Source organism: Actinoplanes sp. CA-030573, assembly GCF_050951115.1.
In the GTDB taxonomy this organism is placed as follows: Bacteria; Actinomycetota; Actinomycetes; order Mycobacteriales; family Micromonosporaceae; genus Actinoplanes.
The window spans coordinates 2,635,021-2,749,426 of the sequence record NZ_CP192038.1 but is presented as its reverse complement, the minus strand read 5'-3'; the positions used below and the strand labels follow the sequence as shown (position 1 = coordinate 2,749,426).

Genomic DNA, 114,406 nt, shown 5'->3' with positions numbered 1-114,406 from the left:
GGCACGGTCCAGCACAAGCTCCTGCGGCTGCACCAGATCCGTTACCACGTCGCGGTCGCGCCCTACGACTGGACCTGGAACATCGTCGCCGCCGTGCTGATCGTCGCCGGCGCGGTGCTGCTGGTCCGAGCTTCCCGCCGTGACCGATGACCGTCACGCCGGGTGGGATCGCCCCGGCCGCCCTGCTCGCGGCCGGTGTCCTCTATCCGCTCGGCGTCCTCGCGGCCCGGCGGCGCGGCCGCTGGTGGCCGGCCGGGCGGACCGCCTGCTGGATCGCCGGCCTCGCCACGGCGGCGATCACGGTGACCGGTCCGCTTCCCCGGGCCGCGCATCACTACTTCGTCGCGCACGCGGCCGGGCATCTCCTGCTCGGCATGGCGGCGCCGCTGCTCCTCGTGCTCGCCGCGCCGGTGACGCTGACCCTGCGCGCCCTGCCCGCGCCCCACGCCCGCGTGCTTTCGCACGTGCTGGCGAGCGGGCCGGCGCGGCTGGCGACGCATCCGGTGACGGCCGCCGGCCTGAATGCCGGCGGCCTGTGGGCGCTCTACGCCACCGGCCTCTACCGGGCGACGGCCGAGTACCCGTGGGTGCACCTGGCGGCCCAGGTCCACGTCATCGTCGCGGGATACCTGTTCACCGCCGCCGTGACCGGAGTGGACCCGGCCCCGCACCGGCCGGGCCCGCGAACGCGGGCCGCCGTCCTGATCGCCTTCCTGGCCGCCCACGCGATCCTCGCCAAGTACCTCTACGCCCACCCGCCGGCCGGCGTCCTCGGCGGTCCCGCCGGCGCCCAGCTCATGTATTACGGCGGGGACCTCGCCGATGCCGTGCTCATCGTCGTCTTCGCCCGGCAGTGGTACCGCGCCGCCGATCCCCACCGGCGGCCCGGAACAGCGGCTCCCCGGATCCCCAGCGTCCCGCCGCCGCGCGTGCCCTGGCGCCTGCCGGACGCGGACCGCCTCCCCGCCCGCCCGAACTGAGGCCGCGGGCGGCCGGCTCAGCGCCGAGTCCGCCGGCCGGGCAGCAGGGCGATCAACACCACGCCCACCACCAGGTGCATGCCGAGCAGCGCCATCCGGCTCCCCGCGCCCTCCCCGCTCCCCAGCGGCCCGGCCAGCGAGAAGATCAACACCACCGAGGCGATGATCCGGTACGTCCGGACGGCGCGCCCGGTCGTGCGCTCCAGCAGTGCGAGCAGGGCCCACGCGGCCAGCCCGGCGATCAGCGCGGTGACCACGACCGCGACTGGGCCGATGCGCTGGACGGCGCCGCCCTGCCGGACGGCGACGTCGACCCCGGCCAGGGCATCGGCGACCGTCCAGACCAGCAGCGCGCCGGCCGCTCCGGCGGCGACGGTGACGGCCCGGCGCGTACGCCGTGCGGTGGTCTTGGTGGTCGGGGCTTGCCGCGTCTCGTTCGTCATGCCGATGAGCATCGATGAGCCGGACGCCCGCGCACATCGGTCCGCGGACGCGACGACCACCAACTTTCGATGGTGTCGGCCGCGGACGACCGCCGGTTAGCCTCACGTCGTGACCAGCGTGCCGTCCACGCCCGAGGACTGCGAACAGCGCCCCCGGGCCGCCTCCCTCGCCCTGCTGCTCGGCGCCTCCGGCGTGCTGACCGCGATGACGATCGTCGGCCGGTGGAGCGACCGGCCGCCCGGCCCGCTGCTGGCGCTCGACATCGCGGCCGGCGTGCTGGGCTGGCTCACGATGCTGCTGATGCGGCGGCGGCCGGTCGCCGCCTCGGCCGTGGCGACCGTGCTCGCCGCGCTGTCACCGGCCGCCACCGCGCCGGCCACGATCGGCGCGCTGCAGGTGGCCCGCCGGGGCCGCTTCCCGGTCGCGGCGGCGATCGCGGCGGCCGGGGTGGCCGCGCACGCCGTGCAGGGCGCGTGGCGGTCGCCCGGCGGCCTGTCGTACGGCTGGTGGCTGGCGCTGGTGACGGCCGGTTACGGCGCCCTGCTCGGCTGGGGCGCCTGGGCGCAGGCTCGCGAGGCGCTGATCCGGTCGCTGCACGAGCGGGCCCGCCGGGCCGAGGCCGAGCAGGCGCGCCGGGTGGCCGAGGCGCGCATGCTGGAGCGTCGCCAGATCGCCCACGAGATGCACGACGTGCTCGCGCACCGGCTGTCGCTGGTGGCCACGTTCGCCGGCGCGATGGAGTACCGGCCGGACTCCTCGCCCGAGCAGCTGTCGCGGGCGGCCGGGATCGTCCGTGACGGCGTGCACCAGGCGCTCGACGAGCTGCGGGAGGTGATCTCGCTGCTGCGCGACGAGCCGGCGGGCGGCGAGAGCGTCCGGCCGCAGCCGGTGCTCGCCGACGTGCCGCGCCTGGTCGAGGAGTCCCGCGACGCCGGCGCCGAGGTGCTGCTGCGGCAGGCGGTGGACGACCCGGCCGAGGCGCCGCCGACGGTGGCCCGCACGGCGTACCGGGTGATCCAGGAAAGCCTGACCAACGCCCGCAAGCACGCCGCCGGCCGGCCGGTTCGGGTCGACGTGCGCGGCGGGCCCGGCACCGGGCTGGAGATCGACGTCCGCAACGAGCTGGCGCCGGAACGCGCGGCGCCGTCCGCCTGGTCCGGCGGCGCCGGGCTGGCCGGGCTGACCGAGCGGGTGCACCTGGCCGGCGGGCGCCTCGACCACCAGGCCGTCGAAGGCGAGTTCCGGCTGCACGCGTCGCTACCATGGCCGGCATGACCCCGCCCGTACGCGTGCTGGTGGTCGACGACGACGCCCTGGTCCGGGCCGCGCTGACCATGATGCTCGACGGCGCGCCGGGCATCGCGGTCGTCGGCGAGGCGTCCGACGGCGCCGAGGTGCCGGCCGCCACCGACGCGCACTCCCCCGACGTCGTGCTGATGGACCTGCGGATGCCCCGGGTCGACGGGGTCACTGCGACCCGCCGCCTGCGGGCGCGCCCGCGCCCGCCCGAGGTCATCATGCTCACCACGTTCGACAGCGACGAGAACATCCTGCACGCGCTGCGCGCCGGGGCCAGCGGCTTCCTGCTCAAGGACACCCCGCCGGCCCGGATCGCCGAGGCCGTCCGGCAGGTGGCGGCGGGCGAGCCGATCCTCTCGCCCCGGGTCACCCGCCGCCTGATCGACCGGGTGGCGGTCCAGGCCGACGCCTACGCGCGGGCCCGGGCCAAGCTCGCCGCGCTCAGCCCGCGCGAGCACGACGTCGTCGTGGCGATCGCCCAGGGGTACGGCAACACCGACATCGCCGAGGCGCTGCAGATGACGCTGGCCACGGTCAAGACCCACGTCTCGCACATCCTGACCAAGCTCGGGCTCGACAACCGCACCCAGATCGCGCTGCTCGCGCACGACGCCGGTCTCGCCTGAACTAAACCTCCGGCGGCGCGGCCAGCGCGATCGTCAGGGCGGAGATCCACTCGGGGTCGCGCAGCCGGTCGCCGTACAGCTGACGCAGCCGGGTCATCCGGTAGCGCACGGTCTGCGGATGGATGAACAGCTCCGCGGCCACCTCCTCGCGCCGGCCCTGGTGCCGCAACCAGCTGCGCAGGGTCTCGGCCAGCTTGGCCGCCGACAGGTCGCGGGCGGCCGACAACGGCTCCAGCACCCGCGCGCGCAGATCGGCCAGGGCCTGCGGGTCGGCGGTCAGCACCAGCGTGGCCAGGTGGTCCTCGGTGTCGACGACGTCCTTGGCGGGCAGCCCGGGCAGCCGCAGCGTGCGTACCGCCCGGTCGAACGACTCCCGGACCCGCAGCCACGGCCGCGTCGGACCGGCCACCGCGCGCTGGCCGCGCAGCAGGCCCAGCACCGCGGCCCGGGAGCCGCCGTCGGCGTCCGGCACCAGCAGCGCCGAGAACTCCGGCAGTTCCGGACCGGCCTCGTTCAGCCGCAGCGTGCGCCGGTCGAGCAGGTCCACCACCGCGCGGGCGGCGTGCTCGGGGACCAGAACGGCGGTCAGCGTGCGCGGCGGCGGCCAGTCGGCGCGGCGGGCGGCGGCCGTCACCTTGTGCTCGGCCTCGCCGGCGAGCAGGGCCTGGGCGAGCTGCTCCAGGCGGCGCAGGCGGTCACGGCCGGAGGAGGCCAGCTCGTCGGCGTGCCCGGCGACGCTGGCCGCCGAGAGCTCGTCGATGTAGGCGAAGACCAGCTCGGCGAAGTGCGCGATGGTGGCGGCCGGCTGCCCGGCGGCGACGCTGGCCGCGGCGAGCTCGTGCCAGGCGACGCGGGCGCCGACCCGGTAGGCGCCGAGCAGCGCGTCGAGAGTCCGGCCGCTGCGGGCCTCGCCGCGGCCCAGCGCGTACGCCGCCTCCAGCGCCGGGGCCAGCGGGGACTGCTGCTCGGGACCGTCGTCGCGGGACACCAGCCCGAGGAAGGTGCCGAGCGCGGCGCGTACCGCCCGCTCGATCTTGGCGCCCAGGTCGCCGGCGAACGCCTCCGCGTACGCGGGCACCTCGGTCATGATCGCGTCGATGGTCTGGGTGGCGACGTGCGGCAGCCGGTCCTGCAGCGGCGCCACGACCTGCGGTGACAGGCGGAAGCTCAGAATGTCGGGAAGCGGCTCGGTCACGACGATTACTCTCGGTTTAAACGCCGTAGCTTGTTCGCGGCGAACAAAGACTACGGTTTGATTCACTTCGGCGGGTAGGGATTATATTCCCGAGACGCAGCAAACTTGTGATGTGGCCGTCCTCAACTCCGTCCGGACGGGCGCCTGGCGCGTGGTCGAACTGATCACCACGCCGGTGGTGCCCGCCGATTACCTCGACGTGATCGCTCCGCTCCGCAATCCGCGGGTGCTCCGCGCCAAGATCGACGCGGTGCGGCCAGAGACGGCGACCAGCGCCAGCCTGCTGCTGCGGCCGGGCCGCGGCTGGGTGCCGCACGAGCCCGGGCAATACGTGCGGGTCGGCGTGGACGTCGACGGCGTACGGCTGTGGCGCTCCTACTCGATCACCAGCCCGCCGGCGCGCCCCGACGGCCGGATCACCATCACCGTGAACGCGGTGCCCGGCGGCGTGGTCAGCACCCACCTCGTCCACCGTGCCCGGCGCGGCATGCTCGTGCATCTCGACCCGCCGGCCGGGGAGTTCCGACTCGGCACGCCCCGGCCGGCGAAGGCCCTCTTCGTCACCGCCGGCAGCGGCATCACCCCGGTCATGGGCATGCTGCGCAGTGCCCTGCACGAGCTCGCCGACGTCGTCGTCGTGCACTCGGCGGCGACCCGCGAGGCCGTCGTCTTCGGCGCCGAGCTGCGGGCGCTGGCCGCGAGCGGCCGGATCCGCCTGATCGAGCGGCACACCCGGGCCGACGGCCGGATCAAGCCCGCCGACCTCACCGAGCTGGTGCCCGATCTCTTCGAGCGCCACGCCTGGGCGTGCGGCCCCAACGAGATGCTCGACGACCTGGAGACCCACTGGGCCGACGCCGAGGCCACCGACCGGCTGCGGACCGAGCGATTCCGCCCGGTGCTGATCAGCGGCGACGGCGGCGGCACGGTCACCTTCGCCGCGTCGGGCGCCGTGGTCGAGACGGACGGCTCGGAGCCGCTGCTCGACTCCGGCGAGGCGGCCGGCGTGCTGATGCCGTCCGGCTGCCGGATGGGCATCTGCTTCAGCTGCGTGCTGCCGCTGCGCCAGGGCGCCGTCCGCGACCTGCGCGACGGGCGGCTCACCGTCGCCGAGCCGGGCGACAACATCCCCGTACAGACCTGCATCTCGGCCGCCGCCGGCCCCTGCACCATCGATTGCTGAGGACCCCGCTTTGACCACGATCCAGCGCAAGGAATCCAACCCGATCGCCCACCTCACGCCCGAGGACATCGAGCAGATCGGGATCGAGCTCGACGCCATCCGGGACGAGGTGATGGCGAGCCGCGGGGAGCGGGACGCCGCGTACATCCGGCGGGTGATCGGCTGGCAGCGGGGGCTCGAGCTCGGCAGCCGCGGGGTGCTGCTGTTCTCCCTCTTCCCGCCGGCCTGGCTGCTCGGCACCGCCGGGCTGTCGATCGCCAAGATCCTCGAGAACATGGAGATCGGCCACAACATCCTGCACGGCCAGTGGGACTGGATGCGGGACCCGAAGATCCACTCGACCAGGTGGGAGTGGGACCACGCCACCCCCGCCGAGCAGTGGAAACGCTCGCACAACGAGCTGCACCACAAGTACACCAACGTGCTCGGCCGCGACAACGACCTCGGTTACGGCATCATGCGCGTCGACGAGGGCCAGCCGTGGCATCCCATGCACCTCGGCCAGCCGCTGTGGAACTTCATCAACGCATGCTTCTTCGAGTACGGCATCGCCGCGTACGACCTCGAGCTGGGTGAGAATCTGGCCAGCAAGGAGCGCCGCCGGGACCCGAAGTTCCGCGCCGCCCTGAAGCAGGTCCGCCGCAAGATCACCAAGCAGGTGCTGAAGGACTACGTCGTGCACCCGGCGCTGTCCGGCCCGTCGTTCCTGCACACCGTCGCGGCCAACGCCACGGCCAACCTGATCCGCAACCTGTGGAGCCACTCGGTCATCATGTGCGGCCACTTCCCGAACGGCGTCGAGACCTTCGAGAAGACCTCCATCGAGGGCGAGACCCGCGGCGAGTGGTACCTGCGGCAGATGCTCGGCTCGGCCAACATCAGCGGCAGCCCGGCCGTGCACCTGATGACCGGCAACCTCTCCCACCAGATCGAGCACCACCTGTTCCCCGACATGCCCAGCAACCGCTACCGCGAGATCGCCCCCAAGATCCAAGATCTCTTCCGCCGGTACGGGTTGAGCTACACCAGTGGTCCGCTGCCCAAGCAGGTGGCGTCCGCCTGGTTCAAGGTCTTCCGCCTGTCGCTGCCCAACCGCCGCGAGGAGCCCGCACACCAGCCTGCACCGGCGGCCTCGTCCCCTGTCTCCACCTCGCCCCTCGTCTCCACCTCGGCCCCCGTCGCCACCTCGGCCGCCGTCTCCGCCCCGGCCGCCGTCTCCGCCTCGGCCGCCGTCTCCGCGCCGGCCCGCGCCTCCGCCCGGGCCCGCGCCGGCCGCTGGCGCCGCGCGAAGGCACCCGCGGTCGCCGCGGCAGCCGCGGCCGTGGCCGTGGCGGCCACCGCCGCCGTCGTGGCCGCCGTCGAGAGCTGATCGCTCAGGGCACGAGCACGACCTTGCCGACGTTGCGGCGCTCGCTCAGCCGGCGGTGCGCCGCCGCCGCCTCGCCGAAGGGAAAGACGCCGTCGATGCGCGGCCGGATCGCGCCCGAGCTCCACAGTCCCAGCAGGGCGATCAGCTCCTCGCGCAACAGGTCGGAGCGGCTCCACAGGTGACCGAGGTTGACGCCGCTGACCGTCTGGTTGCGGCCCATCATCGAGAACGGCGTCAGCACCGGCATTCCGGTGAACTGCGCGGCCACCCGGCGAAGGCTGCGCCGCTCGCCCCCGCTGAGGTTGGCGAAGCCGTAGGCGACGAGCTGGCCCACCGGCCGCAGCAGCCGGAGGCCGCGTTTCCAGTCGCGCCCGCCGAGCGGATCGAGGACGAGATCGACGCCCTCCCCCGCGGTCAGCTCGCGCACCCGCGCCGCGTAGTCCTCGGTGCGGTAGTCGATCGGGTGGGTGCACCCTTCTTCGCGCAGCACCGCATGCTTGGCCGCCGACGCCGTACCGAACGTGACGACCCCCGGCACCGTGCGGCACAGCTGCAGCACCGCGAGCCCGACCCCACCGGCGGCCATGTGCACCAGGACCCGCGCGCCCGGCCGCAGGTTCGCCACCCGAAACAGCATGTGGTACGCCGTGAGGTAGTTGACCGGCAGCGCGGCCCCGGTAACGAAGTCGAGGTCGTCGGGCATCGGGAGCACCCGCTCGACCGGAGCGCAGACCGCCTCGGCGTGCCCACCGAACCGCACCAGGGCAACCACCCGCTGCCCGACCGTCAGCCCTTCGGCCCCGGCCCCGACAGCGTCGACGACGCCGGCCACCTCGTAGCCCACGACGCAGGGCGGCTTCGGCGCGTCCGGGTACAGCCCCTGGCGAGCCATGACCTCCGCGAAGTTCAGCCCCGCGGCGCGAACGGCGATCCGCACCTCGCCCGGCCCCGGCTCCGGTGCGGCGCTCTCGCGTACCGCAAGAACCTCGGGCCCCCCAGGCTTGGTGATCCAGACCGCGCGCATGGGGATCAGTATCGCGCCCTTCACGCTGTGGGCAACCGCGGAAAATTGTCGTAGCAGGGCCGTAATCTCTCCCCCACCCAGTTACGGGGTGGGGGAGAGATTACGGCCGGTCACACTGGATCAGAAGCCGAATCAGGGCAGGTCGATCGGGCGCAGCACCCGGTCGATGCCGTGGGCGATCTGCCGGTTGCCCTTGTTGATGTCGAAGCGGTTGACCCGCGGGTCGCGGTCGCTGGTGTCGGCGTCGATCAGGCGCACGCGCTTCCAGCAGTAGCCGTAGACGTCGACCTTGATGGACGAGCCCGCCGCCGTCTTCAGCGACGCGCCGTCGGCCTTGAGGGCCGCGGCCTTGGTGATCGTGGCGCCCGGCACGACGTGGTAGAGCAGCACCGACTCGACGGTGTCGATGCCGAGGCCGGCCACCGCCGTGAACGCCGCCTTCTCGCTCGGCAGCTTCTTGCTGTGCTGGATGTCGGCGACCAGCCGCTCGAAGGCGCGGTCGTTCGGGATGAACGCGGTCAGCGCGGTCTTGCCGTCGGTGAGCACGCCGACCGGGCTGGACGGCTTGGCCTTCAGCACGGCCAGGACGGCCGCGGTCAGGATGTCGTAGTCGCCGCCGTTGCGGTCGAAGCCGCTCTTGTCGGCGGTCAGCACCGCGGCGAGCGACTTGGTTCCGAGCGGCTTCGTCTTTCCGTGCGCCTGGGCCGGCGCCGCGGCGAGGGCGGAGGCGACGAGCGCGGCGGTCGCGACGGCGGCGGCGCGCCGGCCGAGTCGGATGAACCTCATCTTCGTGCGTCCTTTCCGGTACGGGACGGTGACGTCGTCGCCACCACCCCGTCCTTCGCCCGGATCGCCGCCGTTGGATGCAGCTATTTCGTCAAAGTTCCGCGGAGCAGGCTGTGCCCCGAGTGGGCGGCGTCGCCGTCGTGCGGTTCGTCGCTGACGTCGACCAGGCGGTACCGGTTCATGTCGACGCCCGGCGGCACCGGCAGCAGCGCCTCCGGCCGGTCGGTCAGGTTGCCGAGCGACACCATCTTCGTCAGGTCGTCCGGGTCGATCAGCCACACCTCGTGGAAGCCGGTCGTCAGCGGCAGGTTCCGCACGTCGATGCGCATCTCGCCGTCGGACAGCACCCGGACCGTCCCGGCCGCCGACGGGGGCACCTCCGGCAGCGGCGCGAGGACCGCCCGCGCCGTCACGCGCTCGGGCGGCGGCCGCCGGAGGAACCGGTCGACCGCGAGCGTGCCCGTCACCGCCAGCACCGCGGCCACCGCCGCGGCGAGCACGGGAACGAGCCAGCCGCGGCGAGAGCGACGACGCGACCGGCCCGGCGCCCCGGCGGCCGCGACCGAGGCGGGCGCGACCGAGGCGGGCACGGAGGAGGCGGGCAAGGAGGAGGCGGCCGCGGAGGGGACCGCAGGCGGGGCCGCCGGCTCGGTGGGCCGGGACACGCCGTACTGGATGCGGCGCCAGATTCGCTCGGGCGGCGGCGGCAGGTCGCGCAGATCCTGCGTCTCCGCGCCGACGACGGCGACCGTGCGCAGCGCGTCGATCTCCTGGCGGCACGGTGCGCAGCCGGCCAGGTGGCCGGCCTCGGCGAGATCCTCGGCCTGCTCAAAAAGCGCGAGAAGAACCAGCCGGTCGGGATCCAGATGTGGCACCGTCCACCTCCCATCGACGTCGCAGGTTCGCCAGTCCGCGCCGGATGTGGCTCTTGACCGTACCGAGCGGCAGCCCGGTGACCGCCGCGATCTGGGCATGGGTCAGGTCGTCGAAGAACGCCAACTCCAGCGTGCGGCGCTGCTCCGAGGGCAGCCGGCCGAGCTCGTCGGCGATCACCAGCCGGTCGACGATCCGGTCCGGGCGCTCCCACTCCCCGGGCGGGGCGGCCTGCGCGCGTACCGTCTCGGCCACCCGGTCGTCGCGCGCCGCCGAGCGCAACCGGTCGACGGCCTTGCGCCGGGCGATGCCGAGCAGCCAGCTCAGCATCGTGCCGCGCCCCGGGTCGAAGGTGTCCCGCCCGGACCAGGCCGCCACGAAGGTCACCTGGGTGACGTCCTCCGCGTCGGCGCGGTTGCCCAGCATGCGCTGCGCCAGGTAGAGGACCGCGGAGCCGTGCTGGTCGTACGCGATCCGGAGCGCCTTCTCGTCGCCGCCGCGCAGGCGCTCGGCGAGCTCGTCGTCGAAGCTCATCAACCCCCCTCCCGCGCACCTCTTTTCGTTCCTTCGCCCGGCGGCCCGCCGACGGATGCGGTGCGGACGAAAAGAGGGGGCCACCGGACGGTGGCCCCCGCGATGAAGGAGGGAGTTACCCGGCCGGCAGCGCCGGCAGCGTGCGCTCGATGAAGCCGGGGGCCGCCGCCGACCTGCGCAGGCTCGTGCCGGTGCCGGAGACCTGCGTCCGCTCGTAGACCCGGGTGGCGTCGTTGGCGTTGCGGAAGGCGATCAGCCAGGTCTGCCCGCTCGAGTTGGTGAACGGGATGGCCGCCGGGTCGGTGGCCGCCGGGTCGGAGGTGTCCGGGTTGAGGCGCTGCCAGGCGCCCCACGTGCCGGAGCCCTGAGCGGTCTCGAAGACGAGGTGGATCTCGCCGTCGGCGCCGCGGGCGACCACGGCGATCCGGCCCAGCACCGGGTCGAGGACGGCCGCCGGCGGACCGGCCGCCACGAAGTCGCCGACCGCGTCCCAGACGCCGGGGAACGCGCCGGCGGCGTTCTGCCGCTGGGTCACGATCTGCCCGTCGGCGGTGCGGGCGAAGATCCGCAGGCTCGGGCCCGGGACCGTGACGATCGACGGCGTGCCGGTGAAGCCGCTGCCGCCGAGGCTGGTCCAGGCCGAGAGCGCGCCGGCCCGGTACGTCGCGGTCCGCAGCGTGCCGGCCGCGTCCGCGACCACGAGCAGCGCCGACTGGTCGGAGGTGGCCAGCACGTACGGGTCGCCGGTGTTCCCGGTGCCGCCGCCGGTGAGCGGGCGCCACGGGAGCAGGTCACCGGCGGTGCCGTCCTGCGACCGGTACCACAGCTGGCCGTTGGCGTCCACGGCGAAGGCCGCCAGCGTACCGTCGGAAAGCTTGACCAGAGCCGGAGCGGACCGCATCGCGCCACCCAGCGAGATGCCCGCCTGCCAGGTCGTGCTCGGCGACGCCGCGCGGGTGAACGACCAGATGTCGCCGTTCGCGTTGTGGACCAGGGCCTGCAGGTTGCCCTGCCCGTTCGCCACCACCGCGGGCTTGCCGGTGAAGGCCTGATCGGTGTTCAGCGTGGTCCACTGGGCCGAGCTGAAGACATCCGGATTCGACTGGTACGCGTGACGCAGCCGCCCGATGTTGTCGGCGTGCAGGTATTCGACCGGCCCGACGGCGGCCGTCCCGGCCGGACCCTGCACCACGGCGCTCGGGCTGTACTGGGCGACCGGCGTGGCGGTCGACGCCGGCACGTGCCGGTCGGTGAGGCGGCACGTGTCGGTGAAGGCGCCCGCGTTGGCGAAGGTCTGCCAGCCGTTGTCGATGTCGCGGGCCAGCACCGGCCACGAGTTCGTGTCCTCCCGGTACCGGTAGGTGATCAGGTCGCCGTCGGCCTGGATGCCGGTCAGGGTGTCCCCGCCGGTCGAGAAGATGCCCTTGGTGAAGCCGTTCCAGCCGGTCCCGACGCGCGCGCCGACCGTCAGCCAGCGCTGGCTCACCGGCTCGAACCGGTAGCGGTAGAGCTCGCCGGCCGGCGTGCGGGCGAAGAGCACCCCGGGCCCGGCGGCGACGATCAGGTCGTACCGGTCCCAGCCGGTGTCGATCACCCGGGCGTTGACGGTGAACTGCCGGGTCGTCTCGTCGTACCGGTACCAGCGGAGCTTGCCGTTGCCGTCGACCAGGTAGAAGTCGCCGATCTCGTCGACGGTGATCTTGTTGCGGTAGGAGGCCGTCGCGTACTGGGTAAAGCTCGTGCTGATCTGCAGCTTCTGGCTGCCGTTCACGGTGTCCCAGCCGGAGCCGTTGTACCGGTAGCGCCAGAGCCCGGTCGAGTTGATGCCGTAGACCCGGCCGTCCGGCCCGCCGAGCACCCGGCCGTACGTGTTCCAGCCGGACCCGATGGACACCCGGGTGCCCAGCTTGCTGCTGGTCGTCCCGGGCGACGTGAACGGGTATTTCCACAGCTTCCCGCCGGTCTCGGCGGCGAGCAGGGTCGCGCCGCCGGTGCACTGGAACGTGTCGGCCGCCTGGGCCGGCCCGCCGACGGCGAGCAGCAAGGGGGTCGCCGTCAGGGCGGCCGCCAGCCCGACGGCGGCGCGCCGCCACCGGGCCACGTACGAGTTCATCGAAGGGTGTCCTTTCGCATGGGCGACGGATGACCCGGGCAGGAGGTATCCGGCGAGCCCAGGCCCCGAATCGAGCGCATGCGAGATCCCCGTGTCATGCCAGTCCTCCCCCGTGTCGCTGGCAAGCACCACGAGGCTAGACGGTCGGCCGCATTATCGATAGGTCCAAATGACGCGACCTCCGCCATGCCGGTCAGCGAACCCGGACCGGGCAGCGGACGCGGACCGGCGTCGATCTGACCTACCATGAGGCCGCACTCGAAAATCGGCACCACGGTGTATCAGGCGGGCCCGGCCGGCGCTCTATCCGGTGTGACAGGGCCCAGGCCGGCCGACCGGCACCGCCATTCGAGGAGTCGTGATGATCAAAATCCTGGTCCCGGCGTCCCGCGGCGAGCCGGACGGATACGCGGACCACCCGGAGCCCGGCGCGCTGAGCCGCTTCACACTGCCGCTCATCCCGGAGGCGCTCCTCGAGCGCCACGGGGCGCGGGTGCTCCGGCCGTCGGAGGCGGCCGTACTGCCGGAGCAGCCGCGGCTGAGCCCGACCGTGTACCGCTACGGGGTCCTGCTCATCCCCGGCAACCTGATCAGCCCGGACTCGGCCGGCACGCTCAACCGGCTCCTCGAGGACCTCGGGGTACGCCTCGAGCCACCGCCGCCGCTGGGCGACGAGTCGGGCCGGCTGGAGTCGTTCGCCGAGCTGCCCCGGGCGGTCGAGATCGTCCCCGCCGGCCCGTTCCTCGCCCGGGCCGTCGACGCGTGGACCGTCCTGCAGCGTCTGCGGGCCGGCGTCGTCGAGACCGCGCGGGCGGCCGAGGAGGCCGACGACAACGACCGCGACGAGCTGCGGGAACGGGCCGAGCTGGTGCGCAAGGTGGTCGGCGCGACGACGCTGGACCACCTGCTCGTGGGGTCGGCCGTGGACGGTGGCGGCAGCGCCGGCCTGGTCGGCGCGAACACGGCCAGCAACGGCAGCCCGGACCTGAGCGACCTGCTCGGCCGGCCGGCCGCCGGCACGAGCGGCCGGATCCCGGTCACGGTGGCGCTGAACGACCTCGACCACCCGCCGAAGGGCGATGAGGCCACCCGGCGGCCCGTCGTGGCGGTGCTCGACAGTGGAATCGCGTTCGACCCCGAGCATCCGTGGCTCCAGCCGCTCGACCAGCGGGCGGGCGCGATCGACCCGAACGCGGCAGTCATCGTCGACCCCTCGCTTCAGCAGCGCCTCACCGACGAGGCCCGGCGCGGAGGCGGCGTCGACGGCGTGCCCCGGTTGCCGATCGGCGACTTCCGGGATCTTCCACCGATCGCCGAACCGCTGCTCGGCGACCTGTCGACCCATGCCGGCCACGGCACGTTCATCGCCGGCCTGATCCGTCAGCTGGCCCCGGGCGCGCAGATCTACGCCGTACGCGTGATGCACCCGGACGGGTTCGCGCACGAGGCCGATCTCACCTTCGCCCTGACCAGCATCGTCGCCGAGGTCGAGCAGGGCACCCTGCCGGTGGACGTCGTGTCGCTGTCGCTCGGGTACTTCCACGAGACCGACGCCGAACGCCAGGTCACGGCCAACCTGGAGCCGTTGCTGCGACGGCTGACGGCGGCCGGGGTCATCGTGGTCATGGCCGCCGGCAACTTCTCCACCAGCCGCGAGTTCTACCCGGCCGCGCTGACCACGGTCCTCGACGACCCGTCGGCCGCGCCCGCGATCAGCGTGGGGGCGCTGAACCCGAACACGTCGACGGCCCGATTCAGCGACGAGGCGCCCTGGGTCACCTGCTACGCCTCCGGGGCCGCCGTCATCAGCAGCTACCCGGCGTTCCAGGGCGCGCTGGAACCGCCCACCGGCGCCGGCTCCCGGCAGTCCTTCGACCCCGACGACTTCACCAGCATGTTCGCGGTCTGGAGCGGCACCTCGTTCGCGGCCCCGGTGATCGCCGGCTGTCTCGCCGCGAACCTCCATCCCGACGCCGGTCAGCGGGACGGCGACCCCGCGGCACGAGCGGAGCGCGCGCGTCAGGCGTGGACGGCGGTCCGGACGGACCCGCGTTACACGGTCGGCCGGGAGGACGACGACCGATGATGACCACCGCCGGTTCACCGCAGAAGGCCGAGCGCAACTCCCGGCTCTTCCGGGACGTGCTGGCCGGCGACCGGGACGCCCTCGACGAGCTGATCGTGCAGTGCACGCCGATGCTGTGGCGCGTCGCCCGCTCGACCGGTCTCGACGCGGCCAGCTGCGCCGACGTCGTCCAGCAGACCTGGCTCACGCTGCTGGGCCACCTCGATCGGGTACGGGCGCCGGAGGCCCTGATCGCCTGGCTGGTCACGGTCACCCGGCGGGAAGCCGTCCACCTCGCCACCGCCCAGAGCCGCACCCGGCCCGCCGCCACCGAGACGTTCGAGCCCCTCACCGACGACAGCCCGCCGGTCGAGCACGCCCTTCTCGCCGACGAGCGGCAACGGGTCCTCTGGCGGGCGGTCAACCAGCTGCCGCCCCGCTGTGTGCAGCTCATCCAGGTCATCGCGTTCCACGATCGCGCCGACTACGCGGCGATCGCCGCCGCTCTCGGCATGCCCAAGGGCAGCATCGGCCCCACCCGCGGGCGCTGCCTGGCCAAGCTGCGGGCGCTGCTGTCGGGCCAACCAGACTGGAGTCAGCCATGAACGGGTCATCGCCCTCCGCCGTGCCGGACGCCGGCGGCGCCATCGACGAGACCGATGTCGCGGTCCTGGACGAGGTCGCCGAGCTGTATTCGCTGCTCGATCCCGTGCCCGACGATCTGGTCGAGCGGATCCGGTTCGCGGTCGCGCTCGAGGAGATCGACTTCGAGACGATGCGGCTGGTCGAGGAGACGGCACTGCAGGCGGGCGTACGGGGTGAGGACCGCAGCCGCATCTTCACCTTCGCCGCGCCGCTGATCACCCTCATGATCAGGGTCGTCGGCGTGGCCGACGACACCGTCCGGATGGACGGCTGGCTGGCGCCGCCCGCGGCCCATCGGATCATGGTCCGGGTCGGGACGAGCCGGCTGAACCGCACCGCCGACGAGGAGGGACGGTTCGTCGTCGAGCGGATGCCGGCCGGGCTGGCGCAGCTGTTCGTGGGCATCGCCGACCATGCGCCGGGACCGGGAAACCTGTTCGCCACCCCGGCGGTGGAGTTGTAGGAATACAGGGGTGGGCGTCCCCGGCCTCGACGCGGATCCGTCCGCACGCGAGACGACCGCCCGGGGCCTGCACGCGCGCGGCGTGGCGGCGACCTCGGACGGCCGCCCGTCCGACGGCGCCCGCCATCTGCGGGCCGGGCTCGCGCTGCTCGGCCGGCCCGCTCCCCCGGCCGGCACACCCCCGGCCGGCGCCCTCCCGGCCGGCGCCTCCCCGGCCGGCGTTCCCCCGGCCGACTCCGTCTCCCATCCGGCGCTGGTCGCCCGCCTGCTGATCAGCCTGGCCTACGCCGAGGCCGAGCTCGGGCACACGCGGTACGGCTTCGAGCTGCTCGACCACGCGGCCGGGCTGGTCGACCCGGCCGACGAGGGTGTCCTGCTCCAGCAGCGGGCGCTGATGCTCTACCGCACCGGCCGCTACACCGAGAGCATGCCCTACTTCGACCGGGCCATCCCGCTGCTGGGCGCCGAGCGGCACGTCGCGGTGCTGTGCTCGACGCTGCTCAACCGGGCCTCGGTGCACCTGCACTCGGGCCGCGTGCGGGCCGCCCGCGACGACCTCAACCGGTGCCGGCACCTGGCCCGCCAGCACGACCTCGGCATGCTCGCGGCCAAGGCCACCCACAACCGGGCCTACTGTGACCTGCTCGCCGGGCACCTGCCGAGCGCGCTGGCCGCCTTCGGCGAGGCCGAGACGCTGTATCTGCGGCACGCGCCCGGTTTCCTGCCCGTGCTGCGTGCCGCCCAGGCCCGCGCGCTGCTCGCCGCCGGGCTCTTCTACGAGGCCGGCCGCGCCCTCGACGAGGTGATCACCGCCGCCCGCCGCCAGCGCCTCACCCAGGAGCAGGCCGAGGCCGAGCTGCTGCGCGCGCAGGCCGCGCTGCACGCCGGCGACCACGTCGCCGCCAGCGGCTGGGCGAGCCGGGCCAAGCGGCGGTTCCGGCGACGCTCCAACCTGGCCTGGGCCGAGCTGGCGGCGCTGACCCAGCTACGGGCCGACCTGCCGCACGCCCTCCGGCCGGCCATGCTCGCCGCCCGCGCGCTCCGGGTCGCGGGCGGCCTGCGCGCCGTCGAGCTGCTGCCCGACGCCGAGATGGCCGACCTGGTCGGCGTGCGGGCGCTGATCGCGGGCGGCCACGCCGACCGGGCCCACGAGCTCGAGGCGAGCATCCGCCGGCTGCCGCCGCCGGTGCCGATCGAGCTGTCGCTGATGCGCCGCCTGGCCCGCGCCGAGCTGGCCCGGGCCCGGGGCCGGCGGCGGCTGGTGCTGGCCGAGGTCCGCGCCGGGCTGTCCGGTCTGCAGCAGCACCGCAGCCGGCTCGGCAGCGTCGACCTGCAGGCCGGCGTGACCGCGCTCGGCCGGGAGCTGGCAACGGCCGGGCTCGAGGCCGCCTTCGGGGACGGCTCGCCCCGCACGATCTTCGCCTGGTCGGAACGGTCCCGGGCCCAGGCCTTCCAGATCCCGCCGGTGCACCCGCCGGCCGACCCCGAGACCGCCGACGCCCTGGCCGAGCTGCGGCAGCTGCGCTACACGATGCGCGACCCGGCGATCGATCGCCCGGCGGCGGCCGCCGCCCGGGCCCGCTGCGCGGAGCTGGAACGTCTGATCCGGGAACGGACGTGGCGGGTCGGCGGTCCCGGCCAGAGCGCCCCGGTGGCGGCCCTGCCCGCCGTGCTGGCCCGGCTGGCGGCCACCGACCGGGCCATGGCCAGCTTCCTGGTGCACCGCGGCCGGGTCACCGCGTTGCTGGTCGACCGCCGCGACGTCCGCCTGGTCCCGCTCGGCGACTACGCGGTCGTCCGGGAGGCCGCCGCCCGGCTGGTGGCCGACCTCGACGTGCTCGCCGCCGGCGGTCTGCCGAAGGCGATCGAGGAGGTCATCCGGGCATCGCTGCGCCGCAACGTCGCCATCGTGAGCGAGCAGGTCGTGCTCCCGCTGGTCCGCGTCCTCGGCGACCGCGAGCTGGTGGTGGTGCCCACGATGGAGCTGTCGTCCATCCCGTGGGGCCTGCTGCCCCCGCTGCGCGGCCGGCCGGTGACGGTCGCGGCGTCCGCCTCGGCCTGGCTCGGCACCTCCCGCCCGGCCGCGGCGAAGGCCGATGCGGCACCGGGCGATCCGGCACCGGGCGATCCGGCACCGGGCAATCCGGCACCGGGCAATCCGGCTCCGGGCAATCCGCCGCTCCTGGTCGCCGGGCCCGGGCTGCAGCACGCCGAGATCGAGATCGAGGAGACCGCGCGCGCCCATCACGGCAGCCGCACGCTGTCGGGCGCCGACGCCACGGTCGCGGCCACCCTCCGCGCGCTGGACGGCGCGCCGATCGCCCACCTGGCCGCGCACGGCCACCACGAGCGGGAGAACGTGCTGTTCTCCTGTCTCGACCTGGTCGACGGCCCGCTGATGGCCTACGACATCGAGCAGCTGACCGCGGCGCCGCGCCAGGTCACGCTCTCCGCCTGCGACGTCGGCCGGGCGGTGGTGCGGCCGGGCGACGAGATCCTCGGCTTCACCGCGGCGCTGCTCTACGCCGGCGCGGAGAGTGTCGTCTCCAGCGTCGCCCAGGTGAGTCACCCGGGCGCGGTGGCGGTCATGACCCACTACCACCAGGCGGTCGCGGCCGGCGTCGCGCCGGCCCGGGCGCTGGCCGAGGCGTCGAACGCCGACCCGCTCGCGCCGTTCGTGTGCTTCGGCGCGGGATAGCCGCGGCCGGCCCTACGACCGGGAGCTGACCCGGATGAACTCGTCGATCAGCCGCTCCTGCTGGTCGGCGGAGGCGTCGGACAGGGTCAGCGTCGCCTCGCCGATGGTGAGCTCGACCGCGCGCGGCCGGTTGCCCCGCCCGAGCCAGGCACGGGCGCTCTCGACCAGTTGCAGCAGCGCCTGCGCCGAACCCTGGATCGACACCAGCAGCACACCGAGCGAGCCCGGATCGAAGCCCCGGGCCCCGACCGCGGTGTCGTCCCGCCGGACCAGCCGCGCGTCGTCGACGCCCCGCACCACGAGATCGGCCTGCAGCTCCTCGGCCAGCTCGCGCAGCCGTCGCGAGTCGGCGCCGCGCTCATCGACTCTCATGATGACCTCGGTCGTCATGCTGATCTCCGCCGTCGCCGGAAGCTCCGCACCAGGCTAACAGCGCGCGGACGGCGACCGGCGTTGCTGCGTAACCGATTTGACAGTCCATGCCGATCAGCCGGCCTCGGCCGCGGGCGGGCAGCAGGGCGTCGGGGCGCCGCCGGCGAGACCGAACCGGGGATCGCCGGGCCGCAGCTCGCCCCGGCCGTCGATGTAGAGCCGGCCGGCCGGATCCCGCTCGATCAGGTCGCTGCGCCGCCAGTTCTCGATGCGGCCCAGCCACTCGCTGTGGTCGAGCGTGGCGATCAGGACGGTCAGGCGGCATTTGATGGTCGCCCGGTGCTGCCCGGCCAGGATGACGTGCACGGCGCCGGCCAGCCGGTCCAGCTCGCGGTCGCCCACCTGGCCGCCGCAGTCCGAGCGCCGGGTCAGCTCGACCAGGTCGCTGGCAGTCCGGATGCTCAGCTCCCGCAACGCCGAGCGCAGCCCCGGACCGCCGGTCTCGTCGGTGTTGAGGTACATCGCCAGGATCGCCTGGTCGACCCAGTCCACCAGGCGCGCGGCCGGGATCCGGGTCTTGAAGAACAGGTCGAGCAGATCGTGGTGGGCCAGCGCCTCGACCGAGGTGATGCCCTCCTCCCAGAGCCGGGTGCGCTCGTAGAGGTCGATGCCCTCGAGCTCGGTGAGCTGCTGCTGGCGGTCCTGGTTGAGGACCCGGCCGAGCTTGGGCACGGCCTTCTCCCAGAGCAGGTGCAGCACCCGGTCGGGCACGAAGCCGGCCGCGAACGCGAGCAGGTACAGCGGCTTGGAGTTCGTGCTGGCGCCGGTCGTGCCGTCGATGAGCCAGGCGAGGACGACGACGACCAGCACCCGTACGGCAATCGTGGTGTAGGTCTTGGGCCGCAGGTCCGCCCGCACGTAACCCTGCCAGACCAGCTGCAGCGCGAAGAAGTAGGCGCCCAGGAAGGCGAAGGTGATCATGGACTGGTCCGGGTCGAGCAGCGCCACGAAGGACAGCGCCGGCCCGACGTCGATGTGGTCGCCGGCCTTGAGCAGGATCAGCACCCAGCCGAAGGCCAGGACCAGGGTGGCCAGGATGATCGGCGACCGGCGCCCGCGGGTGAGCCGTCCCCGGCCGTCGCCGAGACCGCCGTACGCCTCCTCCAATTGCTTGCCGTACTTGGCGTAGACGTCGTAGGTGGTGGCCACCGCCGGGTCGAGCCGGAAGACGTTCTGGATCCACCGGTCGCGCAGGGTGCCGAGCCGCTCGGCGTCGAACTGGAAGTACATCAGGGCCGGCAGCAGCGTGGCGACGGCGATGAAGGTGAGCTGCATGAAGCGGCCGATGAGCACCAGCGGCTGCGTCATGTCGATGTGGAAGCCGTCCGGCCAGACCGAGATCACGTTGTTCAGGTCGGTGGCGAAGTAGAGCACGATGGTCGGCATCAGGATGCCGACCACGACGACCATCGCCATCGTGGCGTTGTACCAGGTCCGCCGGCGCGCCTGACGGCCCGCGCGGCGGCGGGACGGGCGCAGCACCAGCAGCAGGAAGCACAACCCCACGCCGATGCCGAGGACGGCGCCGATGCGCAGCCACCACCAGGTCGGGAGCGGCCAGAACGAGGCGGCCCAGAGGAAGGCGAGAACGAGCGTGACGCGGACCGAGGTGGACAGCAGCCCGTCGCCGGCCGGGCCGGCCCGGTGCTGACCGACCTCGACCTGGCGGCGGTCCTCGAGCCGGCGCAGATCGGGGAACGCCTCCCGCGGATCGCCGGTCCGCCAGGTCCGCTCCTCGAGCGGGGCGAGCGTGAAGACCCGCCCCTGATGCTCGAGCCAGATCGGCCGCGGCGTCCGGTTGCACACCCACCACGAGGGCGGCTTGCGGGCAACGGCCGGCTTCGCGGCGGCGGCGGCCGGCTTGACCGCCGCCGGCTCGTGGTAGCCGTTCGTCGGCTTGCTCTCCCAGATGATCGACATGACGTCCCCGTCCCCGTCCCGTTGTTCGGCCTACGAGGGGAAGAGGACGGGAGCCGCGCGCTGATACCGGGCGCCGCCATCTGTCGCATACTTAGCAGCTGGACTTGTAGGCGGCCTTTCCGCCCTCGCCGCTCAGGTTCTCCTTCGTGATGGCGGTGAAGCCGGTCTGGATCTTCTGCTGGACCTGGCCGCCGTCGAGGGCGGCCACGGCCTCGTCGACGCCGTACTGGCCGATGTCGCCGGGCTGCTGGGCGATCAGGGCCTGCACCGTGCCCTCCTGGAGGGCCTTGATCTGGTTCGGGCCGGCGTCGAAGCCCACGATCTTGACGGTGCTGGTCTTGCCCGCCTGCCGTACGCCGGTCGCCGTGCCCTCGGCCGCGAAGAGGTTGGCGGCGAAGACGCCCTTGAGATCGGGGTCGCGCTGCAGCGCCGAGCTGATCAGGTTGGCGGCCGTCGCCGGGTCGTTGTGCGAGTACTGCACCGGCAGGTACTGGAACTTCGGGTCGGCCTTGGCCGCGTCCTCGAAGCCCTTGATGCGCAGGTCCACCGTGGAGACGCCGGGGTCGGTCGACATCACCATGACCTTGCCGCCGTCGGGGTTGAGCCGCTTGATGGCCTCGAAGGCGGCCTTCCCGCCGCCGACGTTGTCCGACGCGATGGCGCTGGCCGCGTAGGACGGATCCTTGGTGGTGGTGTCGACGAGGATCACCTTGATGCCGGCCGCGGCCGCCGCCTGCAACGGCGTCTGCATGGCGGTGACGTCGGTCGGCGCGATCAGGATCGCGTCCGGCTTGGCCGCCACCACCGAGTCCAGGATCGGCTTCTGCAGGGTCGGGTCGAACTTCTGCGGGCCCTGAGTCTTGACCGTGACGCCGAGCCTGGCCGCCTCGGCCTCGATGCCGCACTGCATGGTGATGTAGAACTCGTCGCCGGTGACGCCCTGGATGAACTGCAGGTTGTAGTTCTTCTTCGCCTTCTCCGGCACCACGGCGGCGGACGCGGCGGCGGCGCTCGGGTTGCCCGCGGCGGTGTTGGCGGCGCTGCCCGTCGGCTTGGAGCTCGTGCAGGCGGCCAGCGCGACCACGAGCGCGGCGCCGGCGGCGTACGGGATGAGTCGGTTGTGCCTCATGCTTCACCTCGTCGTCTTGAGCAGGGACAGGAACGAGGAACGGGAACTGCCGCGCAGGGCGGCCGCGCGGCGTGACTGGTCGACGTAGACGGCGGCCACCAGGACCGAGCCGACGGCGACGCCCTGCCAGAAGGCCTCGACCCCGATGATCACGAAGCCGGCCTGCAGGACGGCGGGGATGAACAGGCCGACCACGGTGCCGAAGATGGAGCCCTCCCCGCCGAAGATCGAGGTGCCGCCGATGACGACGGCGGCGATGACGTTGAGGTTGGTCAGCGACTGACCGGCGATCGTGGTGGTGCCGAACTGGGCCAGGGCGAGGACCGCTCCGAGGCCCGCGCAGGCGCCCGACAACGCGTACACCCGGATGAGGTGCCGGTCGACGCCGATGCCGACCCGCCGCGCGGCGAGCTCGTTCGAGCCGACGGCGTAGGTGTAGCGCCCGAACCGCGTCTTGTGCAGCACGATGCCGCCCACGGTCACCACCACCAGGGCGACGAACGGAAGAGCGGGAATTCCCAGGATCTTGATGTACGTGTTGAAGTCCGTCAGCGCCTCGGGGACCGACCGGATGTCGATGCCGCCGGTGATCACCTGGGCCAGCCCGAGCGCGACCGACAGCGCGCCGAGCGTCACGATCAGCGGCGGGATCCGGGCCTTGGCGATGAGGAAGCCGTTGAGCGTGCCCCAGGCGATGCCCGAGGCCAGGGCGCCGGCGATCCCGACCGCCGCGGTCGACCAGCCGTCGCCGCCGATCGCCTCCATGATCTTCGCGGCCACCACCGAGGAGAAGACCAGGACCGAGCCGATCGACAGGTCGATGCCGGCCGTGACGATGACGAACGTCATGCCGACCCCGAGCACCGCCCAGACCGCGATGTTCTGCGAGATGAGCGAGAAGTTGCTGGTGGACAGGAACTTGGTGCCGGCCGCCGCGGAGAACGCGGCGACGATGACGACCAGGACGCCGAGGATCCACACCGACTGCAGGCGGCCGAGGCGGCGCAGGGCGGACTCCCCGGCCGGGTTGTCGAGGACGGCCTGGTCGCTCATGACCCGTTGCCCGGGCGGTCGAGGGCGCCGGTCATGGCGCCGACCAGTTGCTCGACGGTCGTGCCGGCGGCGGGCATGGTGGCGACCCGGGTGCCCAGGCGCATCACCTGGATGCGGTCGGCGACCTCGAGGACCTGCGGCATCGAGTGCGAGATGAGCACCACGGCGATGCCCTTGTCCCGTACCCGCTTGATGGTGTCCAGCACGTTGCGGGTCTGCACGACGCCGAGGGCCGCGGTCGGCTCGTCCAGAAACACGATCTTGTCGGCCCAGCTGATCGCCCGCACGATCGCGATCTGCTGCCGCTGGCCGCCGGACATCGACCCGACCGGCGAGCTCAGCGCGGTGACGGTGCCGCCGAGCTCGGCGAAGCCGGCCTCGGCCCGGGCCCGCATCCGCTTCTCGTCCATGAAGCCGAGCCGGCCGAGCAGCCCCCGGCGCGGGAGCTCACGGCCGAGGAACATGTTCTGCACCGGGTTGAGGTGCGGCGCCAGGGCGAGGTCCTGGTAGACGACCTCCATGCCCATCGCCGACGCCTGGTGCGGGTTGGTGATGGTGACCCGCTCGCCGGCGAACCACAGCTCCCCGGCGTCGAGGGCGAGGTTGCCGGTGAGCGCCTTGACCATTGTCGACTTCCCGGCGCCGTTGTCACCGATCAGCGCGACGACCTCCCCGGCGCCGACGTCGAACGAGGCGTCGTTCAGGGCGCGGACGTGTCCGAAGCTTCGCGAGAGGCCGCGCGCCTCGAGCAGGGGAGTCATCCGGAGTCACCTCCGAGTCGAACATAAGCCATCTCATCGAAAAAGATCCATAGGTACAGGCTGCTGTACCAGCGGTGGGCAGCAGGCGGGATGGTTCGCGGGCCGCTCCTGACCAAGGCTGAACATCGATCGGCAGTTCGCTGAGCAAAGGAGAGAACCATGCGTTTCCGGATCCCCGTGGCCGTCGCGCTGGCGGCCGCCGCCCTCGTTGCCGTGCCCGCCGGCAGCCAGGCCGCGACCCGCCCCGGCACCGTGCAGCGCGCGCTCGACCAACTGGTGCGCGACGACCACTTTCCCGGCGCGCTCGCCTCCGTGCGCGACGCCCGGGGACACGTCCGGCAGTACACGGCCGGCGTCGGCGACCTGGCCACCGGGCGGCCGGTGCCCCGGGACGGCCAGGTCCGCATCGGCAGCAACACCAAGACGTTCACCGCCGTCGTCGTGCTGCAGCTCGCCGGCGAGGGCAAGATCGACCTCGACGGGACGGTCGAGCACTACCTGCCCGGCCTGGTCCCCGGAAAGATCACCGTGCGGCAGCTGCTCCAGCAGGTCAGCGGGCTGCCCGACTACGACGACGTGCTGTTCACCGCGCCCGCCGACCTGGTCGGCAAGAGCCACTCCTACTTCGAGCCGCGCCGGCTCGTCGACGCCGCGCTGACCCGGCCCGTGAGCTTCCCGCCCGGCACCAAGTGGGAGTACAGCAACACCAACTACGTGCTGCTCGGGCTCCTCGCCGAGCGGGTGACCGAGCGGCCGATCGGCGAGGAGATCACCCGGCGCATCATCGAGCCGCTGGGACTGCGCGACACGTACTGGCCGGGCGTGGGCGAGCAGCGCCTGCGCGGCACCCACCCGCACGGGTACGTCGCGGTGGGCGACGGCGAGCCGTGGGTCGACGTCACCGAGATGGACCCGTCGCTGGGCTGGTCGGCCGGCCAGCTGGTGTCGACCCCGGACGACCTGCGCACGTTCCTCGAGGCGCTGATCCAGGGCCGGCTGCTCGGGCCCGCCCAGCAGAAGGCGATGATGACCACGGTGCCGGCGCCCGACTTCGAACCGACCGCCGGCTGGGAGTACGGACTGGGCCTCGCCCGGCACGCGCTGCCCTGCGGCGGCTACGCCTGGGGACACGGCGGCGACATCCAGGGCTTCGAGACCCGCAACCTGGTCACCGAGGACGGCCGCAGCGCGGTCGTCGCGGTCACCGGCCTGCCGACCTCGCTCGACCAGGTGACCGACGTCTCGAACAGCGTCGACGCGGCGCTGTGCGCCGGCGCCTCCTGAGCGGGCCTTGATAGGAACCGCACAGGAAGTCCATAGGAAGCCCGCCTTCGTTCCACAGCAACGCCACCGATCGTGGGTGCATGACTGTCACCGCCCCTGTTCGCAGACCCACCGCCGCCGGCGCCGCGCCCCGCGTGACGCCGCGTTGGTGGGCCGATCTCGGTGGCGTCGCCGCCGGCGTGTCGATGCTGATCGTGACCGCGCTGTGGGTGCACCACGGCGGCGTCCAGCAGGTCGCCGCCGGCGGCTCCGGCGCCGCCACCGCGATCGGGCGGCTCACCGGCCTGTGGGCCTCGGACCTGCTGTTGCTGCAGGTGCTGCTGATGGCCCGGATCCCGCTGGCCGAGCGGGCCTTCGGCCAGGACCGGCTGTCCCGCTGGCACCGGTGGACGGGGTTCACCTCGTTCTGGCTGATGATGGCCCACGTCGTGCTGATCACCGTCGGCTACACCGGGACGGACTCGCCGCACGTCCTCGGCGAGCTGTGGGACCTGATCCGGACCTACCCCGGCATGCTGCTGGCGACCGCCGGCACGCTGGCGCTGGTCATGGTGGTGGTCACCTCGGTCCGGGCGGCCCGGCGCAAGCTGCGGTACGAGTCCTGGCACCTGCTGCACCTGTACGCGTACGCCGGCGTCGGTCTCGCCCTGCCCCACCAGCTGTGGACCGGTGCCGACTTCATCGGCTCGGCCGCCTCGACGGCCTATTGGTGGACGCTCTACGCCGTGGCGGCCGGCGCCGTCGTCGCGTACCGGATCGGCCTGCCCGTCTGGCGCAACGCGCGCCACCGCCTGGTGGTCTCCCGGGTCGTCGCCGAGGGCCCCGGTCTCACCTCGGTCTATCTGACCGGGCGGCGTCTCGACCGCCTGCCGGTCCGCGCCGGGCAGTTCTTCCAGTGGCGCTTCCTCGACGGGCCCGGCTGGACCCGCGGCCACCCGTACTCGCTGTCGGCCACCCCGCACGGCCACGAGCTGCGGATCACCGTGAAGGACCTGGGTGACGGCAGCTCCCGGGCCGGCACGCTGCGGCCCGGCACCCGGGCGCTGATCGAGGGGCCCTACGGCAAGCTCACCGGCGAGACCTACCGGGGCGGGCCGGTGACCATGCTGGCCTGCGGGATCGGCGTCACCCCACTGCTGGCCCTGCTGGGCGAGCTCCGGTACGCGCCGGGCCAGGCCACGCTGATCTACCGCGCCCGCAGCGAGGCCGAGGTCGCGTTCCGGGACGAGCTCGAGTGGTTCGCCGAGCACCGCGGGGTCCGCGTGATCTTCCTCTTCGGGCCGCGCGCGGACAAGCCGTCGTGGCTGCCCGCCCCGTACGCCGGCCATCCCGATGCGCTGCGCCGGATGGTGCCCGGCATCGCCGCCTCGCACGTCTATCTGTGCGGGCCCGAGGCGTGGACGGGAGCCGCCCGGGCGGCGGCCCTGGACGCCGGCGTCCGCCCCGCCCACCTGCACACCGAACTGTTCGCCTGGTGAAGGACTCTCCGATGCGCCGGATCTCCCTCTGGTTCCTGTCCACGATCGCCGTCCTCGTGCTGCTGTTCAGCTACCGCACCAGCACCAACAGCGGCGCCGGCCCGGCGGTCGCGGCCACCGCGCCGGTCTCGCCGGTCTCGCCGGTCTCGCCGTCGCCCTCCTCCTCGCCGTCCGCTTCCTCTTCGCCGTCGGCTTCCTCGTCCGCTACCGGCAGCAAGACCTACACCGGCTCGACCGCCTCCACCCGCTGGGGCGACGTCCAGGTCACGATCACGGTCACCGACGGCAAGATCACCGACGTCCAGGTGCCGGTCTACCCCAACGGCAACGGCCGGGACCAGGAGATCAACGCGTACGCCCTGCCGGTGCTCACCCAGGAGACGCTGCAGGCGCAGAGCGCGAACATCGACGCCGTCTCGGGCGCGACCGTCACCACCAACGGCTACCTGGAGTCGCTGCAGTCCGCCCTCGACGCCGCGCACCTGGGGTAGTTCCCCCGGCACGTACGATCACGGGGTGAGCGATCCGGCGCCCGGCCTGAACTCGGAGCAGCTCGGCGCGTACTTCGCGCTGATGGAGGTCAGCAGCCTCCTGCAGTACGCGGTGGACGAGCACCTGCGCGCCGACGGTGACCTCAGCTACGTGCAGTTCCAGATCCTCGCCCGCCTGGTGGACGCGCCCGAGGGCCGGCTCCGGATGACCGACCTGGCCGACGGCGTCGTCTACAGCCGCAGCGGGCTCACCTATCAGGCCGGGCTGCTGGAGAAACGAGGCATGATCACCCGCGCGCCGTCGCCGGACGACGAGCGCAGCGTCATGGTGACGGTCACCGACGCCGGCCGGGAGCTGGTCGCCCACGTGCTTCCCGGGCACGTCGAACGCGTACGGCAGCTGCTGTTCGAACCGATGAACCGCAAGGATGTCGCCGCACTCGGCACCGTCCTCGGCCGGGTCCGCGAGCACATGCGGGCCACACCGCCCCGGTCGGCCCGGCCGCGCGCCGGCCGCAACCGATAGCCGGCGGTTGTAGGCCGGCTCACAGTCCGAGCCAGTTGTTTCGAATTCGAAGCGTGCTATGGTCGGCAAGTGCTTCGAAGACGAAGCACTTGCGAGCCGGAAGAGACGAGGACCCCGCGATGAAGGCAGTGCGTTTCCACGAGTACGGCGATCCCGGCGTGCTGCGTTACGAGGACGTCGAGCAGCCCGTCCCCGGCGCCGGGCAGGTGCTGATCCGGGTCGCCGCGACGTCGTTCAACGGCGTCGACGGCAACATCCGCGCCGGGTTCATGCAAGGCCCGATCCCGGTGACGCTGCCGCACACGCCGGGCATCGACGTGTCCGGCACGGTCGCGGCGCCGGGCGAGGGTGTGCGCGGCTTCGCGGCCGGCGACCCGGTCATCGGGTTCCTGCCGATGACCGGCGACGGCGCCGCCGCCGAGTACGTCGTGGCCCCGGCCGAGATCCTGGCGGCGGCCCCGGCCGGCGTGCCGCTGGCCGACGCCGCGGCGCTGCCGACGGTGGGCCTGACCGCGTGGCAGGCGCTGTTCGAGCACGCGAAGCTGACGGCCGGGCAGCGCGTGCTGATCAACGGCGCCGGCGGTGCGGTCGGCGGCTACGCCGTCCAGCTGGCCAAGCAGGCCGGCGCCCACGTGCTCGCCATCGCGAGCCCGCGCAGCGGCGGGCGCGTCACGGCGGCCGGCGCCGACGAGGTCATCGACCACACCACCACCGACGTCATCGCCGCGGTGAGCGAGCCGGTCGACGTCGTGCTCAACCTGGCGCCGATCGAGCCGGACCGCCTGGCCGCGCTGCTGGGCCTGATCCGCGACGGCGGCGTGCTGGTCAACACGACGGTGTGGATGCCCGCGCCCAGCGACGACGAGCGCGGCGTACGCGGCATCGACCTCTTCGTCCGCAGCGACGCGGCCCAGCTGGCGCACCTGGTCTCGCTGGTCGACCGCGGCGAGCTGCGGATCGAGGTCGCCGAGCGGGTGCCGCTGGCCGAGCTGCCGGCCGTCCACGCCGACGCCGCCGCCGGCACGCTCCCGAGCGGCAAGGTCGTCATCGTCGCCCCCGCCGCGTAGCTCTTCGGTGCGCGAGAGGCTCCTGAGAGGATTGCTCGCATGAGCCTCGATCTGGAGCGCCTGATGGCGGTGTGGGACGAGCCGGGCAACGCGGAGGCGTTCGTGCGGCTGTACGCGGATCCGGTCATTCTCAACGGTGTGGCCACTCCGCCGGCCGCTCTGGCCGCCATGGCCCGCGGCCTGCATGCGGCGATCAGCGAGCAGTCGCGGGAGATCCTCGACGTCTTCACCGCCGGCGACCGCGTCGCGGTGGCCTTCGTGCTGCGCGGGCGGCACACCGGGACGCTCGGGTCGCGGCTCGGCCCGATGCCCGCGTCCGGCGCCGTGCTCGAGGCCTCGGTGATCGATCTCTTCACCGTCGCGGACGGGAAGATCACCGAGGTCCGGGCCGTGTCCGACGAACTGGGCCTGCTCCTCGGGGCCGGCCTGACCGCCGCCATCAACCGGCGCGACTAGTAGTGCTTTGTCATGGTTTTCGGCGTTGCCTAGCGGGGGTGGGGAATCCGGTTCCGCAGGTGGGGCAGGTGCCGATGAGGCCGGCGAGCAGGTGTTGCAGGCGTCGGAGTACCGCGTAGAGAGTCATTCCGGCGCACGGGTTTTTGGGTCGAGGCGGTGCAGGGTCAGGAAGGCGTGGGCGGCGCAGACGAGGGTGACGTGGTGGTGGAATCCTTGCCAGGTGCGGCCTTCGTAGTGGTCCAGGCCGAGGCCGGTCTTGATTTCGCGGTAGTCGTGCTCGATGCGCCAGCGTAGTTTCGCCAGCCGGATCAGGGTGCGTTTCGGGGTGCGTTCGGGCAGGTTCGACAGCCAGTATTTGATCGGTTCGTCGGCTCCGGCCGGCCATTCGGCGATCAGCCAGGCCGCGGGCAGGTCCTGGCCTACATGGGCCGAGCGGATGGCCGGACCGGCCGGGCGGATCCGCTGGAACACGAACCTCGAGCTCATCGGGACTGGCCGGCCGTTGCGACGACGGGAGCCGTCGCGCCAGGTCACTCGGCGTGCCGTGTGCGGTCCGGCGGTGAGAATGAGGTCGCAGATCGACGGGGCGCGCGAGCCTGTCAAGATCTTTGTGTAAATGATCTTAAATGTGGATCAGTTGATGTAAGGCCCGATGCGGTCCGGGTAGTGCAGGGCGAGGGCGCCGAGAGCTTGTCGCCAGCCTTGGACGACAGCGCCTTCGACCAGGCGGGCCGGGGCGCGACGTTCGTTGGGAGGCAGGCCTTTCTCCTTCGCCCGGGCGCGGGCGCGTTTGTCCTCGATGTCGCGGATGGCCAGCCAGAGCAGTTTGATCGCGGCGTCATCCGACGGGAAGTGCCCGCGGTTCTTGATGACCTTGCGCAGCTGGTAGTTCAACGACTCGATCGCGTTGGTGGTGTAGATGATTTTGCGGAGCTCGGGCGGGAACGCGAGGAACGGGATGAACCGTTCCCACGCGTTGCTCCAGGTCGCGACCGCGGCCGGATACTTGCGGCCCAACGCTGATTCGGTGAACGCGAGCAGTTCGGTCTCGGCGACCTCGACCGTGGGCGCGGTGTAGATCGGTTTCAACGCGGCGGCGACCTTCTTGCGGTCCTGGTACGACACGAACCGCATCGCGGCCCGGATCAGGTGCACGGTGCAGGTCTGCACCGTTGATTGCGGCCAGGTCGCCTCGATGGCCTCGGGGAAGCCGGTCAGCCCGTCACAGCAGACGATCAGCGTGTCGCGGATTCCGCGGTTGCGTAGCTCGGCGCAGACCCCGGCCCAGAACTTCGCGCCTTCGGTGGCCTGGACCCAGATCCCCAGCACGTGCTTCACGCCGTCGAGATCGACACCGACGGCGATGTGCGCGGCCCGGTTCTTCACCGTGTGCCCGTCGCGGACCTTCACCACCAGCGCGTCCAGGTAGATGATCGGGTAGATCTCTTCCAGCGGCCGTGACTGCCAGGCCTTGACCTCATCCAGCACCGCATCGGTGATCTTCGAGATGGTGTCGTGCGACAACTCCGTGCCGAGCGTGCGCTGCAGGTGATGGCCGATGTCGCGGACGGTCATCCCACCCGCATACAACGAGATGATCATCTCGTCCAGGCCGCCGGTGCGGCGAGCGCCCTTCGCAACCAGCCGCGGCTCGAACGAGCCGGCCCGGTCCCGTGGCACCGCCAGAGCCACGTCGCCGACCTCGGTCGCGACGGTTTTCGCGCTGTGCCCGTTGCGCGAGTTCGGACTGCCTCGCCCGGCCGGATCGCCTTTCTCATAGCCCAGATGCCCGGTCAGCTCGGCTGCCAGACCCCGCTCCAGGACGGCTTTGACCAGCTCGGCAAGCACGCCGCCGTCGCCGGTCAACGCGAGGCCCTCGGCGTCGACCCGGCCCATCAACTCCTCCAGCAACCCGGCCGAGATCATGTCATTGACCGTCTGCCGCGCTGGCGATACCTCACCGCCGGACGGCCCGGACGATCGTGGATCATCAGTCATGGTCACGTGTGTACTCCTCAACTCAGAAGTTGATCACGTACACAAACCATCTGACACGCCCGGGCGCTCTGCCGGTAGATCTTCTTCGGATACGGGCCGTCACCGCAGTACGGCACCGTCGTGCGTTCAACATCGAGGGGGTAGGCGGTCACGGTGTGCGCGACCTGGACCGCGTAGTCGATGCCACGTTCGGCCAGGGCATGCCGGAACTCGCCGACATCGCCGTAGCCGGCGTCGGCAACCAGCACGCTCGGGCGCAGTCCCCACTCGAGCAACTCGTCGATCATCTCCAACACGAGCCGCCACTTGGGCGTGTAGCCGACCGTGTCCGGGATCTGAGCCCGGCGGCGGCGATCAGCGACATCCACGGCCGCGTTCGACGAGGCAGGGTCCCAGCCGGCCGGAAGGAACAACCGCCAGTCCACCGGGCACGACGCGGTCTCGGTGACCAGACTGACCGACACCGCGACCTGGCAGTTGGTGACCTTGCCCGCGGTGCCGGTGTATTGACGGGCCACGCCGGGCGAGGCTTTGCCGTACTTGAGCAGGCCGGTGTCATCGATCGCCCAGGCCGGGCCGTCCAACGCCGCGGTGATGCGCTGGGCGATCCGCCGGCGCACCGGCGCCACCTGCCACGGACTGTTCGTAACGAAGTGATTCAAAGCCTGCTCATGCGGGCCATGCAACCGGGCCGCCATCGGCTGGATCGACTTACGCCGCCCATCCAGCATCAACCCACGCAGATAATCCCCAGCCCGATCCCGCCAGAGCGCGAACCGCAAAGACCCGAACACATCCCCGACGAACTCGCCCAGCTCATCACCCAGACGCTGCACCGCAACGGTGTCCATAACCCACGACACCAACATCAAGATCTGTCACCATCACCCACCCGAACGGTGACAAAGCACTACTAGGTCCGTCCCGTGGATCACGCGGGGCTGCGCCGAGGCCCAGGCGGCGCCTGACGGCGTCCGCGAAACGCCCGAATCCGCAACGATTTCCCCGTTGCCGCGCCGGTCAGCGGTCTGGACGTGCGGTTGGGCCGGCGCTGCTTCCCGGCCACTGCCGTCGGTCACCGCCAACTGGTGGCCTGGGCCGGCGCTCTTGGGCTGGTGCGCCACGCCGGTGTCGAGGGCAGTCATCCCTCCGGCGCAGCTCTGACCCGGCATCTGCGTACCGCCGGGTTGCAAGTCATCGAGGTCGGACCGGCCCGCCGGGCACAACAGCGCGACCGCGGCCGTCGCGCGATGGCCGGTCAGCCCAGCTTGAACGGGTCGCGCAGCTCGCCGGTGAGCTCGACGTAGACCGACTTGGTCTCCAGGTACTCCTCGACCGCCGCGATCCCGTTCTCGCGGCCTATGCCCGACCGGCCGTACCCGCCGAACGGCATGCTCGGCGACACCACCCGGTACGCGTTCACCCACACCGTGCCGGCCCTGATCTTGGCGGCCACCCGGTGCGCGCGGTGCACGTCCCTGGTCCAGACCGCGCCGGCCAGGCCGTAGTCGGTGTCGTTGGCGAGCCGGACGCCCTCGTCCTCCGCGCCCTTGAACGGGTAGACGCTCAGGACCGGCCCGAAGATCTCCTGGCGCACCACCGTCGACTCGGGCGTGACGCCGGTGATGACGGTCGGGCGGACGAAGTAGCCGCCGAGGCCGGTGTCCGCCGTCCCGCCCGCGGCGAGAAAAACGCACTCAGGGTTACGCACCTTCCTCGAGAACATCGATTCGCCGCGGTAATCGCACCTCGTAGACCGTATAAAGGCTGTCCCTTTTGTGGCGGCGACACGACTGCCCTGACCCGAGGCCGCGCGGCGAGCCTCGCGTCGTGTTGAATGGCAGGGTGGATACCCTTCGCGTCGAGTTCTTGGAGGAAGCCGATCGCCCGGCGATGTGTCGGATGCTCGAGGACTCCGGCGATGTAGCGCTCGACGTGCTGTTACGCTACAGGCGTCCGAGCAGCCTCTACACGACGTTCGTGGCAGTGCGTGGTGACGCGATCGAGGGGATGCTGACCGGCTCGTTTGATTCCAACGTCGCCGAGAGCGGGGCGTTTGAGTCGTACGAGTTGCCAGTCGCACCGCACGCCTTCCTTGATCGGATTCATGTGCACTCGGCGGTGCGGCACGCGGGTGTCGGCGGCGCCTTGATCGCGGCGTACGCGGCAGAAGCGGCCGAGCGTGGCTGCACCTTCGTCGCGGGCACGATCGATGTCTCATCGGATCCGGCGGCGAGGATAATGTTCTTCAAGCGGCGCGGCTTCCGCGTCGTAGGTCAGGAGAACTTCGGTGCTCGGCCGGCTGATCTTCTCGGTGCGACGCCTGGACGCAGGCGTCCTGTCTAGGCCCGTCTAGTCCTGAGCGGCCGGTGACGGTGACCGCGGGGCAGGGAGTCGTTTAGAGCCTGCGGGCTTGCTTGACGGCGACATGCGAGATCCCGGCTCAGTGGGCATGCGCAGTGCTGCAGCTCGCCGACGACGCAATGTGCTGCTGCCGGTAGACGACGATGGCGACCTCACGCGTTGGGTAACGGTGTTGGCTCAGCGTTACCGCTCCTTGCTAAATCACAATGACCGATGGACGAAGTCGACGATCTCGGTCTCCGTCCGCACGCCCTTCGCCTTAAACGCCGCCTGGGCCCGGGAGACGTCGTGCAATTGATCAGCACCGCTGCGCCTGCCGGGTCCTTGGTAAGTTCGTACGTTCATCATCTGGCTCGACCCTGCTGAGGATCAAGAGGTTGGGATTTCACTGCGCAGAGCGGGATCGCCTCCTGCGGCCAGGGCGCCGCTAATGGGCGTCTCGCCCGGGCAGGCTAGCCAAATCGAAAACGGTGAGCTCGAGGCGCACTCCTATGTAAAACTCGCGATCAGCTTGCACTCCTCACAGGTCAAGTTTTTGCGTCGACGGCCGATAAGTATCAGTCCGTCGGCTTGCGCAGTTAGGCCCGTTAGTCCAAGTCCCTGACGTGCTCGCGCCTTCTGGGCATAGTCACTATTCTCGGAGAGCCAGTCTCGCCATTCAATTATCTGCCTCATTCCCTCGTCAAATTGTTCAGTTGTGCGTTTACGCCTGTCCTGCGTAAAAAGTCCCGCATCTGGCCGCTGGATTTCGACAAGTGTCCAACGGATCAACGGGTTGCTATCAATTCGAACCGTGAGGAAATCGGGCATGAATTGGTTGCCGAGGTAGGGATGTGCTTTTACCCAGCGACATTGAGACCCTCGCTCGCCTAGAAAATTGCGAGGACGACTAGTCAAAAAACGTTGCAAATCTAGTTCGGACGGCCCTCCCTCCAACAGGCTCAGGTAAGCGGCTAGATCGGCTTCGGCATCCTCAAGCGTGAAGCCGCAGATTCTGGTAAATCCTGCCTTGTCGAGATCTATGGTGATCTGACGCAATGCCTCTTCGCGATCGTCCACAATTGAGAGTGTCTCACCGGCCCGCCGAAATAGACGAAATCGCTAGCCACGAGGCCCGCGCCAAGGCCACCGAACCACTAAAGCCCAAAGTCGGCCCCTCCCTGGGACTCCTCGCAACCGCTGCGGAGGCCTGCCGGTTGCGGCCATCTACCACGTGAAATGGTCCAACGTCCCGGTATCGGATTGCCGGAGATCGTGGTCGGGCGGTTCGCATGGTGCAACGTTCGGCCCACGGTACTGGCCGGGGGGCGACCCCCAGACCCCACGGCACGGTCCGGTGGTCGCCCTATGCGGTCCGATCGTGGCTGGGCACGGCGTTGTTCTCGCTGCCCTCACCGGGCGATGCGCTCCCACTGTTCGCGACGATGCCACCGTGTTCGCGGTACGACATCGGCATCTCATCACGCCACCCGGTAATGCAGGTGTGTGACGCCGGGTGCGTCGAGCACGCGCGTCAGCTCGAGTTCGATGCGGTCTGCGTCGAACAGCCGCCGCCCGGTGCCCAGCACGACCGGGATCAGGTGGATCTCCAGCTCGTCGAGTAAGCGCTCGCGGAGCAGCGACTGTGCCAGCCCGGCGCCGTGCACCAGCACGTCCTGCTCACCGGCGGCCGCCTTGGCTTCGCGCATCGCGGTCGCGGCGTCGGGCACGTAGTGGACCCAGGCGCTTTGCGGCTGCGGCGGGGTGCCGCGCGTGGGCACGAAGATCGGCACGCCGTGGTGGTCGCCGCTCCAGTGACCGGCGTAGTCGAACGTCTTGCGGCCGACGACGACCGCACCTGTCGCCATCGCCTCGGCGAAGACCTGACCGCTCAGCCCCGGCGGGTCGAAGTGCGGCCGCTCAGAGGCGGGCGCGCCGAGCCACTCGTGCAGCCGGAGGCCGCCGGTCCCGAGCCCGTTGCCCGGGCCGTCGTGCGGGCCGGTGATGAACCCGTCGAGCGACATGGACATGTACAGGACGGACTTGCTCACTGCGATCTCCTTAGTTGCCGGCGGGGATTCAATGCTCGCCGGCGACACTCAGACTGACTTCTCGCCAGGCCTCGTCGCTGGCGGCGAGTTCCTGTGCCGCCTGCCGTGCCAGCGGCACGGCATCGGTGCCGAGCAGCAGACGCAGAGGTGCGTCCTCGCGACCGACGAGGTCCCGAACCACTTGAGCGACCCGGCGGGTGTTGCCCGGCTCGTGACCGGAGAAGGCGCGCAGCGCCTCGGCGAACGCTCCGATCGTCGGCTGGTACGGCCCGCTGGGGGGCGGGATCGTCATCGACGAGCCACCCCAGTCGGTACGCATGGCACCCGGCTCAAGAACAGTGACCTTCACCCCGAATGGAGCGATCTCCTGGGCGAGACCGAAGGAGAACCCGGCGACGGCACACTTCGCCGCCTGATAGGCGGTCAGGCCCGCGCCGGACAAGCGGACAATGAGCGAGGAGACCTGGAAGATGTGGCCGTTGCCCTGCTCGCGCAGGACCGGCACGACGGCCTTCGAAACGTTCACGACACCGTAGAAGTCGGTATCGATCTGCGTCCGGAACGAATCGATCGTGGTGTCCTCGAACGAGGCTAGATCGGCATACCCGGCGTTGTTGACGACGACGTCGATGCGCCCGAACCTCTCTCGAGCCTGATCGACCACACGCGCGGCCGCGTCGAAGTCGGTCACGTCGAGCCGCAGGACGAGCACCGCGTCGCCGTACCTGTCGAAGAGGTTCTGCAACCGCTCGGGGTTACGCGCCGTCGCTACCACGCGATCACCCCCTTCGAGCGCGCCCTCGACGAGCGCGCGACCCAGACCTCGGGAACTTCCCGTCACGAACCACACCTTGGACATCGCCACGACCTCCTTCCCTAGGGGGACAGCGCCCGTTCCAGCCGGTCGAACGCGTGCGGCACACCGCGGCCGTGCTCGTCGCGCAGCTCGTCGGACGGGAATCCCCACTGGACGATCGTCATCAGGGTCGCCCCGCCTCGGGGCGCGAACATGAACTCGGTGCTGAAGGAGAACCTCGACCCGTCGGGGCGGATCTCGGTCGTGGCCAGCAGCAGGCGGCGGGGGCGCTCGATCGCTTCGAACACGTGCAGATGCCGGTAGAGCTCGCCCCGTGACGGACCGAAGGTGATCTCCCAGGCGCCCCCGACGCGCACCTCGCAGCGCGAGTCGACGACCCAGCCCGGCGCGTCGCTGCCGTAGAACTCGCGCTGGCCTGCTGGGCTCGTGAACAGATCGAACACGCGAGCCGGCGACGCCTGGACCAGGCGCTCGAAGCGGAGCTCGCGGTTCACGGCGCGCGCTCCACGAAGCGTCCGAACCGATCCAACCGGCCCTCCCACGCGCGGCGATGGGCCTCGATCCACTCGCCCGCTTCACCGAGCGTCGTGGCCGAGCCCAGCCGGCACTCGCGCACCCGGCCCACCTTCTCGGTCTCGACCAGGCCGGCGAGCTCCAGGATCCCCACGTGCTTCTTGATCCCGTTGAGGGTCAGGCCTGACGGTCCGGCCAGCTCGCTCAGTGTCGCGGGACCGCGGCCCAGGCGATCGAGAATGCCCCGCCGCTTGGGGTCCGAGAGCGCGAAGAACGTCGCGTCCAGCGTTGGCGATAGTGCACCCATCGGTGCAGTATACGACTGTTCGCCCGCTGATCGACGGTCACCTGTGTGAAGCGGTGACGGTCACACTTCTGGGGCCACCGCACCATGGTCGGAGCGCCACGATCACCGGCGCAAACGTCGATCGGGAGGCGGCCGCCCGGACTCAGCCTGTCTCGTCACTCCATCAGGCGCGCGATCGAGCCGTAGCAACGCATGTCGGCGATGCGGTCGCCGGCCAGGTCGTAGACGAGACAGTAGACGAAGCGGGGCTCGGTCGCGCCGGGGCGGTCGGTGCAGTCGCCCTCGAGGTAGGCGTGGCCGTCGGCGAGGACGAGCTCGCGCTGCCGGTGGTCGTACATCCGGCCGTGCAGCGCGAGGACGAAGTTGCGGACCGCCGCCGGCCCGTGCGCCTCCCGGCCGGTCTCGATCATGACCCAGCGGACGTCGCCGGTGTAGAACGCGGCGAAGTCGGCGCCGTCACCCATCGCGTGGAAGTAGTCACTCATGGTCTGTCTTGCCTGATCGACGGACATGGACCCGACGATCCTCCGGTCGGCCGCCCGGGAATGTCGGGTGGCCGACCGGTGATCGGCCTCACTGCGCCGTCAAGATCTTGGGGCCACTATCAGATGCGCCGTTCCTCGCGGGGACGAACGGCGGCTGTCTGGAGGGCGACTTGCAGACGATCTCTTCGGTGCGCCTTCGCCTACTCGGGTGGGTCGCCCGCCGATTCGCCGGCAAGGCCGGGTCGGTGTCGTTCGACAATGCCCTCTCGATGCTGCCGGACAGCTCGCTGTTCCCGCTGTTCCGGGACGGCCTCGACCCGGTCGGCCGGGTCGGCGAGCTGCGCGAGCGGTCGCCGGTCAGCCGGCTGCCGGTGCCGCTCGGCATCCGGGCCTGGCTGGTCACCGGCTACGAGCCGGTGCGGGCGGTGCTCGGCAGCACGGACGGGTTCAGCAACGACTTCGGTCCGTTCGCCGAGCGGGTCGGGCTGACCGCCGCCCGCGAGCCCGGCGGGCTGGGCATGACCGATCCGCCCATGCACACGCGGCTGCGCCGGCTGATCATGCCGGAGTTCACCATGCACCGGCTGGCCCGGCTGCAGCCGCGGATCGAGGCCATCGTCGCCGACCGGCTCGACGCGATGGCCGCGCTCGACGGCCCGGCCGACCTGTTGCAGGAGTTCGCCCTGCCGGTGCCGGCGCTGACCATCTGCGAGCTGCTCGGCGTCCCGTACGCCGACCGCGCGCTGGTCCAGCGGTTCAGCGCCGCCCGGTTCGACCTCGGCGACGGCGCCTACGCCCCGCTCGACGCGATCAACGAGTCGCGGGCCTATCTGCGGGACCTGGTCGCCGACCAGCGCCGCAACCCGGGCGACGGGCTGCTCGGCTCGCTGATCCGCGACCACGGCGACGAGCTCGACGACCAGGAGCTGGCCGGGCTGGCCGACGGCGTGCTCACCGGCGGGCTGGAGACCAGCGCCAGCATGCTCGCGCTCGGCGCCCTGGTGCTGATGACCCGGCCCGAGCTGGCCGGCCCGCTGCGGGCCGGCGAGCCGGCCGACGCGCTGGTCGAGGAGCTGCTGCGCTATCTCACGGTGGTGCAGGTGGCATTTCCCCGGTTCGCCGTCCGGGACATGGAGGTGGCGGGCGTGCCGATCAAGGCCGGCGACATCCTCATGTGCTCGCTGAGCGCGGCCGACCGCGACGAGGTGCTCGGCCCGGGCATGGACCGGATCGACGCCGCCCGGTCGGCCGGCCGGTCGCACCTGGCCTTCGGGCACGGCCTGCACCGCTGTGTCGGCGCCGAGCTGGCCCGGATGGAGCTGCGCACCGCCTATCCGGCCCTGGTGCGGCGCTTCCCGCGGATGCGCCCGGCGGTCGACCCGGCGAGCCTGCCGACCCGCCGGGCCTCGATCGTCTTCGGCCTGGACGCGCTGCCGGTCACCCTGGAATAGAGGCAAGGGAGGCGCGCACGAGCACCAGCCTTTCCGGGAACTGCACCGGCGCCTGCACACCGGTGACGGCGAGCATCCGGCCGGTCAGCTCGACGCCGTCCGCCCACCAGCGCAGAGCATGGCGGGTCGGCCCCTGCGGTTGGTCGCCCGGGGCGAGCGGAGCCAGCCGGTAGACCGCGTCCGGTTCGAGGCCGGGCAGCCGGACCCGCCCCGGCGGCGACACCACCCCGGTCGTCATCGCGACCAGCGCGTAGACGGCCTCCGACCGGTCGGCGGCGACGACACCGTGCACCCACAACGCCGGATCCGGGTGGTCGGCCCGGACCACCGTCCCGCTGTGCAGCAGGCCGCGCAGCTCGCGGTAGAGCCGTACCCAGGCGGCGAGCCGCTCCACCTCGGCGTCCCCGGCCGCGGTGATGTCCCACTCGATCCCGAAGTGGCCGAACAACGCGGTCCCGGCCCGGAAGTCGAGCGTGTGCACGCGTCCGGTGGTGTGCGAGACCGTCGGTCCGACGTGGGCGCCGATCAGCTCCGGCGGCAGCAGCGTGCCGGTCCAGCGCTGGATGTGCTGCCGCTCGAGGGCGTCGTTGCAGTCGCTCGCCCACACCCGGTCGGTGCGTTCGAGCACACCGAGGTCGACCCGGGAACCGCCGGAGGAGCACGACTCGATCTCCACCCCGGGATGGCGCGCGCGCAGCTCGTCCAAAAGGCGATAAAGGCGCCGCGTCTGTACGTGGACCCCGGCCCCGCCCCCGGGCTGGTGACCGGCGTCGACCAGATCCCGGTTGTGGTCCCACTTGAGGTACCCGATGTCGTACTCGGTCAGCAGCGCGTCGAGCCGCTCCAGGATGTACGCGTAGGCGCCGTCCTGCCCGAGGTCGAGCACCTGCTGGTGGCGGGCCTCCGGTGGCATCCGCCCGCCGGTCGACATGATCCAGCCGGGGTGGGCGCGGGCGAGGTCGGAGTCGGGGTTGACCATCTCGGGCTCGACCCACAGCCCGAACTGCAGGCCGAGCCCGCGCACGTGGTCGACGAGCGGGTGCAGGCCCTTGGGCCAGATCGTCTCGTCGACGTACCAGTCGCCGAGCCCGGCGTGGTCGTCGCGGCGGTGCCGGAACCAGCCGTCGTCGAGGACGAACCGCTCGGCGCCGATCCGGGCGGCGGTGTCGGCCAGCGCCTTCAGCTTCTCCAGGTCGTGGTCGAAGTAGACCGCCTCCCAGGTGTTGACGATCACCGGCCGGGGCGACCGGGGGTGGTGCGGCCGGGCTCGCAGGTGGCGGTGGAAGCGGGCGGACAACGCGTCGAGCCCATGACCGTACGAGCCGTAGAGCCACGGGCCGTCGTACGTCTCGCCGGGCGCCAGCCGCATCTCCCCGGCCAGCAGCAACTCTCCCCCGCCGAGCAGCGCCACGCCGGACGGGGTGCGTTCGGCGAGCGTACGGTGATTGCCGCTCCATCCGATGTGGATGCCCCATACCTCGCCGCTCCCGAAGCCGAAGCCGGGTGTGCCGGCGGCCAGCACGATCGAGGCGTCGGCGCCGGTCCGCCCCCGCCGGTTCTCCCGGAGCCGGGTGCCGAGCGTGAACGGCTGCCGTTGCGGGATGCGCTCGCGCAGGTGCCGCCCGGTGAAGTCGAGCACCTGGGCCGCCTCGGCCGGCACCGGCAGCGCGAGCAGGAGACCGTCCACGGTGAACGCCGATGCGGTGTCGTCGTTGGTCAGCCCGGCCCGCGTCCGCACCAGGCCGGAGCCGGTCATCTCGAGCTCGAGCCGCAGCGAGAGGCCGGCCGCCGCATCGCGGGCGGTGACCCTCAGCCGGCCGTCACCCTCGTCGAGCCCGGTCACGGTGAAGGCGGTGGAGAACGCCGTGCCGTCGCGGTGGCCGGTCAGGCCGGGCGTGCCGGACCACCCGGCCGAGTGCTCCGGCAGCAGGCTGACCGGCACCACCTCGTCGAGGTCGTTGGTGACCGGCTGCGGCGTCGCGGCCGTCACCAGGGCCGCCAGCTCGCCGGGCGAGGCGTCGCCGAGGTCGGCGCCCCAGTGCAGCACCCGGGGCAGCCGCGGCCCCGAACAGTCGAGCACGAGGCTGACCCCGGCGGCCCGCCAATGCACGAGAGCAGCCGACTCACTGGGCGACATCGAACAACCTGTTCAGCTGGTCGTTGAGGGCGGTCAGCGCGGAGACCGGCTCGCTGCCGATGTAGACGGCGTCCATCCGCGGGTTCATCAGCGCGGTGATGTCGGCCGCGTTGGTGGTGACCGGGAACAGGAACGTCGTCTTGTTCTTGACCTGGTCGGTGAAGGGCGTGACGTCGAGCTTGCGCTCGTCGCGGTTGTAGGCGATGGCCAGGTCGGTGCCCTCGGGACGGGCCGGGAAGACCACGCCCGATTTGCCGATGATGCTCTGGCACTCGCTGCCGGAGAGGAACTTGACCCACTTGGCGGCGTTCTCCGGCTGCTTGGAGAGGGTGGTGACCGAGTCGGCCAGGCCGTTGAACATCGAGGCCCGCTTGCCGGTCGGCCCGATCGGGGTCGGCGCGACGCCGATGTCCAGCTTCTTGCCGGCGGCGTCGGTCAGCTTGCTGAAGGTGGAGATCATCCACGAGCCGCTGAGGCCCATGGCGGCGATCCCGGACTGGATCTGCTTGTCGGTGCCGATCGCGTTGGCGCCGCCGATCTCCTCGTACGTCGGCATGTAGCCCTTGCGGGCGAGGCCGAAGTACCAGTCCAGGGTCTGCTGGAAGGCGGGCTGGTCGAGGTTGAAGTGGGTGCCCCACGGGTTCCTGTCGGTGGCCTGCCAGCCGGCGCTGCCGGTGAACGCCGACCACTGGGTCTGTCCCCAGCCCGCGCCCCCGGAGCCCTCCGAGCTCAACCCGTGGATCTTGACGTGGTTCTTGTCGAAGCCGGCCTCGTCGCCGCGCTTGCCGTTGACGTCGACGGTGAGGTGGGCGACGAGCTTCTCGAAGGTGCCGCCGTCGGCCGGGTTCCAGGTCAGGTCGTTCAGCGCGGCGGGGTCGACGCCGGCCGCCTGGAGGGTGGCCCGGTCGTAGAAGAGCGCGATGGTGTCCCAGTCCTTCGGCGTGCCGTAGCGCTTGCCGTCCTGGCCCTTCCACAGCTGGGCCAGGCCGGGCTGGTAGTCGGTGTCCTTGATGTCGCTGGTCGGGCCGAGGTCGTCGAGCGGGCGCAGCACCTTCAGGTCGACGAACTGGGCGTACTTGGCGAGGTGGTCGGTGAAGACGTCGGGCGCGGTGTCGGCGATGAACCCGGCGGTCAGCTTCTGCCAGTAGACATCCCAGCCGTACTGGGAGATGTGGATTTTGAGCCCCGGGTTCTGCGCGGCGAAGGCGTCGGCGCATTTCTGGTAGCCCGGCTGCTGACCCGAGTCCCACAGCCAGTACTCGATGGTTCCGTTCCCGCCCGCGCCGGTGGCCGCGTCGGCGCCGGACCAGCCACACCCGGCGAGCAGCACGGTGGCGGAGAAGGCCGCGAGGAAGCGTCTCATTTGATACCACTGAATCCGATCGAGTTGACGATCCGCTTGGCGAAGAAGCAGAAGAGGACGAGCATCGGCAGGGCGGCCACCAGCGTCGCCGCCATCAGGCCCGACCAGTCCGGCCCGGTCTGCGGCGTCTGCGACTTGAAGACGCCGAGCGCCACGGTGAGCACCCGCGACCGGTCGGTGTAACTGACCATCAGCGGCCAGAAGTAGTCGTTCCACGAGGTGATGTAGGTCAGGATCGCCAGGGTGGCCAGCGGCGCCGACGACATCGGCAGGATGAGCCGGAAGAAGACACGCACCTTGCTCGCGCCCTCGACCAGCGCCGCCTCCTCGACCTCGCGGGAGATGCCGAGGAAGAACTGCCGCAGGAAGAAGACGGCGAACGGGGTCATCAGCATCGTCGGCAGCGCCACGCCGAGCAGCGTGTCGACCAGGCCCAGCTGCTTGATGAGCACGAAGTTGGGCAGCAGCGTGAAGATCGCCGGGATCATGAGGCCGGCCAGGAAGAACGCGAACACCTTCTCGCGGTGCTTCCACTGGAGACGGGCGAAGGCGTAGGCGGCCATCGCCGAGAAGAACACCTGGCCGCCGGTCACCAGCGACGAGACGATCACGGAGTTGAGCAGGTAGTGCCAGAAGTTGATCGGCTGGCCGGCGCCACCGGCGTCGATCGCCTCCTGGCCGGTCTGCAGGCCGAAGACGCGGGCGAAGCCGCCCCACGAGAACTGCACCGGCAGCAGGCTGTCGGAGCCGGCGTAGAGCGCGTTGTTGCTGGACAGCGCGGTGCGCAGCATCCAGTAGAACGGGAACAGGCTGGCCAGGATCACCAGGATCATGAAGACCCAGGCGAGCATGCGGCCGATGTTGAACCCGGCCTTGGCCGGTGGCTCATCGGCGGTGCGGACGGCCGGCACGGCGACCGGCGTTGCGGTGGTGGCCACGGTGTCCTCCTCAGGCCAGGTCCGACGACTCGGCGCGGGTGAGCCGGTACTGCACGAAGGTGATGACGACCAGGATGAACAGCAGCGCGACCGACATCGCCGAGGCGTAGCCGAACTGGAAGCGGCCGAACGCGACGTCGTAGATGTAGTACTGCAGCACCCGCGACGAGTCGACCGGGCCGCCCCGGGTGGTGATCGCGACGGTGTCGAAGACCTGGAACGAGCCGACCACCGTGATGATGAGGACCAGCGCCATGATCGGGCGCAGCAGCGGGACGGTGATCCGGCGGAACATGGTGATCTCGCCGGCGCCGTCGACGCGTCCCGCCTCGTACACGGTCTCGGGAATGGTCTGCAGTCCCGCGAAGATCAGCAGAGCCGTGTAGCCCACGTGCCGCCAGACGTTGATCAGCGCGATGGTCGGGATGACCCAGGCGCTGTCGGACAGGAACGCGATCCGGTTCAGGCCGATCAGCTCGAGGAGCTTGTTCCCGATGCCGAGCTGGTAGTCGAGGATCCAGAGGAACACCATCGCGGCGACCACATTGGACACCAGGTACGGCGTCAGGACGATGCCGCGCAGCCAGGTGCGCCGGGTGAGCCGCTGCATCATCACCGCGATGATCACGGCGAACACCGTCTGGATGACGATGTTCACGAACACGTAGTAGATGGTGACCTTGAGCGCGTTCCAGAAGACCGGGTCCTGGACCATGCGTACGTAGTTGTCGAGGCCGTTGAACTGCGGCGGCGTGAGCAGGTTGAACTTGGTGAAGCTCAGGTAGATGCCGCGCAGGGTCGGCCAGACCATGAAGACCAGGAAGCCGATCAGGGCCGGCGCGATGAAGACCATCGCCAGCCGGGTGTCGTCGCGGCCCCGCTTCCGGGGCGCGGGCGGGGCGGGAGCCCGTCGCGTGGGGGTGGTGGTACTGATCGCCATCATTGTCTCCTTCGCCGGGGCGGGCGTCGGTTTGGCGCACTTATTTACAACCAGATTGAAAATAAAGGCGGCGCATGGCAGTGACAAGGGTCACTCGTAAACTGAGCACATGGTGATGACGGAGGGGACGGCGCGGCGCCGGGGTCTGTCCGCCGCCGAGCTGGCCGTCACGCGGCACCTGCTCGTTCACGGCCCGGCCACCCGCCAGGATCTCGGCCATCGGCTCCAGCTGTCGTACGCGTCGACGTCGCGCCTGGCCCGCGCGCTGGTCGACGGCGGCGTGGCCTCCGAGGCGCTCGAGCCCGAGCCCGCGGTCGGCCGTCCGCGCCAGGTGCTGACCGCGGTGCCCGGCGCCCGGCACGTGGTCGGGTGCAAGCTCACCGCCGACACCGCGTACGGCGTGGTCTGCGACATGTTCGGCGAGGTCAAGGCCTCGGCCCGGTCGGCGCTGCCGAAGCCCGGTCACGACGGCGCGGTGCCGGTCGCGGCCACCGTCAAGGTCATCGCCCAGCTGACCGGCAAGCTCGCCCGCCGGGTGCCGACGCTGGACGGCATCGGGGTGGCCATCGGCGGGGTCGTCGCCGACCGGTCGGTCGTGCAGGAGGGCACCTTCCTCGGCTGGCGCGACGTCGACCTCGCGACGCCGGTCGAGCAGCGCACCGGCCTGCCGGTCATCGTCACCAACGACGTCACCGCCCTCGCCCGCGAGCAGCTGTGGTTCGGCGCCGGCCGCACGCACGCCACGTTCGGCGTCGTCACCGTCGGGGCCGGGCTGGGCTTCGCCGTCGTCCGGGAGGGCGTGGCCACCGAGCGGCTGGTCGACAACGGGCACCTGCTGGCCCACTCGCCGATCGACTCGAGCGGGCCGCGATGCCGGCTGGGCCACGCCGGCTGCGCCGCGGCGTACCTCAACCGCGAGGACGCGCAGGACCGCGCGGCCGGCACCGTCGCCCGCCCGGTGACGTTCGCCGGCCTGGCCGAGGCCGCCCGGGCCGGCGACGAGGTGTCCGGCCGGCAGCTGGACGAGGCCGCCGGCGCCCTCGGACACCTGGTCGCCACCTTCGCCGGCGCGCTGCAGACCACCTGCATCGTGCTGGCCGGCGAGGACGTCGCCGCGCTCACCACCTCCCCGGCCATGACCGAGACGATCGCCGAGCGGCTGCGCCCGGGCCCGCGCGAGGTCCAGCGATGCGACCTGGAGATCGTCACCACCCCGCTGACCTTCGCCGACTGGGCCCGCGGCGCCGCCGTGGCCGGCATCCAGCATGTCCTCGGCGGCGCCTGAGCCCGCCCGTCGCCCGGGCCCGGCAGCACCTTCGAGGGCCGGCCGCCGCCCGGGCCCTGCGGTGCGGAAACGGCGGCTACACTGCCCCGCCATGAACGCTTCATCGGCATCCGTGAGCCCGTTCGACCAGGCCCTGGCCCTGCTGCGGGACGGCCGGGCGGCCGACGCCGAGGCCGTGATGAAGCGCGCGGTGCGACGGGTCGCCGACGAGCACGGCGAGGGCAGCGCCGCCTGGGCGGCCGCGCAGTCCGACATGGGCAACATGCTGCTGCGGGCCCAGCAGCCGGCGTGGGCGGCCGAGTGCTTCCGGGCGGCGGTCTCGGTGCCGCCCGGCGACGACCCGCAGCGGTGGCTCGGCTATCAGCTCAACCTGGGCATCGCGCTCACCCTCAGCGGCCGGCTCGAGGAGGGCGCCGAAGCGCTGCGGGAGTCGCGCGACGGGCGGCGTGCGCACTACGGCGGCGACCATCTCGCGTACGCGGCCGGGCTCGAACCCCTGGCCGACGTGCTGCTGCGGCTCGGCGACCGGGATGGCGCGCTCGAGGCGATCGACGAGGCGGTGCCGATCTTCCAGCGCGCCGGGCACGAGCGGGCCGCGTCGGCGGTCGCGCTGCGCGGCGTGATCCTGCAGGCCGGCGGCCACACCGGACCGCTCTTCCCGGCGCTGGAGGAACTGCCCGCCGAGCTGGTCGAGCGGGTCGCCGCGATCGCCGCCGTCCGGGTGCGGCAGGGCCTGGAGCCGGAGGCGGCGTACATGCTCCTCGCCCACCTCGCCAACGCGCTGCGGGCCCGCCTCGGCCCGGATCACCGGGCCACGGTCGAGGCGTTCGCCGCCCTGTCGGCCCAGGCCGGCGAGCACGGCGATCACGTCGGCCGGATCGCGGCGCTGCGGCGGGTCCTCGCCGCCTACGACCGGCAGGAGCGGGCGGAGGAGGCGTTGCCGGCCGCGACCGCCCTCGCCGCGGCGCTGAGCGAGGCCGGGGAGACCGAGACCAGTCTGCGGGCGTACGAGGACGCCGCCGCCCGCGCCCGGCGGATCGGCCGCGCCGACCTGGTCAGCCAGGCGCTGTTCGACTGGGGCCTGGCCCTGCAGGACGCCGGGCAGCCGGAGCCCGCCGCCGAGCGGCTGGGCGAGGCGCTGGCCGCCGCCCGTGACGGCGGCGACCCGGTGCGGCGCGGGCACATCGCGGCCGCACACGGCGTCGGCCTGCTGCACCTGGGCCGGCCGGCCGAGGCCCGCACGGCGCTCGAGGAGAGCATCTCCGTGCTGGATCCCCGCGACGAGGCCGCGCACGCCGCCCGCGGCCACCTGACCGCGATCCTGGACGGCCGGGAGTGCGACTGCGCCGCCCTGCGGGCCGAGGTCGAGCGGGCGTACCGCGACTTCGTGGTCGCGCGGGTGCCGGACGACCTGCTCACCCGCTTCGACGTGCGCATCGTCGGCAACAGCTTCATGGTCGACGTCGAGTTCCGGCGGCAGCCGGCCGACGACGAGGTCGAGCGGCTGAACGAGGTCGTCCGGGCCGGCCACGCCACGTTCAGCCGCCAGGTCGCCGGCTGAAGATCCTCAGTCGTCCGCCGTGGCCCGCCGGCCGACGGCGAGCAGGTGGGCGCTGGTGGCGACCAGGGCCGGCTCGTCGCTGTAGACGCGGGCCAGCTGCAGGGCGGCGTCGAAGACGGCCTCGGCCGACGGGCCGTGGGCGGCCGCCTCGGCCGCGGGCCACGCCGGGCCCTCGATGCCGTGGACCGTCACCTCCCGCAGGCCGGCCTCGCGGCATTCGGCGAGCAGCTCGGGCACCCGATGGAAGTAGGCGTGGGTGAAGCCGATCCCGGCGTCGTTGACACCGTCGGCGATCAGCCGCCGCGACTCGGCCAGCATCCGCTCGTCGAACCGGGCGGTGGCGGCGAAGTCGATCGGCCCGGCGAACCGGGAGATCGCCGCGACCGCGACCGGGCCACCCGGGCCGGTGACCCGGATCGCCTCCCGGATCGCGCGCACCCGGTCGGCCCGGTCCAGCAGGTGTGGTCGGCCGGTCCATTCCGGAATGGTGCGCGACGCCCACCCGGCAGGGCCAGCGAAATACGACATCGCGGCTTCCATGGGCGTGCCCGCGGTGACAGCGTGGGCCCATGGAGGAGTTTCGTCTGTTCATCGGCGGCAAGTCGGTCGACTCGGTGACCGGCCGGGTCTTCGAGTCGAACAATCCCTACACCGGCGAGCCGTGGGCGCGGGTCGCCGACGGCAGCGCGGAGGACGTCGACGCGGCCGTCGCGGCGGCCCGGGCGGCGTTCGACGGGCCGTGGGGCGCGATGACCGGCTTCCAGCGGGCGGCGGTCATGCGTACGTGTGCCGAGGCTCTTGATGCGAACGCGGACCGGCTGGCCCGGCTTGAAGTGAGCGACTCCGGCAAGCTCCTGCGGGAGATGAGCGGGCAGATGGCGGGGCTGTCGGCGTGGTTCACCTACTTCGCGGGGCTCGCCGACAAGCTCGAGGGCGCGACCGTTCCGCTCGCGAACCCGAACTACTTCGCCTATACCCGCAAGGAACCGATCGGCGTGATCGGGTGCATCACGCCGTGGAACAGCCCGCTGCTGCTGTTCACCTGGAAGCTGGCACCGCTGCTGGCGGCGGGCAACACGTGCGTGGTCAAGCCGTCGGAGCACTCGCCGTGCTCGACGGTGGCCTTCGCCGAGATCCTGACCGCGGCCGGGCTGCCGCCGGGCGTCGTCAACGTGGTCACCGGCTGGGACCGGTCGACCGGCGAGGCGCTGGCCGGTCATCGCGGCATCGACAAGGTGGCGTTCACCGGGTCCACGGCCACCGGCATCGCGGTCGGCCGGGCCGCGATGGGCAACGTCAACCGGGCCGGCCTCGAGCTCGGCGGCAAGTCGTGCCAGCTGGTGTTCCCGGACGCGGACCTGGACGCGGCCGCGAACGGCGTGGTGGCCGGCGTCTTCGCGGCGACCGGGCAGACGTGCATGGCCGGCTCCCGGCTGGTGGTCCACGAGTCGGTGGCCGAGGAGCTGATCGGGAAGATCGTGGCCCGCGCCGACGCGATCAAGCTGGGCGACCCGATGGACCCGGACACCGAGATGGGCCCGGTGGCCAACCTTCCGCAGTACGAGAAGGTGCTCGGCTACCTGCGGACGGCGCGCGAGGAGGGCGGCACGTTCGCCGCGGGCGGGACGGCGGACACCGGCCTCGGCGGCTACTTCGTCCGCCCGACCGTCATCACCGGCGTCACGCCCGAGTCGACGGTGGTGCGCCAGGAGATCTTCGGGCCGGTCCTGAGCGTCTACCCGTTCAAGGGCGCGGAGGACGAGGGCGTCCGGCTCGCCAACGACACCGACTACGGCCTGGCCGGCGCGGTCTGGACCAGGGACGTGCACCGCGCGCACCGGGTGGCCGCCAAGATCAGGGCCGGCACGGTGTGGGTGAACGCGTACCGGGTGGTGTCGCCGAGCATGCCGTTCGGCGGGTACGGCCGGTCGGGCATAGGCCGCGAGAACGGGATCGCGGCGGTCGAGGAGTACCTGGAGACCAAGTCGGTTTACGTCGAGCTCACCGGCGAGCTGCGCGACCCGTTCAAGCTGGGCTGACCGGCCATCGCGCGACGGCCGCGGTCACCTCGGCCGCCCGGTCCTGGCGGTCGCGCGCCCGGTAGCGGTCCGGCCAGTAGGCGACCTTGGCCGCCAGGTACTCCGTGAACACCCGGCCCAGGGCCCGCAGCTCGGCCTCCTCGTCCGGCTCGAGCCGGAGCAGGATCGACACATCCACCATCGGCAGGTGACAGTTCACATCCAGATAGTGTTGCTCACCGTCCCCCAGCAGAAACCACCCACCGGCGACGTGATCCTCGACCTCCACCGCCTCAGCCTAGGACCATGCCCCCGGCAGGTTCCCTTGCGGCATGCCCCTGCGTCGTCCGCGCAACACTTGCCATTGCCGCCGCGTGCTCGCGACGATCGAGGCATGCCGCAGACTTCAGCGTTCACGTGGCCTGGCTTGATCCTGGTTGTACTCGGCTCCTCGTTCCTCGGCAACCTGCTTACAAAAGTCTTCGACCGCTCCAGTGCTCGGTCGGCAGAAATACGAGCCTCGTACGCCGACGCAATTAAGGCGCTCAACAACTGGGGTCAGTACCCTACTCGCATCCGGCGACGCACGGACGACGAGCCAGAGACACTGAGAAAGCTCGAGGAGCTTGGCGCACAGGGCAACTCCGCGCTGGCTTACTCGGTGGGCTGGGTCAGCGGGGAGAACCCAGCCGTCGGTCAAATCTTCAACGAGCTGACGGTCATGCTGAGGGCAGAGGTGGCTCGGCATGCGCGGCTCGCGTGGGCCACTGTACCGGCCAATTCGGCCGACCTGATGAACCTTGCCGGGCCGATCAAGCCGGGCGATAGGCATTTTGGCCCTGACGACCCGTGGGCAGGTATCATCCCGGCCGAGTGGATGGTCATTCAGTTGTTCTCTCAGGTAATACGTTATCGCTTTGGCTGGAGGCGCCTACTTCCGTCTTGGTATCTCCGGCGACGTTTTCAGCGCATGAAAATCATCGCCGCAGCACGAGAGGCATTCGAAGTCAAGTCCATACGTCGCCTCTATGTTCCGGACGATGGTCACCTCACTGATCAGACTGAAATGCCGGGGTGACCTCTTCGGTGCTTCCAGAAGCAAGATTGTCGCTTCTCCGGTAAGCGTCGCCGACGCGATCGTTGCCGACATTTTCTGAAGCTACGCGACCTCTCGTCGCTCCGGCGAGAACGTCAAAGCCCGGCGCTCACGGGGTTCGCGGAGAGAACGGCTGAGCTCAAAAGCCCGCCGCGCAGCGTCGTGCGCCTCGGCCGCGCGCGTCAATCGCCGCCGGTGGGTGGTTTTCCCGCGGGGCGGCTGGCCAGCCGGTAGAGCGTGGCGCCGAGCGCGACGAAGTACAGGCCGGACAGTGCCACGGCGACCGCGTTCGGCCCGGTGACGGGCGACGACGGTGGCCCGGCGACCGCGCCCGGCGTGGTCGGGTGGGTTGTCGGTGGGTGCGGGGTGGTCCGGCTCGGCCGGGGTCGGTGCGGTGCCGGGTGACTGGTGGGCAGCGCCGACGGCGAGGGCGACGCGGACGCCGAGGGCGAGGGTGACCCGGACGCCGACGCCGGCGGTGGGGGCGGTGGTCCCGGCGCGGGACCCGGCGGCGGTGGGACGATCACGTGCACCGTCGCCTGGGCCACGTTGCCGTCGGCGTCCACCACCTCGTAGGTGAAGTCGTCGGTGCCGCTGAAGCCGGGATCCGGCACGTACGTGACCGTACCGTCCGGGTTCATGACCGCCGCGCCGTGCCGCGGCCGGCCGATCCCGGTGAGGGTGACCGGGCGTCCGTCCTGCCCGGTGGCCGGCAGTCCGATCCGGACCGACTGGCGGTCCAGCACGGTGGTCTGCTTGTCCGGCACCGACGGGGGCACGCCGACGAGGATCGAGATCGCCGCGCCGGTCTGGTGCCCGGCGTCGTCGACGGCCGTGTAGCCGAGCGTCGCCGTTCCGGCGAACCCGGCCGGCGGCGTGTAGGTCACCGAGCTCGCGGTGAACGTGGCCGTGCCCCGGTCCGGTGCGCCGGCCGCGGTGACGGCCAGCGTCCCGGCCGGATCGAGGTCGTTGGTGAGCACGTCCACGGTGATCGGATGCTGGTAGGGCGTCTGGCGGTCGTCGGGCACCGCCACCGGCACACCGTTCGACACGGTGATGGTGACGTTCCCGGTCGCCGTGCCGCCGTTGCCGTCGCTGATCCGGTACGTGTACGCGTCGGGCCCGACGTAGCCGGGCGCCGGGGTGTACCTGATGCCGCCCGCCGCGAGGACGGCCGTGCCGTTCGTGGGTGGGCCGGCCGAGACGAGGGTCACCGTCTGCCCCGGGTTGGGGTCGCTGTCGTTGGCCAGCACGTCGACCAGCACGGACCGATCGGAGAGCAGTGCGGCGGTGTCCGGTCGCGCGACCGGCGCCGCGTTCGCGACCCGCACCGTGACCCGCGCGGAAGCCGTGTTGCCCACGTTGTCGGCGACGGTGTAGCCGAAGGTGTCGGTGCCGAAGAAGCCGGGATCCGGCCGGTACTCCACGGTCTGGTCCGGGTTGATCCGGGTCGCGCCGTGCGACGGCGTGTCCGCCGCGGTGACCTGCAGCGCCTGCGATTCGGGGTCGGTGTCGTTGGCGGTGACCGCGATGTCGACGGCGGTGTCGGCCGGCACCGGCACGGCGTCGTCGACGGCGGCCGGCGCGCCGTTGATCAGGAGCGTGACGTGCGCGGTTGCGGTCGCTCCCCGATCGTCGGTGATCACGTAGTCGAAGCCGTCCGTGCCGGCCGTGCCGGGATTCGCCCGGTAGGTGAGCACTCCGCCGGTCAGCGTCAGCGTGCCCTTCGCCGGTGTGGTGGCCGAGGCGACGGCGATGGCCTGCCCGGCGTTGGGGTCGCTGTCGTTGGCCAGCACCGCCAGGTTGTCCGGCATGGCCGGCCGGACGGCGAACGTGTCGTCGGCCGCGGTCGGCGGTGCGTTGCGCACGACGATCGTGACGGTGGCCGAGTCGGCGAGCCCGCCCGGGTCCTTGATCGAGTATCCGAACGCGTCGGTGCCCGAGAAGCCGGGGGCGGGCACGTACGTCACCGTGCCGTCCCCGTTCGCGGTGGCCGTGCCGTGCGCGGCCGCGTCCACCGCGGTCAGCGTCACCGGCTCGCCGTTCGCGTCGTCGTCGTTGGCCAGCACCGGCACCACCACGGCCACGTTCGTGTCGGTGCTCACCGAATCGGGCCGGGCGGCCGGGGCGACGTTCACCACGGTGACGGTCACGGTCGCGCCCACCAGCGTGTGGCTGCCGTCGTCGAGCGTGTAGTGGAAGGTGTCCACGCCGAAGAAGTGCGCCGCCGGGGTGTAGGTCACCCGCCCGCCGGGACCCACCGTCGCGCCGCCGTGGCCGGGCGCGACGTCGATCGCGACGGTCAGTGGGTCGCCGTTCGGATCGGGGTCGTCGTTGGCCAGGATGTCGATCGCCACGGGCGCACCCCCGATGCCGGTGACCGAGTCGCCGCGCGCGACCGCGAGCCCGTTGGCGACGGTCACCGTCACGGTGGCGGTGTCCGTTCCGCCGTTGCCGTCGTCGACCGTGTACGCGAAGGAGTCCGTTCCGGAGAAGGCGACGTCGGGCAGATAGGTGATCCTGCCGGTCGGATCGCGGGTGACCACGCCGTGCGCCGGAGCGGTCGCGCCGGAGACGTGCAGGGGGTCGTTGTTCGGGTCGGTGGCCGCGGCGAGCACGTTCAGGGTGAGCGCCGTGTGGTAGCCGGTGGTGGTCACGAACGCCTGGGCGACCGGCGGCGCGTCCGCGACGACGACCGTCACCTGTGCGGTGTCCGTGCCGCCGCGGCCGTCGATGATCGTGTAGGGGAACGTCGCGGCACCGGAGAAGCCGGGCGGCGCGGAGTACGTGATCACCCCGGCGGACAGCGACGTGGTGCCGGTGCCCGGCGCCGGTTGACCGGCGGCCGTGATGGTCCGGGGGTCGTTGTTCGGGTCGGTGTCGTTGGCGGTCGCCGGCAGCGCCACCCCGGCCCGTGCCGCGGCGTACGTGACCGGGAACAGGTCGTCGGCCGCCGTGGGCGCGGCGTTCTCCACGTCGACGGTCACCACCGCCGTCGCGGTGTCGCCGCTGGGGTCGCTCACCGTGTAGGTGAACGTCGTCGTGCCGGCGAACACCGGATCCGGGGTGAACGTGACGTCCGTGGCCGTGAAGGTCACCGTGCCTTCGGTGGCCGGCGGCTGGGTGACCCCGTCGACGGTCAGCGGGTCGCCGTTGGGGTCCACGTCGTTCCGCAACACGTCGACGGTGACCGGGGTGTTCGTCGGCGTGTTCACCATGTCGTCGGTCCCGACCGGCGGGGCGTTGACCGTCGTCACCGTGACGGTGGCGGTGCCCGAGCCGCCGTGCGGGTCGTCCACCCGGTAGCTGAACGTGTCGGTGCCCGACCACCCCGCGGCCGGCGTGTAGGTGATGCTCTGGTCGCTGTGTGCCACGGCCACGCCGTGCGACGGCGGCCCGGACACCGAGTACACCAGGGCGGACATCGGATCGTCCGGGTCGCTGTCGTTGGCGTTCACGGTGATCGGGACGGGCGTGCCGAACGACGTGACCGCGGCGTCGTCCACGGCGTCGGGCGGGCTGTTGACCGTGAGCGCGGCGGTGACGGTGTCGTTGGCGCTGTTCGCGTCCGCGCCCGTGCCCCCGGCCCGCAGGCTGGCGACCGGGCTCGCCGCCGCGGACCCGTTCACCGTCGCCGGCACCGTGGCACGTGCGGAGCTGCCGGCGACCACGGGCCCGAGGGCGCAGGTGACCACCTGCCCGGCGGCCGAGCAGCCGGCCGGCATCGTCCCGGGCGTGACGCCCGCGGGCAGGGTGAGGGTGGCGGTGGCGGCCGGTTCCATGTCGCCGGTGGTGTTGGTGACCGTCGCCGTGTAGGCCACCGCGGCCGGGGTGGCGGCACGCTGCACGAAGGCGGGCGTGACGCCGAGCGCCGCGGCGAGGTCGTTGTGCGGCTGCAACACGGTGCTGGCGGAGGTCGCGCCCGTGGCGGCGACGCTCACCCCGCTGGTGCGCCCGGAGTAGGCGACGTTCACCAGGTTGCTGATCGCGTACCCGGGCGGGGCGCCGGGCTGGACGGTGACCCGGAACGTGACCGAGGTGGTGCCGGCGACCGGGATGGTGCCCAGCGTCCACCCGGCCGCGCCGGCCGCATAGGAGCCGGCGTCGTCGCCGGTCGCGTCGGTGACCGGCGAGCCCGCGACGGTGAGCGACCCGGGCACGTACGTGGTGTAGCTCGGGATGGCATCACTGAGCGCGACGCCGTCGGCGGTGTCGTTGCCCTCGTTGCGCACCGCGATGCGGTACTCGAGCACGTCACCGGGCACCAGGTCGCCGCCGTTCAGGTCGATGACCGACGGCGTGGTGGTGATGTTGGGCGAGTACAGGTCGATGGTGAAGGTGATGACGCCCGGGTAGTACTGGTCGCCGGTGGTGGTCAGCGTCAGCGTGGCCGAGGTGGCGGCGTTGGCGAACATCCCGGTCGCGTCCACCTGGTCGACGTCGAAGCCGAGCGTGTTGTCGTACCCGGGGTTGCGGCCGCCCACCGGTGTGCCGGAGTCGCTGACCGTGCTGTCGAAGAAGTTGTTCGCCGGGTTCTCCGCGTCGGACAGCGACCGGCCGTCCACCTTGAGGCTGTCGCCGGTGGTGCCGCGGTCACCCTCGTACGCCACCGCGCCGATCTTCGCGTGCACGGTGCCGGTGTGCGGGGTCTCGAAGCCGGTGACCGTGATGTCGGTGTTGCCGCTGGAGACCTGGCCGAAGCCGTCGTACACGCGCAGCGCGCGCATGTCCTGGGCGGCGTTGTGGTACGCGACCACCAGCGACCATCCCGCATACGAGCCGGCCGCGATCGACGCCTGGATGTTCGCCACCCCGTACACGCCGTTGCCGACGCCGGCCACCCGGGCGGTGACGTCGGCGAACCCTTGGTAGATGGTGCCGTTCGGGAACAGCGTGGATGCGGTGATCGGCTGGTACGAGCCGCCGCCGTCCGTGCTGAACAGGACCTGGTTGCGCAGCGGCGAGGCGGAGTCCGCGCCCCAGTAGAGGCCGGCGAACAGCACCGTGCTGCCGGGCGGCATGTCGAGGGTCGCCATGCTGTCGTTGAAGGTGAGCGGGTTGTTGTCGACGTCGGTGTACGCCATCGCGTAGCTGTTGTTGTTCGCGCTCCCCCCGGTGGCGGTGCCGTTGCGGGCCTGCGTGCAGGTGGGCTGCCCGGTCAGCAGGCAGGTCAGGTTCGAGTTGCCGCGCAGGATGATCGAACCGTTCGTGTTCGCGTCGAAGCGGCCCCGGAAGGGCGTCGTGATGGCGGCCCCGGCACGGCCGCCGGGCGGTATCGTCACCGCCAAGAGGACCGCGAACGCGATCATCAGGGCCGTGGCTGCCCGGCGTAACCCCACGCCACCGAGGCTAGGCGAAGATTGTTCGCCTTTGTCGGGGAATGCGCGGAATGGTCATCGACGCGGGCGGCGGGGGTTGCTACCGAGCCGCAACCGTCCAACGCCCTTCTTACATCCGTGCGGCGTCACCCTCGCCGTATGGTCTCATGCAAGCACAGGGCGATCACCGTCGCGGCTGCTGTCGCCGTGACCGTCGGTGTTGCGGGTACAACTTCCGCCAGCGCCGCGGTCACCGGGCCGGACACCACGATCTACGCCTGCCGGAACAGCGCCGGAGAGGTGAAGCTCCGGAGCTCCAGCGCACAGCAGTGCGCCAAGAACTGGACGCCGATCAGCTGGAATGCCAAGGGCGTCGCCGGCCCGGCCGGGCCGCAAGGTGTCGCCGGGCCGCAAGGCGTCGCGGGGCCGCAAGGCGTCGCCGGGCCGCGCGGCGCCACCGGCCCGCAAGGGGCCACCGGCATGCAAGGCGCCACCGGCATGCAAGGCCCCGCCGGAACCGCGGGCGCCACCGGGCCACAGGGCCCCGCCGGAACCCCCGGCGCCACCGGGCCACAGGGCGCCACCGGGCCGGAAGGCCCCGCCGGAGCCCAGGGCGCGACCGGCCCGCAGGGGAGCGACGGCGCCGCCGGCGCGGCCGGCCCCGCCGGCGCACCGGGCCCGCAGGGTGCCGCCGGCCCGCAGGGGAAGACCGGCCCGGCCGGCCCCGCCGGCCCGCAGGGCCCGAAGGGCGCCACCGGCTCGCCGGGTCCTCAGGGAGTCCCGGGCCCGGCCGGCACACCCGGAAGCGCGATCTCGACCATCCGGTTCGGATACCTCACCTGTTCTCCCCAGACGTGCGAGGACGCCCTGGACCTGTCGGCCACCACGGCCGGCCTTTCCGAGACCAGCGTCCGGTCGGGCAACACCACCTACTTCTGCGTCGAGGGCGTCCCCCAGAGCGCGACGTCCTTCCTGGTGCAGTACGAGGTCAGCGACTCAGCGGCGGCGGAATGGTCGACGGCGCCGACGAACTCCCAGCCGTCGGTGGGCCAGAGCGCGTTCAGCCGGCTCCGGCCGGCGACGGCGTACCTCAACTCGGTGGGCTGCCCGGCCGACACGGCGTTGGTGATTCGCGCGACGACCGGATCCCTCTCCCATCCGGCCGCCTGGACGGTGTGGTTCCAGTAGGCCACCGGGTGCGGCTCAGCCCAGCACCACCCCGTCGGTGTTCGACGGGGCCGGGTCGGGCAGGCGGCGCATCCGGATCGAGTTCAGCAGCCCGAGCAGGGCGGCCAGCAACGGGATCAGCAGGGCGATCTGGAGGGAGATGGGCCGGGCCTCGGTGTTGATCCGGATGATCTCCGCGCGTACCTCCGGAGTCTGGTCGGCCAGTAGCTCGTCGAGGTGGGTGTTGGTCATGACCTCGGCGTTCTCGTTGAGCACCTGGGCGACCTGACTCTGCTGGGCGGGTGAGAGCACCGTGCTCGCGTCGGACTTGGCCGTGAACGAGGCGGAGAGGGTCGCCAGCATGACGGCGCCGGCGAAGGCCAGACCGAAGGAGAGGCCGAACGAGCCGCCGGCGGAGTTGACGGCGGCGGCCTCGCTCACCCGTTCCTCCGAGATGGGCGAGAGCGTGTAGTCGTTGAGCTGCGAGACCAGCATGCCGAGGCCGGAGCCGGCGATCGCCAGCGGGAGCAGGAGCGCCCAGCCGAACTCGGCCCGGGGCACGATCGGGATCAGTACCGCGACGCCCACGGCGACCAGCAGGAAGCCGGCGGTCACGATGGTCGCCGGGCGCCGGCGCCCGGCGCGCTTGCCGGCCAGCAGGGCGACCGCGAACATGCTCAGCGACAGCGGGGCGAGCGACAGGCCGGCCAGCATGGCGCTGTACTCCAGCACCATCTGCAGGTAGATCGGCAATGCGATCATCAGGCCGCCGAGGGCGATCTGCTGCAGCAGCTGCTGGGAGATGCCGACCCGGAACATCGCCGACGAGAACAGCGCCGGATCGAGCAGATGCGGCTTGCCGGCGCGCTTGCGCCGCACCAGCCAGTAGGCCAGGCCGGCCATGGCCGCCACGCCGAGCAGGATGAGCGCGAGAACCGATTCGCCGCCCTCCTGCCAGACCAGGATGCCGAGCACGATGCCGCCCATGCCGACGACGGAGAGCAGCGAGCCGACGAAGTCGATCTCCCGCGGCCCGGTGTAGGGCACGTTGCGCACGAGGCCGATGCCGGAGAGCACGCCGACGATGATGACCACCTCGAGCGCGAAGCCCACCCGCCACGACAGGTACGTGGTGATGAAGCCGCCGAGCAGCGGGCCGACCGCGGCTGCGATCGCCGCCGCCGCGCCGACCAGGGCGTAGACCCTCCGCTGGGCCGGGCCCTGGAAGTTGCCGTGGATGAGCGACTGCATGGCCGGCAGCAGCAGCGACGCGCCGATGCCACCGATCAGGGCCCAGAAGATGATGACCACCACCAGGCTCTGGGCGAGGGTCATGGCCAGCGCGCCGACGGCGTAGCCGAGCAGGCCCAGCACGTACGCCCGCTTGCGCCCGATGAGATCCCCGACCTTGCCGCCGATCAGGATGAACGCCGCGGACACCAGCGCCTCGAGGGCGATCGCGGACTGCACGCCGCTGGTGGTCGTGTCCAGATCGCGCACCACCGCCGAGATCGAGACGTTCATCAGCGAGGTGTCCACGACCAGCACGAACATCGCCATGGACAGGAGGATCGCCAGCCGCATCTGCTTGCCGGCCAGGGCGTTGCTGCTCTGCTGCTCTGCCATCTGAGGTCCCGGGGTCGGTCGTTTCGCCCCAGCATCGATGCGACCATGCAGGAGGACCTCATCCCGGGAAGATGACGCGTCGGAGAGCGGGCGGGCGATGCGGGTACAGGTGACGAGCAGGGCATCGCTGACCTTTGCGGACGGATCGCCCGTCCGCGCGGCGTCGGCGATCGCCGCCTTCGCGGGCGGGTGGTTGATCGCGCAGGACGACGCGACGCACGCGGCGTGGTGGCGGGGCGATTCGATCACGCCGGTACGCGTCATCGAGCCCATCGAGGGGCTGGAGACCTTCAGTGCGGCCGCCGGGACGAAGCACCTCAAGCCGGACTTCGAGGCGGCCTGCGTGATGCCGGGCGGGGCCGTGCTCCTGCTCGGATCCGGTTCCTCCCCGGCCCGTACCCGGATGTCGCTGGTGACCACGGCCGGCTTCTCGGTGGCCGACCTGCGGCCGCTCTACGAGGAGGTGGCGGCCGCGTTCGGCATCCCGTTCGGACGGCTCAACCTGGAGGGCGCGTGCCTGATCGGCGACCGGCTGCGCTGGTTCCAGCGCGGCAACGCGGCGGCCGGCACCTCGACCGCGTGCGTGGACGTCGACGCCGCGGCTCTGTTGGCCGCGATGACCGACGGGCCCGTCCCGCGCGGCGCCGTCCCGGTCGGCGAGGTCCGGCGCTACGACCTGGGCCGGGTCGAGGGCGTCACCCTGGCCGTCACCGACGCGCTGGCCCTGCCGGACGGCCGGGTGCTGGTCAGCGCCGCGGCCGAGGACACACCGAACGCCTTCGACGACGGCCCGGTGGTGGGCGCCGCGCTCGCCCTGCTCGACGACGACGGCGTGGTCGCGACCGCCGGCCTGGGGCTGACCAAGGTCGAGGGCATTGCCGTCCGCACGGTCACCGACGACGGGCTCGAGCTGGTCGCGGTGGTCGACGCCGACGATCCGGACGTCCCGTCCGAGCACCTGGCGCTGCGCCTGTGGTGGTGAAGTTTCGCTGGCAGTGAACGCCGGAAGAGGGGGCACGCCGCCGCGGTTGAGTCGGCCGTACTCAACTTCTCGGAGGTACCCCGATGGCAGGCAAGCGACTTCCTGTGTTGTTCCTCGACGACGTGGTCCTCCTTCCGGGCATGGTCGTGCCCATCGAGTTGGACGAGGCGGCCCAGGCCGCCGTCGACGCGGCCCGCACCTCGGCCGGCTCGGAGCTGCTGATCGCTCCCCGGCTCGAGGACCGCTACGCGTCCTACGGCGTGATGGCGACCGTCGAGCGGGTCGGCAAGTTCCGCGGTGGCTCCCCCGCCGCCGTCCTGCGCACCGGCGTGCGCGCCCGCATCGGCAGCGGCGTGACCGGGCCCGGCGCCGCCCTGTGGGTCGAGGCCGAGCCGGTAGCGACCGGCCCCGCCGCCGGCGAGCACGTCCGCGAGCTGGCCGCCGAATACAAGCAGCTGGTGGTCTCGGTGCTGCAGCGCCGCGAGGCGTGGCAGGTCATCGACTCGGTCAGCGCGATCGACGACCCCGGCGACCTGGCCGACACCGCGGGCTGGGCCGCGTACCTGTCCAACGACCGCAAGCGCGAGCTGCTGGAGACGCCCGACGTCGAGGCCCGGCTGCGCCTGCTGATCGAGTGGACCCGCGACTTCCTGGCCGAGTCCGAGGTCAGCGACACGATCGAGAAGGACGTACGCGAGTCGGTCGAGAAGCGCAACCGCGAGTACCTGCTGCGCGAGCAGCTCAAGGCGATCCGCAAGGAGCTCGGCGAGGGCGAGGCCGACGGCACCGACGACTACCGCACCCGGGTCGAGGCCGCCGACCTGCCGGAGGCGGTCCGCGAGGCCGCGCTGCGCGAGGTCGACAAGCTCGAGCGGGCCGGCGACCAGAACCCGGAGGCGGGCTGGATCCGGACCTGGCTCGACACGGTGCTGGACCTGCCCTGGAACGTCCGCACGACCGACCACACCGACCTCGGCGCCGCCCGGGCGGTGCTCGACGCCGATCACCACGGCCTGGACGAGGTCAAGGAGCGCATCGTCGAGTACCTCGGCGTCCGCGCCCGCCGCGAGTCGCGCGGCCTGACGGTGGTCGGCGGACGCGGATCCGGCGCGGTCATCCTGCTGGCCGGCCCGCCCGGGGTCGGCAAGACCTCGCTCGGCGAGTCGGTCGCGCGCACCCTCGGGCGCAAGTTCGTCCGGGTCGCCCTCGGCGGCGTGCGGGACGAGGCGGAGATCCGCGGGCACCGCCGCACGTACGTCGGAGCCCTGCCCGGGCGCATCGTGCGGGCGATCCGCGAGGCCGGCTCGATGAACCCGGTCGTGCTGCTGGACGAGGTCGACAAGGTCGGCAGCGACTACCGGGGCGACCCGGCGGCGGCGCTGCTCGAGGTGCTAGACCCGGCGCAGAACCACACGTTCCGCGACCACTACCTCGACCTCGACCTCGACCTGTCGGACGTGCTGTTCATCGCGACCGCGAACGTGCTCGACACGATCCCGCAGGCGTTGTTCGACCGGATGGAGCTGATCTCGATCGACGGCTACACCGAGAACGACAAGGTCGCCATCGCCCGGGACTTCCTGGTGCCCCGGCAGCTTTCCCGGGCGGCGCTGGCGGACGGCGAGGTGACGGTCACCGAGGACGCGCTGCGCGAGATCGCCGCCAACTACACCCGCGAGGCCGGCGTCCGGTCGTTCGAGCGGCTGCTGGCCAAGGCGTTCCGCAAGGTCGCCCTGGGCGAGCTGCCGGCCACGATCGAGGCCGCCGACCTCAAGAAGCTGATCGGCCGTCCCCGCTTCACGCCGGAGTCGTCCGAGCGCACCGCCGTCCCGGGCGTGGCCACCGGCCTGGCCGTGACCGGCGTGGGCGGCGATGTCCTCTACATCGAGGCGTCGCTGCTGCCCGGCGACAAGGGCGGGCTGTCGGTCACCGGCCAGCTCGGCGACGTGATGAAGGAGTCGGCGCAGATCGCGCTGTCGTACGTGCGGGCGCACGCCGAGGAGCTCGGCATCTCGCCCGAGCAGCTCGACCACCCGATCCACCTGCACGTGCCGGCCGGCGCGGTGCCCAAGGACGGTCCGTCGGCGGGCGTCACGATGACGACCGCGCTGGTCTCGCTGCTGCTCGGCCGGGACGTGCGGGCCGAGGTCGGGATGACCGGCGAGGTGTCGCTGACCGGGCGGGTGCTGCCGATCGGTGGGGTCAAGCAGAAGCTGCTGGCCGCCCAGCGGGCCGGGCTGACCGAGGTGTACCTGCCCAAGCGCAACGAGCCGGACCTCGACGACGTGCCGGCCGACGTGCTGGAGGCGCTGACCGTCCACATCGTCTCCGACGTCCGGGAGATCCTCGCCACCGCGCTCGAGCCGGTCTCGGCCGGCCTCGTCGCGGCCTGAAACGAACACTCGATATTGCACGTTTGCGCTGGTGAGGACGGTGCGCGATAGTACGCGGCATGTCGGTTGCGCGCCGCATCACATCGATCGCCACCATCGCGGCCGTCCTCGTCGGCCTGTCCGGTCCCGGCGCCGGGGCGCACCCGGGCCGGGCCCTGTACGTGTCGCCGCGCGGCTCCGACGCCGCACCCGGCACGGCCCGGCACCCGCTGCGCACACCGCAGGTGGCGCTCGATCGTCTCGGGCCCGCCGGCGGCACCGTCCGACTGGCCGCCGGCCGGTACGCCGGTCAGCGGATCGTCATCGCCGGCCGCACCCACGTCACCGTGCTGGGCGCGGCCGGCGCCGTGCTCGACGGCGCCGGTCTGCGGCCGCCCGACGGGCAGAGCGGCATGGTCGAGATCCGGGACAGCTCGGATGTCACCGTCTCCGGCCTGACCGTGACCGGCTATCGCACGACATCGACGGCCAAGGTGCCGATCGGCATCTTCGTGACCGGCTCCGGCCGCTCGATCCGGCTGGCCGGCAACCACGTCCACCACCTCGGCAACGACAACGGCACGCTGGGCAGCTTCGACATGAACGCGCACGGCATCGCCGTCTACGGCACCAGCGCGGCCCGGTCGCTCTCGGACGTGACCATCACCGGCAACGAGCTCGACCATCTCGTGCTCGGCGCCAGCGAGACCCTCGTGCTCAACGGCAACGTGGACGGCTGGGCGGTCACCGGCAACGTCATCCACGACAACAACAACATCGGCATCGACGCGATCGGGTTCGAGGACACCATCACCGGGCCGGCCCGGTTCACCGACGTCAACCGGGCGCGGCACGGGCTGATCGCGCACAACCGGGTCACCCGCATCGTCAGCGAGGGCAACCCGGCGTACTGGGACGATGGGTCCTGGTGCAACTGCGCCGACGGCATCTACGTGGACGGTGGCGGCTCGATCGTCATCGCGGACAACCGGGTGGACGCCTCCGACATCGGCATCGAGGTCGCCTCGGAGTGGAAGCAGGGCCGCACGAACGCCGTGACGATCGCCGGCAACACGGTCACCGGCAGCCGCTACACGGGCCTCGCCCTCGGCGGCTACGACCGGGACCGAGGCGAGGCGTACGACATCACCGTCACCGGCAATCTCCTGCGCGGCAACAACACGCTGCGCGACGGCTCGCCGGAGATGCTGCTGCAGTACTACGTCCACGACACCACGATCACCGGCAACACCGTCGCCTCGGCGAACCCGGACGAGGCGGTGCTGCTCCACCGGGTCGCGCCGGCCGGGGGCGCGGCCAAGAACGCCCGCCTCGTGCTCGACCACAACGCGTACGCGGGCCGGGTGCCCGCCGGTCATGAGCTCTACTACTGGAACGGCGTCGGGCATCGCGGCCTGGCCGCCTACCGCGCGGCCGGCGGCCAGGACCGCGGGAGCACCTACCACGCGAAGTGAGCGCCGGGTGACCTGCATATCGGCAAGGTCGATGCCCGGTCGGACGAGCCCTGGCGCACGCAAGGATGACGTAGCGTGCGGGATAGTTGTCCCTGTGCAACACTCGGGCTGCCTGAGCCCGAGCCGGCCGGAGGGAAGTCCCGTATGGCGGATCCGCTGACACTGGCCGCGGTGGGCGCGCTCGCCCTCACCGAAGGGGTCAAGTTCCTCTACTCGCAGGCCGGCGAGGCGCTCAAGGCCTGGCGTGAGTCGCGCAGGTCCGGCCGGACCTCCACCGAGGTGGAGATCAAGGCGCCCGACGTCTTCGCCCAGGCGCCGAGCCGGGCGGAGATCGACTTCGAGGCGGTGGAGCGGCTGGAGCGGGAGCTGCGGGAGTTCCGGGCCGCGTTCGCCGACGTCCACGACGACATCGACGAGATCGACGAGAAGGACGCCGCCACCCTCGAACGCGTCGAGGGTCTGCGCCGGGCCATGGAAGCGATCTATCACCAGCCGCTGGTCTTCAAGCGGGAGCCCGGCTCGGCCGCCGCGCGGGGTGAGGTCGATGTGGACGAGGTTCTGGGCTACGCGGCCGGGCTGCGAGCGCGGAAGGTGCTCGGCGGAACCGTCACCGGCATCGTCCGGGCCGGCCGGGTGGAACGAGAAGGCCGCGTGGTCGGAGTGGAGATCGACGAGGTCGGATAGGCGGCGGCCGTGGCGGACTTCACCGGACGAGAGTGGTTGTTCGAACGGCTGGCCGAGTGGGAGCGGAGCGACCGGCCGGTTCTGCTCATCGAGGGCCCACCGGGCAGCGGGAAGACGGCGATCGCCGACCGGATCGCCCACGGATACGCCTACGCGCACTTCTGCCGCAGCCGTCAGCCGTCGACGCTCAGCCCGCTGACCTTCGTCGAGCGACTCAGCGAGGCCCTCGCCAACGGCGACGAGGACGTACGCCGGGCGCTGCTGGAAGCGCACGCCGTGACGGTGGACGCGGTCGGCGCCGTCGAGGTCGAGGAGGCTCATCCGGGGGCCGAGATCAGCGGCGTTCGCGTCACGGTTCAGCTGCACAACTTTCCGGCCACATTGGCGTACGAGGAACTGGTCCGCAAGCCGCTCGAGCGGGCCGGCGTGGACGCCCCGACGGTGCTTGTCGACGCCCTCGACGAGGGTGGCGAGCTCGGCCGGGACAGCATCGCCGAGCTGCTGGCCAACGTCGCCGGTGACCCGGCCGCGGGCGGCGTGCGCTTCGTGCTCACCGCTCGCAGCGCCGACGCCCGGATCGACGACCGCTTCCGGTCGGCCGAGCGGATCCACCTCGTCCGCGACGCGCCGCCGGGCGATCACGACATCCGCGACTACCTCGCCGCGAGGCTGGCCTCGATGCCGCGGCGGGAACGGGAGATCGCCGTCGACCGGGTCGCCGCGGCCAGCGACGGCATCTTCCTCTACGCCCGGCACGTCGCCGACACGCTGCTGCGCGACCGGGACGTCTGGTCGCGGATCGAGAGCTTCACGCTGCCCCGCTCGCTGTCCGAGGTGTACGCGACGTTCCTGACCCGCGAGCTGGCCCGTGACCAGAGCGACCGCGACTGGCGCGAGCGGTTCCGCCCGATCCTCGGCCTGCTCGCCGTGGCCCGCGGCGACGGGTTCACCCGCGAGGCCCTGATCGCCGCGTCCCGGCGGCTGTCCGACGCCCGCTCGGCCCAGCTCTGGGACGCGGTCACCGCCTGCCGGCCGTTCCTCGAGGTCGACGCGGAGGATCGGGTCCGGATCTTCCACGAGTCGTTCCGCGAGTTCCTGCTGACCGACCCGCCCTATCCGATCTTCCCGTCGGACGCCCGGGACGCGCTCTGCGACCACTTCCTGAGCGAGCACGACCCGGACTGGACGAGCCGGGACGACGCGTACGCCGTGGAGCACCTGCCGCGGCACCTCCTCGACGCCGAGCGGCCGGACGACGTGACCGGCCTGCTCGAGGACATGGCGTTCCTGGCGGCGAAGATCTCCGCATTCGGCGTCCCGGCCCTGCTGCGCGACCTCGCGGCGGCCGTCCGCGAGTCCACCGGCGACGAGCGGATGCGTCAGCTGTACGACGTCGTCGACCGGTCCGCCCACCGGCTGCGGACCCCGGCCGGCGGCGACTATCCCGGCCGGGTCAGCCAGCACCTCCTGCTGGCCGTCCGCGAGCCGGCCCGGGCCTGGATCGGGGAGCTCGCCGAGCGTCATCTGGCGGCGATCGGGAGACCGTACCTGCGAAGCAGATGGCACGCCGGCACGGAAAGCCCCGCGCTGCTGCGCACGCTGGTGGGCCATGCCGGCGCGGTGGTCGCGGTGACCGTCGACGGACGCGGCGAGCGAGCGCTCTCCGCCTCGTCGGACGGCACCGCCCGGCTCTGGGACATCGAGACCGGCGAGCCTCTCGGCGTCTTCGGCGCCCACCGTGCCGGGCTGGTCGCCGCGGCGTTCGTCCGCGAGGAGTCGGCGATCCTGACCGCGAGCACCGACGGCGAGCTGCGGGTCTGGGACCTGCGGACCGGCGACCCGATCGCCGGGCAGGAGGTCCCGGGCGGGATCGCCGTGGTCGATGTGACCGCGGACGGCACGTCCTGTGCGGCCGGCGGACCGGACGGTGCCGTGTTCACCTGGGATCTGGACGGCGCCATCCGCGAGCTGCTTCCGGCCTGCCCGTCGGCGGTGACCCTGCTCCGCCACAACGACGAAGTCGTCGTGGCCGGCACCGCCGCCGGCGAGGTGCACGTCTGGGACGCCGGCGGCGGCGCCCACCGTGGTGTCCTGACCGGCCACGGAGACCGGGTCACCGGCCTGCGGCTGCTCGGCCCGAGGCTCGCGGTCTCGACGTCCCACGACGGCAAGGTGCTCTTCTGGAGCCTCGAGTCGTTCATCGCGCTGCGCCAGGTCCGCTCCGAGGGGGTGACCCAGTGCTACGACCTGGCGTGGGTGCCCGGCGCCGAGGTCGTGATGGTCGCCGGGAACGGCTGGACCGTCGACACGTACGACGTCCGCACGGGGGACGAAGTGGCCCGGATCAGCTCGGACAAGCTCCTCCCGCACTTGCTTACCATGTCGCCGGACGCGGCGACCGTCCTCGCGACGTCGGTCGAGGACCGCCGGATCCGGGTCATCGACGTCGCGTCCCGCGAGGTGACCGGCGAGCTGAGCGGGCACGGCGACTACGTGGACGCCGTCTGCATCACCCCGGACTCCCGGCGGGCGGTCTCGGCCGGGCACGACCGCACCGTCCGCGTGTGGGACCTCACCGCCGCGGCCGGCGAGGGCTTCGAGGGTCACGGCGCCTCGGTCCTCGCCGTCTCCACGGCCGCGCACCGCAACTTGCTGCTGTCCAGCAGCTTCGACGACACGGTGCGCGGCTGGGACCTGGAGACGGGCGAGCCGCGGCTGTTCTTCTCGCGCATCCAGCAGTTCATCAACGTGATCGCCGCCGACGTGTACGAGAACTTCGCCCTGGTCGGCAACGCGCGCGGCCACATCGAGCGCTTCCCGACCGGCGAATACGCTCAGGTCGATGCCCTGGACTACAGTCTCCGGCGCGTCACCCACACTCTCGCCGAGGGCAGCGAGAGCGTCAGCTCGATCGTCTCGCTCGGCGACCTCATGGTCCTGGTCATCGCGTCCTGGCACGACACGGACATCCTGGTCCGGGATCTCCTCGGCACGAACCGCCTGATACACACGCTGACCGGGCACACCGGCAAGGTGTGGGCGCTGACCGCGCTGCCCGGCGGACGAGTCGCCAGCGGCGCCGAGGACGGAACGATCCGCGTCTGGGACGTGATCGCCGGCACCGAGTCCTTCGTGCTGCGGGGCGACGACGCCCAGGTCCGCGCGCTCGTCGCCGATCCGGAGGGCCGGTTCCTGCTCGCCGGCTGTGACGACGGCAGTCTGCGGCTCTGGGACGTGGCCGGGCGGCGGGAGCTGCGCCGGATCCGGGCGCACGACGGCGAGGTGCGGTCGGTGGCGTGGCCGGCCACCGGCATCGCGTACTCGACCGCCGTCGACGGCCACCTGATCGAGTGGGAACTGCCGGACGGTGCCCGGACCATCGACATCGACATGGGTGCGGCGATGAACCAGGTGGCCATCGCGGACGGCGGCATCTACTTCGGCACCTCGGCGGGCGACATGCACGGCCTGACCCGCGTTCCCGCCCTGGTCGTGGAGAAGGGCTTCCGCAGCGACATCCGGCTCACGCTGATGACGCCGGAGGCGCTTCTGTACGGCGAGCCGGGCAGCTTCCGCCGCCTGGAGGTGATGGCCGGCCAGATCGACTTCACCATGGGTGCGCCGCTCACCGGCGGCCGCGTCGACGGCAGGCTCGCCTTGCTCAGCCCGGCCAGCGCCGAGCTTCTCGACATCCGCACCAGGCGGGCGCGGTGGAAGGGTGAGACGGGTGATCCGGTGGGCGCCGCGGAGGCGATGGAAGGAGTCCTGCGCGATCTTGTGCGAACGTGCGGGCCGGACGACTCCCGGGTTCTGGCCGCGCGCGGCGAGCTCGCCCGCTGGCGTGGCGAGGCCGGCGACGCCGAGGCCGCGGCCCGCGCAGCCGAGGAGCTGGTGGCCGACGCGACCCGGATCATGGGCCCGGACCACCAGTACACGCTCAGCGCCCGCGGCAACCTGGCCACGCGCCTGGCCGAGGCGGGTAACGCCGCCGGCGCCGTCCAGGAGCTCGAACGGCTGCTGGCGGCCAGGATGCGGCTGCTCGGCCCCGATCATCCCGACACGCTGCTGACCCGCAACAACCTGCTGCATGTCCGGACGCAGACCGGCGACACGACGGGCGTCCTCGCCGCGTTCGAGGAACTGCTGGCCGACCGATTGCGCGTGCTCGGCCCCGACCACCCGCACACCCTCGACACGTACGCGCACATCGCGGCGTGGCGCGGCCAGGCGGGCGACCCGGCCGGCGCCGTCGCCGTCCTCAAGGAGCTGCTGCCGGCCCTGATCCGGGTCTACGGCCCGGCTGACCCGCACACCCTGGAGGCGCAGTACAACCTGGCCGTCTGGCGTGGCGAGAGCGGCGATCCGGCGGGCGCCGTCCTCGAACTGGAACACCTCCTTCGGATCATCGCCCAGGTGTTCGGGCCCGAGCATCAGCGGAACCTTCCGGTCTATGCCGGTCTCGCCCATTGGCGTGCTCGGGCCGGGAACTACGCTGGTTACTCGGACGCGCTGGAGCGGCGCCTGGCGATCGCGGAACGGGTCCAGGGCGCCGACCATCCCGACACCGTGCGGAACCGGGAGGCTCTCGTCCGCTTCCGGAACCAGAGTTCTCCCGCTCCCGGCGAATGACTACGCGGCCGGGGACGGCGTCCGGTCGATCCGCTCCTCGGGCGAAGGCTCGCCGAACACCAGGCCGGAGCCGTCGTGGTCGATCCGGACGACCTGGCCGGGGCGGAGGTCGTCGTGGAGGATGCGCTCGGCCAGGACGTCCTCGACCTCGCGCTGGACGGCGCGGCGCAGTGGGCGGGCGCCGTACGCCGGGTCGAAGCCCGCGGCCGCGAGGTGGCGGCGGGCGGCCCCGGTGACCTCGACGCCCATGCCCCGGTCGCGCAGCCGCAGGTCGACCCGGGCCAGCAGCACGTCGACGATGGCCAGCACGTCGGCCTCGGTCAGCCGGGGGAAGACCACCGTGTCGTCGATGCGGTTGAGGAACTCGGGGCGGAAGTGCTGCCGGAGCGCCTCGTGGACCTTGGCGCTCATCCGGTCCCGGGTGCCGGCCGCGGTCTCGAAGCCGAGCGCGAACGGCTTGGCCGCGTCCCGGGCGCCGAGGTTGGTGGTCATGATGACCACCGTGTTCGCGAAGTCGACGACGCGGCCCTGACCGTCGGTCAGCCGGCCGTCCTCCAGGATCTGCAGCAGCGTGCCGAACACGTCCGGATGCGCCTTCTCGATCTCGTCGAACAGCACCACCGAGTACGGGTTGCGCCGCACCTTCTCGGTCAGCTGGCCACCCTCCTCATGGCCGACGTAGCCGGGCGGCGAGCCCACCAGCCGGGACACCGTGTGCCGGTCGTGGAACTCCGACATGTCCAGCCGGATCAAGGCGTTCTCGGCGCCGAACAGGAACTCGGCCAGGGCCTTGGACAGCTCGGTCTTACCGACCCCCGACGGCCCGGCGAAGATGAACGACCCGGACGGGCGCCTCGGGTCCTTGAGCCCGGCCCGGGTGCGCCGGATCGCCCGCGCGACCGCCCGGACCGCCTCCTGCTGGCCGATGATCCGCTTGTGCAGCTCGTCCTCCATGCGCAGCAGCCGCGCGGCCTCCGCCCCGCCGAGGCGCTGCACCGGGATGCCGGTCCAGCGGGCCACGACCTCGGCGACCTGCTCGTCGCCGACGGTGGCGCCCCCGGCGGTGGCGCCCCCGGCGGTGGCGTCACCGCCCGGCCGCAGGAGCGTCCAGGCGCCGGCCTCATCGATCAGGTCGATCGCCTTGTCGGGCAGGAAGCGGTCGGCGATGTAGCGCCCGGACAGCGTCACGGCGGCGGTCAGGGCGGCGTCGGTGTACGAGACGTGGTGGTGCTGCTCGTACCGTCCCCGCAGTCCCTGGAGGATCGCGACCGCCTCGGCCGGGGTCGGCTCCTCGATCGGCACCGGCTGGAAGCGGCGGGCCAGCGCCGCGTCCTTCTCGAAGTACTTGCGGTACTCGGCGACGGTGGTCGCGCCGATCGTCTGCAGATCCCCCCGGGCCAGCAGCGGCTTCAGGATCGAGGCGGCGTCGATCGCGCCCTCGGCCGCGCCCGCGCCGACCAGCGTGTGGATCTCGTCGATGAACAGGATGACGTCGCCGCGGGTACGGCACTCGCGGACCACCTTCTTGAGGCGCTCCTCGAAGTCGCCGCGGTAGCGCGCGCCCGCCACCAGAAGCCCGAGGTCGAGCGCGTAGACCTGCTTGGCGCGCAGCGTCTCGGGCACGTCGCCGGCCACGATCCGCCGGCACAGGCCCTCCACCACCGCCGTCTTGCCGACGCCGGGCTCGCCGACCAGCACCGGGTTGTTCTTGGTGCGGCAGGCCAGCACGACGACGATGCGGTCGAGCTCGCGATCGCGGCCGACGACCGGGTCGAGGCCGTCGTCGCGGGCACGCTGGGTGAGGTTCGCGCCGTACTGGTCGAGCACGGCCGAGCCGGTCGGCGGCGCGGCGGTCAACGCCGGATGGCCGGAGAGCAACTGCAGGACCTTCTCCCGTACGCGTCGCGGGTCGGCACCCAGGGTGACCAGGATCTGCGCCGCCACACCGCCGCCCTCCCGCACCAGCCCGAGCAGGATGTGCTCGGGGCCGATGTGGTTGTGACCCAGCTTGAGTGCCTCGCGCAGGGCCAGCTCGAGCACGTTCTTGGCGGTCGGGGTGAACGGGACGTGCAGGCCCGGGCCCTCCTGGCCGGCGCCGATCGCGTCCTCGACCTGGGCGCGGGCCGCCTCGAGCGTGACGTCGAGGGCGATCAGGGCCTGCGCGGCCACCCCGTCACCCTCGCTGATGAGACCGAGCAGCAGGTGCTCGGTGCCGATGTAGTGGTGGTTGAGGAGCCGGGCCTCTTCCTGAGCCAGGACGACAACCCGGCGGGCCTGGTCGGTGAACCGTTCGAACACGACACTCACGTCCTCGCGGCGAGGCCCCACGCACCCCACCCGGTGGGCGCACGGGGGCGCGCGTCAGGGTGGTGTGCGCTGAGTCAGAGCCTCTTGGCGTCGACGCGGGCCCGCGTGGGGGGCTCGCACGCTCGTGCAGGCGCGGCTGCCCCCTCAACGTACAACGGAAAACCTACGATGGCCTCAGGGAGGTGCCGCCATGACCGCTGCCGAACGCCGCCGCCAGGCCAACGACCGTGCCCGCCGGCGCGCCATCCGGGCCCTCGCCGCCCAGATGGGAGTGCCTTACTCGGTCGCGGCGCGGCTGATCGCCGACCCGCACCGCGCGCTGGTGTTCGCCCACCGCGAACAACGCCCGTTCCATGCCCGGGTGCGCGACACCCGCGACGCGGCCGCTCCCCCACTGGGCCGGGCCGCCCACCTGACCGCCCGCTTCCCCCGCCTGCGCACCGCCGCCGGCCGGCTCTACGACGGCCGGGACCGGCAGACGGTCCTGGCGATGCTCTACCTGGTGGTGGCGCACGAGTCGCCCGCCCTGATGCCGGCGGCCGAGGAGCTGGCGTGGGTGGCCGAGCTGGGCGAGGAGACCGCGGTCGACATCACGTGCGCGGGCCTGGACCGGACCGCCCGGCTGGTGCTGGAGGACGAGCACTGGCGGCTGTGGCGGCGGGTCGAGGCGGCGATCGAGGCCGGCGACCCGCGCGGCGAGGCGACGATCACTCTCGGCCGGGAACTACGGACGGTGAGTCTGCGGGGCTCGCTGTCGGGTGCGCGGCAGACGCTGGACGCGGTGCTGCTGGCGGCGCATCGGCTCAAGGCGCCGGGGGCGCAGGCCGGGCCGGGCACGGTGGTCGGCGCGCGCTGGGCGACGAGCGGGCCACCGATGGCGTACGAGGTACGGGTGGCCGGCGATCCGCGGGTGCACCTGGTCGACCTGGGTTCGTCGCCGCAGCCGGCCGGCGTCTGAGACCCGGTCAGCTCCTCGGCGTCTTTCCCCGCCGGCCGTCTTGCCCGGCACCGGCCCTCAGCTCCCCGGCGTGATCGACAGGCGCCGGCCCTCAGCTACCCGGCGTGATCGACAGGCGCCGGCCCTCAGCTACCCGGCGTGATCGACAGGCGCCGGGCGGTCGCGGTCGCGGCCAGGAAGCCGGCGACGACGATCGCCGCTTCGGCCCCGATCACGGCCGGGGTGAGCGCGAAGTCGAACGCCCAGCCGACCGCGACGGCGGCGAGGATCGCCAGGGTCAGGGCGGGCGGCAGCAACAGGCCCATCGTGCGGGCGGTGACGCGGATGCCGGCCGCGTGGCGCAGACCGACCCGCACGCCGACCGCGGCGCCGGTGACGACCACCGCGGCCACGCCGCCGTAAAAGACGCCGGCGGCGAGCCAGATCGGCACGCGCACGCCGCGGGGCAGGTCGAAGGCCGCCACGAACACCTCGTGCAGGGCCATCACCAGGCAGTAACCGACGACGAGCGACAGCACTGCGCCGATCGTCGCCACCCCGAGGACCGGCCCGTACAGCGGCGGGGTGCGCTCGACCCCGGCCTCCTCGGCGACCCGCGCGGCGAACCCGTCGACGTCGGGGCCGACTAGGCCGGCCGGGTCGAGACCGTCGGCGGCCGCGGCCTCCAGCTCGACCCGCAGGTCGGCGGCGAGGGCGGCGCGATCGTGCGGGCGGACGCCGAGCGCGCGCCACCGCCGCTCGGTCGCGGTCACCAGCCCGTCAACGGACGGCATGTTCATGGTCGTCTCCCGAGGGGGTGAGGGTGTCGTTCACGACGGCGGAGAACCGGAACCACTGCGCCCGCCACGCCGACAGCCGGTCGCGGCCGGCGTCGGTGAGCCGATAGATCTTGCGGGGCGGGCCGCTGGGGCTCGGCTCGGACGCGTTCGCCACCAGCCCGAGACGGTGCAGCCGGGTGATCAGCGGATAGACCGTGCCGTAGCTGACCGTCCCGAAGCCGGCCGCCTCGAGCCGGCGGACGAGGTCGTAGCCGTGCGCGGGCTCGGCGGCGAGCAGCGCGAGCAGGCACATGTCGAGGCAGCCGCGCAGCAGCTGGGCCTGCCGTTCGGCCGCGTCGTCCCCGCCCGGCTCCACTACCATGCGGAACATAATACCGCCGCTATTATGCGGCGTCTAGTAGTGGCTCCGGACTTGCCCGACGGCAGCGCGTCAGCGGTCGTCGCGCCGCTGCAGCTGCCAGGCGGCGTTGACAGCGGCGGCGACGGCGGCGGAATCCGCCTCCGTCAGCCGGGCCACCACCATCATGTGCGCGTCGAACCGTGGTGGCACGAAGAACGTGCCGGGGTGGTCGGTCAGCAGCCGCTCGCGCTCCTCGAAGCCGGAACGGACCACGATCTGCTCGGCGTCGAGCTGCCGGGCGACCAGCCGGCCGGACCGGTCCCATCGGCGCAGGCCACCCCGGCGGCTCTCGCGCACGCCGTCCAGACCCTGCATGATCGCGGCGACATCCTCGACGGTCATCATCGCTAAGCAGGATCCCACGGCGGTGGCTAGGTTGGGGGGATGGAATACCGCACCCTCGGGCGCAGCGGATGCGCCGTCTCCAATCTCTGCCTCGGCACCATGACGTTCGGCAACGAGTCGGACGAGCAGGTCGCACACGCCCAGCTCGACATGTTCGCCGAGGCCGGCGGCACGTTCGTGGACACCGCCGATGTCTACTCGGCCGGCGAGTCGGAGCGAATCATCGGCCGCTGGCTGGCGTCGCGGCCGGCGGAGGTCACCGAGGGGATCGTGCTCGCCACCAAGGGCCGCTTCCCGATGGCCCCCGACCCCAACGGCGCCGGCCTGTCCGCCCGGCACCTGACCCGGGCGCTCGACGCGTCGCTGAGCCGGCTCGGCGTCGACGCGGTCGACCTCTACCAGGCGCACGCCTGGGACCCGATCACGCCGCTCGAGGAGACGCTGCGCACCCTGGACGGGTTCGTCCGGGCCGGGAAGATCCGCTACTACGGCTTCTCGAACTTCACCGGCTGGCAGCTGACCAAGGCCGTCCTGCTGGCGCGCTCGCTCGGCCTGACCGGCCCGGTCAGCCTCCAGCCCCAGTACAGCCTGCTGGTGCGCGAGATCGAGTACGAGATCGTGCCGGCCTCGCTCGACGCCGGCCTCGGCCTGCTGCCGTGGAGCCCGCTCGGCGGTGGCTGGCTGACCGGCAAGTACCGCCGTGACCAGCGCCCGACCGGCGCGACCCGGCTCGGCGACAACCCCCAGCGCGGCATGGAGGCCTGGGATCGGCGCGGCACCGACCGTACGTGGGATGTGGTCGAAGCCGTGCAGCAGGTCGCCGAGGCCCGCGGGGTCTCGATGGCCGAGGTCGCCCTCGCGTGGGTGACCGACCGCCCGGCCGTGACGTCGACGATCCTGGGCGCCCGCACCACCGACCAGCTGGAGGCCAACCTGAAGGCGGCCGGGCTGCACCTGACCGCCGAGGAGACCGCGGCCCTCGACGAGGCCAGCGACCTGCGCCCGACCGATTACCCGTACGGACCGCTCGGCATCGACCAGCGCAGCCGAGCCCTATAGCGCGGCGGCGGCGGGCAGGCTCACGGTCACCGTCAGCCCGCCGCCCGGGCGCGGGCCGGCGGTCGCCTCCCCGCCGTGCGCGGCCGCGATCGAGGCGACGATCGCCAGGCCCAGCCCGAACCCACCGTCGGTGGTGCGCTCGTGCAGGCGGCGGAACGGCTCGAACAGGGTGCCGACCACGCCGGGCTCGACGACCGGGCCGGTGTTGCCGACGGTGAGCACGGCCCGCCCGGCGACGGCGGTCGTGCTCACCCAGACCGCGCCGCCCGGCACGTTGTAGCGGACCGCGTTGTCGACCAGGTTGACCGTGAGCCGCTCGAGAAGGATCGGGTCGCCGCTGGTCGGCGCCGGGGTGAGCGAGACGTGCAGCTCGGCGGTCCCGGCGAGCGCCGCGGTCGCGTCCAGCGCGTCCTCGGCGACCGTGGCCAGGTCGACCGCCTCCCGCTCGAACCGCCCCTGATCGGTACGGGCCAGGGTCAGCAACGCATCGATCAGGGCCTGCGCCTGCGCGACGCCGGCCCGCAGGTCGTGGCCCATGCCCAGCAGCTCGGCGCGGGTCGGCTCGGGCTTGGCCAGCACCACGTCGGCGGTGGTGCGCATGACCGTCAGCGGGGTCCGCAGCTCGTGCCCGGCGTTCGCGATGAACCGGCGCTGGCTCTCGAACGCGGCCTGCAGCCGATCGAGCATGTCGTCGAACGTGTCGGCCAGCTCGCGCAGCTCGTCGCGGGGCCCGGTCAGCGCGAGCCGGGTGCCGAGCCGCTCCCCGGAGGCGTTGCGCGCCGCCTCGGTGATGCGGTGGACCGGGCGCAGCACCCGGCCGGCGGCGATCCAGCCGGCCACCGCCGACAGGACCGTGACCGCGAACAGCGTGCCCAGGGACAACCACAGCAGCCGGTCGAGCACCGCCCGGCGCTGGCTGGTCGCTCCCGTGGTCAGGCCCTGGTCGTACGCCGTCTGGCATTTGCGCATCGTGCTCGGATCGGCCTCCGGGTCGTCCGCCACCTTCGCGCACACGCTCGCGAAGTCGGGCGGGGGCGTCGTCCCGGGGTCGACCGGCTCGGACAGCCCGGCGGCGAGCAGGCCGTAGGTGATCGCGACGAGGATCGCACCGCACACCGCGAAGAGGCCGCTGTACAACAGCGTGAGCCGGACCCGGATGGTCATATCCGGTAGCCCCGCCCGACCACGGTCTCGATCACCGGCGGCGGGCCGAGCTTGCGCCGCAGCCGGGCCAGGGTCACCGACACCACGTTGCTGAACGGGTCGGCGTACGCGTCCCAGACGTGCTCGAGCAGCTCCTCGGCGCTGACCACGGCACCGTCGGCGGCGACGAGCATCTCCAGCACGCCGAACTCCTTGCGGGTCAGCGACAGGGGACGACCGGCACGGCCGGCCCGGTGCCGGGCCCGGTCGACGGTCAGGTCGCCGCGGCGGACCAGCGGGGGCGCCGACGTGGCCCGGCGGGCCAGCGCCCGGACGCGGGCGACCAGCTCCGGAAAGGCGAACGGCTTGCCCAGGTAGTCGTCGGCGCCGAGCTCCAGCCCGTCGACCCGGTCCTCGACCGACGCGGCGGCGGTCAGCAGCAGGATCCGGGCCGGAGCGCCGGCCGCCAGCGTGCGGCACACCTGGTCGCCGTGCACGACCGGCAGATCCCGGTCGAGCACGATCACGTCGTACGCGGTGGTGGTCGTCCCGGCCAGCGCGGCCGCGCCGTCGTGCACGACGTCCACCGCCATCCCGGCGTCGCGCAGTCCCTCGCCGATCCGGGCGGCGAGCGTGACGTGGTCCTCGACCACCAGTACGCGCATGCCGACATTGTGCCCCGGCCCAGGTGACATCCGTCCAACAAGCGGCGTAGCGCTGCTGTCACCGCCCGGCCGCTAGACCGGTGTCCCATGAGGACACTTCTTCGCGGGGCCCTGACGGCGGCCGTCGTCGTGCTCGGCCTCGCCGCATGCGGCGACGATCCGCCGGCATCCTCGGTGCCGCGGCTGGCGACCAGCGGGGCCGGCACCAGCGCCGGCCCGGACGACAACGACCGGAACCTGAACACCGTCGCCGGGGACGGCAGCGCCGGCCGCCGCGCGAAGCTGCACGCCGCGGCCGAGTGCATCCGGCAGCACGGCGCGCCGGCCTACCAGGATCCGGTGCTGACCGGCGACGGCTACGTCTACACCGACGAAGCGGCGTTCCGGTTGCTCACCGGGCCGCAGCTGGACGCCGTCACCGCGGCCTGCCGGGACCTCATCCACGCGGCCGGCTTCTCGATCCGCGACCAGGGGCCGCCGCCCCCGGCGCTGCTGCGGGCCGGCGTGAAGTCGGCGCAGTGCTTGCGGCAGCACGGCCTGCCCAAGGTGAAGGACCCGACCGTCGACACCCACTTCACGCCCGGCCACGGCTTCGGCCTCGACCCCGCCGCGGCGCCGCCCGGCGGCAAGCAGAGCCCGGTCCTGCAGCGCGCCGTCGACGCCTGCCGCAGCATCCTGGACCAGGAGGAGCAGGCGTCGAGTCTGGGGAACCTCGGCCATGCGTAGGCGGACCGTCCTGGGCGGGACCGCCCTCGCCGTCGCCGCGGCCGCCGGCGGCTGGTGGTCGCTGCGGGACACCCCGGCCGGGCCGGCCCTGGCCGCGGTCCCGGGCGGCTCGGCCACCGTGACCCGCACCGACCTGACGAGCGTCGCCACGGTCGGCGGGACGCTCGGCTACTCCGGCGGCTACGACGTCTACTGGCCGGGCGCCCCCGGCACGGTCACCTGGCTGCCGCGGCCGGGGCAGGTGATCGGCCGGGGGCAGCCGGTCGCCGCCGTCGACAACCGGCCGCTACGGCTTCTCTACGGCGACCGGCCGGCGTGGCGTCCGCTGCGGCTCGGCGTCACCGCCGGGCCCGACGTCCGGGCGCTGGAGGCCAACCTCGTCGCCCTCGGCTACGCCTCCGGGCCGGCGCTGACCGTCGACGGCCACTTCACCCGGGCCACGGCGGCGGCCCTGCGCCGCTGGCAGCGCGCCACCCGGCAGAGTGTCACCGGCGTGCTGGAGCCGGGGGACGTCACGTTCCAGCCCGGCCGGCTGCGGGTCACGACCCTGGCCGTCCGGACCGGCAGCCGGGCCGGTGACGGGCTGCTGCTGTCCGGCACGTCGCCGACGGTCGTGGTGAACCTCGCCGTGCCGGTGACCGACAGCTACCTGGTGCACCTGCGGGACGCGGTCACGGTGACGATGCCGGACGGCAGCAGGGTGCCGGGGCGGGTGACCGAGCTGTCCTCGGTGGCGACCGCGCCGGCCGACACCGACCCCGGGCGCGGCGGCAGCCAGGTGCCGTCGGTCCCGGCCCGGGTCACCCTCGACCGGCCGGTGACCGGCGCCTCACTCGACGAGGCCCCGGTCCAGGTCGACGTCACCGCGGCATCGGCCCGGCACGTGCTCGCGGTGCCGATCACGGCGCTGGTCGCGCTGGCCGGCGGCGGCTACGGCGTCTACCTGCTCGACAGCGGCGCCCGTCGCCTCGTCGGCGTCACCCCCGGACTGTTCTCCGACACGCTGGTGCAGGTCACCGGCGACGGGGTGCGCGAGGGCGCGACGGTGGAGGTGCCGGCGACATGACCACCGCCGCGCTGGAGCTGGCGAACGTCAGCAAGATCTACCCACGGCCGGCCCGGGTCGTCGCGCTGAGCGGCATCGACCTGGTCGTCGCGGCCGGCGAGTCGGTCGCCGTCACCGGCGCCTCCGGAGCCGGCAAGTCGACGCTGCTGAGCATCCTCGGCACCCTCGAACGGCCCACCGGCGGCACCGTACGCGTCGCCGGCATCGACACCTCGACCCTCTCCGACGGCGAGCTGTCCGAGGTCCGCGCCACCCGGCTGGGCTTCGTATTCCAGCAGTTCTTCCTCCTGGAGCACATCAGCGTGCTCGACAACGTGGCGACCGGCCTGCTCTACCGGGGGGTGCCGGCGCGGATCCGGCGCGAGCGGGCGGCCGAGGTGCTGTACGAGGTGGGCCTGGCCGGTCGCATCGGGCATCGCGCCGGTCAGCTCTCCGGCGGTGAGCGGCAACGGGTCGCCGTCGCCCGGGCGATCGCCGGCCGTCCGGCGGTGCTGCTGGCCGACGAGCCGACCGGCAACCTCGACTCGGCCACCGGCGCCGGGATCATCGAACTGCTCCGCGGCCTGGCCGGCGAGCACACCACCGTCGTGGTCATCACCCACGACGCCGAGGTCGCCGCCGCCATGGGCCGGCAGGTCCACCTGCGCGACGGCCGCATCGTCACCGGCGATCGGGGGAACCACTGATGTCCGCGCACCTGCGACTGCCCGACGCGATCGGCCTCGCCACCGTCGGCCTGCGTGCCCGCCGCGTACGCACCGCTCTGTCCGCCCTCGGCATCGCGATCGCGGTCGCCGCCGTGGTGGCCGTGCTCGGCATCGCCGAGTCGGCCAAGGCCGATCTGCTCACCCAGCTCGGCGAGCAGGGCAACCTGCTGACCGTCGCCTCGGCCGAGTCGGTCGACGGCCGCACGCTGCCGCTGCCCGCGACCGCCGAGTCGATGATCGCGCGCATCCCGCCGGTGCGGACGGTCACCGCGGTCGGCACGGTCGACGGCGTGACCGTGCGGCGCAGCCGGGCGATCCCGGTCGAGCAGAGCGGCGGCATGAACGTGCTCGCCGCCCAGCCGTCGCTGCCGGCCGCGATGGCCACCCGGGTAGTGCTCGGTCGCTACCTCGACGCCACCGCCGAGCACTACCCGGTCGCGGTCCTCGGCTACGAGGCCGCGAAGATCCTCGGCATCACCGCACTCGACGCCGGCACCCGGGTTCTGCTCGGCGACCACTACTTCACCGTGGTCGGGGTCCTCGCGCCGGTGGCGGTCGCGCCGGAGATCGACGTGGCGGCGCTGATCGGCTTCGGGCAGGCCGCGCAGGTGTTCGGCCGGTCGGCCGGCCCCAGCCGCATCTACCTGCGCGCCGACCCGGACCAGGTGGCGGCGGTGGCCGCCGTGCTCACCGCCACCACCGTGCCGGACGGCGGACAGGACGTGCAGGTCCGCCGGCCGTCCGACCTCCTGCTCGCCCGGATCGCGGCCAAGGGCGCCTTCGTCGGGCTCTTCCTCGGGCTGGGCGGCATCGCGCTGCTGATCGCCGGCGTCGGCATCGCCAACATCATGGTGATCTCGGTGCTCGAACGGCGCGGCGAGATCGGCCTGCGCCGCGCGCTCGGCGCCCGCCGGCGGCACGTGGCCGGCCAGTTCCTGCTCGAGTCGACGCTGCTGGCCGCGATCGGCGGGGTGCTCGGCGTCGCGCTCGGGGTGCTGGCGACCGCAGTCGCCGCCCGGATCGGCGGCGACCCGGTCGCGATACCGCCCGGGGGCGTGGCCGCCGGGCTGGGCGCGGCGCTGCTGGCCGGCGCCCTGGCCGGCCTCTACCCGGCGGCGCGGGCGGCCCGCCTCTCCCCGGTCGAGGCGCTGCGCGCCCTCTGACGGCTGGGCTCGTCGGCACGCGCATTCCCGACAGCGCACGGCAAGGCGGCGGCGTAGCGTCACGGGCAACCCTCACGTGGGAGGCCTCCGATGAGGCTCACCGTGGCACAGCTCAAACCGTGGATCGTGACCGGCGCGGTGGTGCTGGTGATCCTGGTCGCCGGCGGCACCTATCTGGCCCGTCTCACCCTGCGCGACCAACCGGCCGCCGATCCCCCGGCACCCTCGGCCCCATCGACATCGACATCGACATCGACATCGGCATCGGCATCCGCGTCCGACCCCGCGCCTGCGCCCGTGCCGTCTCCCCCGGCCAAGGACGGCTCCCCGCCCGCGCACCCCACCACCGGTCCCGCCACCGGTCCCACCACCGGCCCCGCCAGCACCCGGCCCACCCCCGGCCACACGTCAGGTGGAACCGGCCCCGGAACCACGAGCCCGGCCGCCCCCTCGTCCAGCGCACCGGCCCCTCGCGGGTGCTCGTGGCCGGGCCGACCGTCGACAACTACTTCCCGGACTCCTCGGGATGCCACGTCTTCTGGATCAAGTCACCGGAACCCGGGGTCACCGTGGACACGCGCACCTTCGTACCGGGCGAGACCCCGCCGCCCGACGGCACCGACGCCAAGGCGCATCCCATGCGGGTCGAGTACGTCGGCTGCCACGTGGACTACCCCGGCCCGGGATATCCGCCGGCCGGCACCGGGTGCGAGAACGGCTCGGTCATCTCGGAGAAGCAGGGCTGCGGGGTGCGGGTGGCCCTGACCGGGCCGACCCGGGTCGGCGACTACACCGGAACGCTGAAGTTCGAGCTGTCGCTGCTCTGCGCCGGCGCCGAGATCGCGCCGTGTGACCGCGTCACCTCCCCGCCGCCGTCGGCGGAGCATCCGATCACGGCTCACTGGCCGGTGACCTGCTCGATCAAGCTGCACACCGACAACGGGTACTACGCCGACTCCCACGTGGTGTGCGACCTTGCCGGGCAGTGAGCCGGCACCGGGTTGGGCGGGCCGGCTCGAGAAGCTGGCCACGCTGCTGCCGCCGGTCACGGTGATCACCGCGACTCTTCTCTGGTACGGCTACGTCGCGACCCGGGCGCGCTTCCTCTACTTCGGCGTGTACCTGGATCTGACCGACCTGTCGAACCGGCAACTGCTGATGTACGGCGCGGAGACCACGTACCCGGTCGCGGCGCTGTTGCTGCTCGCCACCCTGGCCGTTCTCGGCGCCCACCTGACCGCCCGCCGGATCCTCGCCTCGCCCCGTCCCCGTCGGCTGCTCCCGCCGGTCGCGGCCGCCGCCGCCGTCGGCGTGCTGCTCGTGGCGCGCGCCCTGATCGGCATGCTCCAGCCGGCGGTGGCCGCCACCGAGACACCCGGCGTCACGCCGCTGTCGCTCACCGCCGGCGCACCGCTGATCGTCTACGCCGCCTGGCTAGCCCGGCGGGTGGCTCTGCGCGACGCCGCCCCCGAGTCGTGGTTCGCCGCCGGCGTGCTGGTCCGGGTCGAGCGCGTGCTGGTCGTCACCGCCTTCGGCGTCCTGCTGATCGGCCTGCTCTGGGCGGCCACCAGCTTCGCGTGGGGGTACGGCACGGGCCGCGCCGAGGACGAGTCGCACACCCTGGCGCGCCGTCCGGAGATCGTCCTGTTCACGGCCGACCCGCTGCCCGCCGTGCCGCCGGGCGTCATACACACCGATCTCGGCCCGGCCGCCAAGCCGCGCCACGCGTACCGCGGCCTGCGCCTGCTCCTGCAGTCCGGCGGCCGGCTGTTCCTGGTTCCGGCCGAGTGGACCGACAGCGCGAGCACCCTGGTGATCCCGTACGACGCGAGCATCCGCCTCCAGCTGCTCCGCCCGAGCGCGGGCGGGAGGTGAAGATTCGATCGGGTCATCCCGGAAGACTGAAGCGGCCTCTTCCCTCTAGCATCGGACGGATGCGTGGGGACTTCGACGACGAGCTCGCGAGGGTGACCAGCTCCCTGGTCACCATGGCCAAGGCCGCGCGGGAGGCGATGCGGCAGGCCAGCGCCGCCCTGCTCGCCGCCGACCACACGCTCGCCCAGCAGGTCACGGTGCGCGACGCCGAGATCGACGTGCTCTACCGCGTCGTCGACGACCGCGTCTTCGACCTCATCGCGCGCCGCCAGCCGGTCGGCGACGACCTGCGCAAGGCGTTGACCGCGCTGCAGGCGGCGGCCGACCTCGAGCGGATGGGCGACCTGGCCGCGCACGTCGCGCGGGCCACCCTCCGCCGGCACCCGGTGCCCGCGGTCGCGCCCGAGCTGGCCGCGCTCTTCCGGGCGATGGCCGGAGTGGCCGACGACCTGGCCGGAAAGATCCAGTCGGCGCTGGCCGAGCGGGACGGCGAGCTGGCCGCCCGCCTCGACGGCGACGACGACGCGATGGACCGGCTGCACCGCCAGCTGTTCGCGGTGATGCTCAGTCCGGAGTGGCCGCTGGGCGTCGAGTCCGCGGTCGACGGCGCGTTGCTGGGCCGCTATTACGAGCGGTTCGCCGACCACGCCGTCAACATCGCCGACCACGTCCTGATCCTGGTGGGCGAGAAGGGCGACGGCGCGGACCAGGCGTGAACGGCAAGTAAGGTGGCGCGATCCGCTAGTGAGCGCGGCCCTCCCCGTACCTACCGTGGAACGCAGAGGCGGCCGGCCGAGGCCGCCCGGGCGGGAGGCGACTTGTGAAGACCGTGCTGGTCACCGGGGCTTCATCCGGGATGGGAAAGGCCACGGCCCGGAAGCTGCTCGCGGAGGGGTACGCCGTCTATGCGGTGGCCCGGCGGGTGGACCTGATGCAAGATCTTGCCGAGCTCGGCGCCGTCGTGGAGGCGGTGGACGTCACGGACGAACAGGATCTCGTGCGCCTGGTGAAGCGGATCACCGACGAGCGGGGCGGGGTCGACGTTCTGGTCAATAACGCCGGCTTCGGGCTGTACGGGGCGGTGGAGGACATCTCCCTGGATGAGGCCCGCTACCAGTTCGAGGTGAACCTCTTCGGGCTCGCCCGGCTCACCCAGCTGGTCCTGCCGGGCATGCGGGAACGCCGGTCGGGAAAGATCGTGAACATGTCCTCCATGGGCGGGAAGATCTATACGCCGCTCGGGGCCTGGTACCACGCCACCAAGCACGCCCTCGAGGGATGGTCGGACTGTCTGCGTCTGGAGCTGGCGCCGATGGGCATCGACGTCATCGTCATCGAGCCCGGTCTGATCGACACCGGATTCGCCGACGTGGTCTCCGGGCCGCTGCTGGCGCGGTCCGGATCGGGCGCCTACGCCACGATGGCCGAGCAGGTGGCCGACGGGACGCGGAAGAACTACGCGAGCGGGGCCACCCCACCCTCGGTGATCGCCGAGGTGATCGCGAAGGCGATCACGGCGCGGCGGCCGAGGACGCGGTACGTCGCCGGCAAGTACGCGAGGATGCTGTTGTCCACACGGAAGTGGCTCGGCGATCGGATCTACGATCGTTCGATCATGTCCCGGCTGTAGGCAAGGGATGCGGGATGAGCTCGGACCGTTTCACCGTGGGGCCCTCGGGCCGGGCGCTGCTCGCCGACCTCGGCGTCAATCTGCCCGATGTGCTGCGCCGGGCGGCGCTGCCGACGATGGTCTACGCGTCGGAGACGGTCGAGCTGACCACGGCCCAGTACTACGCGTTCTGGCGGGCCCTGGACGATGAGGCCGCCGATCCCCTGCTGCCGATCCGGATCGGTGAGGCGATGCGCGCCGAGGTGTTCGACCCGCCGATGTTCTCCGCGTTCTGCAGCCCCACTCTCCGCGTCGCCGCGGCGCGGCTCAGGACGTACAAGAAGCTGATCGGGCCGTTGCGGTTGGTGCTCGACTCGCGTGGCGGCGCGATGACGATCGAGATGCACTGGCCGGATGCCGACCAAGCGCCCGGCGCGCTGATGCTGATGGAACTGATCTTCTGGGTCGCGCTGGCGCGGATGGCGACCCGCGACGATGTGCGGCCGGTGAGGTTCGCCGCGCCGGTGGACCCGACGGTCGAGCAGGCGGCGGCCTACCGGCGCTATCTCGGCACACCGCTCGAGCATTCCGCGGTACCGGCCGTCACCTTCTCCGGCGCCGACGCCGAACGCCCCTTCCTCACCGCGAACGACCGGATGTGGGAGTACTTCGAGCCGGGCCTGCGCCGGCGGCTCGACGAGTTCGAGACCGAGCCGTCGACCGCCGAGCTGGTCCGTCAGGCGTTGCTGCGGTTGCTCCCCGCCGGAGCGTCAACGATCGAAGCGGCGGCCCGGGAGCTCGCGGTCAGTGGCCGTACCCTCCAGCGCCGGCTGCAGAGTGAGGAGACCAACTTCCAGGCCGTCCTGCGCCACACGCGCGAGGCGCTCGCCCACCACTATCTCTCCACGTCGCGCATGAGCACCGGTGAGATCTCCTATCTGCTCGGCTATGCCGACACGAACTCGTTCTACCGGGCATTCCAGTCCTGGACCGGCCGGACACCGGACCAGATCCGGGCCGGCGCTTCCGCGATCTAGGCCGCGGGCAGGCGCACCTCGAAGCGGCATCCGCCGCCGGTGTTGCGGACGCCGACGTGCCCGCCGTGCGCCTCGACCAAGCCGCGCACGATGGCCAGGCCGAGCCCGCCGCCGGAGCCGGGAGTGCGGGCGCGCTCGCCGCGGAACGCGATGTCGAAGACCCGGTCGAGATCGTCGTCGGGGATGCCGCCGCACGTGTCCGAGACGGCCAGCCACACCCCGTCGTGCGCCCGGCCGGCGTCGATGTGCACGGTGCCGTCGGCCGGGGTGTAGCGGACGGAGTTGACCAGCAGGTTCGTCACCACGCGAGCGAGCTCGCGCTCCCCCGCCCGTACGGTCGGCCAGCCGGTCTCGGCCGCGATCAGGGTGACGTTCTTGCCGGCCGCCAGGGGCGCCACCCCGGCGATCGCATCCGACACCACCTCGCGCAACGGCACGGTCGTCGGCACGAGGCGCAGCGCGCCGGCGTTGATCCGGGACAGCTCGAACAGGTCGTCGACCAGCCGGGTCATCCGGTCGGTCTCGACCCGCAGCCGCCGGTGGTACTCCGCGACCGTGGCCCGGTCGGCGACGACGCCGTCCTCCAGCGCCTCCGCCATCGCCCGCATCCCGGCCAGCGGCGTGCGCAGGTCGTGCGACACCCAGGCGACGAGCTCCCGGCGCCCGGCCTCGAGCCGGCGCTCCCGCTCGCGGGCCTGCTCGGCCCAGACCGCCGAGGCCGCCAGCCGGCGACCGAAGATCACGCCGACGGCCAGGCTGACCACCGCGGCGGCGACGACGGTGAGCAGCACGACCCGGGTGTCGTGGCCGGAGAGGAACATCGCCCGGGCCACCGTCACCACCCCGGCCACCACCGCCAGGACGGTCACCGCCAGCAGGACGACGACGTGGGTGAGGATCGACCGGCCGCGCAGCATCCGCAGCACCGCGGCGCCGGCCGCCGCCACCACCGCGCCGGCGACGAGCGCGTACAGGCCGATGAGCAGCGTGTCCTTCATGCCGCCTCGTAGCGGTAGCCGATGCCCCAGACGGTGAGCAGGCGGCGGGGCTCGGCCGGATCGGGCTCGATCTTCTCCCGCAGCCGCCGTACGTGGACGGTCACCGTCGACTGGTCGCCGAACTGCCAGCCCCACACCCGGTCGAGCAGCTCGGCCCGCGACCAGACCCGGCCGGGATGGGACAGCAGGAACGCCAGCAGGTCGAACTCGCGCACCGTGAGCGACAGCGGCGCGCCGTCCAGCTCGGCCAGCCGGCGCGCGGTGTCGAGCCGCAGGCCGCCGTCGGCGATGGTGGCCGGCGGCGGATCGGTGACCGGCGCGGCGCGGCGCAGCACCGACCGGATCCGCAGCACCAGCTCGCGCGGCGAGAACGGCTTGGTGACATAGTCGTCCGCGCCGACCTCGAGGCCCAGCACCCGGTCCGCCTCCTCGCCGAGCGCGGTCAGCATGATCACCGGGAGATCCGGGAGCTGCCGCCGCAGTCGCCGGCACACCTCGAGGCCGTCGATGCCCGGCATCATCAGTCGAGCACCACCAGGTCGGGCCGGTGCGCGGCGATCGCGGCCAGCCCGTCGGCGCCGTCGGCGGCCAGCCACACCTCGCAGCCGTCCTGCTCGAGATAGCGGCGGACGACGTCACTCACGGTCGGATCGTCGTCGACCACCAGCACGCGATGTCCCACTCGGGTCACGGTACTCACCGCGGCGGCCGCGAGTCCTTGCGAACTTCTTACAACCGCGCGCGATCAGCGACACGGCGGGCATCCATAGCAGGTCGTGGACGAAAAGAACGGCGAGGAGAAACACGGCCATGCCGATCGGGTCGGCGTCGGCGTCGGTGAGGGCGCCGATGATCCCGTACGCGAGGAGCGCCGCACCCACCGCGACCAGGACGACTCTGATCTTCATCGCACCGAGATCCGTCCCACCCATTTAGTCTGCAGGACGCCGGGCCGGTTCGGGGCGATCAACCGGGCCGGATAGCCGTGGTCCGGGTGCAGCACCTCACCGCCCAGTCGCAGCGCGATCAGGGTGAGCGGATCGCGGACATGCACGGCCGGCACGAGCGTGCTGCGATAGCGCCCGCCCGCCTGGAGCGACTCGACCAGCACGGTGGCCCGCTCCGGATCGCCGCCGGCCAGCGTGACCAGATCGCGCAGCCGCACGCCGGTCCACCGCCCGGTCGAGCTCCACCCCTCGACGCAGGCGATCGGCAGCTCCGCGGTGTGCTGCGGCAACGAGTTCAGCGCGGCGAGGTCGAGGCGCCGCTCCCCCGCCGGGCCGCCGAGCACGAGCCGATAGCCCGGATCGGCGACGATGCCGGCGGCGGCCGCGGTCTTGTTCACCGGAAGCCCTTGCGGGCCTCGTCCGGGCCGGCGCGGCGCGAGAGCGCTCACGCCGGTCAGGGGCCGGACGGTCTGACCGACCGTGCCCAGCGTGATCAGACCGGCCGCCGCCGCCACGCCGGTCAGCAACGCCCGCCGACCCCACGCCGCGGTCGCGTCCGGCGCCGCGGTCGCGTCCGGCGCCGCGGTCGCGCCCGGCGCGTCCGCGGCCTTGTCGGGTGCCTCCGCATTCGGGGCCGGGCGGCGGCGGAGGGCGGACCGAACGACCGGCAGTTGGACGCCGACGTGGACCAGCAGCGCACCGATCGCCAGCCAGGCCACCCAGTAGTGCCCGGTGGTGAAGAAGAATGGCATCGGCGCGTACACGTGGTAGATGTTCAGCGTCCCGCTCACCACCTGGAACAACGCCGCCGCCACCAGCACCGCGACGCCGGCCCGCTCGGCGGCGTGCGCGATCGTCCGCACCGGCGGCCAGGTGAACAGCCGCGGGTAGACCGCCCACAGCTTGACCCCGAGCAGCGGCAGGCAGGCGAGGCCGGTCGCCACGTGCAGCCCCTGGGTGACCCGATAGAGCCCGGCCGGCCGCGACGGCCACCAGAACCAGGCCGGCGGGTGCTGGATCAGATGGCTGAGCAGCCCGGTCACGAAGCACACGGCGAACGCCACCCCGAGCGCCACGCCGAGCAGGCTGGTCAGCCGTTCGGACCGGAGCCGAGACCGGAAGACCCCGTCCCGGAACGGCCCGCGTCGCAGCCTCGAGGGCGGTTCGGGTAGCGGCGCCAGCCAGTGGTTTCGCACGCGGTCGCTTAGGCGTCCTAGGAACCTAGGCAGAAGATGCTCCGGGCGCCGCTGACGCGGGCGCCACGCTTGCCGGCGCCACGCTTGCTGGAACCAGGCCTGCGGGCGCCGCTCCAGCGGGCGCGGGATCATCGCGCGCTCGTGCGGGCGCGGGATCAGCGCGCGCTCAGGGTCGCGAACCATCGGCCCGCCTCCGTCCAGGTCTCCAGCACCCGCATCGCGGTCGCGGCGGCGAGCGCCGGAAGGTCGTCGACCGGCACGCATGCCCAGGGCAGTTCGGTCGTGCCGCCCTGCACCACGGCCGGGCCGGACCAGCCGGCTGTGCCCGGCGGTTCGGCCTCGATGTGCACGCGCCCGCCGGGCGCGGCCAGCCGGCGGCACCGGCGCAGCAGCCGGGCCGGGTCGCCGCCGATGCCGATGTTGCCGTCGGCGAGCAGCACGTGATGCCAGCGCCCGGCGCCGGGCAACGGATCGAAGACGTCCCGGCGCAGGGCGATCGCGCCACGCCGCCGGGCCAGGCGCACGGCGGCCGCGCTGACGTCGACACCCAGCGCGGGACATCCCCGCCCGGCCAGCGCCCCGGCGAGCCGACCGGGGCCGCATCCGACGTCCAAGGTGGGCCCGGCGCAGCGGGCGAGCAGCGACTCGTCGCCGGGCAGCCCGTCGCCACACCAGGGCGCCGGGTCGAAATGCTGCTGCCGTCCGGTCCGATGCCGGACCGTGAACGGCGCCGCCCGCCGGAACATGGCGTCGAACAACACGGCCGCGCTCACCGCACCATCCCGGCCACGCTCGGAATCCCGGCCACGCTCGGAACCTCGGCTGCGCTCGGAATCTCGGCCGCGACCGCGCGGGGGAAACGCCGGCCGGGCGGGCAGAGCGCGGCCACCGCGAAGGCGTCCGGCGCCGTGTCCACGTCCCGCAGCCGCGGCAGCTCCGCGACCCGCAATCCTCGCCGGAGCAGGGCTTCCCGGGTCTGCGCGCCGGTCGTCGCGGTCGACGTCGGTATGTCCCGCAGCACCTCGGCATGACCGGGATCGTTCAGCCCCAGCCCCCACCATCCGCCGTCCTCGGCCTCGCCGAGCACCGCGTCCGCCTCGCTGAGCAGCCGCAGCGCCTCGTCGAGGTGGCCGCCGGTCAGCTGCGGGGTGTCCATGCCGATCAGCAGCGTCGTGGCCGGCGCCGGGCCGCCCGAGCCGGCGGCGAACACGCCGCCTCGGCCGGCGACCGCAGCCTCGGCGAGAACACCGCGCGGATCGGGAGCCTCGGCGCCGGTGAAGGCGTGGGTCAACCGCTCGCTCAACGGGCCGCCGCGCTGGAGTCCGGCCGACCACCCCGCCGGTGCGGCGCAGGGCACGTCCGTGAGCAGGACCCGGAGCGCGGCGCGTGACGCATTCACCGCCGCCACGGTGTCGGACAGCGCCGCGGCCGCTACCCGGGCGGCCTGCTCCGGCGTGCAGGGCGGGCACAGCCGTGTCTTGACCCGGCCGGGCCTCGGCACCTTCGCCAGCAGCACCACGCGGGCGCTCATCGGGCCAGCACCCGGCTCATGTCGCGGATCGCGCGGGCGGTGCCGAGCACGCTGCCGGTCACCTTCGACCGGGTCCCGGCGGCTCGCGGCAGGTAGTCCACATCGACCTCGACCACCCGCCAGCCGGCCCGCCCGGCCGCGATCAGCAGCTCCAGCGGATACCCGAACCGGCGGTCCCGCAGCCCGAGCGCCAGGAGCTCGGAGCGGCGCGCGGCCCGCATCGGCCCGATGTCGTGCACCGGCAGCCCGGTCGTGCGGCGCAGCCGGCCGGCCAGGACCGCGTTGGCGGCCCGGGCGTGCAACGGCCACACCCCGCGGGCCGCCGGGCGGCGGCGACCGGCGGCGAGCTCGGCCTCGCCGTCCCGCACCGGTCGCGCGACCGCCGGCAGCTGACCGGGATCGAACGAGCCGTCGGCGTCCATCACGCACACCACGCCGTCGGCGGGGTCGGCGGCGAGCACGCCGGCGTGCACCGCGGCGCCGTACCCGGGCTCGGCGACGCTGATCACGTCGGCGCCGTGGGCCCGGGCGACCTCGGCCGAGCCGTCGGTCGAGCCGTTGTCGACGACGATCGCCCGGTAGCCGGCCGGCATCCGGGCCAGCAGGCTGGGCAGGGCCGGAGCCTCGTTCCGGCAGGGCAGCACCACATCGGTCATGCCGGCCGACGCTAGTGACGAGCGGCCGGGCCAGGGCTTACGTGCCGATGACAAAACCTTACGAACCGCTGACGCCGGCTCCACGACCGCCCGCCGGCCCCTAGCGTCGGCACCCGTGACTCGCATACTCGTGACCGGCGGCGCCGGCTTCATCGGATCCCACGTCGTCGCCGCGCTGACCGCGGCCGGACACCGGGTGACCGTCCTCGACTCCGGCCATCCGGCGGCGCATCGCGACCCGCTGCCGTCCACCGTCGCCGGCGCCCCGGTGCGGCGGGCCGACCTGCGCGACCGGGCGGGGGTTCAGGACGCCCTGACCGGCGTCGACGTGGTCGTGCACCAGGCGGCCCTGGTCGGGCTGGGCGTCGACCTCGACGACCTTCCGGACTACGTGGGGTGCAACGACCTGGCCACCGCCGTCCTGCTGGCCGCCATGGCCCGCGCCGACGTCGGCCGGCTGGTGCTGGCCAGTTCCATGGTCGTCTACGGCGAGGGCGCGTACTCCTGTGTGGAGCACGGCCCGGTGCGGCCCGGCCCGCGCGTGGTGACCGATCTGACCGATGGCCGGTTCGAGCCACCGTGCCCGCGCTGCGGCTCGCCCCTGGCGCCGGAACCGGTCGGCGAGGAGGCGCCGCTCGACCCCCGCAGCGTCTACGCGGCGACCAAGGTGGCCCAGGAACATCTGACCGCGGCCTGGGCGCGCCAGACCGGCGGCGCGGTGGTGGCGCTGCGCTACCACAACGTGTACGGGCCGGGGATGCCCCGGGACACGCCCTACAGCGGGGTCGCGGCCATCTTCCGGTCGGCCGTGGAGGCCGGGCGTCCGCCGCGCGTCTTCGAGGACGGCCGCCAGCGCCGCGACTTCGTCCACGTACGCGACGTCGCATCCGCCAATCTGGCCGCCGTCGCCGCCACCGGCACGGGCACCGGATGGCGGCCCTACAACATCGCGTCCGGCCGGCCCGCGACCGTGGGCGAGGTCGCCGCCCGGCTGTCGGCGACAGCCGGCGGGGCACCTCCGCAGATCACCGGCGAGTTCCGCCTCGGCGACGTCCGGCACATCGTGGCGTGCCCCGATCGCGCCACCGCCGAGCTCGGCTTCCGCGCCGGCATCGGCCTGGCCGAGGGCATCGCCGAGTTCGCCTCCGCCCCGCTCCGCTCGTGACGAAGACCGCGGTGCGGCGGACGCGGTCGCGGGGCGACCTGGTCGCCGCCGGTGCGGCGGCGGCACTGGTGCTGATCGCCGCGGTGGTGGCGGTGCTGCTGCAGGTGGCCGGCAATCCCGTGCACGCGGGGGCCGCGCCGCTGTTCGCGCGCTGGCTGCCGCATGCCGGACCGGGCACGGCGCCGGCCGTCGCCGTGGCGGTGATGGCCGGCCGCTACGGCTTCGAGCTTGCGAAGCGGCTGCGGTGGCGGGCGATGCTGGCCGCCTCCTATGCGACCGCGTTCACCTGGACGCTGTCGCTCGCCCTGGTCGACGGCTGGCAGCGCGGGGTGGCCGGCCGCCTGACCACCCGGCCCGAGTACCTCACCGAAGTCCCCGGCGTGACCGACATCCCGGCCATGCTGCGCGGCTTCGGCGGCCGGATCCTGGACTTCCAGCCGGACTCGTGGACGACCCACGTCGCCGGCCATCCGCCGGGCGCGCTGCTGGTCTTCGTCGCCCTCGACCGGCTCGGACTCGGCGGCGGCGCCCCGGCCGGCCTGGTGTGCATCGCGATCGCCGCGCTCACCGCCGTCGCCGTGCCGGTCACGGTGCGGCTGCTGGCGTCCGAGGAGGCGGCGCGGACGTCGGCGCCCTTCGTCGCGCTCTTCCCGGGCGCGGTCTGGGCCGGCGTCTCGGCCGACGGCCTGTTCGCGGGCGTCACCGCGTCCGGCGTCGCCCTCCTCGCCTACGGTGTCGTCCGCCGGGCCAAGCAGGCGGCCTTCGCGGGCGGTCTGCTGCTCGGGGCCGGCGCGTACCTTTCCTACGGTCTGGTGCTGATGGCTGCCCTCGTGGCCGCGGTCATGCTCATCGCGCCGGGCGGCCGGCGCACGGCGTTCTGGGCGCTCGCCGGGGCGGCCGTCGTCGTGGCCGCCTTCAGCGCGGCCGGCTTCGACTGGCTGACCGGGTATCACCTGGTGAGCCGCCGCTACTACCAGGGCCTCGCGGCTCACCGCCCCTACGCCTACTGGGTGTGGGCCGATCTCGCCGCTCTCGCGATCGCCGCCGGTCCGGCCGCCGCCGCCATCCTTCGCCGTGCCGCGCAACCGGCCGCTGCCGCCACCCGCCCGGCTCTCGCCGCCCTCCGGCGCCGCACCACACCGCCCGCCGCAGAGACCGGCCGCCCGGCTCTCACCGCCATCCGGCACGGCACCACGCCGCCCGCCGCAGAGACCGGCTGCCCGGCTCTCACCGCCATCCGGCACGGCACCACGCCGCCCGCCGCAGAGACCGGCCGCCCGGCCGCCGCGATCCCGCACCTCGCCGAGCCGCCCGCGCGGACAAGCATCGCGGCCGGACCGAGGACCGTCGCCGGGACCAGCACTGCCAAGCGGAGCACCGAACCGCCCGGCACGAAAGCGCCGAGCGCCAGACGGCCGAGCGCCGAGAGGCGGGGCGCCGAAGGGCCGGCCGCAACCAGGACGGGCGTCTGGTTGCCGCCCCTGGCCGCGGCGGGCGTCTGGCTGCTGCCCCTGGCCGCGGCGGGCGCGATCCTCGCCGCCGATCTTTCCGGGTACAGCAAGGCCGAGGTCGAGCGGATCTGGCTGCCGTTCGCCTGGTGGGTCATGGCCGGCGCCGCGCTGCTGCCGGAGCGGACCCGGCGACCCTGGCTGATCGCGCAGATGACGGTCGCGCTGATCGTCAACCACCTGCTGCTCACCGTCTGGTAGGGACGGCCCGCGCGTATAGGTGAGCAGAGCAAAGGGGCCGAAGGGGGCTACGCCGCGGCCGCCGGGCGGACGAGCACCGCCCGGGTGTAGAGCAGCTGGAAGCCGGCCCGCTGGACGTTGCGCTGCGACCGGGTGCCGGGCCCGGTGGTGACCACCGCGAGGTCGCAGCCGGCCGCCCGGGCGTCGGCGAGCCGGGCGGCCAGCAGGGCCGTCTGCACCCCGCGACGGCGGAACGCCGGCAACGTGGCCGCGCCGATGAACTGGGCGACGCCGCCGGGGGCCGTGCGGAAGGCGGCGCCGCCGGCCGGGACGCCGTCGCGCCAGGCGAGGTAGCGGCACGCGGTGGCGGCCTGGGTGCGCTCGGCCGCCTCCAGCGCCGCCCGGTCGAAATGCTCGTGCGACGCGACGCCCTCGGTATCCTCGCTCAGGAACGCCTCGACCACCACGTCGAGCCAGGTCTGCAGGTCCGCACCGGCGTTGCGGCACACATCGGGCGGAAACGCGGGGACGTCGGTCAGCCACCGCCCGAGCACGTTCTCGTACGACATCAGGCGGTAGCCGCGCCCGGTCAGGAGGGCGCCGATCTCGGGGTCGCCCAGGGTGGAGACCTCGACCTGCACCGGGCAGCGGACCGCCGCGTACGCCCGCTCGATGTCGCCGAACGCAGGCAGGCCCTCGAAGCCCAGCCCGGCCACCTTGTTGAAGGGCGAACCGGGCCCGGCGTAGGTCGCCGTGCCGCCGGCGACCGGGAGCGAGAAGCCGTGCGGCCCGGCGCAGGCGGCCATGAACGCCGCCTCCGCCCGCTCGATGCGCGCGGCCAGCACGGTGTCGCAGAACAGAGACGCCACGAGGGCCGACGCTAGGAGCGCCGGCCCTCGTGTGCAAGGGCGTTACCCGGTGACCTCGAAGGGCTGCGTGACCGCGGTCGCGGAGGTGGCGCCGGACAGGGTGACGCTGGTGTCGCCCGGTGTGGCCGAGCCCGGCACGCTCACCGTCGCACCGGAGAGAACGCCGTCGGCGTTGGCCCGGAGCGTGGTGACGGTGAGACCCGCGCCCGAAGCGGCGATGCGGCCCGCGCCGGAAGCGGCGGTGAGACCGGCGCCGAATGTGCAGGTCACGGTCTCGTTCGGGGCGAAGCCGGTGCCGTCGACGGTGATCGCCGTGCCGCGCGGGCCCGAGGAGACCGACAACGTCGCCTGCGGGCGGTACGCCGGGCGGGCCGGCGCGAGGACCGGGCCGGCCGTGGTGACGGTCGCCGCCGCCACCGCCGCCTTGGCCACCGTGACCGTGAACGTGGCGGTGGCGCTGGACCGGGTGTCCCAGGCCGTGACGTGCACCGTGTAGGTGCCGGGCTGGGCGTAGGTGTGCGTCCCGGTGATCGCCCCGGTCGAGGAGACCGTGGCGTCCGCCGGCACCGTCCCGTCGCCCCACTGGACGCGGGCCTCGGCCGCGCCGTCGGAGGCCGTGCCGAGGCCGGCGGCGAGCTCCTGCCCGGCGGTGGCGGTCTGGCCGGCCGGCGCCGTCAGCGTCAGCGGGGCCCGCGGCGTGCCGTCGTCGGCGACGGCGAACACGTGGATCCGGCCGATCGAGCCGGGGTCACCGGTCTGCGCCGGCAGGGTCACCGACACCAGCGTCTTGCCCGCCGGGATCGCATACGGCGCGGTCGCGAACAGGAACGGCTGGGCGCTGTCCCGGTCGGTGCCGTGCAGGCGGTACGCCGACTTGGCGACGACGATGTTCCCGTACGACGGCGTGCCGCCGGGGTTGCCGCCCAGTGTCCAGTCGCTCTGCTGGATCGGGATCGACGCGGTGCTGCCGTCGCTGAACGTGGCCGTGCCGGTCGTGCTCTGGTTGCCCTGGGTGCCGGCGCCGATGAACGCGATGGCCTTGGCGTCGGCGGGCAGGTCGAGCGCGATCGTCCGGCCGTTGCCGCTCGCGTTGTCGGGCTGACCGGCCGGGACGGACGGCAGCGTGAACTGCAGGGCGGTTCCCGGTACGGTCACCGGCTTGCCCTGGGTGACGCCGGCCGCCGCGAGTGCGGCCCGCGAGTAGGCCCACATCTTGGCGTCGCAGTTCGCCCCGAGCACGCCGTCGTCGCCGATGCAGACGGTGTCGAACGCGGCGGCCAGCCCGTTCTCCGGCGCATAGCTCACCTCGACGCCGACCGTGGCCGAATCCTGGCTGGTCCCGTCGGTCACCGTCACCGAGGCCTGATAGAAGCCCGGTTTCGCGTACGTGTGGGAGCCGCTCACGCGGTAGACGGCGCGCGAGCTGAGCGCCGTCGTCCCCACGGTCGGCGCCGAGCCGTCACCCCAGTCGATGGTGGCCCGGTAGCCGGTGGCCGTGCCGCCGGTGACGGTGGCCAGCGGCACCGGCACCGCCACGCCCGAGCGGGCCGGCACGGTGGCCGCGCCGGTCACGGTGACCGCGCCGCCGCCGAGCTGGACGTCCCCGCCGGCCAGCAGCTCGATCTCGGCCAGGTTCGCCGAGGCGGCCCCCGCGGTCCGGCTCACCACCAGCCGGAACTGCTGGAAGCGCCCGGGCCGGTCGATCCGGAACGGCCGGGTCTGGTTGCGCCAGGCGAACGTCTCGCCGCTGCGGGCGTCCACGGTGGTCCAGGTGATCCCGTCGCGGGAGCCCTGCAGCTTCCAGTCGGCCGGATCGCCGGCGGCGGCCCCGGAGGTGAGCGTGTAGTAGGTCGGCGCCTGCTTGCCCCCGCGGTAGGCCCAGGTGACCTGCGGTGTCGCCGAGGTGAACGTCAGCTGGGTGGCCGACGAGTCGTCGAACAGCCGGGACGCGTCCTGGCCGCCGGTCGCGGTGGCGGTGCCGAGGCCCGGGCCGGTGGTGTCCTGCAGCGGCTTCGGCACGTCGTCGCCCTTGGTCAGCGACGTGGGCGGCGTTCCCCACGACGACGGATCCGGGCCCATCCGGAACTCGATCGTGCCGCCGTGGCGCAGTGCGGACGAGTCGACCGACGTGCTCCGCTGGTTCCGGCCGTTCACGGTGACGCTCTGGACGTACACGTTCCTGGTGCTGTTGTTCCTGGCCGTCACCACGATGTCACCGGACTTGCGATGCACCGTCATCCGGCTGAACTGGGGCGAGCCGATGACCCAGTGGTCCGAGCCGTTCTGCAGCGGGTACAGGCCCAGCGAGCTGAGGATGTACCAGGACGACATCTCGCCGTTGTCCTCGTCGCCGAGGTAGCCCTGCCCGATCTCGCTGCCGACGTAGAGCCGCTGCAGGATCTCCCGCACGATGGCCTGCGTCTTGGCCGGGGCGCCGGCGTAGTCGTACATGTAGGGGATGTGGTGCGAGGGCTGGTTGCTCATGCCGAGCTGGCCGAGCCGTACGGCGCGCGCCTCCAGCATCTCGTGGATGGTCCCGCCGTACCCGCCGGGGTGGTCGGCCTTCTCCGGCGTCGCGAAGAACTGGTCGAGCTTCTTCCGCAGCTCGTCCCGGCCGCCGTAGAGGTTGGCCAGGCCCTGCCCGTCGTGCTGCGCGGTGAACGCGTAGTTCCAGCCGTCGGTCTCGGTGTAGACGCCACCCCAGTCGAGCGGGTCACCCTGCAGGAAGGTGCCGGACGCGTCGCGGCCCTGGAAGAACTTGGTCTTCGCGTCGAACATGTTGACGTAGTTGCGGGCCCGCTCGAGGAAGTACCGCGACTCCTCCCGGAGCTGCGCACGCCGGGCGCGCGGGGTGGCCGGGTCCCGGGCCAGCGCCGCGCCCATGTTGCCGATGCCGTAGTCGTTGATGAAGCCCTCCAGCGCCCACGACACCGACTCGCCGGTGGTGGTCGGCGTGTAGCCGAGGAACAGCGAGGTCTCGATGCCCTTGCGGCCGACCGCGCTGCGGCCGGAGGCCACCGTCGCGTCCTTCACCGCGGCGTCGTACGCCGCGAGCGGATCGGGGAGCTTGACCCCGTTGAGGTACGCCTCGGCCAGCGCCACGTCGGCGCTGGTGCCGGTCATCAGGTCGGCGTAGCCGGGCGACGACCAGCGGGCGATCCAGCCCCCGTCGCGGTACTGCTGGACGAAGCCGTCCGCGATCTTGGCGGCGATGTCCGGGTACAGCAGCGAATAGGCCGGCCACACCGTGCGGTAGGTGTCCCAGAACCCGTTGTTGACGTAGATCTGGCCGTCGACGAGCTTGGCGCCGGTGGTGGTCGGGGTCGACGTCCCGGTCGGCGCCGACACCGGCGACGCGTACTGCCAGTGCGGCTCGGCCGCGGTGCCGGTGTTCTCCGACTGCGAGTTCGGGTAGAGGTTCAGCCGGTACAGGTTGGAGTAGAGCGTGACCAGCTGCGTCTCGGTCGCGCCGGTCACCTCGACCCGGCCCAGCCGGTCCGTCCAGGCCGCGGTCGCCGCCGCGTGCACCTGGTCGAGGCTCTTGCCGGTGACCTCGAGGCCGAGGTTGCGCCGGGCCTGGTCGAGCGAGATGAACGAGGTCGCGAACCGCAGCGTCACCGTCGCGGCGTCGAAGGTGGCCGTGGTGGCGGTCGTCGCGGCCGGCGCCCGGTCGAAGGTGCCGGCGAAGAACATCCGGGAACGGCCGGCGGACAGGCCGCTGCCGTTGTCGACCCAGCCGGTGACGCTCCCGTCGGCGCCGATGGCGAAGGTGCCGTTCTGGAAGACGAGGCTGTTGCCGGTCGCCGACGGGAAGCCGAACTGCATCACGCCGCCGTGGTCGGTCGGCGACATCTGCGCGGTCTGGCCGTTCTGCAGCTTCACCCGGTAGTAGTCGGGGCGGGCGATCTCGTCGTCGTGGCTGAACGCGAGGGGCTGGGCGCCGGGCATGACCGACATCTGGTTGCGGTCGCCCATCCACGGGCTGGGCTCGTGCGAGATCGCGAGGCCCTGCAGCTCGGGCAGGTTGGCCGCGTTGTTGTCGCGCTGGTAGATGTACTCCCAGGAATCGGATTTCGCGTCGGTGACCGGCGTCAGGAAGTTGAAGCCGTTCGGCACCGCCGCGATCGGCAGGTTGTTGCCGCGGGAGAACGAGCCGGAGGCGTTGGTGCCGCGGCGCGTGTCGACGTAGTTGGTGAGGGTCCGGCCGTCGATCGCCGCCGGCGTCCCGGTCACCGTGAGGTCGTCCACCCAGCCCTGGAAGCGGGTGGCGGCGGTCGCGCCGGGATTGTCGTACGCGAGCAGGATGCGGTCGATCGTCTTGCCGTTCGCGACCGCGCCGATGTCCGACTGCACCGCGTTCCACTCGTCGGCGAACAGTACCTTGGACGCGCCCTGGCCGGCCGCCGTGAGCGGGTAGCCGTGCTGGTCGACCGGGGACCGCTTGCTGAGGTAGCTGCCGTCGGTGAAATGCAGGTCGACGGCCGCGTACGTCGACGGGTACTGCAGGTCCTCGCCGGTCAGCTCGGGGAAGATCCGGTAGCTCAGCCGCGACTTCGGCCCGACCGGGATGTTCACGTCGAAGAGCTTGTCGGTCGCGTACGAGCGGCCGTCCGCCTCGGCGCCACCCGCGTACCGCAGCGAGGCGACCCCGGTGAAGCCGGCACTGGGCAGCATGTTGGCGCCGCGCACGGGACCGGACCCGGCCACGCTGACCATCGGGGTGGCCGGCGGCCGCACGTCGGTGCCGTCGCTGATGTCCCAGTCGGCGAGCTGCACGATCGAGTCACCGGAGTTGGCCGTGATATCCAGGCGGTAGTAGGCGTACGGCGTGGTGTTGGTGAAGGTGTAGGTGTTGGTCGCGAAGCGTCCGCCGAAGCTCTGCCCGGTGCGGCGGTCGAGGTCGGTCCACTGTGCGCCGTCGGCCGAGCCCTGCAGCGTGAAGTCCTGGGGATCCCGCCCGGGCGCGTCGTTGGCCGAGGTCAGCGAGTACTTCACGACCGTCACCGGCTTCGCCAGCTGGTAGGCGACCCAGCCGGTCGGGCTGAACGCCAGCCACTTGGTCGCCGACTCGTTGTCCTCGAGCTTGACCGCGGTCTCGTTCGGCGCGTTCTCGGCGCTCGCGGTCACGGCGGTGACCTGGTCGAGCACGCTCCCGGGCAGCCCGGCGCGGAACGAGCCGGTCAGGTTGCCCTGGATCGGGTCGCCCTTGGCGTCGGTCTCGGCGGTGCTCACCGCGGGCTGCGGTTGGGCGGTCTCGAACGAGGAGGCGAAGTCGCCGGGCCGGGCCGCGGCGTTCGCCGCGGGCGGGGCGACCAGCAGGGCGGCCGGGATCAGCAGGAGTGAGGCAGCGAGCGAGCCGCCGGGCACCTTCATGCGCAACTCCAGGGGGAGATCGGAGATCGTCAGCTTCGCTCCGGCCTGACAACGTTGTCAAGAAATGCGCCGGAAATCCCCGGGAAACGTGCCCGGCCTAGTCGGCCGGGAACGCCTCGGCCAGGGCGGTCAGCGCGGCCAGCGAGTCGCTCACCATCTCGCGCTGCGCCGGGAGCCGGTGGGCCTCCCGGTCGGGGATGCCGACCTCGACGTCGATGTCGGTGTCGTCGCCGTCGGCTCGCAGCCGCCACACGAAGGACAGGTCGGAGACCAGGCAGGAGATGACGACCCGGCCGCCCGCGCGGTCCTCGGCGATCTGCTGCCGCATCGGGAAGTCCGGATAGCCGTCCGGCCACATTGTGTACTCGCCGCCGGGGCCGGGGGCGACCTTGTCCACCCCCGCCCACCACTCCGGGAACCGGGCCGGGTCGTGCAGCAGCTTCCACACCTCCTCGACCGGGGCGTGTGCGTGCGCGGTCAGGGTGAAGCCGGGCATCTGAGCTCCTCCTCGATGCGTTCGAGCTCCCGCCGCGGCTCGACCAGCCCGGCCACCGGCGGACGGCCGAGATCGAGCAGGGCCGCGGTGTAGCCCTCGGCGGACGCTCCGGCGGGCATCGACCGCCACCCGGCGGCCGACTCGGCCAACCGCCGGCGGGCCAGCGGCTCGTCGCCGCGGGCCCGGGCGATCAGGGCCTGGACCCAGGCGACCCGGGGCACCAGCGCCCACGGCTGGTCGGCCCGGCTGACCGGCTCAAGCAGCGCCGACCGCAGCGCGGCGGTGGCCGCCTCCGGATCGCCCAGCCGGGCCAGCGCCTCCGCCCGGTGGAGGCCGGCGGTGGGCCGGCTGACCGCCGCCCCGGCGTCCAGCGCGGCGCCGAGCAGCCGGGCCGCCTCGGCCGGGTCCCCACCGGCCAGCGCGACCAGCCCGGCGTCGTGCGCCGCCACCGCGGCCAGCGCGGGCAGGTCGAGCCGGTCGGCGAGGTCCCGCTCCCGCTGCGCCGTCGCGGCCGCCTCGGCGTGCCGGCCGAGCCGGGCCAGGATGTGCGCCCGGCCGGCCAGGCAGCTGATCAGCAGCGGCGGGATGGGCTCGGTGGCGGCCACCGCCCGGTCGGCCAGTTCCAGCGCCCCGTCGTAGTCGCCGAGGCAGCACAGGGCGCAGGCGGCGTTCACCCAGACCGCATAGGCCCGGCCCGGCGTGGTGACCGGGCCGGTCCGGCGGGCCAGGGCCACGGCGTCGGCGAACCGGCCCTGCCGGATCCGGCCCTGCATCCGGATCTCCACGATGTCCTCGGCGGCCTCGGCCGGCAGCGGCTCCGGTCGGGACTCGGCCTCGGCCAGCAGGGACTCGGCCGCCGCCGGGTCGCCGGCCACCGCCTCGCCCCAGGCCAGCCCGATCAGCGTCTCGGCGTCGGCGCCACCGGGCGAGGCGTCCCGGGCCGCCAGGTACGCCCGCCGCGACTCCTCCGGATGGCACACCACCGTGCGCAGCTGCCGTCCCCGGCGGCACCAGGCCCGCGGCAGATCCGCCCGGTCCAGGTGGGACAGCGCCCGCGACCAGGCGGCCTCCATCTCGGTGCGCCGGTTCAGCCAGGCCCAGATCTCCTCGGCCTCCAGCCACAGCCGGCCGTCGCCGGGGGTGAGCGCGAGCGCGCGCTCGAGGAACGCGGCCGCCTCGGACAGCGCGCCGACCGTCCGCGCGAACGCGGCCGCCGCCGCCCACGACCGGGCCGCCTCGGTCCGCCGGCCGGCCCGGTCGAGGTGCCGCGCGATGCCGGCGTGGTCGGCCGGGTCCAGCGCCGCCGCCACCCGCTCGTGCAACCGTTCCGGCCCGGGCAGATCGGCGTAGACCGCCTCCCGCAACAGCTCGTGCCGGAAGCCCAGCCGTCCCTCGCGGCGCACCAGCAGCCCGGCGGCGCCGGCGCTCTGCTCGGCCGCGCCGACGTCGTCCACGCCCAGCCGGTCGAGCTCGGCGCTGGACAGTGGCCGGCCCGCGGTGGCCAGCAGCCGGACCAGGCTCTGCGCCGCGGGCGGCAGCAGCCCGGCCGTCGCCCGGATCGCATGCCGCAGGTTCGGCGGCGGCCCGGCGCCGCCCGACGACAGCACCCGGGCGCTCTCCACGGCCAGCAGCGGGTTGCCCTCGGCCGCCGCGACGACCTGCCGCACCGAGGTCTCGTCGTGCACCAGCCGGGCGGCCAGGGCGGCCACCTCGGCGTCGCTGATCGGGCCGATGGTCAGCTCGGTGACCGGCACCCGGCGCCCGGCCAGGTCGCCGAGCACCGCGTCGAGCTCCGGGCGCGGCGGCTGGTCCCGGCGGGTGAGGACGAGCAGGATCGGCAACCGGCCCACCCGCCGGCCGATGTGCGCCATGAGCCGCAGGCTGGGCCGGTCGGCGCGGTGCGCGTCGTCCATGGCCAGCAAGGCCGGCCGGTCGGCGCACGACCACTCGACCAGGCGCAGCATCGCCTCGAAGACCCGCAGCCGCTCGAGCTCCGGCGCGCGCACGGCGGGCGGATCACCGGGCCGGCCCAGCCGGGCGCCGAGCTGAGGCGCCAGCCGGTTCAGCTCGACGGGCCAGGCGGCCGACGCGGGCGGCCGGGCCGCGGTCGCGACGAGCGCCCGGGCCAGATCGAGCCAGACCCCGTACGGCGTCTCGCCGACCACGTCCGAACCGGCGCCCACCGCGGTCCGGGCCCCGGCCCGCTCGGCCCGGCGCACCGCCTCCGCCAGCAGGCTGGTCTTGCCGATGCCGGCCTCGCCGGTGAGCACGACGACCTGACCGGCGCCGGCGGCCGCGGCCCGCCACAGATCCGTCAGCCGGCGGACCGGCTCGGCCCGGCCGAACAGCGCCGGCCGCTCGGGCGCCGCGACGGGACCGGCGAGGCGCGCGTGGACGGCCCGGGTCGGCGGCGACGGCCGGACGCCGAGCTCGGCGCGAAGCCGCTCGGTGAACTCCCGCGCCGCCCGGGTCGCCCCCGCCGCGTCACCGGCCTCGACCAGCTTCTCCAGCAGCAGCCGATGCGCCGACTCGTCCAGCGGGTCCAGCCGGGTCAGCCGCCGGGCGTACCGCACGGTGTCGCCGTCCGGCCGCTCGGCCAGCCGGGTGAGCCACCCGCGCAACCGGTCGTGATAGTCCCGGCGGGCCTGCTCGGCCCAGTCGTCGCCGATCCCGGGCAGGAGCTCCCCGTCGTACTCGGCGCCGGTGTCGTGCAGCGCGTCCACCCACACCCCGGCGGCCGGCAGCCCGATCTCCTGCCGGGTGGTCACGAGGCCGGCCGCCGCCGGACCCCAGGACTGCCGCACGGCCCAGACCGCGGTCCGCAGGCTGGCCCGGGCACCGGCCGCGGGGCTGTCCGGCCACAGCCGGGCGGCCACTGTCGATCGCGGGTGGAGGCCGGGGTGGAGCGCCAGCCAGCCGATCAGCGCCCGGGCCCGCTCGCTCGACGGCATCGCGAGCGGCCGGTCGCCGTACCGCGCGGTCATCTCTCCGAGCAGCCGGAGCCGCAACATTGACCCAGCGTAGGCCCGCCCGGTCCGGCTTTGACGCTGCGTTGACGGTGTTCCGACGCAGCACCGGGCAACCTCCGGGGAAACGGCCCGGAAAGGAGCCTCCGATGACCACCACTGTTCCCGACATCAGCACCCTGGCCCACGCCATCGAGTCCCGCGACGCCGCCACGATCACCGCCTGGTACCACCCCGACGCCGTGCTGACCCTGGTCGACCGCGATCACCCGCCGTCGTCGCCGCTGGTGTTCGCCTCCGCCGAGGAGATCGGCGCGTACTACCGCGACGTCTGCGGCCGGAACATGGCGCACGAGGTCAGCGACGCGGTCATCACCGCCGACGGCATGGCCTTCACCCAGAACTGCCGCTACCCGGACGGTACGAAGGTGCTGTGCGTGACCGTGGCGCGGCTGGCGGACGGCCGGATCACGAGCCAGACCGCCACCCAGGTCTGGGACGGCTGAGCCTCAGAGCTCCCAGCCGGGCCCGGGGTCCGCCCGGTACCGGCACTCGGTCCCGGTCCGGACGTGCCGGTCCAGGTGATCGGCCAGGACCGGGTGGACCTCCCGGACGCGGGCGATCGCGTACCGGATCCGGGCCGTGACCGTCTTGCGCGCCCGGTCGTTCTCGTCGCCGAGCCGGCGCGGGCGCCGCCCGAGCCCGGTGGCCGCGGCGAGCTCGGCGATCAGGAAGTCCCGCTCGGTGCGGGCCCGGCTCTCCCGTTCCGGATCGTGGTGGGTGGCGGCCTCGTCGAGCTCGTCGTCGAGCGCGGTGAGCCGGGCCCGGTACTCGGCCCGGGCGCGCTCGTCGAGCACCGGATCGGCGCCGGTGGCGGCCGGCAACCCGAGCAGCGTCCGCACGTGCACCGGGCGACCGGGCACGGCCAGCAGCGCCGCGATGTCGTGCAGGCCCTTCGCGTCCGGGACGTGCACGGTCTCGCCGGCGAAGCCGAGTACCCACGTCGTCCCCTCGCGGCGGAAGACCGCGGCCCGCCCGGCGAGCAGCCCGGCCCAGGGCCCGGCGCCGAGCCGGTCGTACATCGCGACCGCGGCCGCCGCGTGCCGCCCGGCGTCTCCGGCCGCCGGGGCGAGCCGCGACAGGTGGTGGTCGATCGCGCCCTGGTAGGAGGCGCAGCCCCCGACCACCGAATGGGTGCCGGCCAGCGGCAGCAACGCCTCGTACGCCTGACGGCGCTGCTTCTCGTCGCCGTACTCGGCGAGCATGAAGGCGGTGAAGACGAGGGGTTCGGGGTCGTGCGAGCGGGGCGCGTCGGCCAGGTCGTAGCCGGCCAGGATGGCGGCGGCCGCCCGGCGGTCGCCGCGGACGTGCGCGCTCAGTGCGGCCAGCACCGGGTTGTGGCGCCGGCCGTAGACGGTGGCGGGTTCGCCCAGGTCGGGCCAGGGGCGGCCGAGCAGCATGAGCGCGAACGCCTGGGTGTTCGCCAGCCCGATCGCGTCCGGCTCGCCGATCCGGGCGCCGAGCGCGAGGCCCTCGACGACCAGCCGCTCGGCCGCGGCCGCGTCACCGGTGGCCAGGGCCAGCGTGGCGCGGCGGGTCAGGGCGTTCCATCGGGCCCGCGGATGACCCAGCCGGTCGGCCAGCGCGCAGTACTCGGCCAGCTCGGCCACGCCGCGCGGGTCGCCCAGCTCCAGCAGCGCGGCCGCACGCAGCTGCTTCGCCTGGGCGATGCGCTCCTCGTCGCCGGCCCGCCGGGCCGCCCCGGCCATGTCGTCGAGGATCGGCAGCCGGTCGCGCGCGGATCCGGGACGCCACCGGGCGTCGTGCAGGGCCAGCAGGCAGCCGGCGAGCGTGGCCGGGTCGTCCCGCCGCCGCGCCAGCCGCACGGCCTCGGCGGCCAGGCCGGTGACGTCGGCCGGGTCGGCGCCGAGCCGGCCGTGGTGCAGGGTGCGGGCGCGGGCCGCCAGCACCTCGGGAAGCCGCGGATGCCCCGGCTCGAGCGCCGCGGCCGCCTCCGCGAGCAGGTCGTCGAGCTCGGCGTCCCGGGTGCCGGCGCGCACCCCCAGCCGCTCGAGGCCGAGCGCGGCCGCGGCCAGGGTCGTGCCGTCACCGGCCGCGCGGGCCTCGTTTGCGGCGGCCCGCAGGCTGGACCGCGCCTCGTCCGACCGGCCCGCGCGGTACTGCGCGTCGCCCAGCCGGACAAGCAGGCCGGGCCGGCCGGGCAGGGCGGACCCGCCGGGCCGGGCGGACCCGCCGGGCCGGGCGGACCCGCCGGGCCGGGCGGACCCGCCGGGCAGGGCGGACCCGCCGGACCGGCCGGGCAGGCCGGGCAGGCCGGGTCCGCCCCCGGCGGCCAGCGCCCGGGCGAAGTGCCCGCACGCGTCCTCGTAGGCCAGTCCTGCCGCCGCCTCCTCGCCGGCGATCCGGGAGAGCTCGGCCGCCTCGGCGGCGCAGGCCGGCCCGGCCCGCAGGTAGTGCAAGGCCACCTCGGCCGCGGGCGCCCCGTCGTCGCGCAACGCCCCGGCCGCCGCCCGGTGCCGCCGGGCCCGGTCGTCCGGCGCCATCGCCTCGACCACGGTGTCCCGGAACAGGTCGTGGGCGAACCGCACGTGCCCGGCCGGGGCCGGCGGCCGGACCAGCACGCCCGCGCGGACCGCCTCCTCGACGAGCACGACGGCGTCGCCGGGGTCGAGGCCCGCGACCTGGCACAGCACGCCGAGCCCGGCCTCGGCGCCGAGCACGGCGGCCGCGCCCAGCAGGCCGGCGCAGGCGGGCGAGAGCAGCGACAGCCGCTCCCCCAGCACCACCCGCGCACCGTCCGGGACGTCGTCGAGCCGGCCCGGCTCACCCCGGCTGACCAGCAGCCGGGTCACCTCGCGGGTGAGGAACGGGTTGCCGCCCGTGCGCCGCCGGACGGCGCGGGCGAGCTCCGGCGACGGAGCCGCGCCGGCCACGTCGGCCATGAGCCGGGCCACGTCCGGCTCGTCCAGGCCGCCGAGCTGGACGACCTGCGCGGACCGGGCCAGGTCGACCAGCCGCGGCGGCGCCTGCGCCTCCCGGTACGTGCCGAACAGCAGCACCCGTGCGGTGCGCACCCGGTCGGCCACGAACGCCAAGGCCCGCAGGGAGGACTCGTCGCACCAGTGCAGATCGTCGAGGACGACCGCGACCGGTCGGGCGGCCGCGGCCTCGGCGAGCTGGGTGGCGATGTGGTCGAAGAGCCGGAACCGGGCCGCGTCGGCGTCCCCGGTCGCGCCGGCCGGCTCGAAGTCGAGCCGGCGGGACAGGCCGCGCAGGGCCTGCACCCACGGCCAGTAGGCGGGCGCGCCGGCGTCCGCCCGGCACGCGGCCCAGCTCACCAGCACGCCGTGCCCGGGCGCCGCCCGCAGCAGCTCGGCGGCGAGCGCGGTCTTGCCGACGCCGGCCTCGCCGGCCGCGAGCAGCAGCCGGCCGCCCGCGCCGGACACCTCGGCGAGGGCCCGGCGAACCAGGGTGACGGCATGCTCACGGCCGAACAGCACGGCACATCCGATCTCAGGGCAGCGGCGGCGGCCGGTAGCCACCGGTCACGGCGGCCAGCCGGACGGCGAAGTCGATCACCGTACGGTCCTCGAGGTAGGGACCCACCACCTGGATCCCCACCGGCAGTCCCGCGGCCGACAGCCCGACCGGCGCCGCCACCACCGGCAGGCCGGCGAGGGAGATCGCCTGGACCCACCGCACCTGGCTCCAGTACGGCGCCGGGTCGCCGTTCACGACGATCCGCCGGGCGTCGGGGTCGGGCCCGTGGTCGTGCCGGAGCGCGGTGGTCGGCGTGACCGGGCACAGCAGCACGTCGTAGTCGCGGAACATCCGCGCCCACGCCGCGGTGAGCGCGAGGCGCCGCTCGTGGGCGAAGCCCCAGTCCCGGGCCGGCGCCGTGACGTGCCGGGCCCACCGGGCCCGCGGCGTGTCGGCCCCGGACCCGGCCAGGACGGTCAGCTCCTCGAACTCGCGCCGGTCGAGGCCCATCCCGGCGAACGGCTGCACCAGCCGCTGGAAGAGGTCGGCCGACTCCCGCAGCTCCACCGGCCCGGTGTGGTCGTCGACCTTGACGCCGTCGGCCCGCAGGGCGGCGACCGTCTCCCGCAGCACCTCCAGCACGGCGCCGTCGATCGGGCAGTACGCGTCGTCCAGCCAGGCCGCGACCCGGTAGCCGCTCAGGCGGTCGGCCCTCGCCGCCGGCAGCGACAGCCGCCAGGCGACCGCGCGTTGCTCGTCCGGCCCGGCCAGCACGTCGAGGGCCAGTTCCAGGTCCTCGGCGCCGCGGGCGAGCGGCCCGGCGACACCCATGTCGATCTCCTGGCGGGCGCCGGGCGGCGGCGGCAGATGACCACGGGTGGGCACCAGGCCGAACGACGGCCGCAGCCCGTGGATGCCGCAGTAGCCGGCCGGCATCCGGATCGAGCCGCCGAGGTCGCTGCCCAGGTCGAGCGCGCTGTGCCCGGCCGCGACGGCCGCCGCCGGGCCGCCGGAGGAGCCGCCCGGCGAGCGGGCCGGGTCCCACGGGTTGTTCGTCGTGCCGAAGACCTCGTTGTAGGTCTGCGCGTCGCCGGCCCAGGCCGGCGTGTTGGTCTTGCCGACCACGATCGCCCCGGCCGCGCGCAGCCGGGCCACGGCCGTCGCGTCCCGCTCCGGCACATGGCCGGCGAGCTCGGGCACACCGCAGGTGGTGCGCATCGACGCCGTCTCGATGCTGTCCTTGATCGTGATCGGCAGTCCGTGCAGCGGACCGAGGATCTCGCCCCGGGCGGCGGCCTCGTCGGCCGCGGCCGCCTCCTGCCGGGCCCGCTCGGCGTCGACGGTGACCACCGCGTTCAGCCGCGGGCCGTCCCGGTCGATCCGGCTCAGGTACTCCTCGAGCAGCTCACGGGCGGCGATCTCGCGGCGGCGCAGGCGGGCGGCCAGCCGGCTCGCCGTCTCCCGCGTGATCACGGCCGGACCTCGTAGAGCGCGTGGAACGGGTCGCCGACCGGCAGCCGCCGGACGGCGCCGAAGCCGGCCCGCTCGCACAGCTCCGCCAGCACCGGCTCGGGCAGCCCGAGACTGCCGAGGCCAGGACCGCCGGCCGCGAGGGACACGGATAGACAGTAGAGCAGGCTCACGCCGTAGTAGAGGGCGCCGAGCGGGTTCAGATTGTCGGATAGTGCCGCTCCGGCGTCGATCTCGCCGCAGAGGTAGACGCCGCCGGGCCGCAGCGCCGACCGGATCGACCGCAGCAGCTCCTCGGGCCCGGCCGCGTCGTGCACGACGTCGAACGTGCAGATCAGGTCGTACGGGCCGGCGTCCACCGGCGACCGCTCGATCCGGACGCGGTCGTCGACGCCGGCCGCCTGCACGTTCTGCCGGGCGCGTTCCACCTGCTCGGGGTCGAGATCGAAGCCGGCGAAGCGGGACGCCGGGAACGCCCGCGCCAGCTCGATCAGCGCCCGCCCGGCCCCACAGCCCACGTCGGCGACCGCGGCGCCCTCGCGCAGCGCCGCCGGCACCGCGGGCATCGCCGGCAACCACACCGGCACCAGCGCGTTCACGTACGCCGGCGCGCCCAGCCGCTCGATGGCGGGCCCCAGATCAGGCCCGTACCGGCCGGATCGCACGCCCGCACCCGTACGGAAGGCGTCCGCGACCGCATCGAGCGCGGGCGCGACGCCGAGCATCCACTGCAGGATCGAGCCCAGCGACGCCGGCGTGTCCTCCCGCCCGAGCACCGGGACGTGCGCTTCGGGCAGCACGAAGGTCTCGCCCGCCGCGTCGTACCGGAGGTAGCCGGCGGCCGCCATCGCCGACAGCCACTCGCGGGCGTAGCGCTCGACGATGCCCGCGCGCCCGGCCAGCTGCTCCGCCGTCACCGGACCCGACTCGGCCAGCACGCGGAACAGGCCGAGCCGGTCGCCGATCGCCGCGGTGACGATCGTGATCGACGCGGTCCCGTCGGCCAGCACCCGTTGCGCGAACGCGCCGATCTGCCGCTCCCTCTCCGCCGTCTCTTCCATGGCCACTCCTCTCGCCGTTTACCCGGAGGGCGCGAGAACGGTTCCAGCACCCGGCTGGAACGCCGACCTAAGCTCATGGTCATGACAACCCTTGCTGCCCGTACGATCGCGGCCCTGCGCGCCGAGCACGAGGTCCTCGCCTCGGCGGCCGCCGACTTCTCCCCCGACCAGCTCAAGGGCCCGTCCGGCTGCTCGGACTGGACGGCGGCCCAGGTCTTCTCCCACCTGGGCAGCGGCGCCGAGATCACGCTCGCCACCTTCCGGGCCGGCGTCGGTGAGGCCGAGGCGCCGGGCCCCGGCTTCAACGAGAGCGTCTGGGACCGCTGGAACGCGATGAGCCCGGAGGAGCAGGCCGGCCGGGCGATCGAGTCGGACGAGAAGCTGGTGGCGGCGCTCGAGGCGGTGGCGCCCGAGCGGCACGCGGAGATCGCCGTCAACCCCGGCTGGCTGCCGCAGCCGATCCCGCTGGCCTCGTTCGCCGCCACCCGGCTGAGCGAGGTGGCCCACCACAGCTGGGACATCCGCGTCGCGACCGACCCGGCAGCGGCCCTCACCGACGGCGCGGCCGAGCTGCTGGCCGAGCACCTGAGCGGCGGCCTGAGCTTCTACCTGGGCTTCATCACCAAGACCGAGCACGTACGCGAGCCCGCCGTCATCGACATCGCCGGCACCCCGTACCGGATCGTCCTCGACGACCGTCCCCGCCTGTCGGTCGAGCCCAGCGCGGCGACCGCGACCTTCACCGGCCCGCTCGAGGCGGCCCTGCGGCTGCTGGTCGGCCGGCTCGGCCCCGAGCACACCCCGGCCGGCGTCGAGGTGACCGGCAACATCGGTCTCGACCAGCTCCGCGTGATCTTCCCCGGGTTCTGACCGCGGCCGGGCCGGCGCTCCCCCAGGGCGCCGGCTCGCCCGTCCGTGGTCATCTCGCGAAAGCCCCGGACGTGCCCGATCAAGGGACCTAGATTGGCTGCGTGAGCGACGTCCTCGAACGTAAGGTGCTGGAACCGGACCCGGGGATGATCAAGAGCCTCGGCGCGCATCACACGCTCGAGTCGGCGGTGGCCGACCTGATCGACAACAGCGTCGACGCCGGCGCCGACCGCGTCCTCGTCCGGTTCGACACCGAAGGTGGGCACCCCGTCGGCCTGCACGTGGCCGACAACGGGCGGGGCATGGACGGCCGCCAGGCCGACGAGGCGATGCGGCTGGGGCGGCAGCGGAACTACGGCACCGCCGAACAGGGCCACTTCGGCATCGGGCTGAAGGCGGCGTCGTTCAGCCACGCCGACACCATCACGGTGTGCACCACGCCGGCGGCCGCCGAACGGCACGGGCGGCGGCTGCGGCGCGGCGACGTGGAGCGGGACTACGGCTGCGACGTGCTCGACCCCGCGAGCATCCGGCCCGACGCCCTGCTCGCCCGCGTGGGCGGGGCGACCGGCACGGTGGTCAGCTGGTCGGACACGCACTTCCCGCGGGCCGGCGGCACCGGGCTCGGCAACTGGCTCGACGACGCGCGCACCCGCCTCGGGCAGCACCTCGGGCTCACGTACCACCGGCTCATCGAGTCCGGCCGCGTGCGGATCGAGATCGAGGTCTTCGACCGGGAGCGCGACCGGGCCGGCATCCCGGAGCCGGTCGCCGCGATCGACCCGCTCGGGTTCGCCGCCTCCGCGGTGCCGGGCTACCCGCGCACGCTCGTCGCCCAGCTCGGCGCCGACCGGGTGGGCCTCGGCTGCCACATCGTGCCGCCGCGGTCCAGCGGGCCGAACTACCGGCTGTACGGCCGGGACGGCGCCGACTTCCAGGGCTTCTTCATCTATCGGCACGACCGGCTGCTGCAGGCCGGCGGCTGGAACCAGGTGGTCACCGCCGACCGCACCCGCGCGCTGGCCCGGGTCGTGATCGACGACTACCCGGCGCTGGCCGGGCACGTCCGGCTCAACCCGGAGAAGAAGGGCATCGTCTTCTCGCACGACCTGCAGGGCGCGATCGCCCGGGCCGCGTCCTTCCCCGAGTACCTGGCCGCCGCCGAGACGGTCTTCACCGAGTCGCGCAAGCGCCAGCACAAGCGGCGGCCGGTGGCCGAGCCGTCCAAGGGCCTGCACGAGGAGGTCCGGCGGGTCATTCGGGCCGAGATCCCGCTGCGCGCCGAGGAGGGCCCGGTCGAGATCCGCTGGGACGCCCTGCCCGCCGGCCGGTTCTTCGAGCTCGACCGCGAGGGCCGCACGATCTACCTGAACAAGCGGTACCGGCCGATGCTCACCGGCGGCGCCACCGGCCTGAGCGACGCGCCGCTGGTCAAGACCCTGCTGTTCCTGCTCACCGAGGACCACTTCAAGGGCCAGCAGTGGGGCCCGCGCGACAAGGACCTGCTCGAGGTCTGGGACGCCGTGCTCGCGGCCGCCGTCCGGGCCGAGCACGCCTACCGGGAAGGCAACCGCCGATGAGCGCGCCCGTGGCCGACCGGCACCTGTCCCGCGAGGCGCTCGGCGACTACCTGGCCGGCGCGCCCGCGGTCATCGGCGTGCCCGGCACTCCCCCGTGCCGCATCGAGTTCGACCCGCCGCGCCGGCGGATGGCGCTGCGCACCCCGCACGACGGCCAGGAGCCGCCCGACCTGTCGGTGTACGAGCACGTCGAGGCCCGGATCGTCACCGACGGCGGCGCGCCGTGGACCGAGCTACTGATCCGCTACGGCGACAGCGAGTACGAGGCGTACCTGCTGCTCAGCGACGTGGCCGACCTCATCCAGCAGGACGGTCTGCCGTTCGCGGCGGCCGCCCGTTCGTCGCTGGCCACCTTCGGCGACCTGCTCACCCGGGCCGGCGCCCTCTCGGCCGAGCGGCAGACCGGCCTCTACGGCGAGATGCTGTTCCTGGAGTCGTGCATCGGCGCGGTCGGGCCCGAGGCGGCGGTGCAGGCGTGGAAGGGCTACGCCCCGAACGAGCACGACTTCGTCTTTCCCGGCGCCTGCTTCGAGGTCAAGACGACGCGGACCGAGGCGCGGCGGCACACGATCGGCGGGCTCGAGCAGCTGGAGCCGACGCCGGGCACCCCGCTGTGGCTGGTGTCGGTGCAGATCACCGCGGCCACCCCGGCGGTGGGCCGGAGCCTGGCCGATCTGGTCGACGACGTCCGCGCGGCGGCAGGCCCGGCGGCGGGCGCGCTCGACGTCTCGCTCGGGCACGCCCAGTGGCGGGAGCGGGATCGCCCGCTCTACCGCGAGTGCCGGCGGTTGCGGAGCACTCCCGCGGCGTACCCGGTGGATGGGAGTTTCCCGGTCCTGAACCGCGAGGTGATCAAGCGCGGGTGCGCCCGGCCGTCCCTGATCATCGGCGCGACCTACTCGATCGACGTGACCTCGCTCGATCCCGGCCGGCCACCGGCGCCGGGCGACGCGTTCGTCACCGGAGGTGCGCCATGACCATCGCCGCGTGGGAGCACACCCTCGACAGCGCCGTGACCGGGCTGCGCAAGAGCGGGCCGTTCGGGCTGCTCAAGCCGATGAACGCGTTCCTCGACGACGACCTGCCGCCGATCACCGACGGCGACCTCGAACGGCTCTTCGCCGTCCGCACCCAGGTCAACAGCGCGGCCGTACGCCACCTGGCCATGCTCCTGGCCGAGTGGGACTCGGCGGCGGACCCGCCCTGGAACACCGGCGGGACGGCGCCCCGGACGCCGGCCCGCCGCCGCTGGGTCTACGAGCGCCTGCGCCTGCCGGCCGCGGTCGCCGGCCGCCTCGACTTCCTCGCGCCGGTCTCCGAGGAGGAGCCGCCGAACCCCATCAACGAGAAATGGGAGCCCTGGTACTTCGGCGAGCGGCAGGAGCAGTGGGCGTTCTACTGGCCGCACTACCGGGACTATCTGCTCGACAAGCGCGGCTGGCACGGCGACACCGTGGCCGCCCTCGACGAGGCGACCTCCAAGGTCGTCCGGCGGCTCGCCGACCCGACCAAGGCCGGTCCGGCGGATCAGCTGCAGAAGAAGGGCCTCGTCGTCGGCTTCGTGCAAAGTGGCAAGACGGCCAACTTCACCGGGGTCATCGCGAAGGCGATCGACGCCGGGTACCGGCTGGTCATCGTCATGACCGGCACGATCGAGCTGCTGCGCTCGCAGACCCAGCGGCGGATCGACCGCGAGCTGGTCGGCCGGGAGAACCTGCTCGAGGGCGTGGAGAGCGAGGCGGCCAAGGAGTTCGACTACGCCGACGACGAGGAGTGGGCCAACGGCGAGTTCGTGGTGCACGGCGCCGGCTTCACCGATCTCGGCCATCCGGCGATCGAGCGGCTCACCCTGCTCGGCAAGGACTTCGACATCCTCACGGCCGGGCCGGGCACGATGAAGCTCTACCCCCGGGACGCGAGCAAGCCCTTCTACGATCCGGTCAACCTGCGATCCGCGCCCGTACGCCTGCTGGTCGTCAAGAAGAACGCGCACGTGCTCCGCAAGCTGGCCAAGGACCTGGCCAAGGGCAAGGACCTGGACCAGCTGCCGACCCTGATCATCGACGACGAGTCGGACCTGGCCTCGGTCAACACGAGGAGCCCGGGCAAGGTCGCCGAGCGCACGGCCATCAACAAGGCGATCGTCGACCTGCTCCAGCGGCTGCCGCGGGCGCAGCTGGTCATGTACACCGCCACGCCGGCCGCCAACGTCTTCGTCGACCCCGGCGCCGACGACATCTTCCCGCGCAACTTCATCCTGCCGCTCCCCGAGCCGGCCGGGTACATGGGCGTGCGGCACTTCCACGACGTCGACTGGAACAGCGAGGACCCGAAGGACGACCCGGCGACCTCCAACGAGGTGGCCTACGTGCGGACCGTCGGGCCGCCGCCGGACACCGCGGCGGACCGGGCCGAGCGCGAGGCCACGATGCGTGCGGCGCTGGACTCCTTCGTGCTCTCCGGCGCGATCAAGGTGTTCCGCGAGCGGGCCGGGGCGGCGCGGTACCGGCACCACACGATGATGGTCCACGAGACGGTGCGCAACGTGGACCACGACGAGCTCGCCGACTTCATCCGCGGGGTGTGGACCCGGGCCGACTACAGCTCGCCGGCCGCGCTCGACCGGCTGAACGCGCTGTGGGAGACCGACTACCGGCCGGTCTGCGCGGTCCGGGCCGAGGGCTACCCGGTGCCGGCCTCGTTCGACGAGCTGATCGGGCCGATGGGCGAGGCCTACCGGCGCATCCGCGAGGTGGGCGACCCGGTGCTGGTGGTGAACGGCGACGAGGCCGTGCAGAAGAACCAGCAGGCGCTCGACTTCGACCGCAACAGCGTCTGGCGGATCCTGATCGGCGGGGCCAAGCTCAGCCGCGGCTTCACGGTCGAGGGACTGACCATCTCCTTCTACACCCGCAAGGCGCTGCAGGGCGACACGCTCATGCAGGCCGGCCGCTGGTTCGGGTTCCGGCGCGGCTACCGCGACCTGGTCCGGCTCTTCATCCGGCGGGACCCGCCCGGCTCGTCCAACGCGGTCGACCTCTACGAGGCGTTCGAGGGCCTGATGCGCGACGAGATGGCGCTGCGCGAGCGGTTGGCCGAGTACGAGTCGGTCGCCGAGGACGGCTCGGCGTCGGCGATCGAGCCGTGGCAGGTGCCGCCGATCGTGAGCCAGCATCTGCCGTACCTCAAGCCCACCGGCCGCAACAAGATGTTCAACGCCGTCATCAAGGCGGTCGGCGAGTCGGGCAGCCTCAAGGACCGGTACGGCGTGCCGGCCCGCACCGACCTGGACGCCAAGCGGGCCAACTACGGCCTGGTCGTCCCCCTGCTGGCCGAGGCGGTCGAGACCCGGCGGTTCACGTCGAGCCGCAGCAGCCTGAGCAACCTCACCGGGTTCGACGCGAAGATCACGGTGGTCAAGGCCGACCACTTCGTGGACCTCCTCGAGAAGCTGCGCTGGAACGAGCCGTACCGCGAGGTCATCGACCCGGTCGTGCTCTTCTACCGCCGCCTGCTCGACAAGGGACAGCTCGACGACGCGGTCGTCGTCTGGCCGCAGGTGACCAACGCCAACCTGTACGACATGCCGGATCTCGGCCCGGCCCAGGCGATCAAGAAGAGCCGGCGCTCGGACCGGCCCGACACGTTCTCGGGCAGCGACCCGAAGCACCGCGCCGCGCTCGAACGGATCGCCGGCCGGGACACCGGGCTCCCCGACCCGTCGGCGGAGGGCCTGAGCGCCGACCGGCG

Annotated in this window: 92 protein-coding genes and 4 pseudogenes (2 of these 96 running past the window's edge); 46 read left to right on the top strand and 50 right to left on the bottom strand. The window is 73.0% G+C overall.

The features are described 5' to 3' along the window. Positions 1–150, top strand: the 3' portion of a protein-coding gene (locus ACQP2F_RS12730) for a DUF2243 domain-containing protein (RefSeq protein ID WP_433303694.1). It extends 315 nt beyond the left edge of the window; 150 of the gene's 465 nt are visible here — the last part of the coding sequence; its start codon lies off the left edge, out of view; it ends in the stop codon at positions 148–150. Further along, positions 147–980: a cytochrome c oxidase assembly protein gene (locus tag ACQP2F_RS12725; protein WP_433303693.1), complete on the top strand. Its 834-nt coding sequence runs from the start codon at positions 147–149 to the stop codon at positions 978–980. Before ACQP2F_RS12730 ends, ACQP2F_RS12725 begins: the two co-directional genes overlap by 4 nt. A gap of 17 nt (positions 981–997) precedes the next feature. Here the strand turns inward: ACQP2F_RS12725 and ACQP2F_RS12720 are convergent, their stop codons facing one another. Then, the gene (locus ACQP2F_RS12720) at positions 998–1,423 is read right to left on the bottom strand and encodes a DUF6069 family protein (protein WP_433303691.1); all 426 of its coding nucleotides are present in this window, start codon (positions 1,421–1,423) and stop codon (positions 998–1,000) included. A 109-nt stretch (positions 1,424–1,532) separates the two neighbouring features. On the opposite strand from ACQP2F_RS12720, the gene ACQP2F_RS12715 reads away from it, so the two are divergent. Further along, positions 1,533–2,699 (top strand): sensor histidine kinase, encoded by a 1,167-nt coding sequence (locus ACQP2F_RS12715; protein ID WP_433303689.1) that lies wholly within the window; start codon positions 1,533–1,535, stop codon positions 2,697–2,699. Then, positions 2,687–3,349 carry a response regulator gene (locus ACQP2F_RS12710; RefSeq protein ID WP_433303687.1) on the top strand — a complete coding sequence of 221 codons (663 nt, stop codon included), beginning with the start codon at positions 2,687–2,689 and terminating at the stop codon, positions 3,347–3,349. The genes ACQP2F_RS12715 and ACQP2F_RS12710 overlap by 13 nt, the downstream gene beginning before the upstream one ends. A 1-nt stretch (position 3,350) precedes the next feature. Here ACQP2F_RS12710 and ACQP2F_RS12705 read toward each other — a convergent pair whose 3' ends face one another. After that, positions 3,351–4,544, bottom strand: a complete 1,194-nt coding sequence (locus ACQP2F_RS12705) for a PucR family transcriptional regulator (protein ID WP_433303685.1) — start codon at positions 4,542–4,544, stop codon at positions 3,351–3,353. Positions 4,545–4,656: 112 nt separating this feature from the next. Here ACQP2F_RS12705 and ACQP2F_RS12700 point away from each other — a divergent pair, with 112 nt between their 5' ends. Further along, entirely contained in the window at positions 4,657–5,727 is a 1,071-nt protein-coding gene (locus ACQP2F_RS12700) for a ferredoxin reductase (RefSeq protein WP_433303683.1), read from the top strand. A 10-nt stretch (positions 5,728–5,737) separates the two neighbouring features. Then, positions 5,738–6,856: pseudogene (locus ACQP2F_RS12695) on the top strand (fatty acid desaturase family protein); the annotation flags it as partial. Between the two features lie 244 nt (positions 6,857–7,100). On the opposite strand, the gene ACQP2F_RS12690 reads toward ACQP2F_RS12695, so the two are convergent. From ACQP2F_RS12690 to ACQP2F_RS12670, 5 genes are all read right to left on the bottom strand, one after another. Further along, positions 7,101–8,120: a synaptic vesicle VAT-1 family membrane protein gene (locus ACQP2F_RS12690; RefSeq protein WP_433303681.1), complete on the bottom strand. Its 1,020-nt coding sequence runs from the start codon at positions 8,118–8,120 to the stop codon at positions 7,101–7,103. A 132-nt stretch (positions 8,121–8,252) separates the two neighbouring features. Next, complete coding sequence (locus tag ACQP2F_RS12685; protein WP_433303679.1) at positions 8,253–8,906, bottom strand: fasciclin domain-containing protein; 654 nt, start codon at positions 8,904–8,906, stop codon at positions 8,253–8,255. 83 nt (positions 8,907–8,989) lie between these two features. After that, positions 8,990–9,781: an anti-sigma factor gene (locus tag ACQP2F_RS12680; RefSeq protein ID WP_433303678.1), complete on the bottom strand. Its 792-nt coding sequence runs from the start codon at positions 9,779–9,781 to the stop codon at positions 8,990–8,992. Continuing rightward, on the bottom strand, positions 9,735–10,313 hold the full coding sequence (locus tag ACQP2F_RS12675) for an RNA polymerase sigma factor (protein WP_433303676.1): 579 nt from the start codon (positions 10,311–10,313) through the stop codon (positions 9,735–9,737). The genes ACQP2F_RS12680 and ACQP2F_RS12675 overlap by 47 nt, the downstream gene beginning before the upstream one ends. A 115-nt stretch (positions 10,314–10,428) precedes the next feature. Continuing rightward, entirely contained in the window at positions 10,429–12,426 is a 1,998-nt protein-coding gene (locus tag ACQP2F_RS12670) for a tachylectin-related carbohydrate-binding protein (protein WP_433303674.1), read from the bottom strand. A 361-nt stretch (positions 12,427–12,787) separates the two neighbouring features. Between ACQP2F_RS12670 and ACQP2F_RS12665 the strand changes: the two genes are divergently transcribed. From ACQP2F_RS12665 to ACQP2F_RS12650, 4 genes are read left to right on the top strand one after another with little or no spacing between them, the layout of a single operon-like run. Further along, a complete protein-coding gene (locus ACQP2F_RS12665) occupies positions 12,788–14,512 on the top strand; it encodes a S8 family peptidase (RefSeq protein ID WP_433303672.1) in 1,725 nt (574 codons plus the stop codon). Next, entirely contained in the window at positions 14,509–15,096 is a 588-nt protein-coding gene (locus tag ACQP2F_RS12660; protein WP_433303670.1) for an RNA polymerase sigma factor, read from the top strand. The genes ACQP2F_RS12665 and ACQP2F_RS12660 overlap by 4 nt, the downstream gene beginning before the upstream one ends. Next, the gene (locus tag ACQP2F_RS12655) at positions 15,093–15,599 is read left to right on the top strand and encodes a hypothetical protein (RefSeq protein WP_433303668.1); all 507 of its coding nucleotides are present in this window, start codon (positions 15,093–15,095) and stop codon (positions 15,597–15,599) included. Before ACQP2F_RS12660 ends, ACQP2F_RS12655 begins: the two co-directional genes overlap by 4 nt. A gap of 10 nt (positions 15,600–15,609) precedes the next feature. Continuing rightward, a complete protein-coding gene (locus tag ACQP2F_RS12650) occupies positions 15,610–18,297 on the top strand; it encodes a CHAT domain-containing protein (protein WP_433303667.1) in 2,688 nt (895 codons plus the stop codon). 12 nt (positions 18,298–18,309) lie between these two features. Here ACQP2F_RS12650 and ACQP2F_RS12645 read toward each other — a convergent pair whose 3' ends face one another. The 5 genes from ACQP2F_RS12645 to ACQP2F_RS12625 form a co-directional block, all read right to left on the bottom strand. Continuing rightward, positions 18,310–18,687 (bottom strand): hypothetical protein, encoded by a 378-nt coding sequence (locus ACQP2F_RS12645; protein ID WP_433303665.1) that lies wholly within the window; start codon positions 18,685–18,687, stop codon positions 18,310–18,312. A gap of 96 nt (positions 18,688–18,783) precedes the next feature. Then, complete coding sequence (locus tag ACQP2F_RS12640; protein ID WP_433303664.1) at positions 18,784–20,649, bottom strand: hypothetical protein; 1,866 nt, start codon at positions 20,647–20,649, stop codon at positions 18,784–18,786. 91 nt (positions 20,650–20,740) lie between these two features. Continuing rightward, positions 20,741–21,778, bottom strand: a complete 1,038-nt coding sequence (locus ACQP2F_RS12635; RefSeq protein WP_433303662.1) for an ABC transporter substrate-binding protein — start codon at positions 21,776–21,778, stop codon at positions 20,741–20,743. Positions 21,779–21,781: 3 nt separating this feature from the next. After that, positions 21,782–22,831 carry an ABC transporter permease gene (locus ACQP2F_RS12630; protein ID WP_433303660.1) on the bottom strand — a complete coding sequence of 350 codons (1,050 nt, stop codon included), beginning with the start codon at positions 22,829–22,831 and terminating at the stop codon, positions 21,782–21,784. Next, on the bottom strand, positions 22,828–23,592 hold the full coding sequence (locus tag ACQP2F_RS12625) for an ATP-binding cassette domain-containing protein (protein WP_433303658.1): 765 nt from the start codon (positions 23,590–23,592) through the stop codon (positions 22,828–22,830). Before ACQP2F_RS12625 ends, ACQP2F_RS12630 begins: the two co-directional genes overlap by 4 nt. A 159-nt stretch (positions 23,593–23,751) precedes the next feature. Between ACQP2F_RS12625 and ACQP2F_RS12620 the strand changes: the two genes are divergently transcribed. From ACQP2F_RS12620 to ACQP2F_RS12595, 6 genes are all read left to right on the top strand, one after another. After that, a complete protein-coding gene (locus ACQP2F_RS12620) occupies positions 23,752–24,876 on the top strand; it encodes a serine hydrolase domain-containing protein (RefSeq protein ID WP_433303656.1) in 1,125 nt (374 codons plus the stop codon). 80 nt (positions 24,877–24,956) lie between these two features. After that, entirely contained in the window at positions 24,957–26,354 is a 1,398-nt protein-coding gene (locus ACQP2F_RS12615) for a ferredoxin reductase family protein (RefSeq protein ID WP_433303654.1), read from the top strand. A gap of 11 nt (positions 26,355–26,365) precedes the next feature. Beyond that, positions 26,366–26,845, top strand: a complete 480-nt coding sequence (locus ACQP2F_RS12610) for an FMN-binding protein (protein ID WP_433303652.1) — start codon at positions 26,366–26,368, stop codon at positions 26,843–26,845. Between the two features lie 25 nt (positions 26,846–26,870). Continuing rightward, entirely contained in the window at positions 26,871–27,371 is a 501-nt protein-coding gene (locus tag ACQP2F_RS12605) for a MarR family winged helix-turn-helix transcriptional regulator (protein WP_433303650.1), read from the top strand. Between the two features lie 119 nt (positions 27,372–27,490). Continuing rightward, a complete protein-coding gene (locus tag ACQP2F_RS12600) occupies positions 27,491–28,438 on the top strand; it encodes an NADP-dependent oxidoreductase (RefSeq protein WP_433303648.1) in 948 nt (315 codons plus the stop codon). A 39-nt stretch (positions 28,439–28,477) separates the two neighbouring features. After that, the gene (locus ACQP2F_RS12595) at positions 28,478–28,894 is read left to right on the top strand and encodes an ester cyclase (protein ID WP_433303646.1); all 417 of its coding nucleotides are present in this window, start codon (positions 28,478–28,480) and stop codon (positions 28,892–28,894) included. 123 nt (positions 28,895–29,017) lie between these two features. Here the strand turns inward: ACQP2F_RS12595 and ACQP2F_RS12590 are convergent. The 4 genes and pseudogenes from ACQP2F_RS12590 to ACQP2F_RS12575 all read right to left on the bottom strand — a co-directional run. After that, positions 29,018–29,467, bottom strand: a pseudogene (locus ACQP2F_RS12590) (transposase); the annotation flags it as partial. 60 nt (positions 29,468–29,527) lie between these two features. Then, a complete protein-coding gene (locus ACQP2F_RS12585) occupies positions 29,528–30,820 on the bottom strand; it encodes an IS256 family transposase (RefSeq protein ID WP_433303644.1) in 1,293 nt (430 codons plus the stop codon). Positions 30,821–30,954: 134 nt separating this feature from the next. Continuing rightward, a pseudogene (locus ACQP2F_RS12580) lies at positions 30,955–31,743 on the bottom strand (IS701 family transposase); the annotation flags it as partial. Between the two features lie 407 nt (positions 31,744–32,150). Continuing rightward, positions 32,151–32,603, bottom strand: a complete 453-nt coding sequence (locus ACQP2F_RS12575; protein WP_433303642.1) for an aldehyde dehydrogenase family protein — start codon at positions 32,601–32,603, stop codon at positions 32,151–32,153. Between the two features lie 134 nt (positions 32,604–32,737). Between ACQP2F_RS12575 and ACQP2F_RS12570 the strand changes: the two genes are divergently transcribed. Then, the gene (locus ACQP2F_RS12570; RefSeq protein WP_433303640.1) at positions 32,738–33,238 is read left to right on the top strand and encodes a GNAT family N-acetyltransferase; all 501 of its coding nucleotides are present in this window, start codon (positions 32,738–32,740) and stop codon (positions 33,236–33,238) included. Positions 33,239–33,745: 507 nt separating this feature from the next. Here the strand turns inward: ACQP2F_RS12570 and ACQP2F_RS12565 are convergent. The 6 genes from ACQP2F_RS12565 to ACQP2F_RS12540 all read right to left on the bottom strand — a co-directional run bounded on the left by ACQP2F_RS12565 (position 33,746) and on the right by ACQP2F_RS12540 (position 37,435). Continuing rightward, on the bottom strand, positions 33,746–34,315 hold the full coding sequence (locus tag ACQP2F_RS12565) for a Shedu anti-phage system protein SduA domain-containing protein (protein ID WP_433303639.1): 570 nt from the start codon (positions 34,313–34,315) through the stop codon (positions 33,746–33,748). 401 nt (positions 34,316–34,716) lie between these two features. After that, positions 34,717–35,286 (bottom strand): dihydrofolate reductase family protein, encoded by a 570-nt coding sequence (locus tag ACQP2F_RS12560; RefSeq protein ID WP_433303637.1) that lies wholly within the window; start codon positions 35,284–35,286, stop codon positions 34,717–34,719. A 28-nt stretch (positions 35,287–35,314) separates the two neighbouring features. Continuing rightward, on the bottom strand, positions 35,315–36,145 hold the full coding sequence (locus tag ACQP2F_RS12555; protein WP_433303636.1) for an SDR family NAD(P)-dependent oxidoreductase: 831 nt from the start codon (positions 36,143–36,145) through the stop codon (positions 35,315–35,317). Positions 36,146–36,162: 17 nt separating this feature from the next. Then, positions 36,163–36,597 carry an SRPBCC family protein gene (locus tag ACQP2F_RS12550; protein ID WP_433303634.1) on the bottom strand — a complete coding sequence of 145 codons (435 nt, stop codon included), beginning with the start codon at positions 36,595–36,597 and terminating at the stop codon, positions 36,163–36,165. Continuing rightward, positions 36,594–36,923: an ArsR/SmtB family transcription factor gene (locus ACQP2F_RS12545; RefSeq protein ID WP_433303632.1), complete on the bottom strand. Its 330-nt coding sequence runs from the start codon at positions 36,921–36,923 to the stop codon at positions 36,594–36,596. The genes ACQP2F_RS12550 and ACQP2F_RS12545 overlap by 4 nt, the downstream gene beginning before the upstream one ends. Positions 36,924–37,078: 155 nt before the next feature. Continuing rightward, positions 37,079–37,435, bottom strand: coding sequence for a nuclear transport factor 2 family protein (locus tag ACQP2F_RS12540; RefSeq protein WP_433303630.1), 357 nt, complete (start codon positions 37,433–37,435; stop codon positions 37,079–37,081). Positions 37,436–37,596: 161 nt separating this feature from the next. On the opposite strand from ACQP2F_RS12540, the gene ACQP2F_RS12535 reads away from it, so the two are divergent. After that, the gene (locus ACQP2F_RS12535) at positions 37,597–38,859 is read left to right on the top strand and encodes a cytochrome P450 (RefSeq protein WP_433303628.1); all 1,263 of its coding nucleotides are present in this window, start codon (positions 37,597–37,599) and stop codon (positions 38,857–38,859) included. Here the strand turns inward: ACQP2F_RS12535 and ACQP2F_RS12530 are convergent. From ACQP2F_RS12530 to ACQP2F_RS12515, 4 genes are read right to left on the bottom strand one after another with little or no spacing between them, the layout of a single operon-like run. Continuing rightward, positions 38,846–40,996 carry an alpha-galactosidase gene (locus ACQP2F_RS12530; protein ID WP_433303627.1) on the bottom strand — a complete coding sequence of 717 codons (2,151 nt, stop codon included), beginning with the start codon at positions 40,994–40,996 and terminating at the stop codon, positions 38,846–38,848. The two genes, ACQP2F_RS12535 and ACQP2F_RS12530, sit on opposite strands and share 14 nt — an antisense overlap. Then, on the bottom strand, positions 40,983–42,359 hold the full coding sequence (locus ACQP2F_RS12525) for an ABC transporter substrate-binding protein (RefSeq protein WP_433303625.1): 1,377 nt from the start codon (positions 42,357–42,359) through the stop codon (positions 40,983–40,985). Before ACQP2F_RS12525 ends, ACQP2F_RS12530 begins: the two co-directional genes overlap by 14 nt. Further along, complete coding sequence (locus ACQP2F_RS12520) at positions 42,356–43,297, bottom strand: carbohydrate ABC transporter permease (protein ID WP_433303623.1); 942 nt, start codon at positions 43,295–43,297, stop codon at positions 42,356–42,358. The genes ACQP2F_RS12525 and ACQP2F_RS12520 overlap by 4 nt, the downstream gene beginning before the upstream one ends. Positions 43,298–43,307: 10 nt before the next feature. Next, positions 43,308–44,237 carry a carbohydrate ABC transporter permease gene (locus tag ACQP2F_RS12515; RefSeq protein ID WP_433303621.1) on the bottom strand — a complete coding sequence of 310 codons (930 nt, stop codon included), beginning with the start codon at positions 44,235–44,237 and terminating at the stop codon, positions 43,308–43,310. A gap of 109 nt (positions 44,238–44,346) precedes the next feature. Here ACQP2F_RS12515 and ACQP2F_RS12510 point away from each other — a divergent pair, with 109 nt between their 5' ends. After that, on the top strand, positions 44,347–45,522 hold the full coding sequence (locus ACQP2F_RS12510) for an ROK family transcriptional regulator (protein ID WP_433303619.1): 1,176 nt from the start codon (positions 44,347–44,349) through the stop codon (positions 45,520–45,522). A 91-nt stretch (positions 45,523–45,613) separates the two neighbouring features. Next, a complete protein-coding gene (locus tag ACQP2F_RS12505) occupies positions 45,614–47,083 on the top strand; it encodes a tetratricopeptide repeat protein (RefSeq protein WP_433303617.1) in 1,470 nt (489 codons plus the stop codon). A 6-nt stretch (positions 47,084–47,089) separates the two neighbouring features. Here the strand turns inward: ACQP2F_RS12505 and ACQP2F_RS12500 are convergent, their stop codons facing one another. Continuing rightward, positions 47,090–47,611: a hypothetical protein gene (locus ACQP2F_RS12500; protein WP_433303615.1), complete on the bottom strand. Its 522-nt coding sequence runs from the start codon at positions 47,609–47,611 to the stop codon at positions 47,090–47,092. A gap of 41 nt (positions 47,612–47,652) precedes the next feature. Between ACQP2F_RS12500 and ACQP2F_RS12495 the strand changes: the two genes are divergently transcribed. Beyond that, on the top strand, positions 47,653–49,122 hold the full coding sequence (locus tag ACQP2F_RS12495; protein ID WP_433303613.1) for an aldehyde dehydrogenase: 1,470 nt from the start codon (positions 47,653–47,655) through the stop codon (positions 49,120–49,122). Here the strand turns inward: ACQP2F_RS12495 and ACQP2F_RS12490 are convergent. Next, positions 49,109–49,390, bottom strand: coding sequence for a hypothetical protein (locus tag ACQP2F_RS12490; protein WP_433303612.1), 282 nt, complete (start codon positions 49,388–49,390; stop codon positions 49,109–49,111). The genes ACQP2F_RS12495 and ACQP2F_RS12490 overlap by 14 nt on opposite strands. Before the next feature lie 105 nt (positions 49,391–49,495). Between ACQP2F_RS12490 and ACQP2F_RS12485 the strand changes: the two genes are divergently transcribed. Beyond that, a complete protein-coding gene (locus ACQP2F_RS12485) occupies positions 49,496–50,179 on the top strand; it encodes a hypothetical protein (RefSeq protein WP_433303611.1) in 684 nt (227 codons plus the stop codon). A 200-nt stretch (positions 50,180–50,379) separates the two neighbouring features. On the opposite strand, the gene ACQP2F_RS12480 is transcribed toward ACQP2F_RS12485, so the two are convergent. Then, positions 50,380–55,536 carry an Ig-like domain-containing protein gene (locus ACQP2F_RS12480; protein ID WP_433303609.1) on the bottom strand — a complete coding sequence of 1,719 codons (5,157 nt, stop codon included), beginning with the start codon at positions 55,534–55,536 and terminating at the stop codon, positions 50,380–50,382. A gap of 186 nt (positions 55,537–55,722) precedes the next feature. On the opposite strand from ACQP2F_RS12480, the gene ACQP2F_RS12475 reads away from it, so the two are divergent. After that, a complete protein-coding gene (locus ACQP2F_RS12475) occupies positions 55,723–56,703 on the top strand; it encodes a hypothetical protein (protein WP_433303608.1) in 981 nt (326 codons plus the stop codon). 15 nt (positions 56,704–56,718) lie between these two features. Here ACQP2F_RS12475 and ACQP2F_RS12470 read toward each other — a convergent pair whose 3' ends face one another. Beyond that, positions 56,719–58,308: an MFS transporter gene (locus ACQP2F_RS12470; RefSeq protein WP_433303606.1), complete on the bottom strand. Its 1,590-nt coding sequence runs from the start codon at positions 58,306–58,308 to the stop codon at positions 56,719–56,721. A 109-nt stretch (positions 58,309–58,417) separates the two neighbouring features. Between ACQP2F_RS12470 and ACQP2F_RS12465 the strand changes: the two genes are divergently transcribed. The 5 genes from ACQP2F_RS12465 to ACQP2F_RS12445 all read left to right on the top strand — a co-directional run bounded on the left by ACQP2F_RS12465 (position 58,418) and on the right by ACQP2F_RS12445 (position 68,450). Next, positions 58,418–59,290 carry a DUF6910 family protein gene (locus tag ACQP2F_RS12465; RefSeq protein ID WP_433303604.1) on the top strand — a complete coding sequence of 291 codons (873 nt, stop codon included), beginning with the start codon at positions 58,418–58,420 and terminating at the stop codon, positions 59,288–59,290. Between the two features lie 83 nt (positions 59,291–59,373). Continuing rightward, positions 59,374–61,683: an endopeptidase La gene (gene lon / locus ACQP2F_RS12460; protein WP_433303602.1), complete on the top strand. Its 2,310-nt coding sequence runs from the start codon at positions 59,374–59,376 to the stop codon at positions 61,681–61,683. Positions 61,684–61,742: 59 nt separating this feature from the next. After that, complete coding sequence (locus ACQP2F_RS12455; RefSeq protein WP_433303600.1) at positions 61,743–63,137, top strand: hypothetical protein; 1,395 nt, start codon at positions 61,743–61,745, stop codon at positions 63,135–63,137. A gap of 144 nt (positions 63,138–63,281) precedes the next feature. Beyond that, a complete protein-coding gene (locus ACQP2F_RS12450; RefSeq protein WP_433303598.1) occupies positions 63,282–63,821 on the top strand; it encodes a hypothetical protein in 540 nt (179 codons plus the stop codon). 9 nt (positions 63,822–63,830) lie between these two features. Further along, positions 63,831–68,450, top strand: coding sequence for a tetratricopeptide repeat protein (locus tag ACQP2F_RS12445; protein ID WP_433303597.1), 4,620 nt, complete (start codon positions 63,831–63,833; stop codon positions 68,448–68,450). Here ACQP2F_RS12445 and ACQP2F_RS12440 read toward each other — a convergent pair whose 3' ends face one another. Next, entirely contained in the window at positions 68,451–70,748 is a 2,298-nt protein-coding gene (locus ACQP2F_RS12440; protein WP_433303595.1) for an ATP-dependent Clp protease ATP-binding subunit, read from the bottom strand. It lies immediately after the preceding gene. A gap of 199 nt (positions 70,749–70,947) precedes the next feature. On the opposite strand from ACQP2F_RS12440, the gene ACQP2F_RS12435 reads away from it, so the two are divergent. Beyond that, positions 70,948–71,715, top strand: coding sequence for a hypothetical protein (locus ACQP2F_RS12435; protein WP_433303593.1), 768 nt, complete (start codon positions 70,948–70,950; stop codon positions 71,713–71,715). Between the two features lie 125 nt (positions 71,716–71,840). Here the strand turns inward: ACQP2F_RS12435 and ACQP2F_RS12430 are convergent, their stop codons facing one another. The 3 genes from ACQP2F_RS12430 to ACQP2F_RS12420 all read right to left on the bottom strand — a co-directional run bounded on the left by ACQP2F_RS12430 (position 71,841) and on the right by ACQP2F_RS12420 (position 73,239). Next, complete coding sequence (locus ACQP2F_RS12430) at positions 71,841–72,494, bottom strand: hypothetical protein (protein ID WP_433303591.1); 654 nt, start codon at positions 72,492–72,494, stop codon at positions 71,841–71,843. After that, the gene (locus ACQP2F_RS12425; protein ID WP_433303589.1) at positions 72,475–72,855 is read right to left on the bottom strand and encodes a PadR family transcriptional regulator; all 381 of its coding nucleotides are present in this window, start codon (positions 72,853–72,855) and stop codon (positions 72,475–72,477) included. Before ACQP2F_RS12425 ends, ACQP2F_RS12430 begins: the two co-directional genes overlap by 20 nt. A 69-nt stretch (positions 72,856–72,924) precedes the next feature. Beyond that, positions 72,925–73,239, bottom strand: coding sequence for a hypothetical protein (locus ACQP2F_RS12420; RefSeq protein ID WP_433303587.1), 315 nt, complete (start codon positions 73,237–73,239; stop codon positions 72,925–72,927). 39 nt (positions 73,240–73,278) lie between these two features. On the opposite strand from ACQP2F_RS12420, the gene ACQP2F_RS12415 reads away from it, so the two are divergent. After that, positions 73,279–74,298, top strand: coding sequence for an aldo/keto reductase (locus ACQP2F_RS12415; RefSeq protein WP_433303586.1), 1,020 nt, complete (start codon positions 73,279–73,281; stop codon positions 74,296–74,298). Here ACQP2F_RS12415 and ACQP2F_RS12410 read toward each other — a convergent pair. Both ACQP2F_RS12410 and ACQP2F_RS12405 read right to left on the bottom strand, forming a co-directional pair. After that, on the bottom strand, positions 74,293–75,462 hold the full coding sequence (locus ACQP2F_RS12410) for a sensor histidine kinase (RefSeq protein WP_433303583.1): 1,170 nt from the start codon (positions 75,460–75,462) through the stop codon (positions 74,293–74,295). The two genes, ACQP2F_RS12415 and ACQP2F_RS12410, sit on opposite strands and share 6 nt — an antisense overlap. After that, entirely contained in the window at positions 75,459–76,106 is a 648-nt protein-coding gene (locus tag ACQP2F_RS12405; RefSeq protein WP_433303582.1) for a response regulator transcription factor, read from the bottom strand. Before ACQP2F_RS12405 ends, ACQP2F_RS12410 begins: the two co-directional genes overlap by 4 nt. Before the next feature lie 87 nt (positions 76,107–76,193). Between ACQP2F_RS12405 and ACQP2F_RS12400 the strand changes: the two genes are divergently transcribed. The 9 genes from ACQP2F_RS12400 to ACQP2F_RS12360 all read left to right on the top strand — a co-directional run bounded on the left by ACQP2F_RS12400 (position 76,194) and on the right by ACQP2F_RS12360 (position 84,289). Then, entirely contained in the window at positions 76,194–76,832 is a 639-nt protein-coding gene (locus ACQP2F_RS12400; protein ID WP_433303580.1) for a hypothetical protein, read from the top strand. Beyond that, complete coding sequence (locus tag ACQP2F_RS12395) at positions 76,825–77,898, top strand: peptidoglycan-binding protein (RefSeq protein WP_433303578.1); 1,074 nt, start codon at positions 76,825–76,827, stop codon at positions 77,896–77,898. Before ACQP2F_RS12400 ends, ACQP2F_RS12395 begins: the two co-directional genes overlap by 8 nt. Then, positions 77,895–78,584 carry an ABC transporter ATP-binding protein gene (locus tag ACQP2F_RS12390; protein ID WP_433303577.1) on the top strand — a complete coding sequence of 230 codons (690 nt, stop codon included), beginning with the start codon at positions 77,895–77,897 and terminating at the stop codon, positions 78,582–78,584. The genes ACQP2F_RS12395 and ACQP2F_RS12390 overlap by 4 nt, the downstream gene beginning before the upstream one ends. Further along, on the top strand, positions 78,584–79,768 hold the full coding sequence (locus tag ACQP2F_RS12385) for an ABC transporter permease (protein WP_433303575.1): 1,185 nt from the start codon (positions 78,584–78,586) through the stop codon (positions 79,766–79,768). Before ACQP2F_RS12390 ends, ACQP2F_RS12385 begins: the two co-directional genes overlap by 1 nt. A gap of 482 nt (positions 79,769–80,250) precedes the next feature. Beyond that, the gene (locus tag ACQP2F_RS12380) at positions 80,251–80,757 is read left to right on the top strand and encodes a hypothetical protein (protein WP_433303573.1); all 507 of its coding nucleotides are present in this window, start codon (positions 80,251–80,253) and stop codon (positions 80,755–80,757) included. After that, on the top strand, positions 80,744–81,643 hold the full coding sequence (locus ACQP2F_RS12375) for a hypothetical protein (RefSeq protein ID WP_433303572.1): 900 nt from the start codon (positions 80,744–80,746) through the stop codon (positions 81,641–81,643). Before ACQP2F_RS12380 ends, ACQP2F_RS12375 begins: the two co-directional genes overlap by 14 nt. A gap of 59 nt (positions 81,644–81,702) precedes the next feature. Next, entirely contained in the window at positions 81,703–82,359 is a 657-nt protein-coding gene (gene phoU, locus ACQP2F_RS12370) for a phosphate signaling complex protein PhoU (protein WP_433303570.1), read from the top strand. Positions 82,360–82,463: 104 nt separating this feature from the next. After that, positions 82,464–83,273 (top strand): oxidoreductase, encoded by an 810-nt coding sequence (locus ACQP2F_RS12365; RefSeq protein WP_433303568.1) that lies wholly within the window; start codon positions 82,464–82,466, stop codon positions 83,271–83,273. 14 nt (positions 83,274–83,287) lie between these two features. Next, complete coding sequence (locus ACQP2F_RS12360) at positions 83,288–84,289, top strand: AraC family transcriptional regulator ligand-binding domain-containing protein (protein WP_433303566.1); 1,002 nt, start codon at positions 83,288–83,290, stop codon at positions 84,287–84,289. Here the strand turns inward: ACQP2F_RS12360 and ACQP2F_RS12355 are convergent. From ACQP2F_RS12355 to ACQP2F_RS12325, 7 genes and pseudogenes are all read right to left on the bottom strand, one after another. Further along, positions 84,286–85,287 carry a sensor histidine kinase gene (locus ACQP2F_RS12355; protein ID WP_433303564.1) on the bottom strand — a complete coding sequence of 334 codons (1,002 nt, stop codon included), beginning with the start codon at positions 85,285–85,287 and terminating at the stop codon, positions 84,286–84,288. The two genes, ACQP2F_RS12360 and ACQP2F_RS12355, sit on opposite strands and share 4 nt — an antisense overlap. Next, positions 85,284–85,969, bottom strand: a pseudogene (locus ACQP2F_RS12350) (response regulator transcription factor). Before ACQP2F_RS12350 ends, ACQP2F_RS12355 begins: the two are co-directional and overlap by 4 nt. Next, complete coding sequence (locus ACQP2F_RS12345; protein ID WP_433303562.1) at positions 85,923–86,195, bottom strand: hypothetical protein; 273 nt, start codon at positions 86,193–86,195, stop codon at positions 85,923–85,925. Before ACQP2F_RS12345 ends, ACQP2F_RS12350 begins: the two are co-directional and overlap by 47 nt. After that, positions 86,192–87,310, bottom strand: coding sequence for a molybdopterin-dependent oxidoreductase (locus ACQP2F_RS12340; protein WP_433303561.1), 1,119 nt, complete (start codon positions 87,308–87,310; stop codon positions 86,192–86,194). Before ACQP2F_RS12340 ends, ACQP2F_RS12345 begins: the two co-directional genes overlap by 4 nt. Before the next feature lie 275 nt (positions 87,311–87,585). Next, positions 87,586–88,203, bottom strand: a complete 618-nt coding sequence (locus tag ACQP2F_RS12335) for a methyltransferase domain-containing protein (protein WP_433303559.1) — start codon at positions 88,201–88,203, stop codon at positions 87,586–87,588. Next, entirely contained in the window at positions 88,200–88,961 is a 762-nt protein-coding gene (locus ACQP2F_RS12330) for a TIGR04282 family arsenosugar biosynthesis glycosyltransferase (protein WP_433303557.1), read from the bottom strand. The genes ACQP2F_RS12335 and ACQP2F_RS12330 overlap by 4 nt, the downstream gene beginning before the upstream one ends. Next, positions 88,958–89,617: a glycosyltransferase family 2 protein gene (locus ACQP2F_RS12325; protein WP_433303555.1), complete on the bottom strand. Its 660-nt coding sequence runs from the start codon at positions 89,615–89,617 to the stop codon at positions 88,958–88,960. The genes ACQP2F_RS12330 and ACQP2F_RS12325 overlap by 4 nt, the downstream gene beginning before the upstream one ends. 115 nt (positions 89,618–89,732) lie before the next feature. On the opposite strand from ACQP2F_RS12325, the gene ACQP2F_RS12320 reads away from it, so the two are divergent. Beyond that, entirely contained in the window at positions 89,733–90,782 is a 1,050-nt protein-coding gene (locus ACQP2F_RS12320; protein WP_433303553.1) for an NAD-dependent epimerase/dehydratase family protein, read from the top strand. Next, positions 90,779–92,491: a hypothetical protein gene (locus tag ACQP2F_RS12315; RefSeq protein WP_433303552.1), complete on the top strand. Its 1,713-nt coding sequence runs from the start codon at positions 90,779–90,781 to the stop codon at positions 92,489–92,491. Before ACQP2F_RS12320 ends, ACQP2F_RS12315 begins: the two co-directional genes overlap by 4 nt. Positions 92,492–92,538: 47 nt before the next feature. On the opposite strand, the gene ACQP2F_RS12310 is transcribed toward ACQP2F_RS12315, so the two are convergent. From ACQP2F_RS12310 to ACQP2F_RS12295, 4 genes are all read right to left on the bottom strand, one after another. Further along, on the bottom strand, positions 92,539–93,339 hold the full coding sequence (locus tag ACQP2F_RS12310; protein WP_433303550.1) for a GNAT family N-acetyltransferase: 801 nt from the start codon (positions 93,337–93,339) through the stop codon (positions 92,539–92,541). Positions 93,340–93,381: 42 nt separating this feature from the next. Continuing rightward, positions 93,382–98,712, bottom strand: coding sequence for a GH92 family glycosyl hydrolase (locus ACQP2F_RS12305; RefSeq protein ID WP_433303549.1), 5,331 nt, complete (start codon positions 98,710–98,712; stop codon positions 93,382–93,384). A gap of 97 nt (positions 98,713–98,809) precedes the next feature. Next, complete coding sequence (locus tag ACQP2F_RS12300) at positions 98,810–99,208, bottom strand: SRPBCC family protein (protein WP_433303548.1); 399 nt, start codon at positions 99,206–99,208, stop codon at positions 98,810–98,812. Then, positions 99,190–102,219 carry an ATP-binding protein gene (locus ACQP2F_RS12295; protein ID WP_433303546.1) on the bottom strand — a complete coding sequence of 1,010 codons (3,030 nt, stop codon included), beginning with the start codon at positions 102,217–102,219 and terminating at the stop codon, positions 99,190–99,192. Before ACQP2F_RS12295 ends, ACQP2F_RS12300 begins: the two co-directional genes overlap by 19 nt. Positions 102,220–102,323: 104 nt before the next feature. Between ACQP2F_RS12295 and ACQP2F_RS12290 the strand changes: the two genes are divergently transcribed. Continuing rightward, positions 102,324–102,680: a nuclear transport factor 2 family protein gene (locus ACQP2F_RS12290; RefSeq protein WP_433303544.1), complete on the top strand. Its 357-nt coding sequence runs from the start codon at positions 102,324–102,326 to the stop codon at positions 102,678–102,680. A gap of 3 nt (positions 102,681–102,683) precedes the next feature. Here the strand turns inward: ACQP2F_RS12290 and ACQP2F_RS12285 are convergent, their stop codons facing one another. From ACQP2F_RS12285 to ACQP2F_RS12275, 3 genes are read right to left on the bottom strand one after another with little or no spacing between them, the layout of a single operon-like run. Beyond that, positions 102,684–105,695 carry an AAA family ATPase gene (locus ACQP2F_RS12285; protein ID WP_433303542.1) on the bottom strand — a complete coding sequence of 1,004 codons (3,012 nt, stop codon included), beginning with the start codon at positions 105,693–105,695 and terminating at the stop codon, positions 102,684–102,686. Between the two features lie 13 nt (positions 105,696–105,708). Beyond that, positions 105,709–107,148 carry an amidase gene (locus tag ACQP2F_RS12280; protein ID WP_433303541.1) on the bottom strand — a complete coding sequence of 480 codons (1,440 nt, stop codon included), beginning with the start codon at positions 107,146–107,148 and terminating at the stop codon, positions 105,709–105,711. Continuing rightward, positions 107,145–108,206: an SAM-dependent methyltransferase gene (locus ACQP2F_RS12275; protein WP_433303539.1), complete on the bottom strand. Its 1,062-nt coding sequence runs from the start codon at positions 108,204–108,206 to the stop codon at positions 107,145–107,147. Before ACQP2F_RS12275 ends, ACQP2F_RS12280 begins: the two co-directional genes overlap by 4 nt. Before the next feature lie 81 nt (positions 108,207–108,287). Here ACQP2F_RS12275 and ACQP2F_RS12270 point away from each other — a divergent pair, with 81 nt between their 5' ends. The 4 genes from ACQP2F_RS12270 to ACQP2F_RS12255 all read left to right on the top strand — a co-directional run. Then, positions 108,288–109,076 carry a maleylpyruvate isomerase family mycothiol-dependent enzyme gene (locus ACQP2F_RS12270; protein WP_433303537.1) on the top strand — a complete coding sequence of 263 codons (789 nt, stop codon included), beginning with the start codon at positions 108,288–108,290 and terminating at the stop codon, positions 109,074–109,076. A 101-nt stretch (positions 109,077–109,177) separates the two neighbouring features. Next, positions 109,178–110,656 (top strand): ATP-binding protein, encoded by a 1,479-nt coding sequence (locus ACQP2F_RS12265; RefSeq protein WP_433303535.1) that lies wholly within the window; start codon positions 109,178–109,180, stop codon positions 110,654–110,656. Continuing rightward, positions 110,653–111,633 (top strand): PD-(D/E)XK motif protein, encoded by a 981-nt coding sequence (locus tag ACQP2F_RS12260; RefSeq protein ID WP_433303533.1) that lies wholly within the window; start codon positions 110,653–110,655, stop codon positions 111,631–111,633. The genes ACQP2F_RS12265 and ACQP2F_RS12260 overlap by 4 nt, the downstream gene beginning before the upstream one ends. Continuing rightward, positions 111,630–114,406: the 5' portion of a Z1 domain-containing protein gene (locus ACQP2F_RS12255; protein WP_433303532.1), read on the top strand. 196 nt of this gene lie beyond the right edge of the window; only the first 2,777 of its 2,973 coding nucleotides appear in the window; it begins with the start codon at positions 111,630–111,632; its stop codon lies off the right edge, out of view. The genes ACQP2F_RS12260 and ACQP2F_RS12255 overlap by 4 nt, the downstream gene beginning before the upstream one ends.

What these genes read in the sequence shown, in the direction of transcription:
- ACQP2F_RS12725 (WP_433303693.1), top strand. Translation starts at nt 147, where the DNA reads ATGACCGTCACGCCGGGTGGGATCGCCCCGGCCGCCCTGCTCGCGGCC.
- ACQP2F_RS12720 (WP_433303691.1), bottom strand. Translation starts at nt 1,423, where the DNA reads ATGACGAACGAGACGCGGCAAGCCCCGACCACCAAGACCACCGCACGG.
- ACQP2F_RS12710 (WP_433303687.1), top strand. Translation starts at nt 2,687, where the DNA reads ATGGCCGGCATGACCCCGCCCGTACGCGTGCTGGTGGTCGACGACGAC.
- ACQP2F_RS12690 (WP_433303681.1), bottom strand. Translation starts at nt 8,120, where the DNA reads ATGCGCGCGGTCTGGATCACCAAGCCTGGGGGGCCCGAGGTTCTTGCG.
- ACQP2F_RS12685 (WP_433303679.1), bottom strand. Translation starts at nt 8,906, where the DNA reads ATGAGGTTCATCCGACTCGGCCGGCGCGCCGCCGCCGTCGCGACCGCC.
- ACQP2F_RS12675 (WP_433303676.1), bottom strand. Translation starts at nt 10,313, where the DNA reads ATGAGCTTCGACGACGAGCTCGCCGAGCGCCTGCGCGGCGGCGACGAG.
- ACQP2F_RS12670 (WP_433303674.1), bottom strand. Translation starts at nt 12,426, where the DNA reads ATGAACTCGTACGTGGCCCGGTGGCGGCGCGCCGCCGTCGGGCTGGCG.
- ACQP2F_RS12665 (WP_433303672.1), top strand. Translation starts at nt 12,788, where the DNA reads ATGATCAAAATCCTGGTCCCGGCGTCCCGCGGCGAGCCGGACGGATAC.
- ACQP2F_RS12660 (WP_433303670.1), top strand. Translation starts at nt 14,509, where the DNA reads ATGATGACCACCGCCGGTTCACCGCAGAAGGCCGAGCGCAACTCCCGG.
- ACQP2F_RS12655 (WP_433303668.1), top strand. Translation starts at nt 15,093, where the DNA reads ATGAACGGGTCATCGCCCTCCGCCGTGCCGGACGCCGGCGGCGCCATC.
- ACQP2F_RS12645 (WP_433303665.1), bottom strand. Translation starts at nt 18,687, where the DNA reads ATGACGACCGAGGTCATCATGAGAGTCGATGAGCGCGGCGCCGACTCG.
- ACQP2F_RS12640 (WP_433303664.1), bottom strand. Translation starts at nt 20,649, where the DNA reads ATGTCGATCATCTGGGAGAGCAAGCCGACGAACGGCTACCACGAGCCG.
- ACQP2F_RS12635 (WP_433303662.1), bottom strand. Translation starts at nt 21,778, where the DNA reads ATGAGGCACAACCGACTCATCCCGTACGCCGCCGGCGCCGCGCTCGTG.
- ACQP2F_RS12630 (WP_433303660.1), bottom strand. Translation starts at nt 22,831, where the DNA reads ATGAGCGACCAGGCCGTCCTCGACAACCCGGCCGGGGAGTCCGCCCTG.
- ACQP2F_RS12625 (WP_433303658.1), bottom strand. Translation starts at nt 23,592, where the DNA reads ATGACTCCCCTGCTCGAGGCGCGCGGCCTCTCGCGAAGCTTCGGACAC.
- ACQP2F_RS12620 (WP_433303656.1), top strand. Translation starts at nt 23,752, where the DNA reads ATGCGTTTCCGGATCCCCGTGGCCGTCGCGCTGGCGGCCGCCGCCCTC.
- ACQP2F_RS12615 (WP_433303654.1), top strand. Translation starts at nt 24,957, where the DNA reads ATGACTGTCACCGCCCCTGTTCGCAGACCCACCGCCGCCGGCGCCGCG.
- ACQP2F_RS12610 (WP_433303652.1), top strand. Translation starts at nt 26,366, where the DNA reads ATGCGCCGGATCTCCCTCTGGTTCCTGTCCACGATCGCCGTCCTCGTG.
- ACQP2F_RS12600 (WP_433303648.1), top strand. Translation starts at nt 27,491, where the DNA reads ATGAAGGCAGTGCGTTTCCACGAGTACGGCGATCCCGGCGTGCTGCGT.
- ACQP2F_RS12595 (WP_433303646.1), top strand. Translation starts at nt 28,478, where the DNA reads ATGAGCCTCGATCTGGAGCGCCTGATGGCGGTGTGGGACGAGCCGGGC.
- ACQP2F_RS12585 (WP_433303644.1), bottom strand. Translation starts at nt 30,820, where the DNA reads ATGATCTCGGCCGGGTTGCTGGAGGAGTTGATGGGCCGGGTCGACGCC.
- ACQP2F_RS12555 (WP_433303636.1), bottom strand. Translation starts at nt 36,145, where the DNA reads ATGTCCAAGGTGTGGTTCGTGACGGGAAGTTCCCGAGGTCTGGGTCGC.
- ACQP2F_RS12545 (WP_433303632.1), bottom strand. Translation starts at nt 36,923, where the DNA reads ATGGGTGCACTATCGCCAACGCTGGACGCGACGTTCTTCGCGCTCTCG.
- ACQP2F_RS12540 (WP_433303630.1), bottom strand. Translation starts at nt 37,435, where the DNA reads ATGTCCGTCGATCAGGCAAGACAGACCATGAGTGACTACTTCCACGCG.
- ACQP2F_RS12530 (WP_433303627.1), bottom strand. Translation starts at nt 40,996, where the DNA reads ATGTCGCCCAGTGAGTCGGCTGCTCTCGTGCATTGGCGGGCCGCCGGG.
- ACQP2F_RS12525 (WP_433303625.1), bottom strand. Translation starts at nt 42,359, where the DNA reads ATGAGACGCTTCCTCGCGGCCTTCTCCGCCACCGTGCTGCTCGCCGGG.
- ACQP2F_RS12515 (WP_433303621.1), bottom strand. Translation starts at nt 44,237, where the DNA reads ATGGCGATCAGTACCACCACCCCCACGCGACGGGCTCCCGCCCCGCCC.
- ACQP2F_RS12510 (WP_433303619.1), top strand. Translation starts at nt 44,347, where the DNA reads ATGGTGATGACGGAGGGGACGGCGCGGCGCCGGGGTCTGTCCGCCGCC.
- ACQP2F_RS12505 (WP_433303617.1), top strand. Translation starts at nt 45,614, where the DNA reads ATGAACGCTTCATCGGCATCCGTGAGCCCGTTCGACCAGGCCCTGGCC.
- ACQP2F_RS12500 (WP_433303615.1), bottom strand. Translation starts at nt 47,611, where the DNA reads ATGTCGTATTTCGCTGGCCCTGCCGGGTGGGCGTCGCGCACCATTCCG.
- ACQP2F_RS12495 (WP_433303613.1), top strand. Translation starts at nt 47,653, where the DNA reads ATGGAGGAGTTTCGTCTGTTCATCGGCGGCAAGTCGGTCGACTCGGTG.
- ACQP2F_RS12485 (WP_433303611.1), top strand. Translation starts at nt 49,496, where the DNA reads ATGCCGCAGACTTCAGCGTTCACGTGGCCTGGCTTGATCCTGGTTGTA.
- ACQP2F_RS12470 (WP_433303606.1), bottom strand. Translation starts at nt 58,308, where the DNA reads ATGGCAGAGCAGCAGAGCAGCAACGCCCTGGCCGGCAAGCAGATGCGG.
- lon (WP_433303602.1), top strand. Translation starts at nt 59,374, where the DNA reads ATGGCAGGCAAGCGACTTCCTGTGTTGTTCCTCGACGACGTGGTCCTC.
- ACQP2F_RS12455 (WP_433303600.1), top strand. Translation starts at nt 61,743, where the DNA reads ATGTCGGTTGCGCGCCGCATCACATCGATCGCCACCATCGCGGCCGTC.
- ACQP2F_RS12450 (WP_433303598.1), top strand. Translation starts at nt 63,282, where the DNA reads ATGGCGGATCCGCTGACACTGGCCGCGGTGGGCGCGCTCGCCCTCACC.
- ACQP2F_RS12435 (WP_433303593.1), top strand. Translation starts at nt 70,948, where the DNA reads ATGACCGCTGCCGAACGCCGCCGCCAGGCCAACGACCGTGCCCGCCGG.
- ACQP2F_RS12430 (WP_433303591.1), bottom strand. Translation starts at nt 72,494, where the DNA reads ATGAACATGCCGTCCGTTGACGGGCTGGTGACCGCGACCGAGCGGCGG.
- ACQP2F_RS12425 (WP_433303589.1), bottom strand. Translation starts at nt 72,855, where the DNA reads ATGGTAGTGGAGCCGGGCGGGGACGACGCGGCCGAACGGCAGGCCCAG.
- ACQP2F_RS12420 (WP_433303587.1), bottom strand. Translation starts at nt 73,239, where the DNA reads ATGATGACCGTCGAGGATGTCGCCGCGATCATGCAGGGTCTGGACGGC.
- ACQP2F_RS12415 (WP_433303586.1), top strand. Translation starts at nt 73,279, where the DNA reads ATGGAATACCGCACCCTCGGGCGCAGCGGATGCGCCGTCTCCAATCTC.
- ACQP2F_RS12410 (WP_433303583.1), bottom strand. Translation starts at nt 75,462, where the DNA reads ATGACCATCCGGGTCCGGCTCACGCTGTTGTACAGCGGCCTCTTCGCG.
- ACQP2F_RS12405 (WP_433303582.1), bottom strand. Translation starts at nt 76,106, where the DNA reads ATGCGCGTACTGGTGGTCGAGGACCACGTCACGCTCGCCGCCCGGATC.
- ACQP2F_RS12400 (WP_433303580.1), top strand. Translation starts at nt 76,194, where the DNA reads ATGAGGACACTTCTTCGCGGGGCCCTGACGGCGGCCGTCGTCGTGCTC.
- ACQP2F_RS12395 (WP_433303578.1), top strand. Translation starts at nt 76,825, where the DNA reads ATGCGTAGGCGGACCGTCCTGGGCGGGACCGCCCTCGCCGTCGCCGCG.
- ACQP2F_RS12390 (WP_433303577.1), top strand. Translation starts at nt 77,895, where the DNA reads ATGACCACCGCCGCGCTGGAGCTGGCGAACGTCAGCAAGATCTACCCA.
- ACQP2F_RS12385 (WP_433303575.1), top strand. Translation starts at nt 78,584, where the DNA reads ATGTCCGCGCACCTGCGACTGCCCGACGCGATCGGCCTCGCCACCGTC.
- phoU (WP_433303570.1), top strand. Translation starts at nt 81,703, where the DNA reads ATGCGTGGGGACTTCGACGACGAGCTCGCGAGGGTGACCAGCTCCCTG.
- ACQP2F_RS12360 (WP_433303566.1), top strand. Translation starts at nt 83,288, where the DNA reads ATGAGCTCGGACCGTTTCACCGTGGGGCCCTCGGGCCGGGCGCTGCTC.
- ACQP2F_RS12355 (WP_433303564.1), bottom strand. Translation starts at nt 85,287, where the DNA reads ATGAAGGACACGCTGCTCATCGGCCTGTACGCGCTCGTCGCCGGCGCG.
- ACQP2F_RS12345 (WP_433303562.1), bottom strand. Translation starts at nt 86,195, where the DNA reads ATGAAGATCAGAGTCGTCCTGGTCGCGGTGGGTGCGGCGCTCCTCGCG.
- ACQP2F_RS12330 (WP_433303557.1), bottom strand. Translation starts at nt 88,961, where the DNA reads ATGAGCGCCCGCGTGGTGCTGCTGGCGAAGGTGCCGAGGCCCGGCCGG.
- ACQP2F_RS12325 (WP_433303555.1), bottom strand. Translation starts at nt 89,617, where the DNA reads ATGACCGATGTGGTGCTGCCCTGCCGGAACGAGGCTCCGGCCCTGCCC.
- ACQP2F_RS12305 (WP_433303549.1), bottom strand. Translation starts at nt 98,712, where the DNA reads ATGAAGGTGCCCGGCGGCTCGCTCGCTGCCTCACTCCTGCTGATCCCG.
- ACQP2F_RS12300 (WP_433303548.1), bottom strand. Translation starts at nt 99,208, where the DNA reads ATGCCCGGCTTCACCCTGACCGCGCACGCACACGCCCCGGTCGAGGAG.
- ACQP2F_RS12295 (WP_433303546.1), bottom strand. Translation starts at nt 102,219, where the DNA reads ATGTTGCGGCTCCGGCTGCTCGGAGAGATGACCGCGCGGTACGGCGAC.
- ACQP2F_RS12290 (WP_433303544.1), top strand. Translation starts at nt 102,324, where the DNA reads ATGACCACCACTGTTCCCGACATCAGCACCCTGGCCCACGCCATCGAG.
- ACQP2F_RS12275 (WP_433303539.1), bottom strand. Translation starts at nt 108,206, where the DNA reads ATGGAAGAGACGGCGGAGAGGGAGCGGCAGATCGGCGCGTTCGCGCAA.
- ACQP2F_RS12270 (WP_433303537.1), top strand. Translation starts at nt 108,288, where the DNA reads ATGACAACCCTTGCTGCCCGTACGATCGCGGCCCTGCGCGCCGAGCAC.
- ACQP2F_RS12260 (WP_433303533.1), top strand. Translation starts at nt 110,653, where the DNA reads ATGAGCGCGCCCGTGGCCGACCGGCACCTGTCCCGCGAGGCGCTCGGC.